The following is an 83,176-nucleotide window of genomic DNA, read 5'->3' as shown; positions in this document are numbered from 1 at the left end:
CGCCGGATCCGATCAAGTTGGCGGGTGGGTTGAATCAGTACCAGTACGTGCCGAATCCGACGGGGTGGGTGGATCCGTTGGGGTTGAGCGAGTGTCCAGGCGGAGATGGGTGCAACAGACCATCGTTAGAAACTGTCGATCCCAAGGAAAAAATACCAAATGGAGAGGAGGGGCCTTCTCTCCCTGCACCTAAGACGAAACAAATTTATTTGTACCGGGGAGATGCAAAAGATCCTTCTGAGGTATTTGAAGATGGTTTCACGAGTAAAGGGGATAGCAATGATTTATTTCTTCACTCAATCGATAGCGATTTCCCTCCGAGCAATTTTATTAGTACATCTCTTTCCAGAGATATGGGGAAAGCATTCGCTACAAGCTATTTCACAAGGCCAGGATTTCTCTACACATTGAAAATGATTCCTGGGCGAGATCTTAAAAAGGAACTAGGGGCAGCATATAATTTCAGCAAAGAGCAGGAGGTTGCTATCCCTGGCAGAATAAACAGGGAAGATATTCTTGGTGCTACATTGATTATTGATGACGGTAGGGAGTTTGGATACTCTATTCCAAATCCGCATAGGAGAATAGATAAGTGAAGTCAGTGTTCGCAGTTATTGTTTCGATGGATGGTGTAAGGCAAGGGGTCGATCTGATATGTGATAGCGAGGAAATATCTATTGTCCTAGTGTTTGAATCTGGATATGGAGGGACGTACTATGGTCGTGATTTTTATAAATGCTTTGCTTCGTTAAGGAGTGATAATCCTTTCATAACGTTCTATTGCAAAGGGGCGAAAATAAATGTTCATCCATCAAGTATGTCATCTCAAATGTCTCTTGGCTTGAAAGCATACGAACTAGTGGCTGGCAGGGAGCCAGGTCTAGGTGATCTCGTATTTATATTTGATTATGAAGAAGAAGGTCTAGCGAACAATCCCGATGAGCAGCGACTGTTTTATATGGATTGGGTAAGTGTCTAGGACTTTGAATTGGGCTTTTTTATAATCAGGATTTAAGAGTTCTATTAAATGTTTAAGGTGTTGTTTTCTTCTGTTTTCTTCTGTTTTCTTCTGTTTTCGCAGGTGTAATGGTTTTTTTCAGGATTTTTTTTCAGTTTTAAGGGGGGGGAGGTTGAGCGTGGAGGTGGTCATGCAGTAAAGGTGTTGTGTCGCTATTTGTGAATAATTGAATGGATCAACGCTTTAGGTGGAGAAAATGTTTAGAGGTGTTTGGAGTTCTCAGTTTCTTAGCTACCGAGCTCAGATGAATGCTTGTAATGAAGCTATGACTAGAGAGGTAAGGAAAATGTCTCGATTTACTGGGGAAGATAGTATGGGGAATTTGGTTGTGCGAATGCCAATGGACAATGTAGGTCATGGATATGAGCCGAATCCAATAGATCATGACAATCCGCGCTTCGTTTCTAAAATGAATGCGTTTGAAATGAAATTCGACTTTGAGACATTGAAGCCAATAACTCTTTATCCTGTGGAAACGATTTAATGTTGATGCACCCTTATCTTGATATCCCATATGATCCAAAATTGAAGCATTTTCTAGGAGGTTTCGATATTTATGATCGAGAAGAAACCCTCGGGGCTGAATTGGCGGAGTATGATCCTGAATGTCCATTAGATAGAGAACGGCTGATTTCTCGGTTTGTTGTCACGCGATTCGCGGGGCTGAGTCATCGGCACAAATTTGTTTTGTTGTCTGTGTTGAGCGAGGCTCTTGCTGGGGATGAAAGTGTTTTTTTTACGGTGCTGAAACATGATCCTCTTTCTCGCTCATTGCTTCCGATTGGTTGGGGTGAAATGCAAGATCCAAAGATATTTTTTAGAGATATTTATATTAAGCTTTCAGAGGTTTGGGAGGAAGAGTTGTATGTTGCGGATCAAGAAGGGTTTTCGGCTTGGTAGGTTGAGAGTCCTGCTAAAAACGAATTGTCTGAGTAGTCAATATTTAAGGCGCTGTAATTTCTAGTGGGAAATGGTTCTGAGCTTTTTCAGTTCCTTGGGGGCTATTTTCATGAAGATTGGATGTGTGAATTCGATTTGGCAGATGATGTTGTTAAGTTTTTTATAACGGATTCAGAAAGTTGCGAGTTGGAGAATGTGAAGAAGGAGATCGATGAAATAATCGCGATGAACCTAAAAGAAAATGAAATTCGAGATTTTTTGCTGAAGAAAATTGGATGTTGTTACTGCTATTGGCATGAGTGGAAGGATGGCAATGCGTGGTTAAAGCATATTTCTGCAGTTGTTAGCGATGCATCACTCAATAAGAAGTAATTTGAATAAGTCATCATAATTTTTGATCAACACAAATAGCCTAGTGAAGCGTTGATGTTCTTCACGAGTAGGCTGGTTATTTTATTGGAGATATCAACGCTGGCCCATCAATTGCGGCGCATGCAATTCCGGGGCTGTAAGGCTATCCAACAAATGCACGCTATACCCCGGAACATTCTTCGCATGATGCTTCGCCTGCGACGCCATCTCCGCAAGTTGGCTGGCGTCGAGTTGAGCACAGGCTTCCGGGTGTAAATGGACGACGCCGATAGACAGTGAAAGTAGTGGAAACTCCTGCCGAACCCCTTGGCGATTCGGGGCGATAAAGCAGCCAGCTTCAAGGTGTTCGGGGCGGTAGAAGCGGCGGCATTGGCTTTGGAAGTCGTCGAGTAGCTGGTTGAGGCGTTTGCGCCAGTCTTCCGGGCCGAGGACGAGGAGGAAGTCGTCGCCGCCGATGTGGCCGACGAAGTCGCGGCTGGGGTCGACGCGCTCGTTGAGGCATTGCGCCAGGCACAGCAGCACTTCGTCGCCACGGCCATAGCCGTAGATGTCGTTGAAGGGTTTGAAGCTGTCGATGTCGACGTAGCAGATCACCGATTCGCGGCCTTGTTGCAACAGACGGGTCAGGCATTGCTGGATCGGCACGTTGCCGGGTAGCAGGGTCAGTGGGTTGGCGTAGCGGGCCTGCTGGATTTTCAGTTCGGTGATGAGTTTGAGTACGTCGATCACCCGGCCAAGGCCGAGGTAGCTGCCGTTGAGGGTGATGATGAAATCTTCTTCGATGCGTTGGCGAGCGCGGCTGGTGATCAGGCGGCTGACTTGTTGCAGTGACTGACTCATCTCGACGGCGAGGAAATCGTCATTCATCAGGCGGCTAATGGGTTTACGGGCGAACAGGTCGGTGGCGAAGGGTTTGAGCAGGGCATCCGAGAGGGAATGGCGGTGAACGATGCCGCACGGTTGGCCTTGTTCGTCGAGCACGGCCAGCGAGTTGAGGTTGGCTTGGCGTCGGAAGGCTTCCAGCACTGTGGCAGTCGGCGTGTCGCGCGGTACGGCCGGTTGGTCGTTGAGCAGGGCGCTGAGGTCGCTGCCCTCGTCATTCAGTGCAACGGCGCTGCTGTCGTGTTTGGGCATCAGCGCGCGGGCATCGCGCGGTGGATGTTCCTGTGGGCGGCCCAGCAAGTAACCTTGCACGAAGTCGACGCCCATTTCGGTCAGCACGGCCAGTTCTTCCGGCAGTTCAATGCCTTCGGCAATGACCTGCGCCCGGGAGGCTTTGGCGATTTGCAGGATTGAGCCGACGAACTCCCGTTTCAACGCGTCCTGATGAATGCCATCGATGAAGTGTCGGTCGATCTTCACGTAATCCGGGCGCAATTCCGACCACAAGCGTAGGCTGGAATAGCCGGCACCCAGATCATCCAGCGCAATCGAAAAACCCATGGCCCGGTAGTGATGCAGCGCAGTCTGCAGCAACTGGAAGTCGTCGATTGGCGTTTGTTCAGTCAGTTCGATCACCACCTGACTTGGTGGAATGCCGAAGTCCTGCAGCAGTTGCAATGTGCGTCCAGGCTGATGCGCCGCTTCCAGCAACGATTCAGGCGAGACGTTGAGAAACAGTTTGCCGGGCAGTTGCTGTTCGTTGAAACGGCGGCAAGCGGATTGCCGGCAGGCGATTTCCAGTTCACTCAACCGTCCTGCCTGACGTGCCACTGCAAACAGAGCGATGGGCGAATGCAGGGGGCTGTTGGAAGGGCCACGAGTGAGGGCTTCGTAACCGAGGATGCGCCGCTCGGAGAGACAGATGATCGGCTGAAACAGGCTGTGTAAACCGCTTTGAGTCAGGATCGAGCTCAAGGCACTCAGCTGTTCGGTCGTGGTCATGGCAATCTCTGGCGATAAAAAAAGGACTGGGAGCGTTCTCGATGAAGAGAACCGCTCCCAGTCCTTTATTGCACGACAGAATGATGACTGTTTGATGACGATCCGGGGATCGCCACCATTAAATTGCCATCACCTTACTTTTTGGCCACCTGGTTGCTCAGCTTCAGGTAATCCAGCAGAACGCGCCCGGTTTCGCTCAGGTAGGCATCGTCTTCTGGTTTGACCTTGTCCGGCTCGGCAGCCGCGAGAGCGTCGTCGTCTTCTTTCTTCAGCTCTTTGAGCGGCTCTTCGCCTTTGGCTTTGCGACGGATGTTCTCCATCGCCAGTTGCTTGGCGTCGATGTCAGTGTGCTGGGCACGACGGTCGGCTTCGTTGAGGCTGACAGTTTTTTCTTCCATCAGCTTCTGCGCCAGTGCCAGTTTGTCACGGATGAACACGAACTCGGCGTCCTTGGCCGTGCGAGCGTCATGCTCGGACTTGAGTTGCGCCAGGTACGGTTTGAACGGATCGACCGCCGGTTTGATGGCTGCCTTGATGGTGTCCCACGGCATGGCTTCCGGCAGGGCGCTTTCCCCGATTTCCTTGGTGTCGATCAACGAAGGGTAATCGATGTCCGGCAGTACGCCCTGATGCTGGGTGCTCTGACCGGAAACCCGGTAGAACTTGGCCAGCGTCAGTTTCAGTTCGCCATGGTTCAGCGGCTGAATGGTCTGCACGGTGCCTTTGCCGAAGGTCTGGCCACCGATGATCAGCGCGCGGTGGTAGTCCTGCATGGCGCCGGCAAAAATCTCCGAAGCCGAGGCGGACAGGCGGTTGACCAGCAGCGCCATCGGGCCTTTGTAGAACGCGCCCGGGTTTTCATCTTCCAGCACGTCGACGCGACCATCGGCGTTACGCACGAGAACGGTCGGGCCCTTGTCGATGAACAGGCTGGTCAGCTCGGTGGCTTCCTGCAGGGAACCGCCGCCGTTGTTGCGCAGGTCGATGACCACGCCGTCGACTTTCTCTTTCTGCAGTTCGGTCAGCAGCTTCTTGACGTCACGCGTGGTGCTCTTGTAATCCGGGTCACCGGCACGGAATGCCTTGAAGTCGAGGTAGAAGGCCGGAATTTCGATCACGCCGAGCTTGTAGTCCTTGCCGTCCTGTTTCAGGTTCAGCACGGATTTCTTCACGGCCTGGTCTTCGAGCTTCACCGCTTCACGGGTGATCGGCACGATCTTGGTGGTCTGATCGTTCGGCGCATTGCTCGCCGGAATCACTTCCAGTCGCACCACGGTGCCTTTCGGGCCACGGATCAGTTTGACCACTTCATCCAGACGCCAGCCGACCACGTCGACCATCTCTTTGTTGCCCTGGGCAACGCCGATGATCTTGTCGGCCGGTGCAACCTGTTTGGTCTTGTCGGCAGGGCCTGCCGGCACCAGACGCACGACTTTCACCTGGTCGTTGTCGCTCTGCAACACGGCGCCGATGCCCTCGAGGGACAGGCTCATGTTGATGTCGAAGTTTTCCGCATTATCCGGCGACAGATAGTTGGTGTGCGGGTCGTACGACATGGCGAAGGTGTTGATGTACGCCTGGAAGATGTCTTCCGGACGGGTCTGATCGAGGCGCGCCAACTGGTTCTTGTAGCGCTTGGTCAGGGTTTCCTGAATCTGCTTCGGCTCTTTGCCGGCGATCTTCTGGCGCAGGACTTCGTCCTTGACGCGTTTGCGCCACAGGTCGTCGAGTTCTGCGGTGGATTTGAGCCAAGGAGCGTCTTTGCGATCGATCAGCAAGGTTTCCTTGGAAGTGAAGTCCATCTTGTCGACGCCTTTGTTCAGCTCGGCAAGGGCGAAGTCCAGACGCGCCTTGACGCGGTCCAGGTAGCGCTTGTAGATGGTGAACCCGGCGTTGAGGTCGCCGCTTTTGAGGAAGTCGTCGAACTGGGTCTTCCACTTGTCGAATTCGGCGATGTCGCTGGCCATGAAATAGCTGCGCGACGGATCCAGCAGCTTGATGTAGCTGTCGTAGATGATCACCGAGCGCGCATCGTCGAGCGGCGGCTTGCTGTAGTGGTGACGCTTGAGCAACTCGACGACGTTCAGGCTGGCGATCACTTCATCGCGATCAGGCTGCAACTTGTCCCAGCTGTTGGCTGCGAACGAATTGCCCGACACCGGCAACAGGCCGATACCGATGAAAAGAGCGAGGGCGGTGCTGGGGAGCAAATGCTTCATGCTGATTCGACGCGGGGACAATTGATAACGCATATTAGGCCGTCTTTGAAGTCGCCGGTACCTCTACGCTCTGCACGAAAACGCACTGCAAGTTTTCGTTCAGACCCCAGGGCCGGTCGCATAATGCAAAAAGCCCGGCGCTACAGCTTCGGGCTCAGTCCAGACTCACTATGGAGGCACTGTGAAGGCATTGCAAGGCGTTGAAGGTCAAGTGGCATGGGTTGAAGAGCCGAGTCCTACATGCGATGTAGGACAAGTTCGTATTCGGGTGGCGGCATCGGGCCTCAATCGCGCCGATTTATTACAGAAAGCAGGGCTTTATCCGCCACCGCCAGGCGTCAGCCAAGTGCTCGGTCTTGAGTGTTCCGGGGTGATCAGTGAGGTCGGTGCTGGCAGTTCGTGGCAAGTCGGTGATCGGGTCTGCGCCTTGCTGGCCGGGGGCGGGATGGCCGAAGAGGTGGTCGTCGACGGGCGGCATGTGCTGCCGGTACCCGAGGGTGTGTCACTGATCGAGGCTGCGGCATTACCCGAGGTTTATGCAACGGTCTGGCTGAATGTGTTTCAACTCGCTGCGCTCAAACCGGGTGAGAAAGTTCTCTTGCACGCGGGAGCAAGTGGAATCGGTTCAGCCGCCATTCAGTTGTGCAAGGCGTTCGGCAATCCGTGTTGGGTCAGCGTTGGCTCCGCCGAGCGATTGTCTTACTGCGAAGCGCTGGGCGCCCAGGGCGGGGTGGTACGCACGGATGATCTGGAAAGCCTGCGCGACCTCGGGCCTTTCGATGTGATCCTCGATCCGGTCGGCGGCAATTATTCGGCGCTGAATCTCAAGTTGATGGCGCTGGACGGACGTTGGGTGCTGATTGGTCTGATGGGCGGACGCGAGGCGAAACTCGACCTGGCGCAAGTGCTGGCCAAGCGTGTGCAACTGCTGGGCTCGACGCTGCGCAGTCGCGACGATCAGTTCAAGGCGAATCTGTTCAGCGACCTCAGCCAGCACGTTTGGCCGCTGTTTGCCGAAGGGCGGTTGAAGCCGCAGTTGGCCAAGGCATTTGCGGTGAAAGATGCCGAAGCGGCGTTTGCTGAACTGGCGAGCAATACCGTGGCAGGGAAACTGGTGCTGGTGATTGACGACAGCCTGAACTGAAACACCACCCTTCAGTGGGAGCGGGCTTGCTCGCGAATGCGGTTGTTCATTCACCAGTAATGCTGACTGACCAGACGCCTTCGCGAGCAGACCCGCTCCCACATTTGGATCTTTGGTTACTTCCAGTTGTGGATCGGCCAGCCGGCCTTTTCGGCGTGCTCCAGCAAAACCGGATCCGGATTGACCACATGCGGGAAATCGACTTTCAGCAGCAGCGGCAAATCATTGCGTGAGTCGGAATAGAAACTCGCGCCTTCCAGATTTTCTTCCTCGGCGTCCAGCCATTCCAGCAACCGGGTAATCTTGCCTTCGCGATAGGTCAGGGTGCCCACGGTGTGGCCGCTGTACACGCCATGCGCGACTTCAAGTTCGATGCCCAGAACCTCGTCGATGCCCAATCGATCGGCAATCGGTTTGACCAGGTGGGTGCCCGACGCCGAGATCACCAGAATCCGGTCGCCGGCCTTGCGGTGGGCGGCGATGGTTTTGGTCGCGTCGCTGAAGATGATCGGCTCGATGAAGTCCTCGACCCACGGGCCGACGAGGTGCTCGACCTCTTCGGGCGTACGCCCGATCAGCGGCTCGAGGCTGAACTCCATGTAGTCTTCCATGCGCAATTTGCCATGGCTGTAAGCGTCCATCAGTTCGTTGTTCTTGCGCATGAACGACTCGGGGTCGACCCAGCCCAGACGTCCCATCTGCTCACTCCAGAGCGTGGCGCAGTCGCCGTGGATCAGGGTTTCGTCCAGATCAAAAATTGCCAAGGCCATCAGTGCAGTTCCTTCTTCGTTACCAGCAAAGTCATCAGGCTACCTCACACAAGGCCGTCGGATCGATGGAAAGTGCCAGACGCTGACCATCGGGGTGCAGATCGGCGGCCGAGCGGTTTAGCACATCGACCACCAGTTCGACACCACGCGCCTCGACGCGATAACGGATGACGTTGCCGAGCAGGCTGTGGCTGCGAATCTGTGCATCAAGTTCACCGTTCAGGCTCAGTTCAATGGCTTCCGGGCGAATGGCGATGCGGTGGTTGATCGGGCGTTGCAACAGCTTCGAGGCACTGTCGGCATCGAGCAGGTTGTAGTTGCCGATGAACCCGGCAGCGAACACATCGACTGGTGCCGTGTACAGGGTTTCGGCGTCGCCGCTTTGCACGATTTTTCCCTGATTCATCAGGAAAATGCGATCAGACATCGTCAGTGCTTCTTCCTGATCGTGAGTGACAAATATCGTCGTCAAGCCCAATTCGCGCTGGATCTGACGTATCTGTTCGCGCAGATGTTTACGAATGCGCGCATCCAGCGCCGACAGCGGCTCGTCCAGCAACAACAAGCGAGGGCGGGTCACCAGTGAGCGGGCGAGAGCGACACGTTGGCATTGACCACCCGAGAGCTGATGCGGATAGCGGCTGGCAAAGTCGTGCAGTTCAACCAGTTTCAACACTTCGCCAACGCGCTTATGGCTGTCGTCGGCATTGACCTTTTGCATGCGCAAGCCGAAAGCAACGTTCTGTTCGACGGTCATGTTGGGGAACAGTGCGTAGCTTTGAAACACCATGCCGATCCCGCGCTTCTGCGGACTCAACGGCACGATATCGACGCCGTCCAGCAGAATCTTGCCGCCATCCACCGGCGTCAGGCCGGCAATGCAGCGCAACAGCGTGGACTTGCCGCATCCGGAAGGGCCGAGCAGGGTGACGAACTCGCCCTTGTTGATTTCGCAGTTGATGTCGCTGAACACCGTGGTGCCCGCGTAGTTTTTCTGCAGGTGTTGGACGCTGACATAGCTCATTCGCTTTTGTCCTTGTTCAAGATGTTGGCGATCCAGGTCAGGACCAGCACGAAAAAGAAGTACGAAATAACCAGGGCGCTGGTGAAGTGGCCGCTGCTGTTGCGCATGTTGTTCAGATAAACCTGCAGGGTTTCGTAGCGGGTGCCGACGAGGATGTTGGCAAACACGAACTCACCGAACAGGAACGAGAATGACAGCAGCAACGCGACCATCAGGCCTTTTCGCAGGTTCGGCAGTACCACCAGATACGCCGCTTGAAAGGTGCTGGCGCCGAGCAGTTGCGCAGCGTCCATCAGGTCGCGCAGGTTGATCGCTTGCAGGTTGTTGGTGATCGCCCGGTACATGAATGGCAGCGCCACGGTGAAGTAGCAACCGATCAGAATCCACGGCGTACCGACCATCGCCATCGGCCCGGAACCGTACAGTTGCAGCAGGCCCACCGAAGACACCACCGGCGGCACCGCAAAGGGCAGCAGGATCAGGATGTTCATCAGCGCATCGAGTTTCGGGAAGTGGTAATGCACCACGAACAGCAGCGGCAGGATCAGCACCACCGACAGCACCAGCGCGCCGACGCAGACGAGCAGCGACTGGCCGAAGGCGTGGAGGAAGCGCGGGTCGCTCCACAGCTGGACGTACCACTTGAAGGTGAAGCCGCTCGGCAGAATGGTCGCCGACCAACTGCTGGCGATCGAATAAACCAGCGTGCCAGCCAGTGGCAGCAAGAGGATTGCGAACAACAGATAGACCACGACGCGGTGGTAGACGCCGGCCGGGCCGGATTCAGCGCGAGACATGGTAGCTCCTCTTCAACAGCAGTTGATGCACGACGGTGACGATGGTCATCAGCGCTACCAGCACCACGGCCAGGGCGCTGGCCAGGTTCGGATCGAGAGAAATGTCCCCGGAAACCATCGCCGCAATGCGGATCGGCAGCACGTTGAAGTTGCCGGTGGTCAACGCGTACACCGTGGCGTAAGCGCCGAGGGCGTTGGCCAGCAGGATCACGAAAGTGCCGAGCAGCGCCGGAGTCAGTACCGGCAGGCCGATGTGTCGCCAGAACTGCCAGCCACTGGCCCCGAGCAACGCGGCGGACTCGCGCCAGTCTTCACGCAAGGCATCGAAGGCCGGGTAGAGCAGCAACACGCCGAGCGGAATCTGGAAGTAGGTGTAGAGAATGATCAGGCCGGTTTTCGAGTACAGGTTGAAGTCCTGAATGATCCCGGCCTGCTTGAGCATGATGGTGAAGCTGCCGTTGAAACCGAGCAGGATGATGAACGCGAAAGCCAGGGGCACGCCGGCAAAGTTGCTGGTCATGTTGGCGAAGGCGTTGACGAAGTTGCGCAGTTTCGAGTCGACCCGACGCAGCGAATAGGCACCGAGCACCGCGATGATGATGCCGAAGACACTCGACCAGAAACTGATTTCGAGGCTGTACTGGATCGCCTGCAGGTAGAACTTCGAGCTGAAGATCTTGGTGAAATTTTCAATGCCCCAGCCGAACTCTTCCGATTGCAGGCTGTTGATCATCACCCAGATCAGCGGGGCGATTTCGAAGACGATAAAGAACAGGGCGAAGGGCACCAGGCACAGGGCTGCCAGCCATTTGCCGCGAGTCATGGCATTCACTTGAGCAACTCCCGGCACACAGGTTTGTCGTGGGGCACGCCGAGCAGTTCGCAGACCGTGCCGCAGATTTCCGTCTGTTTCGGTGCTGCGTTTGCGTCGAGGCTGAAGGCGTCACCGAGGACGAACAACGGCACCTGACGTTCTTCCGGCAGCAGACCGTTGTGCGAGCGGTCGTTGTTCATGCCGTGGTCGGCGGTCACCAGCATCTGGTAACCGGCGTCGAGCCAGGTTTGCAGGTAATCAGCGAGGATGATGTCGGCAGAGCGCGCGCTGTTGCGGTATTGCGGAGTGTCGAGGCCATGCTTGTGGCCGGCGTCGTCGATGTTCATCGGGTGGATCAAAAGGAAGTTCGGCGCATGGCGCAGGCGCAGGTTTTCGGCGTCGGCGAACAGGTGCGAATCCGGATAGTGATCGTTCCAGTAGAAATGCCCGTGCTGGATCGGCAGCGACGGATCATCGGTGTGGCGATCACGGGCGGCCACGAACGGCGAACGGTTGTACAACTCGCTGACCCAGTGATACGCCGCGGCGGCGGTTTTCAGACCGGCATCGCGGGCGTAGTGATAGATGCTGCGCTGGTTGGACAGGCGCGAGACGTTGTTGTGAACGATGCCGCTGTCGATCGGCGGTACGCCCGTGAGGATGCATTCGTAAAGCGGTCGGGACAGGGCCGGCAACTCGCACTCCAACTGGTAGAGCGTGGCGCGTCCTGCGCCAACGTAAGCCTGCAGATGCCCCATGGCGTGACGCGCGACTTCAAAATTGAGGCCGTCGAGCACGACAAGGATGACGTTGTGCTTCATAGGGGCAAAAACTCCGCGAAACAATAAATTTCGGATTCAACCTGGATCCCCCTGTGGGAGCGGGCTTGCTCGCGAAAGCGGAGTGTCAGTCAATAATTTTTTGACTGATTCACCGCATTCGCGAGCAAGCCCGCTCCCACATTTGGATCTTCAACAGATCACAAAAGGGTGACCAGCCGCTTTATTTCATCTCGACGATGACTTCTTCGTTCCACTTCTGCGGCAGAGCCTTGGAGGTTTTTTCCCATGCATCGGCGTCTTTGATCGGCGTGACCTTTTTGTACTGCTCGTTCGGCAGCAGCTTGGCTTTCACATCTTCCGGCAGTTGCAGGTGCTCGGCGCGGATCGGACGGGCGTTACCGCGGGCGAGGTTGGTCTGGCCGGCGTCGCTGAAGATGTATTCGCGGGTCAGCTTGGCGGCGTTAGGGTTTTTCGCGTACTTGTTGATGATCGTGGTGTAGCCGGAAATCACCGAACCGTCGGACGGGATCAGCACCACGTAGTCATCCGGGTTGGCCATCTTGGCCTTGTAGCTCAGGCCGTTGAAGTCCCAGACCACGCCGACTTCGATTTCGCCTTTTTCCATAGTGGCGATGGTCGGGTTGGCCATCGACAGGCGACCCTGTTTGGCGATGTCAGCGAAGAGCAACAGGGCAGGCTGGAGGTTTTTCTCGTCGCCACCGTTGGCCAGTGCAGCGGCGAGTACGCCGTTGGCGGCTTGCGCGGCGGTGCTTACGTCACCGATTGAGACCTTGTATTTGCCGCCCTTGAGGTCGGCCCATTTGGTCGGTACTTCGGAGCCGTGCAGCAGTTTTTTGTTGACGATGAAGGCGATGGTGCCGGTGTAGGCCAGTGCCCAGTTGCCGTCCTTGTCCTTGGCCCAGGCCGGAATCTGATCCCAAGTGCTTGGCTTGTACGGTTGCACCACGCCTTGCTTGACCGCGATCGGGCCGAAGGCTGCACCGACGTCGCCGATGTCGGCGCTGGCGTTGTCTTTTTCGGCAGCGAACTTGGCGATTTCCTGGGCCGAGCTCATGTCGGTGTCGATGTGTTTCAGGCCGTAGGTCTTGGCCAGGTCTTCCCAGGTGCCTTTCCAGTTGGCCCAGTCATCGGGCATGCCGACGCTGTTGACAGCGCCTTCCGCTTTCGCAGCGGCTTCGAGGGTTTTCAGATCGGTGTCTGCCGCCATCGCGGCGGTGCACATTGCAATGGTCGAGCCTAACAGTGTTGCCAGGAAAAGCTGTTTCATTCCGAAGCTCCTTGGTCGTGTTCAACGCTGCGATTGCGGTTTGTGTTGGTCTAGGTCAGCAATACCTGAGCCAATTTAAGGGGGCTGGATGACACTTTGATGTCGGTGGTCGTCTGGCGGGCCTTTTATTTGCCCGGTTTCGACCGCTGCCCGCTAAGCGTAGACCATGCTCAAAGCCCCGGCGGGCAAGGGACTTGGCCGATGTATTGCAAGTCGTGAGGACGACCGTTCGGTAGTTTTGTCATCTCTCGGTCATCTGCACTGCCTAGGCTTGCAACACACGCAAACGGCACGATTGCCGTTCGTTTTCTGCCCCGAAACAGTGCTGGTCTAGTCCAGATAGGTAACGTTGATGCGCGATGAGGCTACAAAAGCGGTGACAGCCATTGGCCAGATCCTGCAGGAGCAACTCGACCACGGTTTGTTGGCGCCCGGGAGCAAATTGCCGGCCGAGCGCAAGCTCAGTGAGTTGTTTGGCACGACGCGAATCACGGTGCGTGAGGCGTTGTTGCAACTCGAGGCGCAGGGGCAGATTTATCGCGAGGAGCGACGCGGCTGGTTCGTTTCACCGCCGCGTCTGGCTTATAACCTGATGCAGCGCAGTCACTTTCACGCGATGGTCAGCGCGCAGGGGCGTGTGCCTTCGACCGAGGTGATTTCGGCGCGGTTGCAGCCGGCGTCGGCGGCGGTGTGTGCCTGGCTGCAATTGCCAGCGTTATCGAGCGTGATTCAGATTTGCCGGTCGCGGCGGATCGATGGGCGGTTGGTGTTGTATGTGGAGCACTATCTGAATCCGCAGTTTTTTCCGGGGATTCTGGAGTTTGATTTGAATCAGTCGATTACCGAGTTGTATGCGCGGCATTACGATTTGCACTATGGGCGGGTGCGGTTCGAGATTGTTCCGACGTCTTTATCGGTGGATGCGGCGGCGGCTTTACGGGTTTCGGTGGGGAGTCCGGGGTTACGGATTGCTCGGGTCAATTATGATCAGTCTGGGCGGTTGATTGATTGTGATCTGGAGTTTTGGCGGCATGATGCGATTCACGTAAGTGTTGATGTTGTTTGACCTTGGCGGCCTCTGGGCCGGCCATGCTTTGGGTTATTTTGGGTGAATATCCGTTGCTTCTTGTGCTGCCGCTGACGGCTTCGCCCTTACGGCGACTCACTTTTTTGACAAACGCCTCAAAAAAGTAAGCAAAAAAAGGCTCGCCCTGGCGTTCGGCTTTCGCAGGCTCGGGTTCCTTCGCTCCGGCATCCATCCGGGGGCATCGACTTCGTCGATGAGCGCGGCTTCGCCGCCCGGCACTGCGTGCCAATCCCCGGATGAACACCTGCGCTCAGCCTTCCGAAGGGGCGGGTGAATCAAGATCAAAAGCTTTTGTCGAGCTAACGCTCATCCTGTGTTTTGCGATTTACGCTTTATTCTTTTGGTTCGCCGCCACCCGCTGTAATCACCTGCACATTCATCCTCGGTGTCGCCAGATCCAGTCCGGCCTCATCCAGATGCCGTTTCAGAGACAGGTTGAACGCCCGTGAAACTTCCCATTGTTTGATCGGTGCGGTCTTGAACCGGGCACGCAATATCGCATTACCCGATTCGAAACTTTCCACCCCTTGTATCTCCAGTGGCGACCAGATGTTGCGTCGCTGCAGCGGGTCGGTGCGCATTTTCTGGCCGACGTCGCGCATCAATTTGATGGCTTCGTCGATGTTCATGTTGAACGGCACGGCTACGCGGAAGATCGCGTAGCCGAATTCCCGCGAGTAGTTCTTGATGCTTTTGATTTCGCTGAACGGGATCGTATGGACGATACCGTCGATGTCGCGCAGGCGTACGGTGCGGATGGTCAGGCCTTCGACGGTGCCGAGGTGGCCGCCGACGTCGACGTAGTCATCGATGGCCAGGGAGTCTTCGATGATGATGAACAGGCCGGTGATCAAGTCCGCGACCAGCGACTGCGCACCGAAACCGATGGCCAGACCGATGACGCCGGCACCTGCCAGCAGCGGCGTGACGTTCATGCCCATGTTCGCCAACGCGACGATCAGGGCGATGATGAAGATCGCCACGAACAGGACGTTGCGGATCAGCGGCATCATCGTCTGTGCGCGGGCATTGGCCAGGCCTTTGCGCGAGCGGGTAAGGGCGTGGTGCACGGCGGTGTCGGCGAGGATCCAGATCAGCCAACTGAAAATCAGCGTGCCGATCAGGCTGAAGAGTTTGACGCTGACGTCATGGCCTTCGCCTTCGGTGAAGCCGATCAGCGACATGCCCCACACGCGCAGACCGAGTTCGATGAAGGCCAGCCACACCAGCAAATGCGCAAGGGTGTAGAAGAAGTTTTTCAGGCGTTCCGAGTAGAGGGCGTGGCGTCTCGGGCCGCGTTGCGGTTTGAGTGAATGACGGCGCACGAGGCCGTTTATCACCATGCACAACACCAGAAGCACGGTGCAGATCAGTGACTGGCGCAATGCCGTGCTGGTGTCGCCGGCGGAGATGAATGTGGCGAACAGTGAAATGCCGACCAGCACCAGCGCCGGCACGTACCAGAAGGTGCCGAGGATATCGATGGTGTCGCTGAGGGCGCGCCGGGTCAGGCGTCGTGACAGTGGCTGGTTGCGGATCAGGTGGGCAATCGGCCGGCGGAAACGCAGGATGAACAACCCGGTCGACAACGCTGCGAGGATGTTGGCGACAGTGGCGGCGGTGTGCGCCAAGTGCACGCCAAGGCTTTCGATCAGTTTCGGGTCGTTCAGCGCTTCACCGAACGCGGCGAAACTGCCGATCAACCACAGCGGCCGAAACGCCTGATGGCGCAGGATGTACAGGGCGCGATGGCGGTGCGGGCCGTCGAGCAGGGAGAACGCGATCACGCAGATGGCCGAGAAACAGGTGCCGACCACCAGCGCATAGGCCAGCACCATCGCCAGGCTTTTGCCCAGCGACGACGGCAAGGCGTAGCTCATGTAAACGGTCATTACCAAGGCGATCAGCCATGGCCCGAGCTTGCGCAGCGCGAAACGCAGCATGTCGAGGGCTTTGGGGTGTTGCGGCAATTCTTCGGTGAGGCCGAAGCGCATGCGCACCCGATGACCTAGCCAGATCAGCGCAGCGGCGAGCAGGCTCCAGACCATCAGGATCATGGCGAAGCCGAAGATGATCGGCAGCCATTCGCTGGCCGGCAGCATCATGCTGCTCAGTTCGTCCTTGGCCAGATCGAATTCGTTTGACCAGCGGGTAAGCGGGCTGTCGGCGCCGGAGAATTGCTTTTCGAAATTGGCCAGCGTGCCGCCGATCAAGCCAAGCACGCCTTCTTCGGGAGAAGCCTGGGCCTTTTTCGTGGCATCACGGAGCTTCTTCAGGTCGCTCAGCAACTGTGCGCGTTGCTTGTCGTTTTCCAGCGACTTGATGACTTCATCGAGAGATTGCCCCAGCGGTTCCTGCGCCTCGGGCTGTGTCTTGCTGGTGTTGAGCAGGCCCGGCAGACCGACCGCGTGGGCAGGCGCCACGGGCAGCAGCGTCATCAGGCAGACGAGGAACAGGCAGGGCAGAGCAAACAGACGAGCAAACACTAGGCGGTCAACCTCGCAAGGGGCGGATTCGCTGGAGTGTACGAGGCCGCCCATATCAATGCGAGCCGGGCGCCGAATTATTCGTTGAGTTTGGCGAGGATCTTGTAGACCACGGTGGCGAGAATCATCAGCATGCCGACCCACATGGCGAAGACGCCGGCATTTTTGTCACGGAAGTTGAAGCCGATCGCCAGCAGGATCATCCCGCACAGAATGGGGATGAGCATGGCGTGGAACGAAGACATCGAGATCATGAAGACTGCCTTGTCGGAAGGGATGATTTAAGTCTAGGTCGGTTTTGCTTGAGCGGTTCTGATGTGTATCAGAAATGAGCCGGTTCCAGGATGAAATCCGTTGTCCGAACCGACGCCTTCGCAAGCAGGCTCGCCCCCACTATTTGAAATGCAATCCAATATGGGAGCGGGCTTGTTCACGAAGCTTTATGGCAATTCGCGGCAGGCGTAGAACGCGCTCAGCACTTTGACCAGGTGCGCGAGGTCATGGCTGCCGCACAGTTCGCGAATCGAGTGCATGGCGAACGTCGGCAAGCCGATGTCGACCGTACGCACGCCCAGGTGGCTGGCGGTGATCGGGCCGATGGTCGAGCCGCAGCCCATGTCGCTGCGCACCACGAAGCTTTGCACGGGCACTTCTTCGGCCATGCACAGATGACGGAAGAAACCGGCGGTTTCGCTGTTGGTGGCGTAGCGTTGGTTGCTGTTGACCTTGATCACCGGGCCGGCGTTGAGTTTCGGGCCGTGGTTGGCGTCGTGCTTCTCGGCGTAGTTCGGGTGCACACCGTGGGCGTTATCGGCCGAGACCAGCAGGGATTTCTGGATGGTGCGAACGAACTCGTCACCTTCAGGCAGCAGGCGGCGCAGGGTCTGCTCGAGCATCGGGCCGTCGGCGCCACAGGCCGAGCAGGAACCAACCTCTTCGTGGTCGTTGCACACGAGCACGCAGGTTTCGTCGGTCTCGGCGGTCAGCAAGGCTTGCAGGCCGGCGTAGCACGACAGCAGATTGTCGAGGCGCGCGCCAGCAATGAAATCGCCGTTCAGGCCAATGACGGCAGCGCTTTGCGTGTCGTAAAAACTCAGCTCGTAATCGAGCACGACGTCGGCGTTCAGGCCATGTTCGCGGGCCAGTTGATCGGTAAGCACGGCGCGGAAGTCGACGCGCTCGTCACCGGCGAATTGCGCGAGGATCGGCGGCAGTTCGGTCTGCGCGTTGATCGCCCAGCCCTGGTTGGCTTCACGGTTGAGGTGAATCGCCAGGTTGGGAATGATCGCAATCGGCGCCTTGAAGTCGATCAACTGGCTTTCGACTTTGCCGTCGCGGCGGAAGGTCACGCGGCCGGCCAGCGACAGATCGCGGTCGAACCACGGCGCCAGCAGTGCGCCGCCGTAGACTTCTACGCCCAGTTGCCAGAAACCCTGACGCTGCAGTTCCGGCTGCGGCTTGACCCGCAGGCACGGGCTATCGGTGTGAGCGCCGACCAGACGGATGCCGCCGTGCAACGGCGAGTTGCGGCCCATTTTGATCGCGACAATCGAGGAATCGTTACGGGTGACGTAGTAGCGGCCGTTGGCTTCGGTGTGCCACGGTTCGCGCTCGTCGAGGCGCACAAAACCGGCGGCCTCCAGACGTTGAACAAGGCTGGCGGTGGCGTGGAACGGGGTAGGGGAGGCCTTGAGGAAGTCGATCAGGCCTTGGTTCAACTCTTCGCGCATAAGAAGCTCCAGACAGCAATGGGCGGGAGTTTAACGCATTGACCAGGGAATTGAATCTGAACCGGATCCCTGTGGGAGAGGGCTTGCTCGCGAATGCTGTGACTCAGACAAAGAAACGTCGACTGACACGACGTCTTCGCGAGCAAGCCCGCTCCCACAGTTTTGATCGAATTGCCGCCTAAAACGGTGCCGGGCACTCGAAGCGCAGGCGTTCGCCGGTTTGTGGATGGGTGAAGCTGAGCATGCTCGCGTGCAGGCACAGGCGTGGCCAGGCAGCGAGGGCTTGTTCGTGGGCGTAGAGGCCGTCGCCGAGCAGCGGATGCCCGATGGACAGCATGTGTACGCGCAATTGGTGCGAGCGGCCGGTAATTGGTGTCAGTTCGACGCGGCACCAGTCGCCACAACGCTCCAGCACACGCCAGAAGGTCAGTGCGTGCTTGCCGAATTCGTGATCGACGACATGGCGCGGCTTGGTCGGCGGATCGTAGCGCAGGGGCAGGTCGATGCTGCCGCTGTCCAGTTCTGGCTGACCCCAGGCCAGCGCGGTGTAGGCCTTTTCGGTTTCGCGGTCGTGAAACTGTCGCGACAGTTCGCGGTGGCTGTCGGCGTCACGGGCCAGCAGGATGATGCCGGAGGTTTCCCAGTCCAGACGATGGACGATGCGCGCTTCCGGGTAGCCGTTTTCCTGCAGGCGGGTAATCAGGCAATCCTTGTTGTCGTCGGCGCGACCGGGCACCGAGAGCAACAGGGTCGGTTTGTTCACCACCAGTACGGCAGCGTCCTGATGGATGATGTGGACGTTGGACAACGGCATTAAAACAGCCTCGTAACAAATGCCAACGGCGGTTCAGGGCCATTCCGTTTCGAGAATGGCCCTGAACCGCCGTCGTACCTGCCGGATCGACTCAGCGATCTGGCAGGGTGATGTTGAGTTCCAGAATCGAGCAACTGCCCTGGCTTTCCAGTGCAACATGTACGTCGTCGTTGCCGATGTTGACGTACTTGCGGATCACGTCGACCAGTTCCTTCTGCAAGGCTGGCAAGTAATCCGGCGTGCTGCGCTGGCCGCGCTCATGCGCCACGATGATCTGTAGACGCTCTTTCGCTACCGAGGCAGTGCTTGGCTTTTTGTTGGCACGAAAGAAGTCAAAAAGGTTCATTACCTACCTCCAAACAGGCGCTCGAAGAATCCCTTCTTCTCGACATCGAGGAACCGGTGCGCTTTGTCTTTGCCCAGCAGGCGGTCGACGGTATCGCTGTAAGCCTGACCGGCATCGCTCTGGTCGTCGAGAATCACCGGTACACCCTGGTTGGATGCCTTGAGCACCGCCTGGGATTCCGGGATCACGCCGAGCAGCGTTACCGAGAGGATTTCCTTGACGTCTTCAACGCCAAGCATTTCGCCTTTTTCAACACGCTCCGGGTGGTAGCGGGTGATCAGCAGGTGTTCCTTGATCGGGTCTTCGCCACGTTCGGCACGACGCGATTTGCTGGCCAGCAGGCCGAGCATGCGGTCCGAATCTCGTACCGAGGACACTTCCGGGTTGGTCACGACGATCGCTTCATCAGCGAAGTACATGGCCAGGTGAGCGCCTTTCTCGATGCCCGCCGGGGAGTCGCAGACCACGAACTCGAATTGTTCCTTGAGCTCCATCAGGACTTTTTCCACGCCTTCGACAGTCAGCGCGTCTTTGTCGCGGGTCTGACTGGCGGCCAGTACGTAGAGGTTTTCCAGACGTTTGTCTTTGATCAGAGCCTGTTGCAGGTTGGCTTCGCCGTTGACCACGTTGACGAAGTCATACACCACGCGGCGCTCGCAACCCATGATCAGGTCAAGGTTACGCAAGCCCACGTCGAAGTCGACGATCACTGTTTTGTGGCCGCGCAGAGCGAGGCCGGTACCGATAGCGGCGCTGGTGGTGGTCTTACCCACACCACCCTTGCCGGATGTAACCACGAGAATCTTGGCCAAGGTGTTTCACCCCTAAGGAAGAAGGACTTTTTAGCCCCTGAAAAACATCTCTTGAAAACTACTGCAGTCGGACAGCCTTGGCTGGAATTTGGCTTTTGGCCTTTTTCCTACTTCGTTTGAGCCGTTTTCGCTACGTTTTAGAGATGCTTGGAAAATGCGGCAGTATCCGTTAAAGCCGAATGATGTTCAACACGTCGCCTGACAGGCTGACCTGTACGCCCGAGCCCCACATCGGGTCGCGACGCAAATCTTCGGAAACCTTGTAATGACCGGCGATGGAGATCAGTTCAGCGCTCAATTGCTGACAGAAAATCCGTGCCTTGGTATCACCTTTCACGCCGGCCAGCGCACGACCACGCATCGGGCCGTATACATGGATGTTGCCATCGGCGAGAAGTTCCGCCCCCGGACTGACCGAGGACACCACTACCAGATCGCCACCCTGGGCATATATCTGTTGGCCACCACGCACTGGCGTGGTGATCACGCGGGTTGGTTTGATGGTCGGCTCAGGCGGCTTTTCCGGTTTCTTTTTGACTTCGGCTTCCGGCGTTTCCAGCGGTCGCTCACGGGCGCCGGACGGCGGCAGCACCGGAATGTCGATGGCGATGGCGGCGGCGATGTCTTCGATGCGGCTGGCACGAATCGCCAGGGTGCGCAGGCCGTGTTGACGGCACACGCGCATCAGCCCCGGCAGATCAACCGCGCCTTCGCTCGGCGGCAATTTGTCCAGCGCCAGAACCAGCGGCGCGTTGCTGAAGAAGTTCGGCGCCTGGGCGACTTTGGCGGCCAATTGCCGATCGAGGCTTTCGAGGTCGTTACGGGCCAGTTCCAGCACAGTAATGGCCAGCATGCTGCCCTTGAGCTGGAATACGGGATCTTGGTCTAACGGTTCGGTTTGGCTCATGTCGGCATACAACGGCTTGTCACTAAAAGTGCCGAGACTTATAACGAGAACGCCCGCGAGCCGCAAGCCGGGTCGAACGATGTAGAATGCGCGGCCACTGTATTTACGGAAGCTTTAATGGATCGCCCGCGTTTTCGAAGAGCATTTCTATCCCCACGCTTCTGGCCGCTCTGGTGCGGTCTGGGGCTTTTGTGGCTGATCGTGCAGTTGCCGTATCCGGCATTGCTGACCATCGGTCGAGTTTTGGGTGCGTTGATGTATCGCGTGGCCGGCGACCGGCGGCGCATCGCCAAGCGTAATCTTGAGCTGTGTTTCCCGGAAAAATCCGCCGCGGAGCGCAAACGCCTGCTCAAGGAAAACTTTGCCTCCACCGGCATCGCGTTTTTTGAAATGGCGATGAGTTGGTGGTGGTCCCGCGAGCGTCTGGCGAAGCTGGCCCACGTTGAAGGCCTGGAGCATTTGCAAAAGGCCCAGCGCGAAGGCAAGGGCGTGATCCTGATGGCGGCGCATTTCACCACCCTGGAAATCGGCGCGGCGTTGCTCGGTCAGCAGCACACCATCGACGGCATGTACCGCGAACACAAAAACCCGTTGTTCGACTTCATCCAGCGTCAGGGCCGCGAACGGCACAACCTCGATTCGCTGGCGGTGGAACGCGACGACGTGCGCGGCATGCTCAAACTGCTGCGCTCGGGCCGGGCGATCTGGTACGCACCGGATCAGGACTACGGCGCCAAGCAAAGCATTTTCGTGCCGCTGTTCGGCATTCAGGCCGCGACCGTGACCGCCACCACCAAATTTGCCCGGTTGGGTAAAGCGCTGGTGGTGCCGTTCACTCAGGAGCGTCTGGCCGACGGCAGTGGTTATCGCCTGACGATTCACCCGCCGCTGGAAGATTTTCCGGGCGAGACCGAAGAGGCCGATTGCATTCGCATCAACCAGTGGGTGGAAAGCGCGTTGCGGGCCTGCCCCGAGCAATACCTGTGGGCGCATCGACGGTTCAAGAGCCGTCCTCCGGGCGAGCCGAAGTTGTACGCCAAACGTGGTTGATTGACCCACCCTTTTAAGCACCATGGAGCGTTGCGATGAGCCCAGCTGAACCGGTCACAGGTTTGATTCTTTCCGGCGGCGGGGCTCGGGCGGCGTATCAGGTGGGGGTGTTGGCGGCGATTGCCGAGTTGCTGCCGCTGGGCGCCGATAACCCGTTTCCGGTGATCGTCGGCACTTCCGCAGGCGCAATCAATGCCGTCAGCCTGGCCAGTGGCGCGACGGATTTTCGCGCCGCCATCGAACGCCTGACACTGTTCTGGCAGGGCTTTCGCAGCCACCGCGTGTTGCGCAGCGACTGGCCGGGTGTGATCCGCCAGGCCAGCCGTTTCGTCAGCCACAGCCTGCTCGGCCTCGGTCGCCAGTTGCCGGTGGCGCTGCTCAACAGTTCGCCGCTGCGCGACCTGCTCAACGAAAAACTGCACATGCCCGGCATCGCCGAATCCATCGCGCGCAAGCAATTGCACGCGGTGGCGGTGACGGCGTTCGGCTACGAGTCGGGGCAAGCCGTCACGTTCTATCAGGGCGGCGGCAAGATTGATTCGTGGCTACGGCATCGGCGTATAGGTGTGCCAACGCAATTGTCGGTGGAGCATCTGCTGGCAAGTTCGGCGATTCCGCTGTTGTTCGCCCCGGTGAAAATCGGTGATGAATACTTCGGTGACGGCGCGGTGCGGCAATCGGCGCCTATCAGTCCGGCCTTGCATCTGGGCGCCAGTCGCGTGCTGGTGGTCGGCGTCAGCGGCAACCCGCGAGGTTTTGACCCGCAGCAGCCGCTGGAACGCACCTACACGGGGCAACAGCCGACGTTGGCGCAGATTGGCGGGCACATGCTCAACAGTACGTTCATTGACAGTCTGGAGAGCGATATCGAGCTGCTTCAGCGTCTCAACCAGTTCAGCCATCTGATGCCCGCAGGCACGCCGACTCGCGCGCTCGGCGTGGCGCCGGTGGAGGTGCTGGTGATTTCGCCGAGTCAGCCGATTGATGAAATCGCGGCACGGCATCGCCAGGAATTGCCGGCAGCGTTGCGGCTGTTTCTGCGTGGGCCGGGGGCGACGAAAACGAGCGGGGCAGGGGTGTTGAGCTATCTGCTGTTCGAGGCGGGGTATTGCAGCGAATTGATCGACTTGGGGCGGCGCGATGCGTTGGCCAAGCGCGATGAGCTGTGCCGGTTTCTCGGGATTGGCGAGGCGGTGATTCCGGCCTGAGATTTGGGGTGTTGCCATCGGGAGCAGGCTTACTCCTACAGGGATTTGCGTCTTACGCTCAATAGGCGTCAACACTGAACCCTTGTAGGAGTGAGCCTGCTCACGATGGCGTCCGTGAGGACGCCGCCGGATCAGAAGTGGAACTTCACCAGGAAGCTGGTCACGTTCTGATTGGTGGTGAACGCACGGGTGTCATCGATCCCGTACTTGTCTTTCCAGTAGTCGTACTCGACACCAACGTACAGCTGCTTCTCGCCGAAATTCAGCGCCTTGCCCAGGTCGTATTTGACCTGTGGGTTGAAGTGCAGGTTGGCGTGGTAGTCGCCTTTGGAGTTGGAATCGTTGTCGGTGACCCAGTCCATGTAGCCGTCGATCAGGATGTTCGAATCGCCGACCGGAATGGTGTAGGACCACACTGGTGTGATCTGCCAGACGTTGTCACCCGGGCGCGAGCCCTCGGTGTGGCGCTGGTAGAAGTTCAGCTGGAAGTAGTCGAAGCCCGGGATGGCCAGGTCGAAACCAGGACCGATCAGGTAAGACTCGGTGTCACCCTCGCCGAACTCGTAGGTCATCGCCAGCAGGACATCTTTGATCGGGCCGAACTCGATCTTCTGGTCGAGCACCTTGCCCAGCGAGATGCGTGGCTGGAACTCGCCGTAGTAGGTGTTCGGGCCGTTGTTGAAGTCCTTTTCACCGTTGTAGAAGATCTTGTCGACGAACAGGAAGTTGTCCCCGTACTTCCACGCATCGGCGTGTTCGAAGGTGACGGTCTGCTGAATCGCAGGGTTGACCTTGAAGTCTTTACCGTAAAGGTAGGTCAGGCTGTTGTTCTGCCACTGCAGCAGGCCATCGGCCATGGCCTGGCCGCCGGCCAACATCGATCCCGCGAGCATCAGGCTGGTGCACATACGTTTCATTCGGTTGCTCCCAAAGTAGGTGTTCCACGTTTATTTTTTTAAGATCGGCGCTCTGGTGTGGCGCCTTTTTTCATTGCTGCAAAAGTCATCCGATCGGTCAGCTTTCATGCTGTTAGCAAAAGCTGAGCCAAGGCTTTCGAAAAGCAAAAAAACGCCCGATCGGCTGCTGAAAAACAGTCGATTGAGCGTGTTTTCGGGATGCCTCGGTACTGGCCGGGGCCGGGATAAGTTGGCCCGTCGGTCAGGAATTAAATCCGGGCTTTTTTTTAGACCGAATTCAAGAGGCCGCGGAGAATACTGACTCCTCGGCCAGCTCTCAAGTGCCCCGCAACAGAGCACCGACGACAGGTATGGGGCACGGTTGCGGGTCATCTTAAAAGTGCACCTTCACCAGCAGGCTGGCGGTGTTCTGATTGGTGTCGAGGTTGTGGCTGTTTTCGACCCCGTATTTGTTCTTCCAGTAGCTGTATTCGGTGCCGACGTAGAGCTGCTTTTGGCTCCAGCCCAAGGCTTTGCCGAGGTCGTATTTGATCTGCGGGTTGATGTGGAGGTTGGCGTGGTAGGTGCCGCGCGAGTTCTCGTCGTTGTCGACGACCCAGTCCAGATAGCCGTCGATCAGCACGTCGGAATTGCCCAGCGGAAAACTGTAGGACCAGCCCGGGGTGATCTGCCAGACACCGTCGCCGGGGCGCGGGCCTTCGGTCTGGCGGCGGAAGATATTCAGGGTGACGTAGTTGAAGCCCGGCACTTTCAGGTCGAAACCGGCGCCGATCAGATAGGCCTCGCTCTCGCCTTCGCCATACTCGTAGGTCATGGCGAGCAGCACGTCCTTGATCGGGCCGAATTCGAGTTTCTGATCGAAGATCTTGCCGAACGAGAAGCGCGGGGTGAATTCGCCGTAGAAGGTGTGCGGGCCTTTGTTGCGGTCTTCCTGGCCGTTGTAGAAGATCTTGTCGACGAACAGGAAGTTGTCGCCGTACTTCCATTTGTCGGCGTGCTCGAAGGTCACCGTCTGCTGGATCGACGGGTTGATCGCGAAATTCTTGCCGTACAGGTAGCTCAGGCTGTTGGTCTGCCACAGCAGTAAATCGCCGGCCATGGCTTGCGATGCGGCCAGAAGGCCGCCCCCCAACAACATGTTTGTCTGAGTACGAATCATCTGTTGCTCCCTCTTGTTTTTATTGTTTGAGGCGCAGAGCTGTTGCTTGCCCTTGTAGGAGTGAGCCTGCTCGCGATAGCGGTGAATCCGTCAACACTGGTGTCAGGGCTGATGACGCAATCGCGAGCAGGCTCACTCCTACACAGGGCTTTTCGGTGTTGCGGTTAATGCTGGTGTGCGTGGCAGTCGTTGATCGCGGCGCGCTCGGCGCCGCCAAGGATGTTGAACAGCAGGTTCAGCGTCAGCGCACTGAGCGTGGCCATGGCGATGCCGCTGTGGGTAATCGGGCTCATCCACAGCGGCAAGTGCGCGAAGAACTCCGGACGCACCACCGGGATCAGGCCCATGCCGATGCTCACTGCCACCAGCAATTGATTGCGCCGGTCACCGATGTCGGCTTCCTGCAGGATTTTGATGCCGGTCGCCGCGACCATGCCGAACATCGCAATCGCCGCACCGCCCAATACCGCCGGTGGAATCGAAGCCACCAAAAACGCCGCTTTCGGCAGCAGGCTCAGGACGATCAGCAAACCGCCGGCGACGATGGTCACTGAGCGGCAGCGCACGCCGGTCATCTGCACCAGGCCGATGTTCTGTGCGAAAGAGGAGTGGGTGAAGGTGTTGAAGAAACCGGCAACGAAGGAAGCGCCGGCATCGCACAGCAAGCCGCGACGCAACATGCGCGGGCAGACTTCCTGCCCGGTAATTTTGCCCAGCGCGAGAAACATCCCGGTGGACTCGACGAAAATAATCACCACCACCAGACACATCGACAGGATCGGCGCGAGTTCGAATTTCGGCATGCCAAAGTGCAGCGGGGTGACGAACTGAACCCATGGCGCGTTGGCCATACCGCTCAGATCGACCATGCCGATTGCACCGCAGAGCAAGTAGCCAAAACACATGCCGATGAGGACGGAAATGTTCACCCAGAATCCGCGCATGAAGCGGTGGATCAACAGAATGGTGCCCAACACCAGTGCGGCGATGGCCAGATAAATCGGTGAACCGAATTGTGCAGCGGCGGCACCGCCACCGGCCCAATTCACGGCCACGGGGAACAGCGACAAACCGATCGAGGTGATGACCGTGCCGGTCACCAGCGGCGGGAAAAAACGCACGACCTTGGACATGAACGGCGCGATGATCATGCCGAAGAAACCGGCGGCAATGGTGGCGCCGAAGATGCCTTGCAGACCGATACCGGGCATGCCGGCCATGGCGACCATGCTGCCGACCGCGGCAAAACTGGCGCCCATCATCACCGGCATGCGGATGCCCATCGGGCCGATACCCATCGATTGCACGATGGTGGCGACACCGGCGACCAGCAGGTCGGCGTTGATCAGGAAGGCGATTTCTTCACGACTCAGGCCAGCGGCCTGTCCGATGATCAGCGGCACCGCGATGGCACCACCGTACATCAGCAGAACATGTTGCAAACCGACCAGGATCAGTTGCAAAAGGGGCAAACGCTGAATGGCGGGTGCGTCGGGGATGCGCGCTTTGGACAGCTCGGACATGCAACACCTCGGATCTTTTTATTCTTGTGATTGAACAGCTGCCGGGTTGCTCACAGCTGTCCTTTTGCATCAGGTAAACCGCGTTGCGGCTAATCGCTGGCAAGCCAACTCCCACACAGGCAGTGCAAAACCCTGTGGGAGCTGGCTTGCCAGCGATGCTTTTACTGCTTAGTTGGTCTGGGCTCCCTGCGCGATCCATGCACCGATCAGGTCACGTTCCTGCTGGGTCATCTGAGTGATGTTGCCCAGTGGCATGATCTGCGTGGTGATGGCTTGCGCCTGAATCCGCGCCGCGTTCTGACGGATCTGCTCGGGGGTGTCGAACATCACACCGGCGGGCGCCGCGCTGAACAACGGGCTGGTCGGTTTGGCCGAATGGCAGACCGCGCAGCGTTCCTGGATAACGTTGTGCACCTTGTCGAACGCAGGGCCTGCGTTCGACGCTTGCGCCGGTGCAGCTGCAGGGGTGGTCGGTGCTGCGGGTGCGGCGGCTTCAGCCGGTTTCGCGCCACCGCCCAGTGCCGTTTCCGGCAGCGGTTGGTACTCGATTTTCGCAGGCGCTTTGGCCACGTCCGGAGTGGTCGACATCGGCGCAGGACCGGTGACGTACGCCAGACTGATCATGCCTACCGCTGCCACTGGCAGAGTCCAGGCAAACTTGTGGCTGTCGTGACGGGTGTTGAAGTAGTGACGCACCAACACCGCCAACACCGCGATCCCGGCCAGGATCAACCAGTTGTACTGGCTGCCATACGTGCTCGGGAAGTGGTTGCTGATCATGATGAACAGCACCGGCAGGGTGAAGTAGTTGTTGTGACGCGAACGCAGCAGGCCTTTGGCTGGCAGCGCCGGATCCGGCGTGCGGTTCTCGGCAATCGCCGCGACCAGTGCACGCTGTGCCGGCATGATGATGCGGAACACGTTGCCGACCATGATGGTGCCGATGATCGCGCCGACGTGCAGGTACGCACCACGACCACTGAACACTTTGCTGAAGCCATACGCCGCGCCGATGATCAGCACGAACAGGATGAAGCCGAGCAGGGCGGGTTTCTTGCCCAGTGGCGAATCGCAGAGGAAGTCGTAGATGAACCAGCCGGCGATCAGCGAACCGATGCCGATGGCCACGCCTTCAGGGCCGGTCAGGCCGCTGCCGGGTGCCACGAGGTAGAGCACGGGGTTGGAGTAGAACACCACGCACAGCAGCGCGATACCCGACATCCAGGTGAAGTAGGCTTCCCATTTGAACCAGTGCAGGTTCTCCGGCATCGACGGCGGGGCCAGTTTGTATTTTTCCAGGTGATAGATACCGCCACCGTGGATCGCCCACAGATCACCGGCAAGACCGGTTTTCGGGTTGACGCGGTTGAGGTTGTTCTCCAGCCAGACGAAGTAGAACGACGCGCCGATCCAGGCCACGCCAGTGATCATGTGAACCCAGCGCACGCTCAGGTTCAGCCATTCCAACAGATGTGCTTCCACAGTCTTTACCTCTCGCCTGTCACTCTTGTTGTCGAGTGATCAGACCTTCTCTTATTGGTGGGGGGCGAGGATCAAACGCTCATCCTCTTTGAAAAAATGCTCATCGCAGTTATTGCCTGTGCCACTGCGATCAACCACCAGGAAGTCATCCCGCTTTTCGATCGTCAGCACCGGATGGTGCCAGACGCCGCGATGGTAATTGATGCCCTGCCTGCCGTTGGTGACGAAGGCGCGGACCAAGCCTGATACAGGTTCATCGCCAAGTGGCGCGACCACGATCAGAAAGGGGTTGCCGAGCAGCGGAATGAAAGCCTGGCTGCCCAGCGGATGGCGTTCCAGCATGCTCACGGTCAGCGGCATGTCCTGCGCGTCGGCGCGGAAGATGCTGATGATCGCGTTGTCCTCAGGCGTCGCGGTTTCGACCGTCGCCAGTTTGTGGAAGCGCATGGTCGAACCGTTGTTGATCATGAAGTGATCGCTGCCGTCGGTTTCGATCACGTCACCGAAAGGGGCGAAGGCTTCTTTGGTCAGCGGTTCAATCTGTAGTGTGCGCATGCTGCTCTTCTTAATCTCTTGAAAATTGATCGTTCCCACGCTCTGCGTGGGAACGCTGCCATGGACGCTCCGCGTCCACTGTGACGCGGAGCGTCACGGTATGCATTCCCACGCAGAGCGTGGGAACGATCGGGTGTTACTTCGCGACCTTGCCGAGAACGCGCAGGCGGCTCACACCACCGTCCGGGAACACGTTCAGACGGATGTGGGTGATCGGGCCCAGTGCCTTGATCTGCTCGACGAAGGTGTGTTCGGCGTGCATTTCCAGCTTCTGGCTTGGCAGCAGATCGCGCCAGAACAGCGACTGGGTTTCGATCTGGCTGTCAGTACCGCCCTTGACGAACGCGCCCTGGATCGAGCAGGTGTCCGGGTAGTTACCTTTGAAGTGCAGGGTGTCGACGACGATCTTCTCGATCTCGCCCGGGTGACCCAGCGCGACGATGACCCAGTCATTGCCCGGGGTGCGACGACGTGCAGTTTCCCAGCCGTCGCCCATGTTGATGCCACGGCCCGGGTTGAGGATGTTGCTCATGCGGCCGAAGTGTTCGTCGGAGCAGGCGAGGGCGCGGCCACCATTCAGGGCTGCTGCCAGATCGACTTGCTCGTTATCGCCAACAGCCGACCAGTCGCGGAACGGAATGCCGTAGACGCGCAGGCGGGCCACACCACCGTCCGGGTAGATGTTGAAGCGCAGGTGGCTGAAAGCCTTGTCGTTGCTGATTTCGTGGTAGTGGTGGCTGTTGCCCTGCAGCTCGACGGCCGACAGCACTTCAGTCCACTGGGTGTTTTCGTCCGGCTCGCCCGACGCCAGGAAACACGCTTCCAGCGAGGCCGATGGCGGGAAGTTGCCGGTGAAGAATGAAGTGTCGATGTCCACGCCTTTGATCGAACCCGGTACGCCCAGACGGATCACTGCGCTGTCGAAGCCTTCGAAGCGCTTGCGGCGCGATTCCCAGCCGTCCATCCACTTGCCGTTGTCATCGAACACGCCCTCCTTCCATACGGCCGGGGTCGGTTGGAACAGACGATTGGCGTCTGCGAACCAGTCATCGGTGACCGAGATGATTTTGGTGCCCAGACGGGCATCGGCCAAGTTGACGAATTTTTCGAAAGGTACGGCGTAAGCTTTCATTCTTCTTGTCTGCCTTTAAATAAGTGGCTGGGGATGCTTGCGAGGCCCTGGGCATTCTCCGCGTCTGACATGCTCGGGCCAGGCTTGCTAAAGAGTCAGTAAACGGAACAGGGCGATCTTGTTGATCTCCGCCAGCGCGCATTTGAATTCGGTGTCGACCGAGTTGTGAATGCGCGTTTCGAACGCCGCGAGGATCTGATGCCGGTTGCTGCCTTTTACCGCCATGATGAAGGGAAACTTGAACTTGGCTTTGTAGGCGTCGTTCAGCTCGGTGAAGCGCTGGAACTCTTCGGCCGTGCATTGGTGAATACCGGCGCCAGCCTGTTCATTGGTGCTGGCTTCGGTCAACTCGCCCTGGACGGCTGCTTTGCCGGCCAGGTCCGGGTGAGCGTTGATCAGTGCCAGCTGACTGGCGTGATCGGCGCTCAACAGGATGTCGCTCATGCGCTGGTGCAGGGTTTCGATCTCGTCGATTGAGGCGTCTGCGCCCAGGTCGTAGGCCTTTTCGGCTACCCATGGCGAATGTTCGTAGATATCGGCAAAGGCTTTGACGAAGGCGTCGCGGCTCAGGGTCGACGGTTGCAGGGTTTGAAAGCGGCTCATTTGGCGGCCCCTTGGTACGGGTGGGTTTCGTGCCAGTGACGCGCGATGTCGACGCGACGGCTGAACCACACCTGTTCATGACTTTTGGCGTATTCGATGAAGCGCTTGAGCGAGGCGAGGCGACCCGGGCGGCCGATCAGGCGGCAGTGCAGACCGATCGAAAGCATTTTCGGCGCTTCGGCACCTTCGGCGTAAAGCACGTCGAACGCATCTTTGAGGTATTCGAAGAAGTCGTCACCTTTGTTGAAACCCTGCACTTGCGTGAAGCGCATGTCGTTGGTGTCGAGGGTGTACGGGATCACCAGATGCGGCTTGCCGGTCGGGTTATTCGGTTCCCAGTAGGGCAGGTCGTCGTCGTAGGTGTCGCAGTCGTAGAGGAAACCGCCTTCTTCCATCACCAGGCGACGGGTGTTCGGGCCGGTGCGACCGGTGTACCAGCCCAGCGGGCGCTCGCCGGTGAGTTCGGTGAGGACGCGGATCGCTTCGAGCATGTGCTCGCGTTCCTGCGCTTCGTCCATGTACTGGTAGTCGATCCAGCGGTAGCCGTGGCTGCAGATCTCGTGGCCAGCTTCGACCATCGCGCGGATCACATCCGGGTGGCGCTGGGCGGCCATGGCGACGGCGAAGATGGTCAGCGGAATGTCGAATTCCTTGAACAGTTTCAGGATCCGCCAGACGCCGGCACGGCTGCCATACTCGTAAAGCGATTCCATGCTCATGTTGCGCGCGCCTTGCAGCGGCTGGGCGGCAACCATTTCCGAGAGGAACGCTTCCGATTCTTTGTCACCGTGCAGAATGTTGCGCTCGCCGCCCTCTTCGTAATTGAGCACGAAGGACAGGGCGATACGAGCATTGCCCGGCCAGTGTGGGTGAGGAGGGTTACTGCCGTAACCGATCAGGTCGCGTGGGTAGTCAGCGCTCACTGCAGTCTTCCTTCTTATTCGTTGACAGATTGTGTGGCGGCCTGACGGTGAGAAGACAGGCTGGTGTCACAGCGATGGGCTGATTGTATACAACTTTATTGTCGATTTGTAAGCCTGAATTTTCGCATTTTTCACCGACTGTCATCTTTTGCTGTTATTGGCGTGAGCCTGCAAGAAACCTGCCTGACCAGTCAGCTAATGGATGCGAGGTTCAATGAACTGGCGTGTTGCTGGCAAAACGCGGGTAAAGGCCCGGATGGCGGGGGTGATGTGAAAAATGTCGTTTTTATTGTGTACAATTTTTTTGAAAAGTGTCTTAATCAGTCGCTCGCCGCAGCTTTTCGTGCTCCGAATCGGTGCGGTCTCCTTTTCAACTGACTTCGGGAGGCGCGAAGTCTGACTGCTTCCACGCAGGCAGGCGCGCAGAATCAATGGGACGTTTGACAACACACGTTTTGGACGCTGCACACGGTTGCCCGGGCAGTTCGATCAAGGTCGAGCTGTACCGCGTTGAAGGTTCGCACCTGGAATTGGTCGCCAGTGCGCTTACCAACAGCGATGGCCGGGTCGATGCGCCGCTGCTGCAAGGCGATGATTATCGCACCGGGGTTTATCAGGTTCAGTTCCATGCGGGCGATTACTACCGCGCCCGTGGGGTTCAGCTGCCTGAGCCGGCGTTTCTGGATGTGGTGGTGCTGCGTTTCGGCATCTCTGCAGAACAGGATCACTACCACGTGCCTTTGCTGATCTCGCCTTACAGCTATTCCACGTACCGGGGCAGCTGACCCCCAAGCAGCTGCCCCCACCGGGAAGCGACTGCGCATATAGCTTCTTTGGTCTTTCGCCCGCCCACACTGCGGGCTTTTTTTTGCCTTTGGAAAAGTGTTGCCTGATCTGACGCCTTCGCGAGCAAGCCCGCTCCCACTCTGGAATGTGTACACCCTGTGGGAGTGGGCTTGCTCGCGAAGCTTTTGCTCTTAGCGACTCAACAAAGATGCAGCGCCAGCACCACTGAACAACCCGGCACTCACCCGGTTAAACCAGCTCTGCCCCTTGCCACTGCGCAGATACCGCGCCGCGCCGTGTGCGCCCAGGCCGTAAGCAAGCTTGCAGCACAGATCGAGCACCACCCAGGTCGCAATCATGATCAGCAATTGCGGCAGGAACGGCTGCTGCGCGGTGAGGAACTGCGGCAGAAATGCGGCGAAGAACAGAATGTCTTTCGGGTTGCTCGCGCCCAGCACGAAGGCTCGGCCGAACAGGGTGCGAAAGCGCGGCACCGGCGCCGCCTGCGGTACTTCGGCACCTACCGAGGGCTGACGCGATTGCTGCCAGCTCTGCCACGCGAGGTAGAACAGATACAGCGCACCGACGATTTTCAAGGCACTGAACAGTTGCTCCGACGCCAGCAACAACGCGCCCAGCCCCAGCGCCGAAGCACTGAGCAGGCAGATCGAGGCAATCACGCCGCCGAGAAACGCCGGGTAAGAACGGCGCAAACCGTAATTCAGACTGTTGCTGATCATCAGCAATGACAGCGGCCCCGGAATCAGGATCACCACCAGCGCAGCGCCGCTGAACAGCAGCCAGGTTTCCAGACTCATCACTTTCCTCCTTTTTTTATGGGTATTGAGAATGTGCAAAAGCCCCACCCGATGGGGTGAGGCTGTTTTGAAGCTTGAACCGCGTAACGCTTACAAGAAGATGAACTTGGCGATGAAGATCGCGCAGAGCACCCACAGGCTGACGGAAATCTCTTTGTACTTGCCGGTGCCGGCCTTCAGTGCCACGTAGGTGATGAAGCCCAGCGCGATGCCGTCGGCGACCGAGAAGGTCAGCGGCATCATGATTGCGGTAACGATCGCCGGAATGCTGTCGGTCGCTTCGTCCCATTCGATGTGGGCCATACCACCCATCATCAGCATCGCTACATAAATCAGTGCACCGGCGGTGGCGTAGGCGGGAATCATGCCGGCCAGCGGAGCGAAAAACATCGCGGCTATAAATAGCACACCTACGGTGACGGCGGTAAGACCAGTCCGACCACCAGCGGCCACACCGGCAGCACTTTCTACATAGCTTGTGACAGGCGGCACGCCCACCACGGCGCCAAATACGCTGGAAGCACTGTCGGCTTTCATCGCGCGGGAAAGGTTTTCGATGCGACCGTCAGCGCCGACCAGATTGGCGCGTTGAGCAACGCCCATCAGGGTTCCGGCGGTGTCGAACATGTGCACAAAGAGGAAGGCGAGTACCACGCTGATCATGCTGACGTTGAATACGCCGGCCACGTTCATTGCCATCCAGGTCGGTGCCAGGCTTGGCGGCGCAGACATGATGCCTTCGTAGTGAACGAGGCCCAGACCCCAACCGGCAAGGGTCACGGTGATGATGCTGATGAGGATCGCCCCGAACACGCGGTGGTAGCTGAGGATCGCAATCATCAGGAAGCACACGGCGGCGAGCAGCGGCCCGGGTTCGCGCAGGGAACCGAGTTTGATCAGAGTGGCCGGGCTGTCAACGACGATGCCGGCGGTTTTCAGGCCAATCAGACCGAGGAACAGACCGACACCGGCACCCATCGCAAAGCGCAGGCTGACCGGAATACTGTTGAGCAGCCATTCGCGAATCCGCGAAAAGGTCAGGATCATGAACAGCACACCGGAAACGAATACCGCACCGAGCGCGGTTTCCCAGTTGTAGCCCATGGTGCCGACCACTGTGTAGGTAAAGAAGGCGTTAAGGCCCATGCCCGGTGCCAGACCCACCGGCCAGTTGGCGTAAAGGCCCATCAACAGGCAGCCCAGCGCGGCGGCGATACAGGTGGCGACGAACGCTGCACCGTGGTCAATCCCGGCATCGGCCATGATGTTGGGGTTGACGAAGATGATGTAGGCCATGGTGATGAAGGTTGTCAGACCGGCAATCAACTCGGTCTTCACCGTGGTGCCATGCAAGCTGAGTTTAAAGATGCGCTCCAGCAAGCCATTGCGTAATGGCGGCGAGAGTTCCAGCGTCGATGCTTCGGATTTGCGGCTTTCCACAGCGAGTACTCCTCAAGAGTTTTATTGTTATTTCCAGGGCCGGACCCATGAGGGGTGGCAGCAGCCCTTTGAGGCATACGCGAATTTGTTGACCATGCGGTCAGGAACTCGCACGCAGTGGATTATGCTTTTGTGTACAAATAAAGCAAATATTGTTTTTGGTTTTGTTTACGAAAGTTCCGGCGATAGGGATATATCGCCCGTTCCGGCCCTTTCGGGAGTAAACCTCCTCCCACAGTGACCGCATTTCAAATGTGGGAGGGGGCTTGCTCCCGAAGAGGCCGGCCAGGTCAATCGAGATGCGCCTGACTGTTCCCCAGCGCCAGATTCACCGCCAGCCAGCCATTCACCGCTGCTTCCCCGGCTTCGGCAAACACCCGCTCCAGCAACTTCACCTGCTCACGCCGCAACGCTTGCTCAAACTTCGCGCCTTCTGCCGTCAACTCCAGCAGCCGCTTACGCTTGTCAGTCAGCGACGCCACGCTGTCGACCAGATGCATTTCCTGCAACTGCCGCAGCGGCATGTTCAGCGCCTGTTTGCTCACACCGAGCAGTGCGAGCAATTCCTTCACGCTGAGATTCGGGTAACGCGCGATGAAAAACACAATGCGCTGATGCACCCGCGAGAGGCCGCGGCGCTCGAGCATTTCGTCAGCCTTGGCGGTGAATGCCTGATAGCCGAAGAAAAACGCTTCCATGGCCTGTTGTTGGCTTGCAGGGTTTTTAAGGTCAAGCATGTTGACGTTTCCAGTCGGGTTGTCGTAATTTCAGTCAACAAGTTTGACTCATATTCCACACGCCTCGCTACCGGTGACCACCATGGCTTTTTCCGAACGTGTCTCGCGCCTTAAAAGTTCTTTGATTCGTGAAATCCTCGCCGCCGCCCAGCGCCCGGAGGTGATGTCGTTCGCCGGTGGTCTGCCGGCCGAAGCCATGCTGCCGAAAGTCGAATGGGCCGACCTGCCGCTGTCCCTCGGCCAGTACGGCATGAGCGAAGGTGAACCGGCATTGCGTGAAGCGCTGGCCGCAGAGGCGAGGGCGCTGGGGCTGGCCTGCGAGGCGAGTCAGGTACTGGTGGTCAGCGGATCTCAGCAAACCCTCGATCTGGCCGCCAAGCTGTACATCGACAAAGGCACCGAGATCTTGCTGGAAGCGCCTACTTATCTGGCGGCGTTGCAGATCTTCCAGCTGTTCGGCGCCGATTGTCTGACCGTGCCGCAAGAGTCCGATGGCCCGAACCTGGCGCAATTGCGTAGTCGCCTGGAGCAGCATCGTCCAGCGTTCATCTATTTGATTCCGACGTTCCAGAACCCGTCCGCCGTGCGCTACAGCGAGGAAAAACGCGCAGCCGTCGCGGCGCTGCTCGACGAATTCGGCGTCACGTTGATTGAAGACGAACCGTACCGCGAGCTGACGTTCGACGGCGGCAGCGCCAAACCGATTGCCGGACGCCTGAAAAAAGCCAGCTGGATCTACACCGGCACCGTGTCGAAAACCTTGCTGCCGGGTTTGCGCGTCGGCTACCTGATCGCCAGCCCGGATCTGTTCCCGCACCTGCTCAAGCTCAAGCAATCCGCAGATTTGCACACCAACCGCATCGGTCAGTGGCAGGCACTGCAGTGGATCGGCAGCGAGAAATATCAGCAGCACTTGAGTGAGTTGCGCGGGTTCTATCGGCAGCGCCGCGACGCCTTTCAAGCGGCGCTGGAAACCCACTTCGCCGATCTGGCCGACTGGAATGTGCCCCAAGGCGGGCTGTTTTTCTGGCTGACGTTGAAACAACCCCTGGATACGCGGACGCTGCTCAACGAAGCGTTGGCCAACGATGTGGCGTTCATGCCGGGTGAGCCGTTCTTCCCCGAGCCAGATCAAAACCTCGGGCATCTCCGCTTGAATTTCAGCCATATCGATCCGGCGCGACTGAGTGAAGGGCTAAAGCGACTGGCGGCGGTGGTGCGCCAGAAACAGGCGGCTTTGGCGGCCTGAAAACCAATAAACCGGCTAAAGGGCCGGTTTATTTTTGTCTGGAGTTTGCGGTGTCTGAGCTGAGTCGACATCCCATCAAGATCAGACCGCAGCGAAACGCTTATCCAGATAATCAATGATCACCTTGGACTCATACATCCAGGTCGTCTGACCATTCTCTTCGATACGCAGGCACGGCACCTTGATCCGGCCACCCTGTTCCAGCAGCGTCTGGCGATCCTGCACGTTGTTCTTCGCGTCCTTCAGCGCCACCGGCACATTCAGGCGGCGCAGGGTGCGGCGGGTTTTCACGCAGAACGGGCAGGCGTGGAACTGATATAGCGTCAGATCCTTCGCCGCAGCGTCCACTTGAGCCTGAGCAGCGGCGGGGCGTTTTTTCTTGCCCGGGCGGGTCAGAAAGTCGATGAAGATGATCAGTTGGCCGAGGCCGACACGAAGCGCTTTGACGAACACGTTACAAGCCTCACAGGGACATTGAAGAAGGCGCGCAGCTTACCCGATTTTTCACGGACGAAAAAAAACCGGCGATCAACGCCGGTTTTTTTCTGTTGCGAGTTACTTGATCAGGCTGAGGAACTCGCTGCGAGTCGCCGCGTTTTCGCGGAACTCACCGAGCATCACCGAAGTGATCATTGACGAATTCTGCTTCTCGACACCGCGCATCATCATGCACATGTGCTTGGCCTCGATCACCACGGCCACGCCCAGTGCACCGGTGACTTGCTGAACGGCGTCGGCGATCTGGCGGCTGAGGTTTTCCTGAATCTGCAGGCGGCGTGCATACATGTCGACAATGCGCGCGACCTTCGACAGGCCCAGCACTTTACCGCTCGGGATGTAAGCAACGTGGGCCTTGCCGATGAACGGCAGCAGGTGGTGTTCGCACAACGAGTACAGCTCGATGTCCTTGACCAGCACCATTTCGCTGTTGTCGGAGCTGAACAGGGCACCGTTGGTGACCTCTTCGAGCGTCTGTTCATAACCGCGGCAGAGGTACTGCATGGCTTTGGCGGCACGCTTTGGCGTGTCGAGCAGGCCCTCGCGGGACACGTCCTCGCCCAGTTGGCCGAGAATCGCGGTGTAGTTTTGTTCCAGTGTCACAGGGGCTGATTCCATAAGGGTTTCAGAGGGGTACTGTTTCTGTCTGTACCAATTTTGTACCAATCAAGCTGTTTTCGAGCTTACCGAGTTCACCCCAGTCGGTGCTGGAGTTTATCCATCGGGCGTACGTCGATAGCAACATCTGAACGCTATGACCGAGCTGAGTGGCAATAAACGCAGGGTTCATACCCGCCATGAGGCACATGGTAGCGTATGTGTGTCGGCAGTTGTATTGCCGGTGGAAGCGAAACTCCACGTCAAACGGCGAAAACTCAGATGAATGGAGCTTTTGGCCAAAAATATCCTAACCGACGTGTAGCATTGACTTGCTGGAGAAACGATGAAGTGGCGCGGTGAAGGTGCCGCTCAGGAGCGTACGGTGACATTGTCATATCCGCCATGCGCGTTTCATCGATAGACGTATAGAAGCGATGATAAGCTATACTGTACTGAACAGAAATGGATAGCGGTGAGCATGCCTACAATAGACAAAATAGACGGGTATCGAGTTTTTTATTACTCAAATGATCATGCTCCAGCACATGTCCATGTGACTAACAGCAATAGTGAGGCAGTTTTCTTATTGAATTGTCCTGGCGGTCCAGCAACATTGAGGGATAAGCCTCACAACATGGCATCCCACGAAGCTAACCAGCTTGGTAAGCTGGTATCAAAGGCGGTCGCAAAATATTGCAAAGAATGGAGTGATTTCTATGGGCAATGACCATGATGTCGAAACCTCTTCACTACCTGCAAATGGCGGCATCCAGCAGCTGAGGTCACTTGGTCTTTATGCGGTAGGTGCTCGTGTAGATCATTTTTCACGTAAATTGTTAGTAAAGCTTTACGCTGGGATCGAGTTGAATGTCCCATTAGGACTTATTCAAGAGCTTCATGAAAGTGATGTGTCGGATCTGAGTGAGATTGAAATTAGTCCCTCGGGTCTCGGTCTTTACTTTCCGAAATTGGATGCTGATATCTTAATTTCAGGGCTTCTTCAAGGTGTTATGGGAAGCCCTGTTTGGATGGCCGGCCATCCTGAGCGAATTGAAAAAGTACGATCAGAAGACCAACGTCGTGCTATCCAGTTGAAGATGAAGCAACTGGCCAAAAAAGAAACTGTTAAGGAAAGAAATAAGGCTATAGAACGGCGCGCAGTTATCAGGGCTTATAGGATATTGAAACAAACCAAAGGCGACGTTGTTATGGCTTTTGATGAAGACCTGAAGGTTGCAGCCCGGCGTCCAGGTACGCCCCCAAAAGTAAAAAAAAGATAAATGTAATATTCAGATTAGTTTTTTTGAACTGACAGCCTTCTGATATCGCGGCTGTCAGTTCAGGTGATTAAGCGAGCACTTAACGGCCTGCTGCACGATCCCTTGCGATGGATTCTAATGCGTCGCTCATAATTTCACTTTTGATTGATTCTCGTGCCTCAACCAGAACGCCCCACAGTTTGTTGTCGGCCCACCAATTAGCACAATCGATATCGTTTTTCGGAATTTCATTAGGGATGCTTTCAATTAACTCTATTAATTTTGTTAGTTGTGTAAAGTCTAGAGTTAATTTGGCTGTCCTGATTTCCAGATTTTTTTTGTCATTTTCCAGGACTATTTGCTGATCAAGTGTTAACGGCATTTTATTGATTCCCTTCCGTAATCAAGATTTAGTCAGTTCACCGTCAATAGTACTTTCAAGCTTTCCAAGTTCTCTCCAGTCAATACTGGAGTTTATCCATTTGGCGTAAGTGGAGAGGAGAATTTGAACGCTGTGTCCGAGCTGATTGGCGATAAATGCGGGGTTCATACCCGACATCAAACACATGGTAGCGTAAGTGTGCCGGCAGTTGTATTGCCGTCGGGGGCGAATGCCCAATTCGGTTAGGGCAACCTGAAAGTGTTTATCAGTCACGCTCGATTGCTGAATGAACTCGAAGTTCTTGGTTGGCGGAAACACATAGGGCGATTCTGAACGTTTGCGGCGGCTCTGCAAAGCACGTTGTTTAGCCACTAGTTTGGCCTGCTCAATGGCGTGGAGTGCGCGACTGTTGAGCATGACTTGGCGTTCGTTGCGGGTTTTGGTTCGCTCCTCGATTTTGTAATCCGCGACGATTCGACACACATTCACGAGGCGCTTTTCTTTGTCCACCTCTTCCCAGCGAAGCGCCGCGATCTCGCTGGGGCGCATGCCGGTGTAGAAGGCGAACTCAAAGTACGCCGCGTAGATCCGCATCGAATGGATCAGCGTCTTATATAGGTGATCGATAATTTGGTTGGCCTCACCCACGGTGAAGGGATCGATGGGTTTCTTGGCCTTCACCGGCAGCTCAATAGACTCCACCGGGTTACGGGTAATCAGACCGTCTTTCACTGCCGTACCGAACACCGTGGTCAGACGCTGGATCGCCGCGCGCTTCACGCCCGGTGTCGCCCATTCAGTATTGGCTACTACCTTGCGCAGCATCACCGATGTGATGCTGTCGATGGGGAGCATTGCCAGATATGGCATCCAGTACAGATTGAGCGAGCCGAGGTAATTCTTGCGCGTCCCGGCCACGATCTCTCTGCTGTCGAGCCACTCCTGGGCATACTCCCCGAAACGGGGAGTCGCCGAGTAGTTGGCATAGGTGGAGTTGGGGAACAGTTCGGCGTAGCGCTGATCATCCAATACGCCATGCTTGATCAGGCTGGTTACGTTAGCGCGTAGGTCGGCGGCAGCCTTAATTCCCTTCGGCGTTTGGGGATACCCGACGTAAAGCACCGATGGTGCCCTTGTGCTTGTGGATATAGAACGAGGCCTTGATCGCGGCGCGCTTGACCGATTCCGGCCACTCCGGATCCCAGCGGTCGACCGACCAGGCCCAAGCTAGATGTGGTAGCAGATGCACCGGACAGGTGTCGGGGTTGTACAACGTGCGCAGCGGAATCAACGTGGTCTCGGCAAATGTCGCCTCCACACTGAAACCCTCAACCAACTGGCTCTGGCCTCGGTCGCACAACAGCGCGACGAACAAGACAAACGCCTCGCGCTCGAGCAGCGCCTGGCCACCAGCGAACAAACCCATTACCGAGCCTTGACCGATGTCCAACATAATCAAGATCGCCTGCGTGACCGTCTTGCCACTTCTGATCTGCGCCTGTCAGTCCTACTCAACGCCACCACTGGTGCCGGCAACGGATCGGTGCCAACCTCCGGCCACCACCGGCAGCGTGGTTCATGGCCCCACAAGAGCCGAACTTGACCCAGCGCATGCTCAACGAATTGTCGGCATCACCGACGATGGCGACCGAGGACTAATTGCATTGGCTGCGTGTCAGTCGTATGTGAAAGAGTTCAATTCTAGAAAATAAAGGCGACGGGTGATTGACCCGCGCCTCCATCGAAATTAAATGCTGAAGGTCTCGCACGACTCTCCGGTAGCCGTCACGTAAGTAGTGTATTTATCAGCCGAAACGAATCCACGCTTCAGACTGATCACTACCCGTCCAGCACTGATATCAGTGAGATAGATATCTCTCGCTACCCGGTAGTCGTTGTTGCGCTGGTTCTGTTTTACAGAAAATGTTTCATTGCCGTTGATCTGGCAGACAACGCCAAAATCACGATCATGTGAGCCTGGTACTAAGTAGGCTTTGGGGCTTTCGGCCATCGCTACACCGCTACAGCTGGCAGACAGAAAAGCTGCCAGCACAATTTTCTTGCTCATAATTGCACTCCTTGTGAAAGGCGCAAAGGTTACTCCAGTACGTGGCTATCGGCCATCATCACTTGCGAGCGCCTATACATAGTCCTCTGACCGTAAAGAAAAGAGCGGCCGGTCCGGATGCGCCAACATCTGGATCGACCGCCGTCCCTGCAGATTGTCCCTGCAAGTCCTGCCAAGGCTCTTGCTCCGTGCACAAAGCGCGGCGAGCCTAGCACCTGTTTATCCATACAGTAAAGGTCTTGCTTTTTATGTCCACACCCATCATCCCTTGGATGGGCGGCAAACGCCGCCTGGCCGACCGCCTCATTCCGCTTTTTCCGCCTCACGAATGCTACGTCGAAGTCTTTGCCGGCGGTGCCGCGCTGTACTTCATGAAGCCCCAGCCATCGCCCGTGGAAGTCCTCAACGACATCAACGGCGACCTGGTCACGCTTTACCGCGTCGTGCAGAACCACCTCGAAGAGTTCGTGTGCCAGTTCAAATGGGCGCTCAGTTCGCGGCGAGTGTTTGAATGGCAGAAGATGACCCGCCCCGAAACCCTCACCGACATCCAGCGCGCCGCACGATTCTTCTACCTGCAGCATCATGCCTTCGCCGGCAAGGTCTCGGGGCAGACGTTCGGCACGGCGACCAACGCACCGGCCATCAACCTGCTGCGCATCGAGGAAAACCTCTCGGCCGCGTGGCAGCGCCTGTCCGGCACCTACGTCGAAAATCTCCCATGGCTTGAATGCGCAGAACGCTACGACCGTGCCCACACCTTCCACTACATGGATCCGCCTTATTGGCAGACCACCGGCTATGGCATGGACTTTCCATTCGAGAACTACGAGCGAATGGCCGACTTCATGCGCCGCTGCAAAGGCAAAGTGATGGTCAGCATCAACGATCATCCCGATATCCGCCGTGTGTTCGAAGGCTTCCATTTCGAGACTCTGGACATCCGCTACACCACTACTAATCAGCGCCAGGGGAAGGCCGACGTCAGCGGCGAGCTGGTGATCATGAATTGGGAGCCGGCAATGCTGTGCGGCCTGTTCTAGCCCCAGAGCTGCCCGCCTGCATACAACGTAAGAATAAGAGTAATAAGGTTGATGGTTTTGATGTACGCAACAATCAGCAGTGCATTTATCATTTTAAATACTCGCAGAGGTACGCGCCGTTGTTGTGGCGGTGCTTGAGGAAGGAAGTTCTCTGTAACTGTTGCTAACAGTACGGCTAGATAAATAACTGCGTCAATATGTGATGGTGCTACTTTCCGAAAAAATTGCTCATACCTCATGTGTCGGGCGAGTGTTGATCGTGTCATGTTGCCTGTAGCCCTTGTATATCAACGCTTTTCGGCTGTTTTGGTTCGGCGGTAAAGGGCTCAGGCTAGTGCGAGATTTTATCAAATCCTATTATTGGAATTGAGTTTGGAAAAGCTATCATGAAATTGGTAGCTAAATCCGATGTTAGGAATTGAGCTTGGAAAGCTATCGTGAAATCGGTAGTTAAATCCGATGTTGGGAATTGAGATTGAAATAGCTATCGTGAAATCGGTAGTTAAATCCGATGTTGGGAACTGAGCTTGGAAAGCTATCGTGAACTCGGTAGTTAAATCCGATGTTGGGAATTGAGATTGGAAAGCTATCGTGAATTCGGTAGTTAAATCCGATGTTGGGAATTGAGATTGGAAAGCTATCGTGAATTCGGTAGCTAAATTCGACGTTGGGAACTGAGGTCGGGAAGCTAACGTGGACGCCGTAGTCAAATTCGACGTTGGTTATTGTGCCGGAAAAGCTATCGTGAAAGCGCAAGCTAAATTCAGCGTTGGGAACCGGCGCTCCACATAGGAATTCGAAATCTAGGAAGGGTATCGGATGTTGGATCGCTATCAGAAAACGTCTGAGCGTGCGGCTGTCCGTCCATGATCAGCCCGCCTGTCAGATATCTCCTACAAGAATTGACCTCAAGGCTTTCAGAAAGTTAACTGTATACTCGTACAGTATTGGAAGTCGTGCGTCATGAATTACTCAATTCTCGGTCCCATCAGTGAGGGCGGCTCGAAGGTGCCTCTGTGTCTCTTCCGCGTTCCGGCAGGCTTTCCCTCGCCGGCAGCAGATCACATCGAAGCGCAGATCTCGTTGGATGAAGTACTGAACATCCGTGCGCCACATTTCTACCTGGTGTCGCTCACCGGTGAAAGCATGCAGGGCGCCGGGATATATGAGGGAGACCTTGCCATTGTCGACCGATCAATTGAGCCCGCCCACGGTCACATCGTCATCGCGCTCCTGAACAATGAACCCGTCTGCAAGCGCCTGTGCCTTCGTGGTAGGGAAGTCATCCTGATGTCGGAAAACCCCAAGTACCCGTCACGATATGTCCTTGAAGGTGACGAACTGGCGATCTGGGGTGTCGTCACCAGTAGCGTGCGCAGCCATGTCTAAGTCGCTGCCGGTATTCGGCCTGATCGATTGCAACAGCTTCTACGCCAGTTGTGAGCGCGTGTTCCGACCAGACCTGGCCAAAGTGCCCATTGTGGTGCTGTCGAACAACGACGGCTGCGTCATCGCCCGCAGCTACGACGCCAAGCCCTACGTGAAAATGGGCGAGCCGTACTTCCAGATCAAATACAAGCTCAAGCAGCACGGCATCGTCCCGTTCTCCTCGAACTACGCGCTGTATGGCGACATGAGTGAACGCGTCATGACATTGATCGAGTCGATGGTGCCGGCCGTCGAGGTGTACAGCATCGACGAAGCCTTCGTCGACCTCACCGGCATCAACGACGTGGACGGCCTCGGCCGCAGGATCCGCAGCCAGGTGCTGCGATGCACGGGTATCCCGGTCGGCGTCGGCATCGCGCACACCAAGACCCTGGCAAAGCTGGCCAACCACACCGCCAAACGCCTGCAGGCGCAAACCGGGGGCGTCGTGAACATCTGCGACCCGATCAAGCGCGACTGGGTGTTACGCAACAAGGACGTTGCCGAGGTCTGGGGAGTAGGGCGGCGCATGAAGCTGCACCTGGAAGGCATGGGCATCAAGACTGCGATGGATCTGGCCAAGGCAGATGCCTGGACGCTACGGAAAAACTTCAGCGTGGTGATCGAGAAAACCGCCCGAGAGTTAGCTGGCACCGCATGCCTGGAGTTGGACGAGCCGAATCCGCCAAAGCAGGAGATCTGCTGCAGCCGGATGTTCGGCAAGCGTCTCACAGAGCTTGCACCGATCAAGGAGGCCGTCGCCACTTATGTGATGCGCGCTTCGGAAAAGCTGCGTGCCCAGAATTCGCTGTGCAAGAAGATTCGCGTCAGCATTCGCACTGGCACGTTCAATCCCGACGAGGCTAAGTACGCAAACGGCGTCCTGATCGAACTGCCATATCCCACCGCTGATGTGCGTCTGCTGACCAAGGCCGCCGTCAACACTGTCGAGCATGTGTTCCGGCCGGGATTCAAATACAGCAAGGCGGAAGTGATGCTTGTTAATCTTTGCCAGCCAGGTCAATTCACCGAGGACTTGTTCGCCATCACCCAGTCCACCGAAGCGACGAGCCTGATGACGGTGCTGGATAAGATCAACGAAAGGTGGGGCAGGGGGACGCTGCGGTCTGCGGCTGTGCCCATCAATCCTGATTGGGTCATGCGGCGCGAGATGATGAGTCAGAGCTATACAACGAGGCTGGATCAGCTTTTGAAGGTTGGATGCAAATAATGCTGTGATGCTCTATAGGCAGTTTGCTGCGTAATTGAGCGTTGTAGAGCATCACTGCGGTAGGCCGCCAATGAGGTCTCCGTACGCCCAGACCAACGTGCCAGCAATCGCCATGGTCACGCCCCACTTGGATGCAGTACCGTCAATTTGTGTTTGGCGATCAGCTTCGGCTTCAGCCTCAGTTGGTGCGAGATGGCCACAGTCGATAATCGATTGGCTTTTCAGCCATTCGGGGAGCCCCATGCGTACCAATGGGCGGAAGGTAAGCAATAGGCCGGCAATTGTAAGGATTGCCCCTGACCGGCCGAACCAATGCCAATGATTTGACCAAATGCTGGCGGCAGCAGACGCAATCACAATCAACGAGCTGACAGCAAAAAGAAATTTAATATCTGAAAATAGTCGTCTCATAGGATGGCTGGCCTCGCGATGCCTTGAACTGATTGGATGCCGACTTTATCTGGTTCCAGTGGGCCAAGTGAACGACTACAGCACAATCTGGGTGTGCTCCTGAAATAGGGTCAGAGCTGTCGAGCACAATCAGTTGTGAGAAGAGGTTGAGGGCGCTGAGGGGGGATGCATCGGTGGGGCGAGTGTCTAGGTGCTGGTGTCTGTTGCAAGTTGTCTAGAGTCTACAAAAAAGTAGGAACAGACACCTTGAAGACGATTGGTAGGCTGGAGGCCTTGAAAATAGTGAAGCGGGTGAAGGGAATCGACCCCTCGTTATCAGCTTGGGAAGCTGTGGCCTGGGAGCTACGACAACTAGGACGTCTTTTGTTTAGCTTGACAATATTTTTTGGATCTTTATGCTTTCAGCTAAGCCGGACTGGTCTCGTTCGGTGCTGCTGGCCTTGCGCGAATTCCTAGGATACGAGACCAACCTGCTTCAATCGCGATACCCATTCTTTTGATACGAAACTTGACCCTAGTCAGGTGCACCACGGCTCGCCAGCTGCTGTACGAACTCTGTGCCCCTGTATGAGGTGTTTTATGATTCGTATTCCCGTTACATCGGCCGACTTTGATAGCGGTCGCATCAATAGCTCCATTTCCAAGCTTAGTAAGCACCATCCCTATCAGTCTGTTAAGCCAAAGCGTTCTTTCGCGCAGCAAGCCTTTGCTCAAATCCTCGGATATGGCGGATACGAAGAGTTGCGCTCGCAGGCCAAACTTAATGGACCCGCTTATTCCGGGCAATCGCTGGTAATAGAGCAATTTATTGCGCCAATTTCACTGCGTATATCGCTCTACTGGGGTGTGTCGTCTGATAAAGCGGAGCATGTTGCGGCCGCACTGGGACTCATTCATCTTGACGCGTTCCGCGTCACAGCTCGCACAATTCATCAGCCGCTAATGCGAGAGGATCGTGTGAACCCGCCTGGGCTTTTGCCAAGCCTCGGCATATCACCCAGACCAACTTTGGACGCTATTCGCCGGGCTACGGTAATGCCATTGGCGGAGCTGGAATCGCTTCAGGATGCAATGAAGTCAATGGTACATATTGCGGCGATTCAAGACGCAATGAAGCCTTCGGCCGCGATGGCTGCGATTCAAGACGCAATGAAGCTTACATCGATGGCTGTGATTCAAGATGCAATGAAGCCTTCGGCCGCGATGGCTGCGATTCAAGACGCAATGAAGCTTACATCGATGGCTGTGATTCAAGATGCAATGAAGCTTACATCGATGGCTGCGATTCAAGACGCAATGAAGCCTTCGTCGATGGCTGCGATTCGAGACGCAATGAAGCCTTCATCGATGGCTGCGATTCGAGACGCAATGAAGCCTTCATCGAAGGCTGCGATTCGAGACGCAATGAAGCCTTCATCGATGGCTGCGATTCGAGACGCAATGAAGCTTTCATCGATGGCTGCGATTCAAGACGCAATGAAGCCTTCGGCCGCGATGGCTGCGATTCAAGACGCAATGAAGCCTTCGTCGATGGCTGCGATTCGAGACGCAATGAAGCCTTCGTCGATGGCTGCGATTCGAGACGCAATGAAGCCTTCGGCGATAGCTGCGCTTCAGGATGTACTGAAGCCATTGGCGCGTATTACTTCAGATCTAGACCGCGAGCGAATTCATAATGATGTTTAGGGCAAGTTTGAGACCGCAATAGGCCGCTTGACGACAAAGGAACGAGCGGAAATTCCCGTTTTTGTTGGCCTTAAGCGGCCTGTGGCGACAACGAAAGGGGTTCGAATCCCTATCCATTTAATCAGTGCCAGCGTGTTCGGTGGCTGACCTTGGAACTGGCCCAACACGCCGACGTTGGGTCAAGCCCTAATAGGAGTAAAACGTAAACCCTGTTCCCGTTTCCGTGAGATCGGCGTAGCAATTTCCAGACCGTTAGGTAATGGTGAGCCACCCGCCACCTGTTGTGGCTTCCATGACTCAAAAAATAGGCTCCCAATTGGGCAAAGTGTGGAGACCTGTTGAACCTAAACAGCGTTATTGGTAACGCGTTCTCACTTGCGCAGCCGCGCTGGCGGCATCAACCCGACATTTTCCTTTTCCGGTGCCGCCTCACCCTTGCCCAGCACATAAGCCACATGCGGTTGGCCGGCATTGTTCGCACTAGGTACAAATGCCAGTAGCGTCCAACCATCGGACAGTATCTTATTGGCATTGCTGGTACCTGCCACCTGCACCACTTCTACGGCTTCACTCATCTGTATTGATCTTGCTCTTTACGCGTGGAGCGACTCAGTGTAGTAGGCCGGGCGTGGGTTGCTTAGTCGGACTGAAGTCGTGATGGAGCGCCCAGCTGCTCGTCGGCCTTGCTGCTGAGGATCTCCGCCAAGGCGCGTTTGGCTGCATCAACTCGCTGCCGGCAACGCTCCTGGTGGATCACCGATCCATTGCCGCTCTTCGCCTCTTCTGGGTAGTTTTCGAGCGCACTCAAATACACCGCCTCGCGGTAATCGTTTAGGTGTTTCAGGTCGTCGCCTTGCAGGGTAAAGGTCAGTGGCTCCAGAACGGCAACGGGAGCTTTATTGGGACGGTTCATGTGGAAGATTCCTTTCAGTTAGGCAGCGCTGGTCGTCTGTTCCGTGAATCAAGCGAAGTAAACGATGATTTGGAGCAATACATTCCCAATTACCTGGTCAGATGTCTAGTACCGGTAATGCACTGGGTAGGCAGCGGCTGTCGAATGCTTAAAAATTGCTACAACGCATCGCTGGCTCGCGATCTAAACCAATCAAATCGGGGGGAGGGTGGTTTACTGCACCCACTCCATCATTGGAGAAGGTAACGTAATTTAGGGGCGCGCTATCCAATGGAAACACTATTAAGCACGCTAAATTTTTATTGATTTGGTTTTACTTTGTTCCATTCAATATTTTTTTTTCGCCAGTGATCTTCAATCGATTGGGTGAAATCGGAGCGAACAAGTTTTGCTCTTGATTCGCACCATTCTTCCGAGTCGCGTCTTATGATGATTCCTTCTAATTGACCGGAGCGATAGTGGCTGCCTTGGTTCTTCACTAAGTCTATTAGCTGATCAATGCTCACTTTTCCAGTAAAAATACGCGGGACGGTCTGTAGTCCGAGTGCTAAAGCTAATTTGTCGCGCTTAGAGCAACTCCAGAATTTATTCTGCTCATGATCAAATACATCAAATACAAGGAGCCAGTCAGGGAGCTTCGTGTAATTCAACGAATGTTTGGCGGCACACCATTCACCGAAAATTATTTGGCCGGGAATTAAGGCTGTGCGTAATTTTTCATCATGTTGTGCTAGCCACGCCTTCAAGCGTGAGAATTGGCCTGAGAACGGGGGGGAGAGGTATTGTCCGCGATTCTGTACTTGGAGTTTCCCGTCAGGTTTTAATGAAATTCCCAGATTTGCGCCATCAACTTTTTCTTCTACTATTACGCTATTTTCAATCAAAAAGTCGACCTCAGTCGGACTTAAGATTTTGTCCCCGCGAGCGGATCCCGCTGCGAGCCACTTCAAGTGAGGGGTGTGTGGGAATCGAAAAAATTCACTCATGGTGAAGGCAATGTAGGTTGCTGTTTAGTCGGGAATTTATTATTATAAAATCGGCATACATCGTCTGAACACAAGAATTTAACCTTTATACCCGTGCGATCCAAAGCCTCCCACCAATCTAACCACTTACAATCTGCGGCTTGCCAAATTACAGGCTTATTAGGATGTGCATTGGCTACCGCAGCAAACTTACGATCTGGCGGATCGAATACAGCTTGTAAAGCCTCGCAAGGAAACTCAAGGAAAGAGTTGTCATCGCCTTCAGTGATAGTCACTTGGTGAACATATTTTGTGTTGCGTTGGTTCTGCAAAAGCCATTTTAGAAAAACGTCGCCTACTCCTTTAGGTTGGTTAGGCTGTGTTTTATTCTGATACTCGCGCAGTATTCTTCCTTTGTCATCAATCACGGTTACGGATTTTTGTTGAGCTCTGAGCTGGTTGATGCACTCTGTCCGGCATGCTTCTGAGACGTCGTCGTGGCTACCATTCGCCACCAGAAGCACATTGGTATCTATGACAGTTACAGACATTCACTTCTCTCCTGAGTTTGAATTCTGAATCGCTGCAAGTGTCCGAGCTACTATGTCACCCATTTCGTCGCCAAAGAAATTTTCAGGCCAATTGAGTATTTCGCCTGATTCATCTAGCTTCAGCTCTTCTAGTTCAGCTCCGCCCTTTTTATTTTTTGCGAAATATACCGCTATTTCTTCGGTGGATATTGCTCGTTCAGCTATGCGACGCTGCAGGCGATTAAGGAAGTGCTCTGAATGCGTTTCTATTATCAGCTGAGTTCCGCGAGGTTGTCCGTTTTCATATGACTGAACCGCGCTAATCATAGCGTCAGCCAGATTAGATTGAGCCATTGGGTGAAGATGAATTTCTGGTTGTTCCATCCAAAGCGTAGAGCCGGGTGGGCAGTAAAAAGCCTGGACTAGTGCGGGCAATACTTGGGATACCCCAAAACCTACATCGGTTAATTTAACCTCAGGCGAGTCGGCGTAAGTGCGCACCAAAACTTCGTACTCTTTCCGTCCTTTTGCTACAGGCTTAACACGAAATTCTTTGATGATTCCTAGATCAACCAACCAACTGGCAATGAAGGTATCAAAGCGTTGCCGATGTTTCCTATAGCCGCGGTTAAGTCCTCGATTTTGCTCGGTCGCTGCTAATAATGCTGCGATGCTTGACTCTCCCTGAGCACCAACATCAGGAGGAGTATCGCCAGACCACTGATAGACTCTTTTGGCGGGACTGCGCAATGGACCTAAATAATAAAGAGCATCTAGAACACGTTCAGTTTCCAATGCGAAGTCAGCCAAGAAATCAGCGTTTTGATAGCGTAGTAATGTACGGTCAGCGAATCGGTAGAACTTCTCGGGCGGTTCTGCTGGCCATTTCCTACCACTTGCATGCATTAAACGCAGAGGGAAGCATTCAAGGCTTCCGCGGGAGCCTGAACCGGCGTGAACGACATCAAGAGCTTTTTCGCCTTCCTGGAGTAAGGTATAGCGAATTTCCTTAGTTTGCGGTTGTCCGGAACGGTCCGATATTAACGCCGCTGATAACGAAAGTTCATTTCCGGTATATACTTCCCCGTGAATCGAGGCATTTTTAACAGTGATGGAGCGAGGTAATTTCCAGCGTAGAGTGAACTCTAACTCTCGGGATAAGTCATGGCCATGGAGGCAGTCCGCAAACGTGCCAAGGTCTATTAGAGAGTGATCATCTCCCAGCTGAAATGCGCGTTTGCGGTCCGCCATTTGGACAGTTTGTTTTAGTGCTAGGAGAAGGTGGCCTAGGCTGGATTTTCCCGAGCTATTCGTTCCGAAAATTACGGTAAGGGGGGCGAGACGGATTTTACCGGTATCCCTCCAGGCTTTGAAATTTTGTACTCGTAACTCGGTCAGCACAGGAAGCTCCTTTTTTTACTGGTTGGCCGTTATATGACAGCACCGTACCGCACCGTAGTATGGCGATACTCCTTGATATGGACAATGACAGGGCGGTTAAATACCTGGGTACTTTTCGGAGTTTAAACCGTAAGTGAAAAAACCCGCACGATTTGGTCGTTGCGGGGTTTCCTGAAGTTGAATTTCTCGTACCAATCGGCGCGTTTTGGTGCGAGGTTGGGAGTTTCCTTCGGCGCTAACGCCCTGATTTCATTACCGCTAGCTACTTAACTAGCCCCCCTACACATGGCGGTGTAATTCTGTTCCAGGGACATGAAACTACCTGTGGGGATTTTCGCAAAGGGCAAGGGTACGGTGGCGGACACGACCCTGCAAGTTCGGTGTAACGGGATTATTCGTCGCGACCGTCCATCATGGTGCGTTTAAGCATCACGTAAACCGCGCCGGCACCGCCATGTCTGGCCTGGCACGAGCAGAAACCCAGTACCTGCGCATGCTGGCGTAACCAGGTGTTGACGTGGCTTTTGATCATTGGCCGCTTGCCGTCCAGGCGTACAGCCTTGCCGTGGGTGACGCGCACGCAGCGGATTTCGAATCGGGTAGCTTCGGCGAGAAACGCCCAGAGGGTTTCGCGGGCTTTTTCGACGCTCATGCCGTGCAGGTCGAGGCTGCCTTCGAATGGAATCTGGCCGACCTTGAGCTTGCGCATCTGACTTTCCTGAACCCCGTCGCGCGCCCACATCAACTCGTCTTCCGGGCCGACGTCGATCACGAACTGATCGGACAGGCCATCCACGGTGGTGGTGTCGGTGCGCACGGTGGCGGACTGGCGCAGTTTGGCGATCTGCGCGCGGTCAGCCTTGGGTTTGCCGGTCTCGGCGCGGTCGTGCTTGATCGGCTTGACGCCTTGGATCGCACTTTTGAACAGGGAAAAATCGTCGTCTTGCATGTCAGCCTCCGCGAAGGGCGGCCAGTTTACCCAAGTCGAAACAAAACGGCCCGGCAAAAAGCCAGGCCGGTGATTCAGTCGTGTTTTTTCATCAGGTGCGGGGACATGTTCAACTCCCGCGATTGCCGTGCGCGACGGCGGCAGCGACGCCACAGCGCCACGCCGAAATACAGAAACAACAAGCCGACTGCCAGAATGATTGCCGAGCCCGTCGGCGTCGCATTCAAGTCGCCGAGCGCCGGTGGGCGACCCAGCAGGCTGGCGGCCCCGGCCATCGCCAGCAGCACGCCGAACGTTGCCAGAATGGCAGCAATCGCCGCGCCGAATCGAAAACGCCAATTGCTTTGGCCTTTGGGCCGCAAGCGGCGTGCGTCAAATCCATCGGATAACTTCATTCCGACCTTCCTCAATGGGTATCGGCCCTTCGACCGGGAGTTGACCGGGTTGTTCCTGAGGCTATGGCATTTGCGGCAAATGAGAGGATTTTGCGGATGAGCGGCGGCCTCGACCGCTCATCAAAGTGCTATCTGATCAGATCAGATCCTGCGTCAGGGCGAGGGTGGCGAAGTTGTCGGCCATGATCGCCATTTCGGCTTCCTGGACCAGTTCGGCGCTGAGCACGCGACCCTTGAAAGGCAGGTCGCGGGTGGCGCAGGCGTCTTCGACCAGGGTGCAACGGAAGCCCAGATTCTTCGCCGCACGCACGGTAGTGCTAACGCTGGAATGGCTCATGAAGCCGCAGACAATCAGGTCCAGCGAGCCGAGATTCTGCAGACGGTCGAGCAGTTCGGTGCCGTGAAACGCGCTCGGCAGCAGTTTGCCGATGATGGTTTCATCGCCCTGCGGTTCGAGGCCGGGGATGAATTCACCGCGTTCGCCCTGCGGGTCGAACAGGCCACCGACGGTGCCGAGGTGACGCACATGGACAATCGGCCGGCCAGCAGCACGAGCCGCGGCAACCAGTTGTTTGATGTTCGCGACAGCTGCGTCCATGCCGCTCAGGGCCAATGGGCCGCTGAGATATTCTTTCTGGGCATCGATGATGACCACGGTGGCATGGTTCAGTGTGGCCGCTGCGTAACCGCGACCGCTGAGTTGAAACATCGTTTTTGGAACGGACATTCTGGGGCTCCTTGGGGTGGGGCTTTTGCGACATTGTCCTCTGGCTGAGCGGTTCTGTGAATCGCTACCATCGTAGGCACCGTCGTTTCTGGCCTGCAGCCTTGTCAAGTTACACGTTCTGTTCAATAGCTGATGCAAAAAACAGAAAAGTCCTACCGTCACCGCAGAGTTTTTCCTGCGTCGTCGTGGCGCGTTTTGGCTGGTAGAATCGTCAGTCGTTTTTTCTGGAGTTCTGCCCCGTGATCACTTCCCGACTTCGTACCCTGCGCGACCACATCCGTTGGGCCGTCAGCCGCTTCCATGGGGAGGATCTGTTTTTCGGCCATGGCACTGACAATGCCTGGGACGAAGCCCGGCAGTTGGTGCTGGGTGCTTTGCACCTGCCGTGGGAAATCGCCGACAGCTACCTCGACTGCGCACTGGAGGATGACGAACTGGTCAACCTGCAGCGCCTGCTCAAGCGCCGCATCGAAGAGCGCATTCCCACCGCTTACCTGTTGGGCGAAGCGTGGTTCTGCGGCATGTCGTTCATCGTCGACGAGCGCGTGTTGATCCCGCGTTCACCGATTGGCGAACTGATCGAAAATCGCTTCGCACCGTGGATCGGCACCGAGCCTGCGCGGATTCTCGACCTGTGCACCGGCTCCGGCTGCATCGGCATTGCCTGCGCCTACGAATTCCAGAACGCCGAAGTGGTGCTGGCCGATCTGTCGTTCGAAGCGCTGGAAGTGGCCAATCAAAACATCGAGCGCCACGGTGTCGATGAGCGTGTGTACACCGTGCAGGGCGATGGTTTCGACGGTTTGCCGGGTCAGCGTTTCGACCTGATCGTGTCGAACCCGCCCTACGTCGATGCGGAAGACTTCGCCGACATGCCGGACGAATACCAGCATGAGCCGGAGTTGGGTCTGGCCTGCGGTGATGACGGTCTGAATCTGGTGCGCCGGATGCTCGCCGAAGCGGCGGATCACCTGACCGAGAAGGGCTTGCTGATTGTCGAGGTGGGCAACAGCCAGGTGCACGTTGACGCGTTGTACCCGGAAGTCGACTTCGCCTGGCTCGAATTCGAGCGCGGCGGGCATGGCGTGTTCATGCTGACAGCGGAGCAGTGCCGCGACCACCAAGCCCTGTTCGCCTCCCGCGTCTGATCCTTAAAAGCATCGCGGGCAAGCCCGCACCCGCAGGTTCCATGTGTACCGCAACATTTGGGTACGACACAAAACCTGTGGGAGCGTGGCTTGCCCGCGATGGGGACGCCTCGGTCTCAATGTATTACCGGTGCGTAGCAATCCAGATCAACAGCCCCGCCTGAAACACCGCAAACGCCACCAGGCACGTAATGGTGAAACGCAAACCCGCGTCCTCACGCTTGAACTTGCTGACTTTCTCTTCCTGTTTCTTCAGCTTCACTTCCTGCTCGGCCAGGTTCTGCTCGGCCTGCTGAAGCATTTGCGCGGCTTCGAGAATCTCGACGATCTGCAGCTTCTCGCTGTTCCAGTCACCGAGCAGATCACCGACCTGCACGTCCTTGATGCTGCCCTTCAAATGCTGGGCATCGGCGTAAACCACATCAAAGCCGTGTACGCGCAAGAAATGATCGCGGCGCAGGCGAGTGTCTTCGTTCAGCGCATCCTTGTTGTTCAAATCCATGCCGTCGACGGTGTAGGTCGGCCAGCGTTTCTTCGCCCAGTTGATGCCTTGCGCGGCCATGAAGCGGCCGATCCCGCGATTCAGCGGTTCGATCTGCAAGCCGCTGTCCGGGCCAAAACTCACACGCTTGGTGGTGTGATCGACCCACACATCGAGATGATTCTGCTCTTTACGCACCCGCTGGCTCGGCAGTTTGATCGCCATGCGCATCAGGCTTTTTTCTTTGCTGTTGCGCTCGGCGTAACCGAATTCGACGAAGCGCAGCGGCCGTCCACCGGTGTGACGGTCGGTTTGCAGCGGGGCCAGGCGGAGCATCTTGTGGTGCTCGACGTGGACATCCGCCCACGGCAGCTCGGCCGCTGGCGGTGCGTCTTTTTCAGCGGCGGTGTCGGGTGAAGTCTGGGTATCAGTCATAACGGCGAGATCCTGTCCAAGCCCTGCTTGCCGCCAGCCATTGCGCTGGCGACAAAGGCTTATCGGCCGTTTTTGTCAGGACTGGAGGGCGAAACGCGCTTAACGGGTGCGAAGTCCGTCAATAAATTCGATGATCTTGCTGCCCAGTTCCGCTGCCAGTGGCAAATTCGGATCCTTGTAAGAAGCCAGTTGCCGCTTCATATCGTTGTGCACGATGCGCAGCACGTGGTTCATGCCTTCGATGACCACCAGTTCGGCGTCCGGTTTGGCCGACTTGAGCAGCTTCGCGTCTTCGGTGCCGACCTGGATGTCGTTAGTGCCCTGAACGATCAGCGCCGGCATCTTCAGTTGTGCGAAGGCGTGTGCGGGATCCTGCCGGAACAGCGAGATCAGATACGGTTGCACACTCGGGCGGAAAATCACCTGCAACGGCGCCGGCACATTGTCGTCGGTGTGGCCGGCCTTGAGGCTGTCGAGCAGTTCATTGCTGCGCAGCATCAGCGGCGGCGGCAGGCTGCGGGCCAGTTGTTCGCGGATGATCTGATCGACGGGCCGAGCGCTGCCGGACAAGGAAATCACTGCGGCGGCCTCGATTTTTGGTGCTGCGAGGCTGGCGATCAGCGCGCCTTCGCTGTGGCCAAGCACGATCAATTTGCCGAAGCGCGGATCGGCCTTGAGCTTCTGCCCCCAGGCCACGGCGTCCGCCGCATAAGCCTCCACCGACAAATTGCGTTCGTCCGGCGTGGCCGCAAGGCTCGCCGCCACGCCGCGCTTGTCGTAACGCACGCTGGCGATGTTGTGTTTGGCCAGCACCCACGCCAGCCGTTTCAAACTGTCATTGCGCCCGCCATCGGGGTTGTTTCCGTCGCGATCCGTAGGGCCCGAGCCAGAAATGATCAGGACAACCGGCACCGGATGGTCGGACTTTGGCAGCAGCAGCGAGCCGAAAAGTTCGCCGCTGCCGGTGTCCAAAGTTACCGGACGCTGTAGGACGGTCGCCTGGGCAAAGCCAGTAAAGAGGGTAAGACTCAAGATCAAAACTCGCAGCATCATCACGCCATCATTCGCCAAGGTGCCGGTTGGACTCGCCAGCACCACTAAGGTTCGAGGATGAACTACTCGGTTAGCCTGCGTATACTGGCGCGCATTACGAATTTGGGTTTGATTTCACGGAGCGTCCTGCATGTCCGGCAATACCTACGGCAAGTTGTTCACTGTCACCACCGCTGGCGAAAGCCATGGTCCGGCGTTGGTCGCCATTGTTGACGGCTGCCCGCCGGGCCTGGAGATTTCCCTCGAAGACCTGCAGCGCGACCTCGATCGCCGCAAGCCGGGCACCAGCCGCCACACCACCCAGCGTCAGGAGGCCGACGAAGTCGAAATCCTCTCCGGCGTGTTCGAGGGCCGCACCACCGGTTGCTCCATCGGTCTGCTGATCCGCAACACCGACCAGAAGTCCAAGGACTACTCGGCGATCAAGGATCTGTTCCGTCCGGCCCATGCCGATTACACCTACCACCACAAATACGGCGAGCGCGATTATCGCGGCGGCGGCCGCAGCTCGGCGCGGGAAACTGCCATGCGCGTTGCGGCTGGTGCGATTGCCAAGAAATACCTGGCGACGCAGGGCATCGTCATTCGCGGATACATGAGTCAGCTCGGGCCGATCGAGATCCCGTTCAAGACTTGGGATTCGGTGGAGCAGAACGCGTTCTTCAGCCCTGATCCGGACAAAGTCCCTGAGCTGGAAGCCTACATGGACCAGTTGCGTCGCGACCAGGACTCGGTCGGCGCAAAAATCACCGTGGTTGCCGAAGGCGTCATGCCCGGTCTGGGCGAGCCGATTTTCGACCGACTCGATGCCGAACTGGCTCATGCGCTGATGAGCATCAATGCGGTCAAGGGCGTGGAAATCGGTGCCGGTTTCGCCTGCGTCGCCCAGCGCGGTACCGAGCATCGCGATGAGCTGACCCCGGAAGGTTTCCTCAGCAACAATGCCGGCGGCATCCTTGGCGGTATTTCGTCCGGTCAGCCGATCGTTGCGCACCTGGCGCTCAAGCCGACGTCGAGCATCACCACCCCGGGCCGCTCGATCGACATCCACGGCAACCCGGTCGACGTGATCACCAAGGGCCGCCATGACCCGTGCGTCGGTATTCGTGCTACACCGATTGCCGAGGCGATGATGGCCATCGTGCTGATGGATCACTTGCTGCGTCACCGTGGGCAGAACGCCGATGTGCGCGTGAGCACGCCGGTGCTGGGTCAGCTTTGATGGGTGATCTCAAGGCCGCTGCGGCGTAACCGGCGTGGCGGCGCTCCCGTACTGGCGGCTGTCCAGTTTCTATCTGTTCTATTTCGCCTTGCTCGGTTCGACAGCGCCGTTCCTGGCGCTGTACTTCCATCACCTCGGCTTCAGCGCCGCGCGGATCGGCGAGCTGGTCGCCATTCCGATGTTGATGCGCTGCGTGGCGCCGAACATCTGGGGCTGGCTCGGTGACTACACCGGCAAACGACTGGCCATCGTGCGCTTTGGCGCGGTTTGTACGTTGCTGACTTTCTCGCTGATTTTCGTCAGCAAGACCTACGCCTGGCTGGCGATGGTCATGGCGTTGCACGCGTTCTTCTGGCATGCGGTGCTGCCGCAGTTTGAAGTCATCACGCTTGCGCATTTGCAGGGGCAGACCTCGCGTTACAGCCAGATCCGCCTGTGGGGTTCGATCGGTTTCATCATCACCGTGGTTGCGTTGGGGCGGTTGTTCGAATGGCTGAGTCTGGACATCTACCCGGCGGCGCTGGTGCTGATCATGGCCGGCATCGTCCTCAGCAGTTTGTGGGTGCCGAACGCACAACCTGCGCAAGGCAACCGGCCGGCCGGTGAGGGCTTCCTCAAGCAACTGCGCAGCCCCGGCGTACTTGCGTTTTATGGCTGCGTTGCGCTGATGCAAATGAGCCACGGTCCTTACTACACGTTTTTGACCTTGCACCTTGAGCAACTTGGCTACAGTCGCGGAGTGATCGGCATGCTCTGGGCCGTTGGCGTGGTTGCCGAGGTGCTGATGTTCATGGGCATGAGCCGGATTCTTGCGCGGTTTTCCCTGCGTCGCGTGCTCATGGCGAGTTTTCTGCTGGCAGCACTGCGCTGGTTGCTGCTAGGTTCGTTCGCCGAGTTCCTGTGGGTGCTGCTGTTCGCGCAGATTTTGCACGCGGCGACCTTCGGCAGTTTTCACGCCGCTGCCATCGCTTTCGTGCAACGTAGCTTCGGCGCACGCCAGCAAGGGCAGGGCCAGGCGCTGTATGCAGCGCTGGCCGGCACCGGTGGTGCGCTCGGCGCGCTGTATTCCGGCTACAGCTGGAATGCCCTCGGCGCGACATTGACCTTTAGTATTGCCAGTCTCGCGGCGCTCGCTGCTGCCGTTATCATTGCCACACGTATGCAAGAGGACAGGCCATGAGCCTTACGCGTGAACAACTCGCCCAGCAAATCGTCGACGCCGGGCGTTTTCTTTATGGTCGCGGCTGGTCGCCGGCCACCAGCAGCAATTATTCGACGCGCCTTTCGGCCAGCGAAGCGCTGCTGACGGTGTCCGGCAAGCACAAGGGGCAGTTGGGTGTGGACGATGTGCTCGCCACCGACCTGTCCGGCAACAGTCTTGAGCCCGGCAAAAAACCGTCCGCCGAAACCCTGCTGCACACCCAGCTCTACACCTGGCGCCCTGAGATCGGCGCGGTGCTGCACACCCATTCGGTCAACGCCACGGTGCTGTCGCGCCTGACGCCTGAAGACTTCATCGAGTTCGAAGACTACGAACTGCAAAAAGCTTTTAGCGGTATCTCGACCCATGAGTCCCGAGTGCGCGTGCCGATTTTCGACAACGATCAGGACATTGCACGCCTCGCCGCCAAGGTGCAGCCTTGGCTCGACGCCCATCCTGATTGCGTCGGTTACCTGATTCGCGGCCACGGCCTCTACACCTGGGGCGCGCAGATGAACGACGCGCTGCGCCAGATCGAGGCTTTCGAATTTCTGTTTGAATGCGAGTTGAAAACCCGCAGCGTCATGAACCGCCAAGGCTGACTTCACCAGAACCAGCCCATTTGCCTGATGAATGCAGTGCCCGACCGGTCTCGAAGAACCGGACGGCAAGGCCGATACCGAGGAATTGCCCCAATGAGCAGCCTGTCCGTCTATCACGTCTCCAGCCCCGAGATTCCCAACAAGGTGCTGACCCACTTCGAAGACATCGCTTCGACCCTGGCCGAGCAGGGCGTGCGTTTTGACCGCTGGCAAGCCTCGGCGAAGATCCAGCCGGGTGCCACTCAGGAAGAAGTGATCAGCGCTTATAAAGAGCAGATCGACAAACTGATGACCGAGCGCGGTTACATCACCGTCGACGTCATCAGCCTCAACAGTGACCACCCGCAAAAAGCCGAACTGCGCGCAAAGTTTCTTGAAGAACACCGGCATGGCGAAGACGAAGTACGCTTTTTTGTCGCCGGCCGTGGGCTGTTCATCCTGCACATCGACGATTACGTTTACGCCGTACTGTGCGAGAAGAACGACCTGATCTCGGTGCCCGCCGGCACCAAGCACTGGTTCGACATGGGCGAGCATCCGCATTTCGTGGCGATCCGCCTGTTCAACAACCCGGAAGGCTGGGTTGCCAATTTCACCGGCGAAGACATCGCCGGTCGCTTCCCGCGTCTGGAGGACTGAACCGATGCCGATCAAAGCCATCGTCACCGACATCGAAGGCACCACCAGCGCGGTGAGTTTTGTCTTCGACGTGCTGTTTCCGTACGCTGCCAAACACCTGCCGGATTTCGTCCGACAAAATGCTGAACGCGCCGATGTTGCTGAGCAACTCGACGCCGTGCGCCGTGATAGCAATGCGCCGCAGGCCGATGTTGAACGGGTTGTTGAGATTCTCTTAAGCTGGATCGAGGAAGATCGCAAAGCCACACCGCTCAAGGCCTTGCAGGGCATGGTCTGGGCCCAGGGTTATCACGCCGGGCAGTTGAAGGGCCATGTTTACCCGGATGCCGTTGAAGCACTGCAGCGCTGGCATGAGGCGGGTTATCAACTGTTTGTGTATTCGTCAGGTTCGATCCAGGCGCAGAAACTGATTTTCGGCTGCTCCGAGGCGGGTGATCTGACGCCGTTGTTCAGCGGTTACTTCGACACCACGTCGGGTCCCAAACGTGAGGCGCAGTCCTACACGAATATTCAACAGGCAATCGGCGTTGAAGCGGGGGAGATTCTATTCCTCTCGGACATCGTCGAAGAACTCGACGCCGCCCAAGCGGCGGGTCTGCAAACCTGCGGTCTGGCGCGTGAAGGCGGGGAGCTGGGGAGTCATGTCACCGTCGACACGTTCACCGGGATCGAACCGGAAGCGTTCTAGAGAAACCTGGGTTTTGTGACAACTGCAGAATGCAAACAGGCCGTGAAGCGAGAGCTCCACGGCTTGTTTTGTTTAAAGCGATTTAAACGTTACAGCGAATGATACGTCGGCAAGGCAAAACGTTGCTGGCTTTGCAGCATGCCGATTTGCGGCAACTCGCTGGCTTGTTCGGCCAGGTCACGGCGAATGGCGCTGATCGCCCACGACAGTTGGTCGGCGTTGTGCATTTGCTGATAGGTCAGCGCACGTTTGAACGTTCTGCCGTCGTTACTGCGCAGAGTCAGCAGAATCCCGCCATCGGGACGTGGCGCCGTGGTGACGTCGAAGTTGGAGAACAGCGAGGTAAATTTTTCTTGGATCAGGCTCATGTCTTTCAGCTCCGTATGCACTTGAATGGCAAGCATGCAGAGGAGGTTGCAGTGATTGTGCCAGCAGTCCTTAAAAATAAAATCGTTATAAATCAACAAGTTAAAAATAATAAGAAATCAGGTGGTCGTGCAATCTGCATGAATGGCCATCGTGCATCCTGCATTTTGCGGGATCGTTGTCGTTCCAACGGAACCAATTGATCGCGACAGGATCCTCGGCGCGTCCGGTAACACGACGGATACAAAACATTGCAAAAACCGCGTGTACAGGCCGAGAAGCGCTGACGTATTTTCGATCTCGCCCCGCGCCGAGCGCGCCGGCTGCCTCACCAGTTTGCCCGACAATAAAAAAACCGGCCTGCACGCCAGGGTCGAACGGGAGCCTCCATGAGTCACGCGCCAAGCGACACGATTACCTGGGGCATGATGCTCCGCAAACTGCCGATGATTGCCAAAGCCATCCCCCGGGTGGTCAAGGGCATGAAGGTGGCCAACGTCAAGGATCCGACCCAAACCTGTGGACTGGGCTGGACGTTCGAACAAGCGACCTTGCGCAATCCGGACGGCCCGGCGTTGTTGCACAACGACGTGGTACTCAGCTATTCGCAAGTCAATCAGTGGGCCAATCGTATCGCCCATTACCTGAACGGGCAGGGCATCGGCAAAGGCGATGTGGTGGCGGTGTTCATCGAGAATCGCCCGGAACTGCTGGTGACCATTCTGGCGCTGGCGAAGATTGGCAGCGTCAGTGCGCTGCTCAACACTTCGCAGACCCGCGACACCTTGATCCACAGCGTCAACCTGGTAGCCCCGGTGGCAATCGTGGTCGGTGAAGAACTGCTGCCGGCCTTCGCGGCCATTCGTGACCAGGTGTCGATTACGTCACCGCGCACCTGGTTTGTCGCCGATCAGGACACTTACAGCCATCCGGGCATTGCGCCCGACGGTTATGTCAATCTGATCAGCGCCAGTGCCGATGCCTCCAGCGACAACCCGCCGAGCAGCCAGCAAGTTTTCTTCGACGACCCGTGTTTCTACATCTACACCTCGGGCACGACCGGCCTGCCCAAAGCCGGGGTGTTCAAGCACGGCCGCTGGATGCGCAGCTCGGCCAGCTTCGGCATGATCGCCCTCGACATGCGCCCCGACGATGTCGTGTATTGCACTTTGCCGCTGTATCACGCCACCGGCCTCTGCGTGTGCTGGGGTTCGGCGGTCAACGGCGCATCGGGTTTTGCCATCCGCCGTAAATTCAGCGCCAGTCAGTTCTGGACGGACGTGCGCCGCTATCGCGCAACCACCATCGGCTATGTCGGCGAGTTGTGCCGCTATCTGGTTGATCGGCCGGCCAGTGCCGATGACAGCCGTCACGACGTGCGCAAGATGATCGGCAACGGCCTGCGCCCCGGTGCGTGGGCTGAATTCAAGACGCGCTTCGCGGTGGATCACATTTGCGAGCTGTACGCGGCGAGCGACGGCAACATTGGTTTTACCAATATCCTCAACTTCGACAACACCATCGGTTTCTCGCTGATGGCCTGGGAGCTGGTGGCTTACGACCACGACAGCGGCGAGCCGATTCGAGGCGACGACGGTTTCATGCGTAAGGTCGGCAAGGGCGAGCAGGGCTTGCTGCTGGCACGAATCGACGAAAAGGCTCCGCTGGACGGCTACACCGATCCGCAGAAAACCGCGAGGGTAGTGCTGCGCGATGTGTTCAGCCAGGGTGATCGCTTCTTTAATACCGGCGATTTGCTGCGCAACATCGGGTTCGGCCATGCGCAGTTTGTTGATCGTCTCGGCGATACCTATCGCTGGAAAGGTGAAAACGTTTCCACCACCGAAGTCGAAAACCTGCTGCTGAAACATCCGCACATTTCCGAAGCAGTGGCTTACGGCGTGGAAATCCACAATACCAACGGGCGTGCCGGCATGGCGGCGATTACCCCGGCGGAGTCTCTTGCGACCCTGGATTTCGCCGAATTGCTGGCATTCGCCCGACAGCGCATGCCGGCTTACGCGGTGCCGCTGTTCCTGCGGGTCAAAGTGAAAATGGAAACCACCGGCACCTTCAAGTATCAGAAAACCCGCCTGAAAACAGAAGGCTTCGATCCCGCGCAAACAGGCGATGACCCGGTCTTCGCGTGGCTTCCCGGTTCTGAAACCTATGTGCAGGTCACCGACGAAGTGTTGGCGGAAATTCATCAGGGCAAGTATCGCTATTGATTCTGGCTATAAGCGGGCTTGAGAAAAAAGGGGTGACAGCCAAGGTCTCGCTCGGGAAACTGTCGGCTTTCCGATAGACCGAAGTGGAGTTGCCCCATGTCCGACCAAAGCCGCCAGATGACCCCTGAAGAAGCTGCCGAATTCACCGAGCAGGTTTTCAACAAGGCGCGCGACGGTGATGCCCAGATGCTTGATCGCCTGGTCATGGCCGGTTTGCCGGTCAACCTGAAAAACAGCAAGGGCGACACGCTGCTGATGCTTGCCAGTTACTACGGCCATGTCGATGCGGTGCAGGTGCTGCTCAAGCACAAGGCAGACCCGGAAATGCGCAACGGCAACGGTCAGAGCCCGATTGCCGGCGCGGCGTTCAAAGGCGACCTGGCAGTGGTCAAGGCGCTGGTTGAAGCAGGTGCGGAAATTGAAGGTTCATCGTTCGATGGCCGTACGGCGCTGATGATGGCGGCAATGTTCAACCGTGTGGAAATCGTTGATTACCTGATCAGCAAAGGTGCCGATCCCAAGGCCAAGGACGCCAATGGCGTGACGGCGCTGGACGCGGCCCGCACGATGGGTGCAGTGGACACCACGGCGCAGCTGGAAAAACTGCTGGCCTGAGGCTCCCTCTCCACAGTTGTCTGGTGTGCAGCCTGAAGAGGGCAGAATGCGCTATCCTTCGCGCCCTCAAAATTCACCTTCGCCACAGGATCCGCCCTCATGAAAGCCGCACTCGCCGAACTCATCAGCAAAATCAGCTCCGGCTGCATGGGCGAGGACGAGATCCTGACAGTGGCGGACGAAGCGGCGCAGGCCTACGCCGATGCCGATGCTTTTCTGACAGCCAACCCGGACATCAACTACGACGACACCTTCCCGATCCCGTTGGGCGAGTGGGTGGTCGTCGGCAGTCTGCCGGAGACCGTACTGTTTCAGGCTGACACCTATGTTGACCTGTTCGCGCAGATCGTCGCCTCGTTCGGCCCAAGCGTGGATTTCAACCTCAAGCCCAAACAACTGGCCAAGACCGAAGCGCTGACTGCACTTAACCGTATTCAGGTGCAAATGAGCAGCCTGAACAAGGAAAACGGCGGTTACACGCTGATGAACTTCAGCCAGTTGCTCGACGATGAGTTGCAAGTGGTTCTGGTGTATGGCAACGACGTACCGCGAGTGCTGGAACTGTGTGCCGAAGTCGGTATCGCTGCGGCGCCGTCGCTGGAAGCGTTGAAGATCGCCGTTCACGTCTGAGCGCAATAAAAGGGAACCCTGAGCGCGACCGTCTATCCTAAAAGTGCATGCCACTATTCTGGAGCGACACCATGGGTTCGACGTTCAACGGTCTGATCGGCCTGATCATTCTCGCCCTCGACATCTGGGCCATCATCAATGTGCTGAAAAGCGGCGCCGAGACCGGGATGAAAATCCTCTGGGTGCTGCTGATCATCCTCCTGCCGGTGCTGGGCCTGATCATCTGGGCGATTGCCGGGCCGCGGGGCAACGTGCGGATCTGATCCGGCTCCCGAGAACACCGCAATACCCCTGTGGGAGGGAGCTTGTTCCCGAAATCGGTGGATCAGTCAACGAAGAAGCGATTGACCCACTGCATTCGGGAGCAAGCCGCCACCCACAATGATTGTGGATTGCCGATCAAGTGAGGTTCGACCTGTCATCTTCGGCAACGTAGAATGCGCGCCTTTCCCGGGCAATCGTCCCCACGATTGGCGCCCGCGCATTCATCGGAGCACTTCACCATGACCGTCACCAAAACCAGCGAGTACCTGGAAACCCTCTACGAAGGCTACGGCCAGCGTTTTCGCATGGAAAAACTGCTGCACGAAGTGCGCACCGAACACCAGCACCTGGTGATTTTCCAGAACCCGCGCATGGGCCGTGTGATGGCGCTGGACGGCGTGATCCAGACCACTGAAGCCGACGAATTCATCTACCATGAAATGCTCACCCATGTGCCGATCCTCGCCCACGGCAGCGCCAAGCGCGTGCTGATCATCGGCGGCGGTGACGGCGGCATGCTGCGCGAAGTGACCAAACACGCCGGTGTCGAGCACATCACCATGGTCGAGATCGACGGCACCGTGGTCGACATGTGCAAGGAGTTCCTGCCGAACCACTCCAAAGGCGCTTATGACGATCCACGCCTGAACCTGGTGATCGACGACGGCATGCGTTTCGTCGCCACCACCACGGAAAAATTCGACGTGATCATTTCCGACTCCACCGACCCGATCGGCCCGGGCGAAGTGCTGTTCTCGGAAAACTTTTACCAGGCCTGCCACCGTTGCCTGAACGAGGGCGGCATCCTCGTGACCCAGAACGGCACGCCGTTCATGCAGATCGACGAAGTGAAAACCACCGCCGGTCGCCTGCGCAGTCTGTTCCCGGACTGGCACTTCTATCAGGCGGCTGTACCGACCTACATCGGCGGTTCGATGACCTTCGCCTGGGGCTCCACCAACCCGTCCTATCGCAAGCTGAGCCGTGAAATCCTGCAACAGCGCTTCATCGGCAGCGGCATCGTCACCCGTTACTACAACCCGGAAATCCACATCGGTGCGTTCGCCTTGCCGCAATACGTGCTGCAAGCGGTCAACAAACCAAGCAACGACTGATAGTCGCTGCTCCCCCTGTGGTGAGGGGATAAATCTCCTCACCACATATGTTTCTGCGCTGCAATAGTGATGTTTTTTTCATCTTGGCCCGCTGTAATCCTTTTGAACCAACGTTCGGCGTACCAGTCGATTTAGGTGTAAGCCCATTTGCGGGTTTGATCGAGGAGGCACCGATGCAAAAGTGGAAAGTCACTTTCGTGGATGACCATGGTGAAATTGTCGATGAGGTCTTCGAGCGTGCCGAATGCCCCAGCGACGATGAGGCTGCTCGACTGATCAAGGAACGGCTCCTGCCTGTCGCCGCCGAACTGGATCTGAACGATCTGGAAGGTCGCACCGCCGATGCTGGCGTGAAAAACCTGAAAACCCAGAACAGCATCGAAATCCGCAGCATCACTCCAATCTGAAAATCTTCTTGCCACCTTCAACGCCAGGCCTTGGCAGCGGCTCTATCTTGGGGCTACTCTGCAAGCGAGATCAGCGAACGGATCGCTAAGGTCTGGTCTTGTCAGCTACATGCTTGTTTCCCGCCGGCAACGCGTTGCCGTAGGTTCTTTGGCCAGCAAGGCCCGGGGCGGGAATACGGAAAGTCTATCCATCTATGCGAGGGGGACGATTCATGAGCACAGCCTATCAAGAAGACATCAGCAGCCACGTGCTGCGCCGCATGAAAGAAGGCGGTTTCGATTTCTCCAAATTCCATCCCATCGAGTTCTACGCCATTTTCCCGGACGAGGAGCGGGCGCGCAGGGCGGCAGGCAAGTTTCGCGGTGAATCCATCAATGCCCAGGTCAGCGCGCGCGACGACGGCGCCTGGTCTCTGGAATTGAGCAAAGTGATGTACGCGACCTATGACGACATCGGCGATTTTGAGCAGGGCTTTTCTGCCGTGGTCGAACCGCTGGGCGGCATTATCGAGGGCTGGGGCGTCAAGCAGGAGGTGCGCAGTCGCCACCGTTTGAACTGATCTTGCGCAGTACTGTTGAGCAACGGCTGACCTTCGGGTCGGCCGTTGTCGTTTCTGGCTGCCTGAAATCCCTCTGGCAAAACCCTGAAACAAGAATCCGGGGCAAAAAAAAGCCACCGCAGAGGGTGGCTCAAAGGGAAGACCGATAAGGAGAGGAAACCGGTCAGGGTTACAGCGGGGCGGGCCGCGACGGCAGTCCAGAGCAGTTGAGCCGATCACTTCCTGGCGCGGTGGCCAGTGAAGTTTTGCGGCGAATGCGCGGATTATCCGCAGCCGACAGCGGGCAGTGAAATCAACTCTGACTATGCTGGTGATAGGCGATGCAGTGCGTCGCAATGAAGCGGGGGCAATCAGGTTGGGGCATTTGCCGCACAGGAATGGTGCGGTGCCTGCGACGTGAATATCCAACCGATTGAAATCAAAGCGTTTATGCCGATGGCACGGGCCTTGCGATGGTCTGTATGTCCGGGTGACAAGGAGTACGGCATGATCCGCACCTATTTTGATGAAATGTACGATGCCGGCGGCCAGGTTCGCCCGCATTACCGGGAGTTCGCCCGCTGGCTGGCAGAGACGCCTGACGAGCTGCTTGCGCAACGGCGACGCGAGGCGGATTTGTTGTTCCACCGTGCCGGGATCACCTTCACGCTCTATGGGGATGAGCAGGGCACCGAGCGCCTGATTCCTTTCGACACTATTCCACGCAGCATTCCCGCCAGTGAATGGCGGATTGTCGAGCGTGGCTGCATCCAGCGGGTCAAGGCGTTGAACATGTTCCTCGCCGACCTTTATCACGAACAACGCATCATCAAGGCCGGGATCATTCCCGCCGAACAGGTGCTGGCCAACGAGCAGTACCAGTTGGCGATGCAAGGGCTGGATCTGCACCGCGATATTTATTCGCACATTTCCGGCGTCGATCTGGTGCGTGACGGCGACGGCACCTATTACGTGCTCGAAGACAACTTGCGCACGCCGAGCGGCGTCAGCTACATGCTCGAAGACCGCAAGATGATGATGCGTCTGTTCCCGGAGCTGTTCGCTGCACAGCGCATCGCGCCCATCGACCACTACCCGAACCTGCTGCTCGACACGCTGAAAAGCTCCAGCCCCATCGACGACCCGAGCGTGGTCGTGCTGACACCGGGGCGTTTCAACAGTGCGTTCTTCGAACACGCGTTTCTCGCGCGGGAGATGGGCGTCGAGCTGGTGGAGGGCGCCGATCTGTTTGTGCGTGACGACAAAGTCTTCATGCGCACCACTGACGGGCCGAAAGCGGTGGACGTGATCTATCGCCGTCTCGACGACGCGTTTCTCGATCCGCTGGCCTTCAACCCGGACTCGATGCTCGGTGTGCCGGGGCTGCTGTCGTCCTACCGCTCTGGCAATGTTGTGCTGGCCAACGCCATCGGCACCGGGGTGGCGGACGATAAATCGGTGTACCCGTTCGTCACCGACATGATCCGTTTTTACCTCGACGAAGAGCCGATCCTGAAGAACGTGCCGACCTGGCAATGCCGCAATCCGTCTGAACTTTCCCATGTGCTGGCCAATCTTCCGGATCTGGTGGTCAAGGAAACCCAGGGTTCCGGTGGTTACGGGATGCTCGTCGGGCCCGCGGCAACGACGGCGGAAATCGATGCGTTCCGCGAGCGGATCAAAGCCAAGCCGCATGCCTACATCGCACAACCGACGCTATCACTGTCGACGTGTCCGACCTTTGTCGAAAACGGCATTGCGCCGCGTCATATCGATTTGCGTCCGTTTGTCTTGTCGGGTCGCGAAACCCGGGTTGTGCCCGGCGGTTTGACCCGTGTCGCCCTGCGTGAAGGCTCTCTGGTGGTGAACTCATCACAGGGCGGCGGAACCAAGGACACCTGGGTGGTCGAGGATTGAAGGAAGCTTGCCATGTTAAGTAGAACTGCCTCGGATCTGTATTGGATGTCGCGTTACCTGGAGCGGGCGGAAAACCTCGCGCGGATGCTCGACGTCAGTTATTCGCTGTCGTTGATGCCACAGGACGGTCGCGGCAATGGTCTGCACGAATTGGCCATGCCGCTGCTGATCACCGGCACACTCGACGACTACCTGGAGCGTCACGGCGAACTGCATGCCGAACGCCTGCTGCACTTCTTCGCCCTCGATGCGGCCAACCCGGCGAGCATCTACAGCTGTCTCGGAGCGGCGCGGGCCAGTGCCCATGCGGTGCGCGGGCGAATCACGGCGGACATGTGGGAAAACATCAACGCGACGTGGCTGGAAATTCGCGGGATCGCTGAACAGGGCCTCAGCCGTTACGGCATGAGTCGTTTTTGTGAGTGGATCAAGGAGCGCTCGCACCTGTTTCGGGGTGCCTCTTACGGCACGATCATGCGTAACGATGCATTCCGTTTCATTCGCTTGGGAACCTTCATCGAGCGCGCGGACAACACGCTGCGCCTGCTCGATGCCCGTTACGAAATGGCCGGCGATCAGGCCGAAGCGGTCAGCGACGGCACTGCTCACGCGTATTACCAATGGAGTGCGCTGCTGCGCGCCTTGTCGTCATTCGAGGCCTACACCGAAATCTATCGCGACGCTCCCGGCGCGCGACATGTTGCCGAGCTGCTGTTGTTGCGCGCCGATGTGCCGCGCTCCCTGCGCGCCTGCACCGAAGAGATTGACCAGATTCTCGCGCAGTTACCTGGCGCCAACGGCCGTCCCGCGCAACGTCTGGCAGCAGAAATGGACGCGCGCCTGCGCTACACCGGTATCAACGAGATTCTCGCCGAAGGCCTGCACGCCTGGCTCACCGAATTCATCCCGCTGGTGCGCCAGTTGGGCAATGCCATTCACAGTTCCTACCTGGAGGCCGCATGAGACTTTCCATCAGCCACGAGACCACCTATCACTACGAAGATCAGGTGCGCGCGAGCATCCAGTATCTGCGCCTCACACCCCACGACAGCGAACGTCAACACGTGCTCAGTTGGCAGCTTGACCTGCCGCGCCCGGTGCGCGCGCAGCTCGATCCGTTCGGCAACATTCTGCATGTGCTGACGATGGATGAGCCGCACGAAGCCATCATCATCGGTGCCCGGGGACAGGTCGATATCGACGAATTACGTGAGGCAGAACATGAGAGCCAGTCGGCGCTGCCATTCCTGCGTTTCACCCGTCTGACCGAGGCGGACGAGGCCCTGCGCGCGTTTGCAGCAAAATCCTGCAAGCAACGTCGTGACCGCACCGCGCTGATCGATTTGATGCACGGTCTGAATCAGCACATGACTTACACGCCAGGCTCCACCGAAGTCGACACCAGTGCTGCCGAAGCGTTCGCCGGGCGTGCCGGGGTTTGTCAGGATCACACCCATGCGTTTCTGGCCTGCGCACGCAGCCTTGGGGTGCCGTCGCGTTATGTGTCGGGCTATCTGTACAGCGAAGATTGTGAACATCTGGCCAGCCATGCCTGGGCCGAAGCGTGGCTGGATGACGCCTGGTACAGCTTTGACGTGACCAACGAACTGGCGCGACCCGAGCGGCACCTGAAACTGGCCGTTGGCCTCGATTATCTCGATGCCTGCCCGGTGCGCGGCATGCGCAGGGGTGGCGGGTGTGAGCAGATGCATGCAAAGGTGTTTGTCTCGCCGACACCTGCGCCGATCATTTCCGTGCAGCAGCAATAACGGGCTCACACGTATCCCCTGTAGGAGTGAGCCTGCTCGCGATAGCGGTATGTCAGATACAACAATGCTGACTGGTCCACCGCAATCGCGAGCAGGCTCACTCCTACAAGGAGATGGGTTCAGGGCTTAACCTTGCGTCCGGCCATGTGTTTCAAATACCCGACCAACATCTCCAGATCCCCATCCGGCAGCACCTCGGCCGAAAACCCCGGCATCTTCGCCTGTGGCCACTGGCGCAAGCTCTGCGGATCGCGAATGTAACGTTTGAGGAAGTGCGCACCGAAATACTCGGTCGGGTTATACGGGATATTCAGGTCCGGTCCGAACTGCGCATCGCCTGCACCGTTCAAGCGATGACACGCCAGACAATTCTTCTGAAACAACGTCAAACCCTGATTCACCGGGTCATCAGCCTTCAGCGCCGGATCCGGCAGCAAGGCAGGGAAACGTTCGGCCACCGGCGCCATGCGCTTGATGCTGGCGACTTCGAAAGGCCACTGTTCGGGGCTGATCTTGTCGATCTGTGGGTCGGTCCACACCAGATAAAACGGCCCGGCGCTGTGTTTGCCTGCCGACAGCGGCGGCCATGGTTGCGCCGGATCCTCAATCGCCAACCAAGCACGCGAGCCTTTGTTGTTGAGCAGCGGCGCAGCACTCAATTCGGCAGCGAAGCCGTCCAGCGCGACGGCCTGCAGGTGATCTTCGGGATTGATTCCACTCAGCAGCGCTGCCAAAGGCACTGCGCGATAAGTCATGTCCTTCTTGTAGGACACGTCGTTCTTGATCGTGAGGGTTTGCACCTGAGGATGTTTGAGCAACTCCTCGGTCTGCCAGGTGCGGCTGTTCTTGCCCAGTTGCAGATCCAACTGGGCAGCAGACAAGGGCATGCTCAGCAGCAAGGCCCCGAACACAATGAGCGCTTTCAAATGATCGCCGTCCATGTCGTGGAAGTGCGCAAAGATTGGCACAGCCACGCTGTCCCGGGTAGCGGGCCAGGCACAGATTCAGTGGCGATAGAGAGCACCTGCCGCTTGAGTCAGCCGATCACCTTGGTCAAATTCGGCAAAATCAACAACAACGTGGTGGCGAAAAGAATGAGCCCTGCTTGACGAACTTTCGGTTGTTTGAACATGGCTTGACCGCCTTTATTGTTATTTCCTGATGCTTGCCTGCATATCCATGACGGCAAGCGCTGCACTTCCTGTTAAAGAACGTCTGCCTCGGCAAAACCCGACGACCATGACGTACATGTTCTACCTTAGAGCCCGCGTCACGCTTGGCTTAGATCCATTTCGTATGGTGATCTGCTCAGCGGCAATTAAAAAAGCATGAGGCGTATTGCCAGCTCCTTCGCCGCCCGCTTGCTAGACAACTCGCCGACCTGAACCGGTTCACCCGGCACTTGATGACCGTCCGTCTGAGCGTGTGCGTCAACGCCATTGAGCGCTGTGGTCATTGAATCCATAGCCGCTCAGGCGAAGAGTGGAGGCACAAGAAATCACTCACCGCACAGGTTCGAGGACGTCATGACCCAAGCTTTGATTTTTGATGCACTACGCACGCCGCGCGGTAAGGGCAAGGCCGATGGCGCCCTGCACAGCGTCAAACCGGTGAATCTGGTCGCCGGGCTGTTGACCGCGCTGCAGCAGCGCACTTCGCTGGACACCAGCCAGGTCGATGACGTGGTGCTCGGTTGCGTCACGCCGATTGGCGATCAAGGTTCGGACATCGCCAAGACCGCCGTGCAGGTAGCGGATTGGGATGTCAGCGTCGCCGGCTTGCAAATCAACCGTTTCTGCGCGTCGGGTCTGGAAGCGGTGAACCTCGGCGCGATGAAAGTGCGCTCGGGCTTCGAAGACCTGGTGGTGGTCGGCGGTGTCGAATCCATGTCTCGCGTGCCGATGGGCAGCGATGGCGGCGCCTGGGCGCTGGACCCGCAGACCAATCTGCACAGTCACTTCACCCCGCAGGGCGTCGGTGCGGACTTGATTGCCACAATCGAAGGGTTCAGCCGTCAGGACGTCGATGCCTACGCGCTGCACTCGCAGCAGAAAGCAGCGCGGGCCCGTGCCGACGGTTCGTTCAACAAGTCGCTGGTGCCTGTGCAGGATCAGAACGGCATTATCCTGCTTGATCATGATGAGTTCATTCGTGCCGAATCGACCATCGAAGGGCTGGGCAAGCTCAAGCCGAGTTTTGAAATGATCGGCCAGATGGGCTTCGACGCTACGGCGCTGCGGGTCTATAGCCATGTCGAGCGAATCAATCATGTGCACACGCCGGGCAACAGTTCCGGCATCGTCGATGGTGCGGCGTTGATGTTGATCGGCTCCGAAGCCAAGGGTCGTGCGCTGGGGCTGCAACCGCGGGCACGGATTGTTGCCACGGCGGTGACCAGCACTGATCCGACCATCATGCTCACCGGCCCTGCGCCGGCCACCCGCAAAGCGCTGGCGAAGGCCGGGCTGCGGGTGGAAGACATCGACCTGTTCGAGGTCAACGAAGCGTTTGCTTCAGTGGTGCTCAAGTTCATCAAGGACATGGCTGTCGACCCAGGCAAGGTCAACGTCAACGGCGGCTCCATCGCTATGGGCCACCCGTTGGGTGCGACCGGGTGCGCGATCCTCGGCACCTTGCTCGATGAACTGGAAACCCGGCGTCTGCGTTATGGCCTGGCGACACTGTGCGTCGGCGGCGGCATGGGCATTGCCACCATTATCGAACGCCTCTGAGCCCTGAATTCAAGGAACCTTGTTATGAGCGAAGCCATTCGTTACGAAAAAGGCCAGGACGCGATTGTCGTGCTGACCATCGACATGCCGGGCCAGAGCGCGAACACCATGAACGCCGTGTATCGCGAGGCCATGGCCGCCTGCGTTGCACGACTGGTTGCTGATAAAGACAGTATTGCCGGCGTGATCATTACTTCGGCGAAGAAGACCTTCTTTGCCGGCGGTGACCTCAATGAGCTGATCAAAGTCGGCAAGCCTGAAGCCAAAGCCTTCTACGACATGGTGCTGACCCTCAAAGGGCAATTGCGCACCCTGGAAACCCTCGGCAAACCGGTGGTGGCGGCAATCAACGGCGCAGCGCTGGGCGGCGGTTGGGAAATCTGCCTGGCCTGTCATCACCGTGTGGCGCTGGATGATTCGTCCGTGCAACTCGGTCTGCCAGAAGTGACGCTGGGTCTGCTGCCGGGCGGCGGCGGAGTGGTGCGTATGGTGCGCATGCTCGGCCTTGAAAAGGCGTTGCCGTATCTGCTGGAAGGCAAAAAGGTCCGTCCGCAACAAGCGTTGCAGGCCGGTTTGATCGATGCGCTGGCGACAGATCACGAAGAGCTGCTGGCCAAGGCCCGCGCGTGGATCGTTGCTAACCCGACGGCGGTTCAGCGTTGGGACTTGAAGGGCTATCAGATTCCTGGCGGCACACCGTCGAGTCCGAAAGTCGCGCAAATGCTGGCAATCGCACCGTCGATCCTGCGCACCAAAACCCAAGGCACGTTACCTGCGCCGGAGAAAATTCTGTGCGCGGCGGTGGAAGGCGCTCAGGTGGATTTCGACACCGCGCACCTGATCGAAACGCGCTACTTCACTGAGTTGACCACCGGACAGGTCTCGAAAAACCTGATCGGCACCTTCTGGTTTCAACTCAATGAAATCAATGCCGGCGGTTCGCGTCCGCAGGGTTTTGCACCGTTCGTCACCCGCAAGGTCGGTGTGCTCGGCGCTGGAATGATGGGCGCCGGGATCGCGTTTGTCAGCGCCTCGGCCGGCATCGAGGTGGTGCTCAAGGACATCAATCTTGCCGCAGCGCAGAAGGGCAAAGCGCACTCGGCGGCGCTGCTGGACAAGAAAGTGGCTCGCGGCCAGATGGATGCCGCGCAGCGTGAAGCGGTGCTGGCACGGATTCAGACCAGCGAAAACGATGATGATCTGGCCGGTTGTGATCTGATCATCGAAGCGGTGTTTGAAGATCGCGAACTGAAAGCGAAAGTCTCGGCTGCGGCGCAGACAGTCGTCGGCGCTGATGCTGTGATTGCCTCCAATACCTCGACCTTGCCGATCACCGGTCTGGCGACTGCTGTGCCAGATCAACGCAAATTCATCGGCCTGCATTTCTTCAGCCCGGTGGAGAAGATGCCGCTGGTGGAAATCATCAAAGGTGCGCAGACCAGCGATGAAACTCTGGCACGCGGGTTCGATTTCGTCCTGCAAATCAAGAAGACACCGATTGTGGTCAACGACAGTCGCGGCTTCTTTACGTCGCGGGTCTTCGGCACCTTCACCAACGAAGGCATCGCCATGCTCGGCGAAGGCGTGAGCGCGCCGATGATCGAGACCGAAGCGCGCAAGGCCGGGATGCCGGTCGGGCCTCTGGCGATCTCTGACGAAGTTTCCCTCAGCCTGATGAGTCATATCCGTCAGCAAACGGCGAAGGATCTACAGGCAGAAGGGAAACCGCTGATTGAGCATCCGGCGTTCGCTGTGATTGACTTGTTGCTCAACGAATACAAGCGTCCGGGCAAGGCCGCAGGCGGCGGTTTTTACGAGTACCCGGCCGGTGGTCAGAAACATTTGTGGCCTGAATTGAAAGCTCGTTTCGAGAAGGCGGATGGGCAGATTTCAGCGAAGGACGTGCGCGATCGACTGCTGTTTGTGCAGGCCATCGAAACGGTACGCTGCGTGGAGGAGGGTGTACTGACCTCGACAGCGGACGCCAACGTCGGATCGATCTTCGGCATCGGTTTCGCTGCGTGGACCGGCGGGGCGCTGCAGTTCATCAACCAGTACGGGGTGAAGGATTTTGTAGCGCGGGCGCAGTATCTGGCCGAGCAATATGGCGAGCGTTTCGCACCGCCCGCACTGTTGCTGGAAAAAGCGGCGAAAGGAGAGCTGTTCTAAACGCCAGGGAACCCTTCCGGGGCTTGCCTTGCCGGGGTGTTTCAAGGCAGGCTCTGGGGTGTTCATTATTCCCATCACGTGTCAGGTATTTTTTATGTCGCTACGCATCTGCATTCTGGAAACCGACATCCTGCGTCCGGAACTGGTCGATCAATATCAGGGTTATGGGCAGATGTTTCAGCGCCTGTTCTCGCAGCAACCGATTGCCGCCGAGTTCACCGTATACAACGTGATGCAGGGAGAGTACCCGAGCGACGAGCAGACCTTCGATGCGTACCTGGTCACCGGCAGCAAGGCCGATTCATTTGGCACCGACCCGTGGATTCAAACGCTCAAGGAATACCTGCTGAACCGGTACGAGCGTGGCGACAAACTGCTGGGCGTGTGTTTCGGCCATCAATTGCTGGCGCTGCTGCTCGGCGGCAAGAGCGAGCGCGCCACGCAGGGCTGGGGCGTCGGCACCCACAACTACAAACTCGCAGCGAAGGCGCCGTGGATGAGTCCTGTGCGTGAAGAGCTGACGCTGCTGATCAGTCATCAGGATCAGGTCACCGCATTGCCGGAAAACGCTACGGTGATTGCCTCCAGCGATTTCTGCCCGTTTGCGGCGTATCACATCAACGATCAGGTGCTGTGCTTCCAGGGCCATCCGGAGTTCATTCACGATTACTCGCGTGCGCTGCTGGATCTGCGTCAAGAAGCGCTGGGTTCGCAGATTTACAGCAAAGGCGTGGCCAGCCTGGAGCAGGACCATCATGGCACCACGGTTGCGGAGTGGATGATGCGGTTTGTGGCGCACAAGCCAGAAGCCAAAGCTGTTTAATGTCTGACACTTGCTTGTGGCGATGAGGGCAAGCCTGATCGCCACAGGCAATACCGGTTATAGCCAGCCGGACTTCTTGAAGCTCGCCCACAAACTCACGCATCCCACCGCAATAAACCCCAGCACGCCGAAATAACCGTAATGCCAGGTCAGCTCCGGCATGTTCTGGAAGTTCATCCCGTAAATCCCCGCCACGGCCGTCGGGAACGCCAGAATCGCCGCCCACGCCGCGAACTTTCGTTGCACCACGCTCTGCCGTGAAGCCTCGAGTAACACACCGATCTCGATGGTCTGGCTGGCGATTTCCGCAAGTGTCGTCAGGTCTTCCATCTGCCGCGTGACGTGGATCTGCACATCGCGAAAGTACGGGCGCATGTTCTTGTCGATGAACGGGAAGCTCAGCCGTTGCAACTCTTCGCCGATTTCCACCATGGGGGCCGCGTAACGGCGCAGACGCACGACATCCCGACGCAGGCCATGCAGCCTTTGAATGTCATGCTCGTTCAGCGCACTGCACAGCACGTTGCGCTCCAGCTCATCGATCTCGGCGTGGATCGCTTCGCCGACCGGTTGATAGTTTTCGATGACGAAATCGAGCAGTGCATACAGTACGAAATCTTCCCCATGCTCCAATAAAAGGGGACGCGCCTCACAGCGTTGGCGGACGTGGGCGTAGGACGCCGAGTGGCCGTTCCGTGCGGTGATGATGTAACCCTTGCCGGCAAAGATGTGGGTTTCGATGAATTGCAGAATCCCGTGCTCGCGAATTGGCGAGTAGGTGACGATAAACAAAGCGTCACCAAAGGTTTCCAGCTTCGGTCGGCTGTGTTTTTCCAGGGCGTCTTCGATGGCCAGTTCGTGCAGGTTGAACTGACGTTGCAGATTGGCCAGTTCCTGGGCGTTCGGCTCTTCGAGACCGATCCATACAAAGTGCCCGGTCTTGGCGGCCCAGGCTGCACCTTCATCGAGAGTAATGTTGGTGACTTTCTTACCCGCGCTGTACACCGCAGCAGCAACAACTCGACCCATGGTGGTAATTCACTTCTTCTTGGCAGATGGCAGGGAATGCAAGGCTTCAGCTTAGCCTTGTCGCTGCTTCAGAGTCAGTGAAATCTGCACAGTTCACCGGGCAAAAGAAAACCCGCACAGGGCGGGTTTGGTTTTTTACGCGGCTTGCAGTTGCCGATCCATCGACTCGATGCACTCGCGCATTTGCTCGCGGCATTGCTGGATGAGCATGGGCATGTCGTCCATGGTCAGTCCGGCGGTAGGAATGGCCGGTAGCGAGCGTATGAGAATTTTCCCGCTGCGCCAGCGGTTCAGGCGCATGTGTTTGATGTAACTGCTGACACATACCGGAACGATCGGCACGCCGGCGGCGATTGCCATTTGGAATGCACCCTTCTTGAATGGCAGCAGCTCTTCGCCGAGGTTGCGCGTGCCTTCCGGAAACACCCAGATCGAGGTGTCTTCGTTCTGCAAAGTATGGGTCGTGGTGAGCATCGACTGGCGCGCCTTGTGCGCATTGCCCCGGTCGATCAGCACATTGCCGGCCAGCCAGAACAGTTGCCCGAACAACGGTACCCATTTCAGGCTCTTTTTACCAATGCAAACCGTGCGGCGCGGCACCACGTTGCCGAACACGAACAGGTCATAGTTGGATTGATGATTGGCGACGATCACGCAGCTGTCTGGCTTGTTCATCAAGCCACTGACTTCGGACTTCACGCGCAGACGCAAGATGCACATCGCCGGCAATGCATAGAGACGCGCGCACAAGCGGCTATTGTCCGGATTGAACGGCCGGCACAGGCCGAGGATCACCCCGAGCACTCCCGCCAGAATAAAGTGCAGGCCCATCAATAACATACGAAACACAAACAGCATTTTGCAGGCCCACCGGGACAAAAGGTGGCGCAGTGTACGGATGTGCACTGTTTTCGGCAATTGCCACTATAGAGTCCGGAGATGGCCGATGTTTAAGCGCATGTTTCCGCTAGCAGTGTCAGACACGTCCTAGAGCCTTCACGGTGTTTTCAACCGAGCGTGCAAGAAAAAGCCCAACACGACGGTCGGGCTTTTCTTCAGCGCTGAATCCGGGTGTTTAGCCCAGATGCTCCTGATCCTGAATGATGGCGTTATCCAGAGTTTCCAGCAGCGCTTTGCGCACCTTCAGCTTGGTGTTCTTGTGCGCGTTCATGTTGATCTTCTTCAATTGACGCGCAGCGGCAAGGGCGGCGCCCTGCAACTCTTCGGCAGCCACGACTTTATCGAGGAAGCCAGCATCGACGGCGCTTTTTGGATCGAACATCTCACCGTTGATCACCGAACGGTGGAATGCCGAGCGACGCAGTCGGTCACGGGCCAGCTCGATGCCGGCGTGGTGCATGGTCATGCCGATCTGTACTTCGTTCAGACCAATGCTGAACGGGCCATCGACGCCGATTCGGTAGTCGGCCGACAGCAGAATGAATGCACCTTTGGCCACAGCGTGGCCAGGGCAGGCAACAATCACCGGGAACGGGTGAGACAACAGGCGACGAGCCAGCGTCGAACCAGCAGTCACCAGCGACACGGCTTCCTTCGGACCGGCCGTCATCACTTTCAGGTCATAACCGCCGGACAGAATGCCGGGCTGCCCGGTGATGATCACGATGGCACGATCAGCCACCGCCTGATCCAGCGCCGCGTTGAACGCCGTAATCACGTCCGGGGAAATGGCATTGACCTTGCCGTTGTTCAAGGTCAGGGTCGCGATACCGTCTTCGAGGTGGTAGGCAATCAACTCACTCATGACGCTATTCCTTGTAAGAAAGATGAGGCAGACGTTACCCAGCGCCGTAGGCAAGGTAAAGCGCCGTGACTGACTCGCTGGTCACCGATTCCCGGCTCATCCAGCGTAGCGCGCCACATGGCAGATGCTTCTGCTTCTATATAGAAGGGCTGCGCCCACCAGAGATTGGCCGGTTTGCCATGGCCTATCCGCAGGGAAAGTAGCTTTTTCTCTTAACCGCATGAAAATTCTGAAAAAAAGTTTGCCATCGGAAAAGCTTTCGACTACATTAGCGCGCCTCGACAGACAGAACATGTTTGAAGAGATACGGTGAAGTGTCCGAGTGGCTTAAGGAGCACGCCTGGAAAGTGTGTATACAGGAAACTGTATCGAGAGTTCGAATCTCTCCTTCACCGCCACATTCGATTACGCAAAACCCCTGATTTCGACAGAAGTCAGGGGTTTTGTGGTTTCTGGTGTCTGGATTTTATCGAGAGCGTTGCTGAAGTCGGCTTCATCGTGGGTAGGGATTACAATCGCGTTTTTTCTTCGCCAGTGAAAAGGACGGCTCAATGATCATTTCTACCACTCACGCCATCGAAGGCCGCCAGATCACCGCGTATCTGGACATTGTCAGTGCCGAGTCGGTGCAGGGCGTCAATGTGATTCGTGACATGTTCGCCGGCATGCGCGACTTTTTTGGTGGGCGGTCGCAGACGCTGGAACGGGCGTTGAAGGAAGCGCGTATTCAGGCCACCGATGAAATCAGGGAGCGAGCACGTGCTTTGCAAGCGGATGCGGTGGTCGGCGTGGATTTCGAGATCAGCATGCCGGCCGGCAAGGGCGGCATGGTTGTGGTGTTTGCAACCGGTACGGCGGTCAAGTTGCGCTGATTACTGATTCGACGTTTGTGCCTGATAGATTTCGATATTGCCGTGTTTAATCTGTTGATAGGCGGTGTAAGGCAATACCAAGGTATCCGTTACTCCGGAGACCGCCAGATCGAGCAGCACCAGCGGTGCTGCGGGGCGGCCCGTGCCGAAGGCTTTCATCGGCAATTCAGGGGCATGGAGTACGCAGAAGTCGTAGCCGATGCCGCTGTAAATGCGGGAAATCGAATCGCAATAGGTTTTGCGCGCTTTCAGGTCATTGCCTGCAACGGTGTCCTCCTGGAACACACTGCTGATGGTTCCGCAGCCACTGATCATCAGAGCTGAAAGGAGTAGGGCGCTGGTTTTCAGGGGCATGCTCGCGATTCCTTCGCAATGAAACGGAAGTGCAGATTAGCTTGATTTGGAGGGAAAACGCCTCTGGATTTTGTTTATTTTTTGTAGCCCATTCGTCGGGCACCGGTCGATCTGAATAACAAGTCCAGGAATGACCGGCTAGTCTCAAAAGCCTTGGAGGTCGATATTTTTTCAGGCAAAAGGGCTTTGCCGGTGTCGACCCGTTTTGAAGGGGCGAAGGTATGACTGATCCGTATATCGAAGACGATGGGGCTGAATTTTCCTTCAACAATTGCGTGCGGTGCGGCCAGACCGAGTATCAGGCTGGCTTTGGCGAGGATCCGGTTCAGACCGGCAAGATCAAGTCCACGGCACCGAAAGGGCCGAAGGCGAAATTTCTACCCAGGGTCGCGACGCGCGCCCGTAAGTAAATAGTCCTGCAACGAGAACCCCGCCAATGAGCGGGGTTTTTCATGTCCTGAGCAGCAAACGAGGAAATGCCCTACGGGCGGCAGGAAGGTTTCGAGGCTTTTCACAAACTTTTCACGTCCTTCTCAGTAGGGTGAAGCCATCCGTTAGAAAGCAAGTCTCCAGCCCGTCTCCCCAGCGGGCTTTTTTTTGCCTGTCATAAAACCTTTTGCAGAATCGCTGTCCAATCGGCGCCGAGCGCCTGCAGGTATCCGATTGATCTGGACTTTTGCACGCTGACGGCATTCAATCCCGGCCCTTTTTGTCATCCCAATTTTTGAGGTTTTCGTCATGCGTTTAACACTGCCTGCTCTGGTTCTCGGGCTTTTTGTCGCTCAGGGTGCAATGGCTGCCGGTGATGGCACTGCTGCGCTCGGCGGCGGTCTGGGTGGCGCGTTGGGTAATGTGGTCGGTCAGAAAATGGGCGGCAGCACCGGCGCAGCGATTGGCGCAGGTGTGGCAGGTGCAGCCGGCAGCGCGATGGCAGCACGCAAGGGCAGCCGCACCAAGGCCGCGATCGGTGGCGGTGTCGGCGCAGCCGGTGGTTCGGTGATCGGCAACAGCCTTGGCGGCAAGACTGGCGCCACCATTGGTGCTGGCCTCGGCGGTGCAGCGGGTGGCGCAGTGGGCAGCAACCTGTCCAAAGGTCACAAGCGTCACTGATACAAAGCGCTTGTCAGAGAAAGCCCGGCTCGATGTCGGGTTTTTTCATGGCTGAACGTTTTTCCAACCAATGTCTCCAATCTCACATAGGCCCATGCTTGGGCGTAATGTCCCGATTCGGGAACTGTGAGGTTCAAATGCGTTTGTCATTGTCTGCACTGTTTTTCGGATTGTTGGTGGCTCAAGGCGCGATGGCCGCCGGTGATGGCTCGGCAGCCGTGGGTGGCGGTCTCGGCGGTGTGCTGGGTAATGTGGTCGGCGGACAGCTCGGAGGCAGCACAGGTGCCGCCGTCGGTGCCGGTGTGGGTGGCGCTGCCGGCGGTGCGGTCGGGGCGAATAAACACAATCGCACTGAAGCCGCCATTGGCGGTGGTCTCGGTGCCGCCGGTGGTTCAGTCGTTGGTAATAGCCTCGGCGGATCAACTGGCTCTGCTGTCGGTGCAGGCTTGGGCGGCGCGGCCGGCGGCGCGGTCGGCAATAGCCTGGGCGATGATGGCGGATCTCATTCCGGCGGCGGCCACAAGCACAAGAACAAACACAAGAACCGGCATCATTGATGGGATGTTCGTCAGCAGAAACCCGGCCCAGTGCCGGGTTTTTCGTTTTGGCGCGTCGGACTCAGGAACGTTTGGCGCCAGGGCTTTTCGAACCTATACATTCCCCCCGAAACACGAGGTGCGCCATGACTCCCGAAACTGAAGGCAAGGAAGAGAAAGGCCCGAGTGGGCTGCCGTTTATCAATGATCCCGGAAATGAGGATCCGGGGTCGCTGATGGATGATGCGACGGTGCCGTTGAATGATTCGGATGAGGCGGATATGGAATATGAGGAGGATGAGCAGTGAACGGCAGCCTCTATGTGTAAACCCAATGATTGGCTCTAAGGGCCTGTGACTTAGGTCCCTTAGACGTGCGCATATTAGTCAGCCAGGTTTACGCTAAGCTTCCTTTCGATGTGACGGAGCCACTCTTCACCGGATTTCCAGTCGTTCCAGTAACAGTAGTAACAGTTGAGTTCCTTTAAGAAAAATTCTCTTAGCTCCATTTCACTTAACTCCTTACTTAGCAGGGTTTGAAGTTCGCTATGGACTAAAATCAGTACGCTTTTATCAGAGTTTCTCAAAAAATCATCGATGACTTGATCTGCTGTGTCGTGCTCCAGCAGCCAGTCTTGATGAAAGTAAGCTCCAAAAAAATCTTGAGCTTCTGGAAAGGCATTGTTCATAGCTCTGGAAATCCTGTTAGTAAAAAATATCCCAAAGGTAGTGAAGGGGCTTTCTTTAACACTAAAAGTATTTTCGATGCCGGTTGAGATTGCGAAAGACCATTGAGCATACTCACACCTACTGGTCGACTGAGATTATGCGTAAAACTTGTCTTTACTTTGGTGCTTGCCAAGAACGCCGTCACTTCGTGCGAGTTCGCGCTTAACGCTTCAGACACAGCAGTTTCAGCTTCGGCTCGATTCAGGAAAGTCGAAGCAGCAGGAATGTTGGGTTCTGCTTGTAGCCGTTGAGCCAACTGGGCATCGGTCCTTCCAACATGTCTTGTAATCAGGTGCCCACCCTGTGCTTCGTGAGCGGCTAGTCCTCCTCCAGGTACAATTTCAGTGTATGGCCCATCTGCGGGTATCGTTCCCGGGCAAGGGATACAAGCCAACCCCAACGGATCCACCCATCCCGTCGGATTCGGCACGTACTGGTACTGATTCAGCCCACCGGACAACTTGATCGGATCCGGCG

Annotated in this window: 90 protein-coding genes, 1 tRNA gene and 3 pseudogenes; 42 read left to right on the top strand and 52 right to left on the bottom strand. The window is 57.2% G+C overall.

Features of this window, described 5'->3' with window-relative positions; all coding sequences use genetic code 11:
• From F2P67_RS24755 to F2P67_RS24740, 4 genes are all read left to right on the top strand, one after another.
• Positions 1-596 (top strand): scabin-related ADP-ribosyltransferase (locus tag F2P67_RS24755; protein ID WP_425511029.1); only part of this gene is annotated, 596 nt, incomplete at its 5' end.
• Positions 593-979 (top strand): hypothetical protein, encoded by a 387-nt coding sequence (locus tag F2P67_RS24750; protein WP_343045177.1) that lies wholly within the window; start codon positions 593-595, stop codon positions 977-979. The genes F2P67_RS24755 and F2P67_RS24750, both read left to right, overlap by 4 nt.
• A 522-nt stretch (positions 980-1,501) precedes the next feature.
• Positions 1,502-1,918 carry a hypothetical protein gene (locus tag F2P67_RS24745; protein ID WP_166224978.1) on the top strand — a complete coding sequence of 139 codons (417 nt, stop codon included), beginning with the start codon at positions 1,502-1,504 and terminating at the stop codon, positions 1,916-1,918.
• Positions 1,919-1,981: 63 nt separating this feature from the next.
• Positions 1,982-2,290 carry a contact-dependent growth inhibition system immunity protein gene (locus F2P67_RS24740; protein WP_343045176.1) on the top strand — a complete coding sequence of 103 codons (309 nt, stop codon included), beginning with the start codon at positions 1,982-1,984 and terminating at the stop codon, positions 2,288-2,290.
• A 93-nt stretch (positions 2,291-2,383) separates the two neighbouring features.
• Here the strand turns inward: F2P67_RS24740 and F2P67_RS24735 are convergent, their stop codons facing one another.
• A complete protein-coding gene (locus F2P67_RS24735; RefSeq protein ID WP_166224975.1) occupies positions 2,384-4,174 on the bottom strand; it encodes a bifunctional diguanylate cyclase/phosphodiesterase in 1,791 nt (596 codons plus the stop codon).
• A gap of 134 nt (positions 4,175-4,308) precedes the next feature.
• Positions 4,309-6,393, bottom strand: a complete 2,085-nt coding sequence (locus tag F2P67_RS24730; RefSeq protein WP_166224972.1) for a carboxy terminal-processing peptidase — start codon at positions 6,391-6,393, stop codon at positions 4,309-4,311.
• Positions 6,394-6,574: 181 nt separating this feature from the next.
• Between F2P67_RS24730 and F2P67_RS24725 the strand changes: the two genes are divergently transcribed.
• Positions 6,575-7,537, top strand: a complete 963-nt coding sequence (locus F2P67_RS24725) for a zinc-binding dehydrogenase (RefSeq protein ID WP_166224969.1) — start codon at positions 6,575-6,577, stop codon at positions 7,535-7,537.
• A 116-nt stretch (positions 7,538-7,653) separates the two neighbouring features.
• Here F2P67_RS24725 and F2P67_RS24720 read toward each other — a convergent pair whose 3' ends face one another.
• The 6 genes from F2P67_RS24720 to F2P67_RS24695 all read right to left on the bottom strand — a co-directional run bounded on the left by F2P67_RS24720 (position 7,654) and on the right by F2P67_RS24695 (position 13,012).
• Positions 7,654-8,307: an HAD family hydrolase gene (locus tag F2P67_RS24720; protein ID WP_166224966.1), complete on the bottom strand. Its 654-nt coding sequence runs from the start codon at positions 8,305-8,307 to the stop codon at positions 7,654-7,656.
• 34 nt (positions 8,308-8,341) lie between these two features.
• Positions 8,342-9,331, bottom strand: coding sequence for an ABC transporter ATP-binding protein (locus F2P67_RS24715; protein ID WP_166224963.1), 990 nt, complete (start codon positions 9,329-9,331; stop codon positions 8,342-8,344).
• Entirely contained in the window at positions 9,328-10,128 is an 801-nt protein-coding gene (locus F2P67_RS24710; protein WP_166224960.1) for an ABC transporter permease, read from the bottom strand. Before F2P67_RS24710 ends, F2P67_RS24715 begins: the two co-directional genes overlap by 4 nt.
• Positions 10,115-10,951: an ABC transporter permease gene (locus F2P67_RS24705; protein ID WP_166224991.1), complete on the bottom strand. Its 837-nt coding sequence runs from the start codon at positions 10,949-10,951 to the stop codon at positions 10,115-10,117. Before F2P67_RS24705 ends, F2P67_RS24710 begins: the two co-directional genes overlap by 14 nt.
• A gap of 5 nt (positions 10,952-10,956) precedes the next feature.
• A complete protein-coding gene (locus tag F2P67_RS24700; RefSeq protein ID WP_166224957.1) occupies positions 10,957-11,763 on the bottom strand; it encodes an alkaline phosphatase family protein in 807 nt (268 codons plus the stop codon).
• A gap of 181 nt (positions 11,764-11,944) precedes the next feature.
• Complete coding sequence (locus F2P67_RS24695; protein ID WP_166224954.1) at positions 11,945-13,012, bottom strand: ABC transporter substrate-binding protein; 1,068 nt, start codon at positions 13,010-13,012, stop codon at positions 11,945-11,947.
• 352 nt (positions 13,013-13,364) lie between these two features.
• Between F2P67_RS24695 and F2P67_RS24690 the strand changes: the two genes are divergently transcribed.
• Positions 13,365-14,078 carry a UTRA domain-containing protein gene (locus F2P67_RS24690; protein WP_166224951.1) on the top strand — a complete coding sequence of 238 codons (714 nt, stop codon included), beginning with the start codon at positions 13,365-13,367 and terminating at the stop codon, positions 14,076-14,078.
• A 353-nt stretch (positions 14,079-14,431) separates the two neighbouring features.
• Here the strand turns inward: F2P67_RS24690 and F2P67_RS24685 are convergent, their stop codons facing one another.
• The 7 genes from F2P67_RS24685 to minC form a co-directional block, all read right to left on the bottom strand.
• Positions 14,432-16,585: a mechanosensitive ion channel domain-containing protein gene (locus F2P67_RS24685; protein WP_166224948.1), complete on the bottom strand. Its 2,154-nt coding sequence runs from the start codon at positions 16,583-16,585 to the stop codon at positions 14,432-14,434.
• A 77-nt stretch (positions 16,586-16,662) separates the two neighbouring features.
• Positions 16,663-16,839, bottom strand: a complete 177-nt coding sequence (locus tag F2P67_RS24680; RefSeq protein WP_007919198.1) for a hypothetical protein — start codon at positions 16,837-16,839, stop codon at positions 16,663-16,665.
• Between the two features lie 186 nt (positions 16,840-17,025).
• Positions 17,026-18,315, bottom strand: a complete 1,290-nt coding sequence (locus tag F2P67_RS24675) for a M18 family aminopeptidase (RefSeq protein ID WP_166224945.1) — start codon at positions 18,313-18,315, stop codon at positions 17,026-17,028.
• Between the two features lie 178 nt (positions 18,316-18,493).
• A complete protein-coding gene (locus tag F2P67_RS24670; protein WP_166224942.1) occupies positions 18,494-19,129 on the bottom strand; it encodes an RluA family pseudouridine synthase in 636 nt (211 codons plus the stop codon).
• Positions 19,130-19,220: 91 nt separating this feature from the next.
• Complete coding sequence (minE, locus tag F2P67_RS24665) at positions 19,221-19,475, bottom strand: cell division topological specificity factor MinE (RefSeq protein ID WP_003223146.1); 255 nt, start codon at positions 19,473-19,475, stop codon at positions 19,221-19,223.
• A complete protein-coding gene (minD, locus tag F2P67_RS24660) occupies positions 19,475-20,287 on the bottom strand; it encodes a septum site-determining protein MinD (protein ID WP_096822931.1) in 813 nt (270 codons plus the stop codon). Before minD ends, minE begins: the two co-directional genes overlap by 1 nt.
• A gap of 169 nt (positions 20,288-20,456) precedes the next feature.
• Positions 20,457-21,194 (bottom strand): septum site-determining protein MinC, encoded by a 738-nt coding sequence (minC, locus tag F2P67_RS24655; protein WP_038367080.1) that lies wholly within the window; start codon positions 21,192-21,194, stop codon positions 20,457-20,459.
• Positions 21,195-21,311: 117 nt separating this feature from the next.
• On the opposite strand from minC, the gene F2P67_RS24650 reads away from it, so the two are divergent.
• Both F2P67_RS24650 and F2P67_RS24645 read left to right on the top strand, forming a co-directional pair.
• On the top strand, positions 21,312-22,244 hold the full coding sequence (locus F2P67_RS24650; RefSeq protein WP_166224939.1) for a lipid A biosynthesis lauroyl acyltransferase: 933 nt from the start codon (positions 21,312-21,314) through the stop codon (positions 22,242-22,244).
• 35 nt (positions 22,245-22,279) lie between these two features.
• A complete protein-coding gene (locus F2P67_RS24645) occupies positions 22,280-23,452 on the top strand; it encodes a patatin-like phospholipase family protein (RefSeq protein ID WP_166224936.1) in 1,173 nt (390 codons plus the stop codon).
• Positions 23,453-23,583: 131 nt separating this feature from the next.
• Here the strand turns inward: F2P67_RS24645 and F2P67_RS24640 are convergent, their stop codons facing one another.
• The 8 genes from F2P67_RS24640 to puuE form a co-directional block, all read right to left on the bottom strand.
• The gene (locus tag F2P67_RS24640; RefSeq protein ID WP_166224933.1) at positions 23,584-24,369 is read right to left on the bottom strand and encodes an outer membrane protein OmpK; all 786 of its coding nucleotides are present in this window, start codon (positions 24,367-24,369) and stop codon (positions 23,584-23,586) included.
• A gap of 373 nt (positions 24,370-24,742) precedes the next feature.
• The gene (locus F2P67_RS24635; protein WP_166224930.1) at positions 24,743-25,528 is read right to left on the bottom strand and encodes an outer membrane protein OmpK; all 786 of its coding nucleotides are present in this window, start codon (positions 25,526-25,528) and stop codon (positions 24,743-24,745) included.
• A gap of 164 nt (positions 25,529-25,692) precedes the next feature.
• Positions 25,693-27,051 carry a nucleobase:cation symporter-2 family protein gene (locus tag F2P67_RS24630; protein ID WP_166224927.1) on the bottom strand — a complete coding sequence of 453 codons (1,359 nt, stop codon included), beginning with the start codon at positions 27,049-27,051 and terminating at the stop codon, positions 25,693-25,695.
• Positions 27,052-27,219: 168 nt separating this feature from the next.
• Entirely contained in the window at positions 27,220-28,533 is a 1,314-nt protein-coding gene (locus F2P67_RS24625; RefSeq protein WP_166224924.1) for a urate hydroxylase PuuD, read from the bottom strand.
• Positions 28,534-28,584: 51 nt separating this feature from the next.
• Complete coding sequence (locus tag F2P67_RS24620; RefSeq protein ID WP_007960648.1) at positions 28,585-29,088, bottom strand: ureidoglycolate lyase; 504 nt, start codon at positions 29,086-29,088, stop codon at positions 28,585-28,587.
• Positions 29,089-29,224: 136 nt separating this feature from the next.
• Positions 29,225-30,220, bottom strand: a complete 996-nt coding sequence (alc, locus tag F2P67_RS24615; protein ID WP_105709327.1) for an allantoicase — start codon at positions 30,218-30,220, stop codon at positions 29,225-29,227.
• A gap of 87 nt (positions 30,221-30,307) precedes the next feature.
• Positions 30,308-30,823: a 2-oxo-4-hydroxy-4-carboxy-5-ureidoimidazoline decarboxylase gene (uraD, locus tag F2P67_RS24610; protein WP_166224921.1), complete on the bottom strand. Its 516-nt coding sequence runs from the start codon at positions 30,821-30,823 to the stop codon at positions 30,308-30,310.
• Positions 30,820-31,746 carry an allantoinase PuuE gene (gene puuE / locus F2P67_RS24605; protein ID WP_166224918.1) on the bottom strand — a complete coding sequence of 309 codons (927 nt, stop codon included), beginning with the start codon at positions 31,744-31,746 and terminating at the stop codon, positions 30,820-30,822. Before puuE ends, uraD begins: the two co-directional genes overlap by 4 nt.
• A gap of 431 nt (positions 31,747-32,177) precedes the next feature.
• On the opposite strand from puuE, the gene uraH reads away from it, so the two are divergent.
• On the top strand, positions 32,178-32,531 hold the full coding sequence (gene uraH / locus F2P67_RS24600; RefSeq protein WP_011333195.1) for a hydroxyisourate hydrolase: 354 nt from the start codon (positions 32,178-32,180) through the stop codon (positions 32,529-32,531).
• A 192-nt stretch (positions 32,532-32,723) separates the two neighbouring features.
• Here uraH and F2P67_RS24595 read toward each other — a convergent pair whose 3' ends face one another.
• The 3 genes from F2P67_RS24595 to F2P67_RS24585 form a co-directional block, all read right to left on the bottom strand.
• A complete protein-coding gene (locus tag F2P67_RS24595) occupies positions 32,724-33,350 on the bottom strand; it encodes a LysE family translocator (RefSeq protein WP_166224915.1) in 627 nt (208 codons plus the stop codon).
• Positions 33,351-33,440: 90 nt separating this feature from the next.
• Positions 33,441-34,790 (bottom strand): solute carrier family 23 protein, encoded by a 1,350-nt coding sequence (locus F2P67_RS24590; protein ID WP_166224912.1) that lies wholly within the window; start codon positions 34,788-34,790, stop codon positions 33,441-33,443.
• A gap of 290 nt (positions 34,791-35,080) precedes the next feature.
• Entirely contained in the window at positions 35,081-35,527 is a 447-nt protein-coding gene (locus tag F2P67_RS24585) for a MarR family winged helix-turn-helix transcriptional regulator (RefSeq protein ID WP_166224909.1), read from the bottom strand.
• An 82-nt stretch (positions 35,528-35,609) separates the two neighbouring features.
• On the opposite strand from F2P67_RS24585, the gene F2P67_RS24580 reads away from it, so the two are divergent.
• Positions 35,610-36,776 carry an aminotransferase-like domain-containing protein gene (locus F2P67_RS24580; RefSeq protein ID WP_166224906.1) on the top strand — a complete coding sequence of 389 codons (1,167 nt, stop codon included), beginning with the start codon at positions 35,610-35,612 and terminating at the stop codon, positions 36,774-36,776.
• Between the two features lie 81 nt (positions 36,777-36,857).
• Here F2P67_RS24580 and F2P67_RS24575 read toward each other — a convergent pair whose 3' ends face one another.
• From F2P67_RS24575 to F2P67_RS27840, 3 genes and pseudogenes are all read right to left on the bottom strand, one after another.
• Positions 36,858-37,229, bottom strand: coding sequence for a glutathione S-transferase N-terminal domain-containing protein (locus F2P67_RS24575; protein WP_166224903.1), 372 nt, complete (start codon positions 37,227-37,229; stop codon positions 36,858-36,860).
• Between the two features lie 102 nt (positions 37,230-37,331).
• Positions 37,332-37,877, bottom strand: a complete 546-nt coding sequence (folE, locus tag F2P67_RS24570) for a GTP cyclohydrolase I FolE (protein WP_010456659.1) — start codon at positions 37,875-37,877, stop codon at positions 37,332-37,334.
• Positions 37,878-37,899: 22 nt separating this feature from the next.
• Positions 37,900-38,124: pseudogene (locus F2P67_RS27840) on the bottom strand (site-specific integrase); the annotation flags it as partial.
• Between the two features lie 228 nt (positions 38,125-38,352).
• Here F2P67_RS27840 and F2P67_RS28145 point away from each other — a divergent pair.
• Positions 38,353-38,601, top strand: coding sequence for a DUF4160 domain-containing protein (locus tag F2P67_RS28145; protein ID WP_166224900.1), 249 nt, complete (start codon positions 38,353-38,355; stop codon positions 38,599-38,601).
• Positions 38,591-39,154 carry a DUF2442 domain-containing protein gene (locus tag F2P67_RS24560; protein WP_166224897.1) on the top strand — a complete coding sequence of 188 codons (564 nt, stop codon included), beginning with the start codon at positions 38,591-38,593 and terminating at the stop codon, positions 39,152-39,154. Before F2P67_RS28145 ends, F2P67_RS24560 begins: the two co-directional genes overlap by 11 nt.
• A gap of 79 nt (positions 39,155-39,233) precedes the next feature.
• Here the strand turns inward: F2P67_RS24560 and F2P67_RS24555 are convergent, their stop codons facing one another.
• From F2P67_RS24555 to F2P67_RS24545, 3 genes and pseudogenes are all read right to left on the bottom strand, one after another.
• Entirely contained in the window at positions 39,234-39,515 is a 282-nt protein-coding gene (locus F2P67_RS24555; RefSeq protein ID WP_166224894.1) for a hypothetical protein, read from the bottom strand.
• Positions 39,516-39,536: 21 nt separating this feature from the next.
• Entirely contained in the window at positions 39,537-40,637 is a 1,101-nt protein-coding gene (locus F2P67_RS24550; RefSeq protein ID WP_343045175.1) for a tyrosine-type recombinase/integrase, read from the bottom strand.
• Positions 40,621-40,851 (bottom strand): annotated as a pseudogene (locus F2P67_RS24545) (phage tail protein I); the annotation flags it as partial. The gene F2P67_RS24550 and the pseudogene F2P67_RS24545, both read right to left, overlap by 17 nt.
• On the opposite strand from F2P67_RS24545, the pseudogene F2P67_RS27835 reads away from it, so the two are divergent.
• Positions 40,759-41,227: pseudogene (locus tag F2P67_RS27835) on the top strand (lysis system spanin subunit). The pseudogenes F2P67_RS24545 and F2P67_RS27835 sit on opposite strands and share 93 nt — an antisense overlap.
• Positions 41,228-41,262: 35 nt before the next feature.
• Here the strand turns inward: F2P67_RS27835 and F2P67_RS24540 are convergent.
• Positions 41,263-41,583: a hypothetical protein gene (locus F2P67_RS24540; RefSeq protein ID WP_166224891.1), complete on the bottom strand. Its 321-nt coding sequence runs from the start codon at positions 41,581-41,583 to the stop codon at positions 41,263-41,265.
• Positions 41,584-41,831: 248 nt separating this feature from the next.
• Between F2P67_RS24540 and F2P67_RS24535 the strand changes: the two genes are divergently transcribed.
• From F2P67_RS24535 to umuC, 3 genes are all read left to right on the top strand, one after another.
• Positions 41,832-42,626, top strand: coding sequence for a DNA adenine methylase (locus tag F2P67_RS24535; RefSeq protein WP_166224888.1), 795 nt, complete (start codon positions 41,832-41,834; stop codon positions 42,624-42,626).
• A gap of 963 nt (positions 42,627-43,589) precedes the next feature.
• Positions 43,590-44,015, top strand: a complete 426-nt coding sequence (locus F2P67_RS24530) for a LexA family protein (protein WP_166224885.1) — start codon at positions 43,590-43,592, stop codon at positions 44,013-44,015.
• A complete protein-coding gene (gene umuC / locus F2P67_RS24525; RefSeq protein WP_166224882.1) occupies positions 44,008-45,285 on the top strand; it encodes a translesion error-prone DNA polymerase V subunit UmuC in 1,278 nt (425 codons plus the stop codon). The genes F2P67_RS24530 and umuC overlap by 8 nt, the downstream gene beginning before the upstream one ends.
• 51 nt (positions 45,286-45,336) lie before the next feature.
• Here the strand turns inward: umuC and F2P67_RS24520 are convergent, their stop codons facing one another.
• The gene (locus F2P67_RS24520; protein WP_166224879.1) at positions 45,337-45,696 is read right to left on the bottom strand and encodes a hypothetical protein; all 360 of its coding nucleotides are present in this window, start codon (positions 45,694-45,696) and stop codon (positions 45,337-45,339) included.
• A gap of 579 nt (positions 45,697-46,275) precedes the next feature.
• Here F2P67_RS24520 and F2P67_RS24515 point away from each other — a divergent pair.
• Positions 46,276-47,382, top strand: coding sequence for a hypothetical protein (locus tag F2P67_RS24515; protein WP_166224876.1), 1,107 nt, complete (start codon positions 46,276-46,278; stop codon positions 47,380-47,382).
• Between the two features lie 371 nt (positions 47,383-47,753).
• Here the strand turns inward: F2P67_RS24515 and F2P67_RS24510 are convergent, their stop codons facing one another.
• From F2P67_RS24510 to F2P67_RS24475, 8 genes are all read right to left on the bottom strand, one after another.
• A complete protein-coding gene (locus tag F2P67_RS24510; protein ID WP_166224776.1) occupies positions 47,754-47,957 on the bottom strand; it encodes a hypothetical protein in 204 nt (67 codons plus the stop codon).
• A gap of 62 nt (positions 47,958-48,019) precedes the next feature.
• On the bottom strand, positions 48,020-48,295 hold the full coding sequence (locus F2P67_RS24505; protein WP_166224873.1) for a hypothetical protein: 276 nt from the start codon (positions 48,293-48,295) through the stop codon (positions 48,020-48,022).
• A gap of 299 nt (positions 48,296-48,594) precedes the next feature.
• The gene (locus F2P67_RS24500) at positions 48,595-49,179 is read right to left on the bottom strand and encodes an RNA ligase family protein (protein WP_246226547.1); all 585 of its coding nucleotides are present in this window, start codon (positions 49,177-49,179) and stop codon (positions 48,595-48,597) included.
• Between the two features lie 98 nt (positions 49,180-49,277).
• Positions 49,278-49,811: a hypothetical protein gene (locus F2P67_RS24495; protein WP_166224867.1), complete on the bottom strand. Its 534-nt coding sequence runs from the start codon at positions 49,809-49,811 to the stop codon at positions 49,278-49,280.
• A complete protein-coding gene (locus tag F2P67_RS24490) occupies positions 49,812-51,191 on the bottom strand; it encodes a DUF3696 domain-containing protein (RefSeq protein ID WP_166224864.1) in 1,380 nt (459 codons plus the stop codon).
• A 391-nt stretch (positions 51,192-51,582) separates the two neighbouring features.
• Positions 51,583-52,140, bottom strand: a complete 558-nt coding sequence (locus tag F2P67_RS24485; protein WP_166224861.1) for a Smr/MutS family protein — start codon at positions 52,138-52,140, stop codon at positions 51,583-51,585.
• A 74-nt stretch (positions 52,141-52,214) separates the two neighbouring features.
• Positions 52,215-52,535, bottom strand: coding sequence for a hypothetical protein (locus tag F2P67_RS24480; protein ID WP_003223191.1), 321 nt, complete (start codon positions 52,533-52,535; stop codon positions 52,215-52,217).
• Positions 52,536-52,671: 136 nt separating this feature from the next.
• Positions 52,672-53,262, bottom strand: a complete 591-nt coding sequence (locus F2P67_RS24475; protein ID WP_166224858.1) for a cysteine hydrolase family protein — start codon at positions 53,260-53,262, stop codon at positions 52,672-52,674.
• 239 nt (positions 53,263-53,501) lie between these two features.
• Here F2P67_RS24475 and prmB point away from each other — a divergent pair, with 239 nt between their 5' ends.
• On the top strand, positions 53,502-54,410 hold the full coding sequence (prmB, locus tag F2P67_RS24470; RefSeq protein WP_122605429.1) for a 50S ribosomal protein L3 N(5)-glutamine methyltransferase: 909 nt from the start codon (positions 53,502-53,504) through the stop codon (positions 54,408-54,410).
• Between the two features lie 124 nt (positions 54,411-54,534).
• On the opposite strand, the gene F2P67_RS24465 is transcribed toward prmB, so the two are convergent.
• Together F2P67_RS24465 and F2P67_RS24460 are read right to left on the bottom strand one after the other, a co-directional pair.
• Positions 54,535-55,326, bottom strand: a complete 792-nt coding sequence (locus F2P67_RS24465; protein ID WP_166224856.1) for a hypothetical protein — start codon at positions 55,324-55,326, stop codon at positions 54,535-54,537.
• 99 nt (positions 55,327-55,425) lie between these two features.
• Positions 55,426-56,379, bottom strand: a complete 954-nt coding sequence (locus tag F2P67_RS24460) for an alpha/beta hydrolase (protein ID WP_166224853.1) — start codon at positions 56,377-56,379, stop codon at positions 55,426-55,428.
• Positions 56,380-56,509: 130 nt separating this feature from the next.
• On the opposite strand from F2P67_RS24460, the gene aroC reads away from it, so the two are divergent.
• The 5 genes from aroC to mtnC all read left to right on the top strand — a co-directional run bounded on the left by aroC (position 56,510) and on the right by mtnC (position 60,731).
• On the top strand, positions 56,510-57,601 hold the full coding sequence (aroC, locus tag F2P67_RS24455; protein ID WP_166224850.1) for a chorismate synthase: 1,092 nt from the start codon (positions 56,510-56,512) through the stop codon (positions 57,599-57,601).
• Positions 57,602-57,635: 34 nt separating this feature from the next.
• Positions 57,636-58,781, top strand: coding sequence for an MFS transporter (locus tag F2P67_RS24450; RefSeq protein ID WP_166224847.1), 1,146 nt, complete (start codon positions 57,636-57,638; stop codon positions 58,779-58,781).
• Positions 58,778-59,404, top strand: a complete 627-nt coding sequence (locus tag F2P67_RS24445) for a methylthioribulose 1-phosphate dehydratase (protein WP_166224844.1) — start codon at positions 58,778-58,780, stop codon at positions 59,402-59,404. Before F2P67_RS24450 ends, F2P67_RS24445 begins: the two co-directional genes overlap by 4 nt.
• A gap of 93 nt (positions 59,405-59,497) precedes the next feature.
• Positions 59,498-60,043, top strand: coding sequence for a 1,2-dihydroxy-3-keto-5-methylthiopentene dioxygenase (locus F2P67_RS24440; RefSeq protein WP_166224841.1), 546 nt, complete (start codon positions 59,498-59,500; stop codon positions 60,041-60,043).
• Between the two features lie 4 nt (positions 60,044-60,047).
• Positions 60,048-60,731: an acireductone synthase gene (gene mtnC / locus F2P67_RS24435; protein WP_166224838.1), complete on the top strand. Its 684-nt coding sequence runs from the start codon at positions 60,048-60,050 to the stop codon at positions 60,729-60,731.
• Positions 60,732-60,820: 89 nt separating this feature from the next.
• On the opposite strand, the gene F2P67_RS24430 is transcribed toward mtnC, so the two are convergent.
• Complete coding sequence (locus tag F2P67_RS24430; RefSeq protein ID WP_166224835.1) at positions 60,821-61,099, bottom strand: DUF3509 domain-containing protein; 279 nt, start codon at positions 61,097-61,099, stop codon at positions 60,821-60,823.
• A 387-nt stretch (positions 61,100-61,486) separates the two neighbouring features.
• Between F2P67_RS24430 and F2P67_RS24425 the strand changes: the two genes are divergently transcribed.
• The 10 genes from F2P67_RS24425 (at position 61,487) to F2P67_RS24380 (ending at position 70,581) form a co-directional block, all read left to right on the top strand.
• Complete coding sequence (locus F2P67_RS24425) at positions 61,487-63,325, top strand: long-chain-acyl-CoA synthetase (RefSeq protein ID WP_166224832.1); 1,839 nt, start codon at positions 61,487-61,489, stop codon at positions 63,323-63,325.
• Between the two features lie 96 nt (positions 63,326-63,421).
• Positions 63,422-63,940: an ankyrin repeat domain-containing protein gene (locus tag F2P67_RS24420; protein WP_166224829.1), complete on the top strand. Its 519-nt coding sequence runs from the start codon at positions 63,422-63,424 to the stop codon at positions 63,938-63,940.
• A gap of 99 nt (positions 63,941-64,039) precedes the next feature.
• Positions 64,040-64,570, top strand: coding sequence for a hypothetical protein (locus F2P67_RS24415; protein WP_166224826.1), 531 nt, complete (start codon positions 64,040-64,042; stop codon positions 64,568-64,570).
• A gap of 71 nt (positions 64,571-64,641) precedes the next feature.
• Positions 64,642-64,833, top strand: coding sequence for a PLDc N-terminal domain-containing protein (locus tag F2P67_RS24410; RefSeq protein WP_003223221.1), 192 nt, complete (start codon positions 64,642-64,644; stop codon positions 64,831-64,833).
• Between the two features lie 240 nt (positions 64,834-65,073).
• Complete coding sequence (gene speE, locus F2P67_RS24405) at positions 65,074-65,949, top strand: polyamine aminopropyltransferase (RefSeq protein WP_166224823.1); 876 nt, start codon at positions 65,074-65,076, stop codon at positions 65,947-65,949.
• Positions 65,950-66,122: 173 nt separating this feature from the next.
• The gene (locus F2P67_RS24400) at positions 66,123-66,356 is read left to right on the top strand and encodes a hypothetical protein (protein ID WP_103303809.1); all 234 of its coding nucleotides are present in this window, start codon (positions 66,123-66,125) and stop codon (positions 66,354-66,356) included.
• A gap of 212 nt (positions 66,357-66,568) precedes the next feature.
• Positions 66,569-66,916, top strand: coding sequence for a ribonuclease E inhibitor RraB (locus tag F2P67_RS24395; RefSeq protein WP_166224820.1), 348 nt, complete (start codon positions 66,569-66,571; stop codon positions 66,914-66,916).
• Positions 66,917-67,402: 486 nt separating this feature from the next.
• Positions 67,403-68,812, top strand: coding sequence for a circularly permuted type 2 ATP-grasp protein (locus tag F2P67_RS24390; protein WP_166224817.1), 1,410 nt, complete (start codon positions 67,403-67,405; stop codon positions 68,810-68,812).
• A 12-nt stretch (positions 68,813-68,824) separates the two neighbouring features.
• On the top strand, positions 68,825-69,775 hold the full coding sequence (locus tag F2P67_RS24385) for an alpha-E domain-containing protein (protein ID WP_166224814.1): 951 nt from the start codon (positions 68,825-68,827) through the stop codon (positions 69,773-69,775).
• Positions 69,772-70,581, top strand: a complete 810-nt coding sequence (locus tag F2P67_RS24380) for a transglutaminase family protein (RefSeq protein ID WP_166224811.1) — start codon at positions 69,772-69,774, stop codon at positions 70,579-70,581. Before F2P67_RS24385 ends, F2P67_RS24380 begins: the two co-directional genes overlap by 4 nt.
• A 119-nt stretch (positions 70,582-70,700) precedes the next feature.
• Here F2P67_RS24380 and F2P67_RS24375 read toward each other — a convergent pair whose 3' ends face one another.
• Complete coding sequence (locus tag F2P67_RS24375) at positions 70,701-71,522, bottom strand: c-type cytochrome (protein WP_166224981.1); 822 nt, start codon at positions 71,520-71,522, stop codon at positions 70,701-70,703.
• 585 nt (positions 71,523-72,107) lie between these two features.
• Between F2P67_RS24375 and F2P67_RS24370 the strand changes: the two genes are divergently transcribed.
• From F2P67_RS24370 to F2P67_RS24360, 3 genes are all read left to right on the top strand, one after another.
• Entirely contained in the window at positions 72,108-73,313 is a 1,206-nt protein-coding gene (locus tag F2P67_RS24370) for an acetyl-CoA C-acetyltransferase (protein ID WP_166224808.1), read from the top strand.
• A gap of 24 nt (positions 73,314-73,337) precedes the next feature.
• Positions 73,338-75,482: a 3-hydroxyacyl-CoA dehydrogenase NAD-binding domain-containing protein gene (locus F2P67_RS24365; RefSeq protein WP_166224805.1), complete on the top strand. Its 2,145-nt coding sequence runs from the start codon at positions 73,338-73,340 to the stop codon at positions 75,480-75,482.
• A gap of 94 nt (positions 75,483-75,576) precedes the next feature.
• On the top strand, positions 75,577-76,305 hold the full coding sequence (locus tag F2P67_RS24360) for an amidotransferase (protein ID WP_166224802.1): 729 nt from the start codon (positions 75,577-75,579) through the stop codon (positions 76,303-76,305).
• 57 nt (positions 76,306-76,362) lie between these two features.
• On the opposite strand, the gene F2P67_RS24355 is transcribed toward F2P67_RS24360, so the two are convergent.
• From F2P67_RS24355 to F2P67_RS24345, 3 genes are all read right to left on the bottom strand, one after another.
• Positions 76,363-77,334 (bottom strand): magnesium and cobalt transport protein CorA, encoded by a 972-nt coding sequence (locus tag F2P67_RS24355; RefSeq protein WP_166224799.1) that lies wholly within the window; start codon positions 77,332-77,334, stop codon positions 76,363-76,365.
• A 135-nt stretch (positions 77,335-77,469) separates the two neighbouring features.
• Positions 77,470-78,192: a lysophospholipid acyltransferase family protein gene (locus F2P67_RS24350; RefSeq protein WP_166224796.1), complete on the bottom strand. Its 723-nt coding sequence runs from the start codon at positions 78,190-78,192 to the stop codon at positions 77,470-77,472.
• 217 nt (positions 78,193-78,409) lie between these two features.
• Complete coding sequence (locus tag F2P67_RS24345; protein ID WP_166224793.1) at positions 78,410-79,099, bottom strand: crotonase/enoyl-CoA hydratase family protein; 690 nt, start codon at positions 79,097-79,099, stop codon at positions 78,410-78,412.
• 308 nt (positions 79,100-79,407) lie between these two features.
• Between F2P67_RS24345 and F2P67_RS24340 the strand changes: the two genes are divergently transcribed.
• Positions 79,408-79,497: transfer RNA gene (locus F2P67_RS24340), tRNA-Ser, on the top strand.
• Positions 79,498-79,650: 153 nt separating this feature from the next.
• Positions 79,651-79,971: a YbjQ family protein gene (locus tag F2P67_RS24335; RefSeq protein WP_123449612.1), complete on the top strand. Its 321-nt coding sequence runs from the start codon at positions 79,651-79,653 to the stop codon at positions 79,969-79,971.
• On the opposite strand, the gene F2P67_RS24330 is transcribed toward F2P67_RS24335, so the two are convergent.
• Positions 79,972-80,325 carry a YceK/YidQ family lipoprotein gene (locus F2P67_RS24330; RefSeq protein WP_166224790.1) on the bottom strand — a complete coding sequence of 118 codons (354 nt, stop codon included), beginning with the start codon at positions 80,323-80,325 and terminating at the stop codon, positions 79,972-79,974.
• 221 nt (positions 80,326-80,546) lie between these two features.
• Between F2P67_RS24330 and F2P67_RS24325 the strand changes: the two genes are divergently transcribed.
• From F2P67_RS24325 to F2P67_RS24310, 4 genes are all read left to right on the top strand, one after another.
• Positions 80,547-80,735, top strand: coding sequence for a hypothetical protein (locus tag F2P67_RS24325; RefSeq protein WP_166224788.1), 189 nt, complete (start codon positions 80,547-80,549; stop codon positions 80,733-80,735).
• 328 nt (positions 80,736-81,063) lie between these two features.
• Positions 81,064-81,435, top strand: coding sequence for a bacteriocin (locus F2P67_RS24320; protein ID WP_166224785.1), 372 nt, complete (start codon positions 81,064-81,066; stop codon positions 81,433-81,435).
• Between the two features lie 137 nt (positions 81,436-81,572).
• Positions 81,573-81,992: a glycine zipper domain-containing protein gene (locus F2P67_RS24315; protein ID WP_166224782.1), complete on the top strand. Its 420-nt coding sequence runs from the start codon at positions 81,573-81,575 to the stop codon at positions 81,990-81,992.
• 125 nt (positions 81,993-82,117) lie between these two features.
• Entirely contained in the window at positions 82,118-82,279 is a 162-nt protein-coding gene (locus F2P67_RS24310; protein WP_008080986.1) for a hypothetical protein, read from the top strand.
• A gap of 74 nt (positions 82,280-82,353) precedes the next feature.
• On the opposite strand, the gene F2P67_RS24305 is transcribed toward F2P67_RS24310, so the two are convergent.
• Both F2P67_RS24305 and F2P67_RS24300 read right to left on the bottom strand, forming a co-directional pair.
• Positions 82,354-82,659 (bottom strand): contact-dependent growth inhibition system immunity protein, encoded by a 306-nt coding sequence (locus F2P67_RS24305; protein ID WP_166224779.1) that lies wholly within the window; start codon positions 82,657-82,659, stop codon positions 82,354-82,356.
• On the bottom strand, positions 82,656-83,176 hold a 521-nt coding region (locus F2P67_RS24300), incomplete at its 5' end, for an RNase A-like domain-containing protein (protein WP_343045174.1). The genes F2P67_RS24305 and F2P67_RS24300, both read right to left, overlap by 4 nt.

This window comes from Pseudomonas atagonensis (assembly GCF_011369485.1).
Taxonomy (GTDB): Bacteria; Pseudomonadota; Gammaproteobacteria; order Pseudomonadales; family Pseudomonadaceae; genus Aquipseudomonas; species Aquipseudomonas atagonensis.
Note: the sequence above shows the minus strand (reverse complement) of the source record. Positions and strands in the feature narration are given on the sequence as shown.

Coding starts and splice junctions, on each gene's coding strand:
- F2P67_RS24535 (WP_166224888.1), top strand. CDS start 41,832: ATGTCCACACCCATCATCCCTTGGATGGGCGGCAAACGCCGCCTGGCC.
- F2P67_RS24730 (WP_166224972.1), bottom strand. CDS start 6,393: ATGAAGCATTTGCTCCCCAGCACCGCCCTCGCTCTTTTCATCGGTATC.
- F2P67_RS24420 (WP_166224829.1), top strand. CDS start 63,422: ATGTCCGACCAAAGCCGCCAGATGACCCCTGAAGAAGCTGCCGAATTC.
- F2P67_RS24705 (WP_166224991.1), bottom strand. CDS start 10,951: ATGACTCGCGGCAAATGGCTGGCAGCCCTGTGCCTGGTGCCCTTCGCC.
- F2P67_RS24330 (WP_166224790.1), bottom strand. CDS start 80,325: ATGCCCCTGAAAACCAGCGCCCTACTCCTTTCAGCTCTGATGATCAGT.
- F2P67_RS24555 (WP_166224894.1), bottom strand. CDS start 39,515: ATGCCGTTAACACTTGATCAGCAAATAGTCCTGGAAAATGACAAAAAA.
- F2P67_RS24505 (WP_166224873.1), bottom strand. CDS start 48,295: ATGAACCGTCCCAATAAAGCTCCCGTTGCCGTTCTGGAGCCACTGACC.
- F2P67_RS24640 (WP_166224933.1), bottom strand. CDS start 24,369: ATGAAACGTATGTGCACCAGCCTGATGCTCGCGGGATCGATGTTGGCC.
- F2P67_RS24445 (WP_166224844.1), top strand. CDS start 58,778: ATGAGCCTTACGCGTGAACAACTCGCCCAGCAAATCGTCGACGCCGGG.
- umuC (WP_166224882.1), top strand. CDS start 44,008: ATGTCTAAGTCGCTGCCGGTATTCGGCCTGATCGATTGCAACAGCTTC.
- F2P67_RS24745 (WP_166224978.1), top strand. CDS start 1,502: ATGTTGATGCACCCTTATCTTGATATCCCATATGATCCAAAATTGAAG.
- F2P67_RS24710 (WP_166224960.1), bottom strand. CDS start 10,128: ATGTCTCGCGCTGAATCCGGCCCGGCCGGCGTCTACCACCGCGTCGTG.
- F2P67_RS24360 (WP_166224802.1), top strand. CDS start 75,577: ATGTCGCTACGCATCTGCATTCTGGAAACCGACATCCTGCGTCCGGAA.
- F2P67_RS24310 (WP_008080986.1), top strand. CDS start 82,118: ATGACTCCCGAAACTGAAGGCAAGGAAGAGAAAGGCCCGAGTGGGCTG.
- F2P67_RS24325 (WP_166224788.1), top strand. CDS start 80,547: ATGACTGATCCGTATATCGAAGACGATGGGGCTGAATTTTCCTTCAAC.
- F2P67_RS24680 (WP_007919198.1), bottom strand. CDS start 16,839: ATGATCTCGATGTCTTCGTTCCACGCCATGCTCATCCCCATTCTGTGC.
- minC (WP_038367080.1), bottom strand. CDS start 21,194: ATGAGCCAAACCGAACCGTTAGACCAAGATCCCGTATTCCAGCTCAAG.
- F2P67_RS24635 (WP_166224930.1), bottom strand. CDS start 25,528: ATGATTCGTACTCAGACAAACATGTTGTTGGGGGGCGGCCTTCTGGCC.
- F2P67_RS24630 (WP_166224927.1), bottom strand. CDS start 27,051: ATGTCCGAGCTGTCCAAAGCGCGCATCCCCGACGCACCCGCCATTCAG.
- F2P67_RS24380 (WP_166224811.1), top strand. CDS start 69,772: ATGAGACTTTCCATCAGCCACGAGACCACCTATCACTACGAAGATCAG.
- F2P67_RS24305 (WP_166224779.1), bottom strand. CDS start 82,659: ATGAACAATGCCTTTCCAGAAGCTCAAGATTTTTTTGGAGCTTACTTT.
- F2P67_RS24375 (WP_166224981.1), bottom strand. CDS start 71,522: ATGGACGGCGATCATTTGAAAGCGCTCATTGTGTTCGGGGCCTTGCTG.
- F2P67_RS24365 (WP_166224805.1), top strand. CDS start 73,338: ATGAGCGAAGCCATTCGTTACGAAAAAGGCCAGGACGCGATTGTCGTG.
- F2P67_RS24335 (WP_123449612.1), top strand. CDS start 79,651: ATGATCATTTCTACCACTCACGCCATCGAAGGCCGCCAGATCACCGCG.
- F2P67_RS24460 (WP_166224853.1), bottom strand. CDS start 56,379: ATGATGCTGCGAGTTTTGATCTTGAGTCTTACCCTCTTTACTGGCTTT.
- F2P67_RS24690 (WP_166224951.1), top strand. CDS start 13,365: ATGCGCGATGAGGCTACAAAAGCGGTGACAGCCATTGGCCAGATCCTG.
- F2P67_RS24475 (WP_166224858.1), bottom strand. CDS start 53,262: ATGTCCGTTCCAAAAACGATGTTTCAACTCAGCGGTCGCGGTTACGCA.
- F2P67_RS24720 (WP_166224966.1), bottom strand. CDS start 8,307: ATGGCCTTGGCAATTTTTGATCTGGACGAAACCCTGATCCACGGCGAC.
- F2P67_RS24320 (WP_166224785.1), top strand. CDS start 81,064: ATGCGTTTAACACTGCCTGCTCTGGTTCTCGGGCTTTTTGTCGCTCAG.
- F2P67_RS24735 (WP_166224975.1), bottom strand. CDS start 4,174: ATGACCACGACCGAACAGCTGAGTGCCTTGAGCTCGATCCTGACTCAA.
- F2P67_RS24560 (WP_166224897.1), top strand. CDS start 38,591: ATGGGCAATGACCATGATGTCGAAACCTCTTCACTACCTGCAAATGGC.
- F2P67_RS28145 (WP_166224900.1), top strand. CDS start 38,353: ATGCCTACAATAGACAAAATAGACGGGTATCGAGTTTTTTATTACTCA.
- F2P67_RS24700 (WP_166224957.1), bottom strand. CDS start 11,763: ATGAAGCACAACGTCATCCTTGTCGTGCTCGACGGCCTCAATTTTGAA.
- F2P67_RS24515 (WP_166224876.1), top strand. CDS start 46,276: ATGATTCGTATTCCCGTTACATCGGCCGACTTTGATAGCGGTCGCATC.
- F2P67_RS24355 (WP_166224799.1), bottom strand. CDS start 77,334: ATGGGTCGAGTTGTTGCTGCTGCGGTGTACAGCGCGGGTAAGAAAGTC.
- F2P67_RS24620 (WP_007960648.1), bottom strand. CDS start 29,088: ATGCGCACACTACAGATTGAACCGCTGACCAAAGAAGCCTTCGCCCCT.
- F2P67_RS24385 (WP_166224814.1), top strand. CDS start 68,825: ATGTTAAGTAGAACTGCCTCGGATCTGTATTGGATGTCGCGTTACCTG.
- F2P67_RS24390 (WP_166224817.1), top strand. CDS start 67,403: ATGATCCGCACCTATTTTGATGAAATGTACGATGCCGGCGGCCAGGTT.
- F2P67_RS24485 (WP_166224861.1), bottom strand. CDS start 52,140: ATGCAAGACGACGATTTTTCCCTGTTCAAAAGTGCGATCCAAGGCGTC.
- F2P67_RS24695 (WP_166224954.1), bottom strand. CDS start 13,012: ATGAAACAGCTTTTCCTGGCAACACTGTTAGGCTCGACCATTGCAATG.
- F2P67_RS24650 (WP_166224939.1), top strand. CDS start 21,312: ATGGATCGCCCGCGTTTTCGAAGAGCATTTCTATCCCCACGCTTCTGG.
- F2P67_RS24430 (WP_166224835.1), bottom strand. CDS start 61,099: ATGAGCCTGATCCAAGAAAAATTTACCTCGCTGTTCTCCAACTTCGAC.
- minE (WP_003223146.1), bottom strand. CDS start 19,475: ATGAACCTTTTTGACTTCTTTCGTGCCAACAAAAAGCCAAGCACTGCC.
- uraD (WP_166224921.1), bottom strand. CDS start 30,823: ATGAGCCGCTTTCAAACCCTGCAACCGTCGACCCTGAGCCGCGACGCC.
- F2P67_RS24440 (WP_166224841.1), top strand. CDS start 59,498: ATGAGCAGCCTGTCCGTCTATCACGTCTCCAGCCCCGAGATTCCCAAC.
- F2P67_RS24315 (WP_166224782.1), top strand. CDS start 81,573: ATGCGTTTGTCATTGTCTGCACTGTTTTTCGGATTGTTGGTGGCTCAA.
- F2P67_RS24370 (WP_166224808.1), top strand. CDS start 72,108: ATGACCCAAGCTTTGATTTTTGATGCACTACGCACGCCGCGCGGTAAG.
- F2P67_RS24595 (WP_166224915.1), bottom strand. CDS start 33,350: ATGAGTCTGGAAACCTGGCTGCTGTTCAGCGGCGCTGCGCTGGTGGTG.
- F2P67_RS24345 (WP_166224793.1), bottom strand. CDS start 79,099: ATGAGTGAGTTGATTGCCTACCACCTCGAAGACGGTATCGCGACCCTG.
- F2P67_RS24350 (WP_166224796.1), bottom strand. CDS start 78,192: ATGCTGTTTGTGTTTCGTATGTTATTGATGGGCCTGCACTTTATTCTG.
- speE (WP_166224823.1), top strand. CDS start 65,074: ATGACCGTCACCAAAACCAGCGAGTACCTGGAAACCCTCTACGAAGGC.
- F2P67_RS24410 (WP_003223221.1), top strand. CDS start 64,642: ATGGGTTCGACGTTCAACGGTCTGATCGGCCTGATCATTCTCGCCCTC.
- F2P67_RS24530 (WP_166224885.1), top strand. CDS start 43,590: ATGAATTACTCAATTCTCGGTCCCATCAGTGAGGGCGGCTCGAAGGTG.
- F2P67_RS24670 (WP_166224942.1), bottom strand. CDS start 19,129: ATGCCGTTGTCCAACGTCCACATCATCCATCAGGACGCTGCCGTACTG.
- mtnC (WP_166224838.1), top strand. CDS start 60,048: ATGCCGATCAAAGCCATCGTCACCGACATCGAAGGCACCACCAGCGCG.
- F2P67_RS24395 (WP_166224820.1), top strand. CDS start 66,569: ATGAGCACAGCCTATCAAGAAGACATCAGCAGCCACGTGCTGCGCCGC.
- alc (WP_105709327.1), bottom strand. CDS start 30,220: ATGAAAGCTTACGCCGTACCTTTCGAAAAATTCGTCAACTTGGCCGAT.
- F2P67_RS24585 (WP_166224909.1), bottom strand. CDS start 35,527: ATGCTTGACCTTAAAAACCCTGCAAGCCAACAACAGGCCATGGAAGCG.
- uraH (WP_011333195.1), top strand. CDS start 32,178: ATGGGACGTTTGACAACACACGTTTTGGACGCTGCACACGGTTGCCCG.
- F2P67_RS24520 (WP_166224879.1), bottom strand. CDS start 45,696: ATGAGACGACTATTTTCAGATATTAAATTTCTTTTTGCTGTCAGCTCG.
- F2P67_RS24675 (WP_166224945.1), bottom strand. CDS start 18,315: ATGCGCGAAGAGTTGAACCAAGGCCTGATCGACTTCCTCAAGGCCTCC.
- F2P67_RS24540 (WP_166224891.1), bottom strand. CDS start 41,583: ATGAGCAAGAAAATTGTGCTGGCAGCTTTTCTGTCTGCCAGCTGTAGC.
- F2P67_RS24465 (WP_166224856.1), bottom strand. CDS start 55,326: ATGACTGATACCCAGACTTCACCCGACACCGCCGCTGAAAAAGACGCA.
- F2P67_RS24415 (WP_166224826.1), top strand. CDS start 64,040: ATGAAAGCCGCACTCGCCGAACTCATCAGCAAAATCAGCTCCGGCTGC.
- F2P67_RS24580 (WP_166224906.1), top strand. CDS start 35,610: ATGGCTTTTTCCGAACGTGTCTCGCGCCTTAAAAGTTCTTTGATTCGT.
- F2P67_RS24510 (WP_166224776.1), bottom strand. CDS start 47,957: ATGAGTGAAGCCGTAGAAGTGGTGCAGGTGGCAGGTACCAGCAATGCC.
- F2P67_RS24480 (WP_003223191.1), bottom strand. CDS start 52,535: ATGAAGTTATCCGATGGATTTGACGCACGCCGCTTGCGGCCCAAAGGC.
- F2P67_RS24400 (WP_103303809.1), top strand. CDS start 66,123: ATGCAAAAGTGGAAAGTCACTTTCGTGGATGACCATGGTGAAATTGTC.
- F2P67_RS24425 (WP_166224832.1), top strand. CDS start 61,487: ATGAGTCACGCGCCAAGCGACACGATTACCTGGGGCATGATGCTCCGC.
- F2P67_RS24645 (WP_166224936.1), top strand. CDS start 22,280: ATGAGCCCAGCTGAACCGGTCACAGGTTTGATTCTTTCCGGCGGCGGG.
- aroC (WP_166224850.1), top strand. CDS start 56,510: ATGTCCGGCAATACCTACGGCAAGTTGTTCACTGTCACCACCGCTGGC.
- F2P67_RS24715 (WP_166224963.1), bottom strand. CDS start 9,331: ATGAGCTATGTCAGCGTCCAACACCTGCAGAAAAACTACGCGGGCACC.
- F2P67_RS24495 (WP_166224867.1), bottom strand. CDS start 49,811: ATGTCTGTAACTGTCATAGATACCAATGTGCTTCTGGTGGCGAATGGT.